88 protein-coding genes and 1 pseudogene (2 of these 89 cut by a window edge) are annotated in these 115,343 nt (G+C 44.3%); 50 read left to right on the top strand and 39 right to left on the bottom strand.

Annotated elements, in window-relative coordinates; translation table 11 throughout:
• The 5 genes from PCAR9_RS16370 to PCAR9_RS16350 all read left to right on the top strand — a co-directional run.
• On the top strand, positions 1-1,312 hold the 3' portion of the coding sequence (locus PCAR9_RS16370; RefSeq protein ID WP_179984531.1) for a polysaccharide lyase 6 family protein. The gene continues 917 nt to the left of window position 1, outside the view; only the last 1,312 of its 2,229 coding nucleotides appear in the window; its start codon lies off the left edge, out of view; its stop codon occupies positions 1,310-1,312.
• 84 nt (positions 1,313-1,396) lie between these two features.
• Positions 1,397-2,323, top strand: a complete 927-nt coding sequence (locus PCAR9_RS16365) for a sugar kinase (RefSeq protein ID WP_179984530.1) — start codon at positions 1,397-1,399, stop codon at positions 2,321-2,323.
• An 89-nt stretch (positions 2,324-2,412) separates the two neighbouring features.
• On the top strand, positions 2,413-3,024 hold the full coding sequence (eda, locus tag PCAR9_RS16360; protein ID WP_179984529.1) for a bifunctional 4-hydroxy-2-oxoglutarate aldolase/2-dehydro-3-deoxy-phosphogluconate aldolase: 612 nt from the start codon (positions 2,413-2,415) through the stop codon (positions 3,022-3,024).
• Between the two features lie 174 nt (positions 3,025-3,198).
• On the top strand, positions 3,199-4,389 hold the full coding sequence (locus PCAR9_RS16355) for a hypothetical protein (protein WP_179984528.1): 1,191 nt from the start codon (positions 3,199-3,201) through the stop codon (positions 4,387-4,389).
• Positions 4,377-4,808, top strand: coding sequence for a hypothetical protein (locus tag PCAR9_RS16350; protein WP_232091238.1), 432 nt, complete (start codon positions 4,377-4,379; stop codon positions 4,806-4,808). The genes PCAR9_RS16355 and PCAR9_RS16350 overlap by 13 nt, the downstream gene beginning before the upstream one ends.
• A 14-nt stretch (positions 4,809-4,822) precedes the next feature.
• On the opposite strand, the gene PCAR9_RS16345 is transcribed toward PCAR9_RS16350, so the two are convergent.
• The gene (locus tag PCAR9_RS16345; protein WP_179984527.1) at positions 4,823-6,919 is read right to left on the bottom strand and encodes an EAL domain-containing protein; all 2,097 of its coding nucleotides are present in this window, start codon (positions 6,917-6,919) and stop codon (positions 4,823-4,825) included.
• Positions 6,920-7,327: 408 nt separating this feature from the next.
• Here PCAR9_RS16345 and PCAR9_RS16340 point away from each other — a divergent pair, with 408 nt between their 5' ends.
• A complete protein-coding gene (locus PCAR9_RS16340; RefSeq protein ID WP_179984526.1) occupies positions 7,328-8,773 on the top strand; it encodes a DEAD/DEAH box helicase in 1,446 nt (481 codons plus the stop codon).
• A gap of 91 nt (positions 8,774-8,864) precedes the next feature.
• Here the strand turns inward: PCAR9_RS16340 and PCAR9_RS16335 are convergent, their stop codons facing one another.
• From PCAR9_RS16335 to PCAR9_RS16310, 6 genes are all read right to left on the bottom strand, one after another.
• Positions 8,865-9,683, bottom strand: a complete 819-nt coding sequence (locus tag PCAR9_RS16335; RefSeq protein ID WP_179984525.1) for a thioredoxin family protein — start codon at positions 9,681-9,683, stop codon at positions 8,865-8,867.
• Positions 9,684-9,784: 101 nt separating this feature from the next.
• Positions 9,785-10,609, bottom strand: a complete 825-nt coding sequence (locus PCAR9_RS16330; RefSeq protein WP_232091237.1) for a 2-keto-4-pentenoate hydratase — start codon at positions 10,607-10,609, stop codon at positions 9,785-9,787.
• A gap of 8 nt (positions 10,610-10,617) precedes the next feature.
• On the bottom strand, positions 10,618-11,373 hold the full coding sequence (locus PCAR9_RS16325; RefSeq protein ID WP_179984524.1) for an SDR family NAD(P)-dependent oxidoreductase: 756 nt from the start codon (positions 11,371-11,373) through the stop codon (positions 10,618-10,620).
• 294 nt (positions 11,374-11,667) lie between these two features.
• Positions 11,668-13,239, bottom strand: coding sequence for a sensor histidine kinase (locus tag PCAR9_RS16320; protein ID WP_179984523.1), 1,572 nt, complete (start codon positions 13,237-13,239; stop codon positions 11,668-11,670).
• Positions 13,239-13,895 (bottom strand): response regulator, encoded by a 657-nt coding sequence (locus PCAR9_RS16315; protein WP_179984522.1) that lies wholly within the window; start codon positions 13,893-13,895, stop codon positions 13,239-13,241. The genes PCAR9_RS16320 and PCAR9_RS16315 overlap by 1 nt, the downstream gene beginning before the upstream one ends.
• Positions 13,896-14,103: 208 nt before the next feature.
• Positions 14,104-16,626, bottom strand: a complete 2,523-nt coding sequence (locus PCAR9_RS16310) for a S8 family serine peptidase (RefSeq protein WP_179984521.1) — start codon at positions 16,624-16,626, stop codon at positions 14,104-14,106.
• 441 nt (positions 16,627-17,067) lie between these two features.
• On the opposite strand from PCAR9_RS16310, the gene PCAR9_RS16305 reads away from it, so the two are divergent.
• The 5 genes from PCAR9_RS16305 to PCAR9_RS16285 are packed head-to-tail and all read left to right on the top strand — an operon-like array spanning position 17,068 to position 20,722.
• Positions 17,068-17,580 (top strand): curlin subunit CsgB, encoded by a 513-nt coding sequence (locus PCAR9_RS16305; protein ID WP_179984520.1) that lies wholly within the window; start codon positions 17,068-17,070, stop codon positions 17,578-17,580.
• A gap of 29 nt (positions 17,581-17,609) precedes the next feature.
• Positions 17,610-19,055, top strand: a complete 1,446-nt coding sequence (locus tag PCAR9_RS16300; RefSeq protein ID WP_179984519.1) for an autotransporter outer membrane beta-barrel domain-containing protein — start codon at positions 17,610-17,612, stop codon at positions 19,053-19,055.
• A gap of 55 nt (positions 19,056-19,110) precedes the next feature.
• Positions 19,111-19,503: a CsgE family curli-type amyloid fiber assembly protein gene (locus tag PCAR9_RS16295; RefSeq protein ID WP_179984518.1), complete on the top strand. Its 393-nt coding sequence runs from the start codon at positions 19,111-19,113 to the stop codon at positions 19,501-19,503.
• Positions 19,497-19,952 (top strand): curli assembly protein CsgF, encoded by a 456-nt coding sequence (locus PCAR9_RS16290; RefSeq protein WP_232091236.1) that lies wholly within the window; start codon positions 19,497-19,499, stop codon positions 19,950-19,952. Before PCAR9_RS16295 ends, PCAR9_RS16290 begins: the two co-directional genes overlap by 7 nt.
• An 8-nt stretch (positions 19,953-19,960) precedes the next feature.
• Positions 19,961-20,722 carry a CsgG/HfaB family protein gene (locus tag PCAR9_RS16285; protein ID WP_179984516.1) on the top strand — a complete coding sequence of 254 codons (762 nt, stop codon included), beginning with the start codon at positions 19,961-19,963 and terminating at the stop codon, positions 20,720-20,722.
• Positions 20,723-20,758: 36 nt separating this feature from the next.
• On the opposite strand, the gene PCAR9_RS16280 is transcribed toward PCAR9_RS16285, so the two are convergent.
• Positions 20,759-21,436 (bottom strand): helix-turn-helix transcriptional regulator, encoded by a 678-nt coding sequence (locus PCAR9_RS16280; RefSeq protein ID WP_179984515.1) that lies wholly within the window; start codon positions 21,434-21,436, stop codon positions 20,759-20,761.
• 277 nt (positions 21,437-21,713) lie between these two features.
• Between PCAR9_RS16280 and dld the strand changes: the two genes are divergently transcribed.
• Positions 21,714-23,447, top strand: a complete 1,734-nt coding sequence (gene dld / locus PCAR9_RS16275; protein WP_179984514.1) for a D-lactate dehydrogenase — start codon at positions 21,714-21,716, stop codon at positions 23,445-23,447.
• Positions 23,448-23,692: 245 nt separating this feature from the next.
• Positions 23,693-25,723, top strand: coding sequence for a BCCT family transporter (locus PCAR9_RS16270; RefSeq protein WP_179984513.1), 2,031 nt, complete (start codon positions 23,693-23,695; stop codon positions 25,721-25,723).
• Positions 25,724-25,793: 70 nt separating this feature from the next.
• Here the strand turns inward: PCAR9_RS16270 and PCAR9_RS16265 are convergent, their stop codons facing one another.
• The 4 genes from PCAR9_RS16265 to PCAR9_RS16250 all read right to left on the bottom strand — a co-directional run bounded on the left by PCAR9_RS16265 (position 25,794) and on the right by PCAR9_RS16250 (position 30,271).
• Positions 25,794-26,558, bottom strand: a complete 765-nt coding sequence (locus tag PCAR9_RS16265; protein WP_141152697.1) for a zinc-dependent metalloprotease family protein — start codon at positions 26,556-26,558, stop codon at positions 25,794-25,796.
• Positions 26,559-26,628: 70 nt separating this feature from the next.
• Positions 26,629-27,351: a protease inhibitor BamI-like protein gene (locus tag PCAR9_RS16260; RefSeq protein ID WP_179984512.1), complete on the bottom strand. Its 723-nt coding sequence runs from the start codon at positions 27,349-27,351 to the stop codon at positions 26,629-26,631.
• Between the two features lie 530 nt (positions 27,352-27,881).
• Positions 27,882-28,757: a 3-hydroxyisobutyrate dehydrogenase gene (mmsB, locus tag PCAR9_RS16255; RefSeq protein WP_232091235.1), complete on the bottom strand. Its 876-nt coding sequence runs from the start codon at positions 28,755-28,757 to the stop codon at positions 27,882-27,884.
• 14 nt (positions 28,758-28,771) lie between these two features.
• Entirely contained in the window at positions 28,772-30,271 is a 1,500-nt protein-coding gene (locus tag PCAR9_RS16250) for a CoA-acylating methylmalonate-semialdehyde dehydrogenase (protein WP_179984511.1), read from the bottom strand.
• Positions 30,272-30,369: 98 nt separating this feature from the next.
• Here PCAR9_RS16250 and PCAR9_RS16245 point away from each other — a divergent pair, with 98 nt between their 5' ends.
• From PCAR9_RS16245 to PCAR9_RS16235, 3 genes are all read left to right on the top strand, one after another.
• Positions 30,370-31,254 (top strand): LysR family transcriptional regulator, encoded by an 885-nt coding sequence (locus tag PCAR9_RS16245; protein ID WP_179984510.1) that lies wholly within the window; start codon positions 30,370-30,372, stop codon positions 31,252-31,254.
• A 275-nt stretch (positions 31,255-31,529) separates the two neighbouring features.
• Positions 31,530-32,846: a methyl-accepting chemotaxis protein gene (locus PCAR9_RS16240; RefSeq protein ID WP_179984509.1), complete on the top strand. Its 1,317-nt coding sequence runs from the start codon at positions 31,530-31,532 to the stop codon at positions 32,844-32,846.
• 282 nt (positions 32,847-33,128) lie between these two features.
• Positions 33,129-34,400 carry a beta-propeller fold lactonase family protein gene (locus tag PCAR9_RS16235; RefSeq protein WP_179984508.1) on the top strand — a complete coding sequence of 424 codons (1,272 nt, stop codon included), beginning with the start codon at positions 33,129-33,131 and terminating at the stop codon, positions 34,398-34,400.
• A 118-nt stretch (positions 34,401-34,518) separates the two neighbouring features.
• Here the strand turns inward: PCAR9_RS16235 and PCAR9_RS16230 are convergent, their stop codons facing one another.
• Complete coding sequence (locus PCAR9_RS16230; RefSeq protein WP_232091234.1) at positions 34,519-35,547, bottom strand: alpha/beta fold hydrolase; 1,029 nt, start codon at positions 35,545-35,547, stop codon at positions 34,519-34,521.
• 667 nt (positions 35,548-36,214) lie between these two features.
• On the opposite strand from PCAR9_RS16230, the pseudogene PCAR9_RS16225 reads away from it, so the two are divergent.
• The 6 genes and pseudogenes from PCAR9_RS16225 (at position 36,215) to PCAR9_RS16200 (ending at position 42,707) form a co-directional block, all read left to right on the top strand.
• Positions 36,215-37,489 (top strand): annotated as a pseudogene (locus PCAR9_RS16225) (hypothetical protein).
• Between the two features lie 162 nt (positions 37,490-37,651).
• Complete coding sequence (locus tag PCAR9_RS16220; RefSeq protein ID WP_179984507.1) at positions 37,652-38,959, top strand: ABC transporter substrate-binding protein; 1,308 nt, start codon at positions 37,652-37,654, stop codon at positions 38,957-38,959.
• Positions 38,960-39,026: 67 nt separating this feature from the next.
• Positions 39,027-39,899: a carbohydrate ABC transporter permease gene (locus PCAR9_RS16215; RefSeq protein ID WP_179984506.1), complete on the top strand. Its 873-nt coding sequence runs from the start codon at positions 39,027-39,029 to the stop codon at positions 39,897-39,899.
• 3 nt (positions 39,900-39,902) lie between these two features.
• The gene (locus PCAR9_RS16210; RefSeq protein WP_071959882.1) at positions 39,903-40,733 is read left to right on the top strand and encodes a carbohydrate ABC transporter permease; all 831 of its coding nucleotides are present in this window, start codon (positions 39,903-39,905) and stop codon (positions 40,731-40,733) included.
• Positions 40,734-40,745: 12 nt separating this feature from the next.
• Positions 40,746-41,786 (top strand): ABC transporter ATP-binding protein, encoded by a 1,041-nt coding sequence (locus tag PCAR9_RS16205; protein ID WP_179984505.1) that lies wholly within the window; start codon positions 40,746-40,748, stop codon positions 41,784-41,786.
• 225 nt (positions 41,787-42,011) lie between these two features.
• Positions 42,012-42,707: an HAD family hydrolase gene (locus PCAR9_RS16200; RefSeq protein WP_179984504.1), complete on the top strand. Its 696-nt coding sequence runs from the start codon at positions 42,012-42,014 to the stop codon at positions 42,705-42,707.
• A gap of 43 nt (positions 42,708-42,750) precedes the next feature.
• On the opposite strand, the gene PCAR9_RS16195 is transcribed toward PCAR9_RS16200, so the two are convergent.
• From PCAR9_RS16195 to PCAR9_RS16170, 6 genes are all read right to left on the bottom strand, one after another.
• On the bottom strand, positions 42,751-45,918 hold the full coding sequence (locus PCAR9_RS16195; protein WP_179984503.1) for a bifunctional diguanylate cyclase/phosphodiesterase: 3,168 nt from the start codon (positions 45,916-45,918) through the stop codon (positions 42,751-42,753).
• Positions 45,919-46,373: 455 nt separating this feature from the next.
• Positions 46,374-48,614 (bottom strand): alginate lyase family protein, encoded by a 2,241-nt coding sequence (locus tag PCAR9_RS16190; RefSeq protein ID WP_179984502.1) that lies wholly within the window; start codon positions 48,612-48,614, stop codon positions 46,374-46,376.
• A gap of 294 nt (positions 48,615-48,908) precedes the next feature.
• Complete coding sequence (locus PCAR9_RS16185) at positions 48,909-49,841, bottom strand: AEC family transporter (RefSeq protein ID WP_179984501.1); 933 nt, start codon at positions 49,839-49,841, stop codon at positions 48,909-48,911.
• 315 nt (positions 49,842-50,156) lie between these two features.
• Positions 50,157-51,188: a substrate-binding domain-containing protein gene (locus PCAR9_RS16180; protein WP_179984500.1), complete on the bottom strand. Its 1,032-nt coding sequence runs from the start codon at positions 51,186-51,188 to the stop codon at positions 50,157-50,159.
• 42 nt (positions 51,189-51,230) lie between these two features.
• Positions 51,231-52,322: a polysaccharide lyase family 7 protein gene (locus PCAR9_RS16175; protein WP_179984499.1), complete on the bottom strand. Its 1,092-nt coding sequence runs from the start codon at positions 52,320-52,322 to the stop codon at positions 51,231-51,233.
• Positions 52,323-52,410: 88 nt separating this feature from the next.
• Positions 52,411-55,359: a TonB-dependent receptor gene (locus PCAR9_RS16170; protein WP_179984498.1), complete on the bottom strand. Its 2,949-nt coding sequence runs from the start codon at positions 55,357-55,359 to the stop codon at positions 52,411-52,413.
• A 498-nt stretch (positions 55,360-55,857) separates the two neighbouring features.
• Between PCAR9_RS16170 and PCAR9_RS16165 the strand changes: the two genes are divergently transcribed.
• The 7 genes from PCAR9_RS16165 (at position 55,858) to PCAR9_RS16135 (ending at position 64,468) form a co-directional block, all read left to right on the top strand.
• Entirely contained in the window at positions 55,858-56,625 is a 768-nt protein-coding gene (locus tag PCAR9_RS16165) for an SDR family NAD(P)-dependent oxidoreductase (RefSeq protein WP_179984497.1), read from the top strand.
• 51 nt (positions 56,626-56,676) lie between these two features.
• Entirely contained in the window at positions 56,677-57,921 is a 1,245-nt protein-coding gene (locus PCAR9_RS16160) for an Nramp family divalent metal transporter (RefSeq protein WP_179984496.1), read from the top strand.
• Between the two features lie 9 nt (positions 57,922-57,930).
• Positions 57,931-58,422: a gluconokinase gene (locus PCAR9_RS16155; protein ID WP_136781790.1), complete on the top strand. Its 492-nt coding sequence runs from the start codon at positions 57,931-57,933 to the stop codon at positions 58,420-58,422.
• 49 nt (positions 58,423-58,471) lie between these two features.
• On the top strand, positions 58,472-60,709 hold the full coding sequence (locus PCAR9_RS16150) for a polysaccharide lyase 6 family protein (RefSeq protein WP_179984495.1): 2,238 nt from the start codon (positions 58,472-58,474) through the stop codon (positions 60,707-60,709).
• Positions 60,710-60,819: 110 nt separating this feature from the next.
• Complete coding sequence (locus tag PCAR9_RS16145) at positions 60,820-61,938, top strand: adenosylhomocysteinase (protein ID WP_179984494.1); 1,119 nt, start codon at positions 60,820-60,822, stop codon at positions 61,936-61,938.
• A gap of 186 nt (positions 61,939-62,124) precedes the next feature.
• The gene (locus PCAR9_RS16140) at positions 62,125-63,330 is read left to right on the top strand and encodes a M24 family metallopeptidase (RefSeq protein ID WP_179984493.1); all 1,206 of its coding nucleotides are present in this window, start codon (positions 62,125-62,127) and stop codon (positions 63,328-63,330) included.
• Between the two features lie 31 nt (positions 63,331-63,361).
• Complete coding sequence (locus tag PCAR9_RS16135) at positions 63,362-64,468, top strand: Gfo/Idh/MocA family protein (RefSeq protein WP_179984492.1); 1,107 nt, start codon at positions 63,362-63,364, stop codon at positions 64,466-64,468.
• A gap of 63 nt (positions 64,469-64,531) precedes the next feature.
• Here PCAR9_RS16135 and PCAR9_RS16130 read toward each other — a convergent pair whose 3' ends face one another.
• Positions 64,532-66,235 (bottom strand): protein adenylyltransferase SelO, encoded by a 1,704-nt coding sequence (locus PCAR9_RS16130; protein ID WP_179984491.1) that lies wholly within the window; start codon positions 66,233-66,235, stop codon positions 64,532-64,534.
• A 119-nt stretch (positions 66,236-66,354) separates the two neighbouring features.
• Positions 66,355-66,912 carry a YceB family lipoprotein gene (locus PCAR9_RS16125; RefSeq protein WP_179984490.1) on the bottom strand — a complete coding sequence of 186 codons (558 nt, stop codon included), beginning with the start codon at positions 66,910-66,912 and terminating at the stop codon, positions 66,355-66,357.
• A 229-nt stretch (positions 66,913-67,141) separates the two neighbouring features.
• On the opposite strand from PCAR9_RS16125, the gene PCAR9_RS16120 reads away from it, so the two are divergent.
• Positions 67,142-67,432, top strand: a complete 291-nt coding sequence (locus tag PCAR9_RS16120) for a hypothetical protein (RefSeq protein WP_179984489.1) — start codon at positions 67,142-67,144, stop codon at positions 67,430-67,432.
• A 65-nt stretch (positions 67,433-67,497) separates the two neighbouring features.
• On the opposite strand, the gene PCAR9_RS16115 is transcribed toward PCAR9_RS16120, so the two are convergent.
• Positions 67,498-68,304 carry a GIY-YIG nuclease family protein gene (locus PCAR9_RS16115; RefSeq protein WP_179984488.1) on the bottom strand — a complete coding sequence of 269 codons (807 nt, stop codon included), beginning with the start codon at positions 68,302-68,304 and terminating at the stop codon, positions 67,498-67,500.
• 238 nt (positions 68,305-68,542) lie between these two features.
• Between PCAR9_RS16115 and PCAR9_RS16110 the strand changes: the two genes are divergently transcribed.
• Positions 68,543-71,698, top strand: a complete 3,156-nt coding sequence (locus PCAR9_RS16110) for a WD40/YVTN/BNR-like repeat-containing protein (RefSeq protein ID WP_179984487.1) — start codon at positions 68,543-68,545, stop codon at positions 71,696-71,698.
• 72 nt (positions 71,699-71,770) lie between these two features.
• Here PCAR9_RS16110 and PCAR9_RS16105 read toward each other — a convergent pair whose 3' ends face one another.
• Genes PCAR9_RS16105 through PCAR9_RS16095 form a run of 3 tightly spaced genes read right to left on the bottom strand, consistent with a single transcriptional unit; the run spans position 71,771 to position 74,559 of the window.
• The gene (locus PCAR9_RS16105; RefSeq protein ID WP_179984486.1) at positions 71,771-72,787 is read right to left on the bottom strand and encodes an ester cyclase; all 1,017 of its coding nucleotides are present in this window, start codon (positions 72,785-72,787) and stop codon (positions 71,771-71,773) included.
• 11 nt (positions 72,788-72,798) lie between these two features.
• Positions 72,799-73,803, bottom strand: coding sequence for a cupin domain-containing protein (locus PCAR9_RS16100; RefSeq protein WP_179984485.1), 1,005 nt, complete (start codon positions 73,801-73,803; stop codon positions 72,799-72,801).
• 15 nt (positions 73,804-73,818) lie between these two features.
• Positions 73,819-74,559 (bottom strand): SDR family NAD(P)-dependent oxidoreductase, encoded by a 741-nt coding sequence (locus tag PCAR9_RS16095; protein ID WP_179984484.1) that lies wholly within the window; start codon positions 74,557-74,559, stop codon positions 73,819-73,821.
• A gap of 120 nt (positions 74,560-74,679) precedes the next feature.
• Between PCAR9_RS16095 and hisD the strand changes: the two genes are divergently transcribed.
• The 4 genes from hisD to PCAR9_RS16075 are packed head-to-tail and all read left to right on the top strand — an operon-like array spanning position 74,680 to position 78,419.
• Positions 74,680-75,957, top strand: a complete 1,278-nt coding sequence (gene hisD, locus PCAR9_RS16090; protein ID WP_039235455.1) for a histidinol dehydrogenase — start codon at positions 74,680-74,682, stop codon at positions 75,955-75,957.
• A complete protein-coding gene (locus PCAR9_RS16085; protein ID WP_014950649.1) occupies positions 75,958-76,980 on the top strand; it encodes a LacI family DNA-binding transcriptional regulator in 1,023 nt (340 codons plus the stop codon).
• Positions 76,973-77,680 (top strand): alpha/beta fold hydrolase, encoded by a 708-nt coding sequence (locus tag PCAR9_RS16080; protein WP_179984483.1) that lies wholly within the window; start codon positions 76,973-76,975, stop codon positions 77,678-77,680. The genes PCAR9_RS16085 and PCAR9_RS16080 overlap by 8 nt, the downstream gene beginning before the upstream one ends.
• Positions 77,673-78,419, top strand: a complete 747-nt coding sequence (locus tag PCAR9_RS16075; RefSeq protein WP_179984482.1) for an HpcH/HpaI aldolase family protein — start codon at positions 77,673-77,675, stop codon at positions 78,417-78,419. The genes PCAR9_RS16080 and PCAR9_RS16075 overlap by 8 nt, the downstream gene beginning before the upstream one ends.
• Before the next feature lie 378 nt (positions 78,420-78,797).
• On the opposite strand, the gene PCAR9_RS16070 is transcribed toward PCAR9_RS16075, so the two are convergent.
• The 5 genes from PCAR9_RS16070 to PCAR9_RS16050 all read right to left on the bottom strand — a co-directional run bounded on the left by PCAR9_RS16070 (position 78,798) and on the right by PCAR9_RS16050 (position 86,207).
• Positions 78,798-79,271 carry a (2Fe-2S)-binding protein gene (locus tag PCAR9_RS16070; protein ID WP_014950646.1) on the bottom strand — a complete coding sequence of 158 codons (474 nt, stop codon included), beginning with the start codon at positions 79,269-79,271 and terminating at the stop codon, positions 78,798-78,800.
• Positions 79,272-79,274: 3 nt separating this feature from the next.
• Positions 79,275-81,596: a xanthine dehydrogenase family protein molybdopterin-binding subunit gene (locus PCAR9_RS16065; RefSeq protein WP_179984481.1), complete on the bottom strand. Its 2,322-nt coding sequence runs from the start codon at positions 81,594-81,596 to the stop codon at positions 79,275-79,277.
• 995 nt (positions 81,597-82,591) lie between these two features.
• Positions 82,592-83,470, bottom strand: coding sequence for a nuclear transport factor 2 family protein (locus tag PCAR9_RS16060; RefSeq protein ID WP_179984480.1), 879 nt, complete (start codon positions 83,468-83,470; stop codon positions 82,592-82,594).
• Between the two features lie 2 nt (positions 83,471-83,472).
• The gene (locus PCAR9_RS16055; RefSeq protein WP_039226041.1) at positions 83,473-84,561 is read right to left on the bottom strand and encodes a nuclear transport factor 2 family protein; all 1,089 of its coding nucleotides are present in this window, start codon (positions 84,559-84,561) and stop codon (positions 83,473-83,475) included.
• Between the two features lie 32 nt (positions 84,562-84,593).
• The gene (locus PCAR9_RS16050; RefSeq protein ID WP_014950641.1) at positions 84,594-86,207 is read right to left on the bottom strand and encodes a sodium:solute symporter family protein; all 1,614 of its coding nucleotides are present in this window, start codon (positions 86,205-86,207) and stop codon (positions 84,594-84,596) included.
• 132 nt (positions 86,208-86,339) lie between these two features.
• Between PCAR9_RS16050 and PCAR9_RS16045 the strand changes: the two genes are divergently transcribed.
• From PCAR9_RS16045 to PCAR9_RS16035, 3 genes are all read left to right on the top strand, one after another.
• A complete protein-coding gene (locus tag PCAR9_RS16045) occupies positions 86,340-87,338 on the top strand; it encodes an ester cyclase (protein ID WP_179984479.1) in 999 nt (332 codons plus the stop codon).
• A gap of 546 nt (positions 87,339-87,884) precedes the next feature.
• The gene (locus tag PCAR9_RS16040; protein ID WP_014950639.1) at positions 87,885-90,293 is read left to right on the top strand and encodes a TonB-dependent receptor; all 2,409 of its coding nucleotides are present in this window, start codon (positions 87,885-87,887) and stop codon (positions 90,291-90,293) included.
• A 183-nt stretch (positions 90,294-90,476) separates the two neighbouring features.
• Positions 90,477-91,004, top strand: coding sequence for an ester cyclase (locus PCAR9_RS16035; protein WP_014980218.1), 528 nt, complete (start codon positions 90,477-90,479; stop codon positions 91,002-91,004).
• Between the two features lie 57 nt (positions 91,005-91,061).
• On the opposite strand, the gene PCAR9_RS16030 is transcribed toward PCAR9_RS16035, so the two are convergent.
• Entirely contained in the window at positions 91,062-93,185 is a 2,124-nt protein-coding gene (locus tag PCAR9_RS16030) for a TonB-dependent siderophore receptor (RefSeq protein ID WP_179984478.1), read from the bottom strand.
• A gap of 296 nt (positions 93,186-93,481) precedes the next feature.
• On the opposite strand from PCAR9_RS16030, the gene PCAR9_RS16025 reads away from it, so the two are divergent.
• Both PCAR9_RS16025 and PCAR9_RS20125 read left to right on the top strand, forming a co-directional pair.
• On the top strand, positions 93,482-95,368 hold the full coding sequence (locus PCAR9_RS16025) for a TonB-dependent receptor domain-containing protein (protein ID WP_179984477.1): 1,887 nt from the start codon (positions 93,482-93,484) through the stop codon (positions 95,366-95,368).
• Positions 95,369-95,378: 10 nt separating this feature from the next.
• Positions 95,379-95,918 carry a DUF6314 family protein gene (locus PCAR9_RS20125; RefSeq protein ID WP_232091233.1) on the top strand — a complete coding sequence of 180 codons (540 nt, stop codon included), beginning with the start codon at positions 95,379-95,381 and terminating at the stop codon, positions 95,916-95,918.
• A gap of 18 nt (positions 95,919-95,936) precedes the next feature.
• Here the strand turns inward: PCAR9_RS20125 and PCAR9_RS16015 are convergent, their stop codons facing one another.
• From PCAR9_RS16015 to PCAR9_RS16005, 3 genes are all read right to left on the bottom strand, one after another.
• The gene (locus tag PCAR9_RS16015) at positions 95,937-96,800 is read right to left on the bottom strand and encodes a DMT family transporter (RefSeq protein WP_179984476.1); all 864 of its coding nucleotides are present in this window, start codon (positions 96,798-96,800) and stop codon (positions 95,937-95,939) included.
• Between the two features lie 71 nt (positions 96,801-96,871).
• Positions 96,872-97,741, bottom strand: a complete 870-nt coding sequence (locus tag PCAR9_RS16010; RefSeq protein WP_179984475.1) for an MIP/aquaporin family protein — start codon at positions 97,739-97,741, stop codon at positions 96,872-96,874.
• 297 nt (positions 97,742-98,038) lie between these two features.
• Positions 98,039-98,230, bottom strand: a complete 192-nt coding sequence (locus tag PCAR9_RS16005; RefSeq protein WP_179984474.1) for a hypothetical protein — start codon at positions 98,228-98,230, stop codon at positions 98,039-98,041.
• Between the two features lie 556 nt (positions 98,231-98,786).
• Between PCAR9_RS16005 and PCAR9_RS16000 the strand changes: the two genes are divergently transcribed.
• The 6 genes from PCAR9_RS16000 to PCAR9_RS15975 all read left to right on the top strand — a co-directional run bounded on the left by PCAR9_RS16000 (position 98,787) and on the right by PCAR9_RS15975 (position 105,718).
• On the top strand, positions 98,787-100,730 hold the full coding sequence (locus PCAR9_RS16000; protein WP_179984473.1) for a TonB-dependent receptor plug domain-containing protein: 1,944 nt from the start codon (positions 98,787-98,789) through the stop codon (positions 100,728-100,730).
• A gap of 132 nt (positions 100,731-100,862) precedes the next feature.
• Positions 100,863-102,005, top strand: coding sequence for an HmuY family protein (locus PCAR9_RS15995; protein ID WP_179984472.1), 1,143 nt, complete (start codon positions 100,863-100,865; stop codon positions 102,003-102,005).
• A complete protein-coding gene (locus tag PCAR9_RS15990; protein ID WP_232091232.1) occupies positions 102,006-102,965 on the top strand; it encodes a heme/hemin ABC transporter substrate-binding protein in 960 nt (319 codons plus the stop codon). It begins immediately after the preceding gene.
• On the top strand, positions 102,965-104,113 hold the full coding sequence (locus PCAR9_RS15985; protein WP_179984471.1) for a FecCD family ABC transporter permease: 1,149 nt from the start codon (positions 102,965-102,967) through the stop codon (positions 104,111-104,113). Before PCAR9_RS15990 ends, PCAR9_RS15985 begins: the two co-directional genes overlap by 1 nt.
• 5 nt (positions 104,114-104,118) lie before the next feature.
• Positions 104,119-104,949, top strand: coding sequence for an ATP-binding cassette domain-containing protein (locus PCAR9_RS15980; protein ID WP_179984470.1), 831 nt, complete (start codon positions 104,119-104,121; stop codon positions 104,947-104,949).
• 37 nt (positions 104,950-104,986) lie between these two features.
• The gene (locus PCAR9_RS15975; protein WP_179984469.1) at positions 104,987-105,718 is read left to right on the top strand and encodes a HugZ family pyridoxamine 5'-phosphate oxidase; all 732 of its coding nucleotides are present in this window, start codon (positions 104,987-104,989) and stop codon (positions 105,716-105,718) included.
• A gap of 159 nt (positions 105,719-105,877) precedes the next feature.
• Here the strand turns inward: PCAR9_RS15975 and PCAR9_RS15970 are convergent, their stop codons facing one another.
• Positions 105,878-106,747, bottom strand: a complete 870-nt coding sequence (locus PCAR9_RS15970) for a LysR family transcriptional regulator (RefSeq protein WP_179984468.1) — start codon at positions 106,745-106,747, stop codon at positions 105,878-105,880.
• A gap of 108 nt (positions 106,748-106,855) precedes the next feature.
• On the opposite strand from PCAR9_RS15970, the gene PCAR9_RS15965 reads away from it, so the two are divergent.
• From PCAR9_RS15965 to PCAR9_RS15955, 3 genes are all read left to right on the top strand, one after another.
• Positions 106,856-107,602, top strand: a complete 747-nt coding sequence (locus PCAR9_RS15965; protein WP_179984467.1) for a hypothetical protein — start codon at positions 106,856-106,858, stop codon at positions 107,600-107,602.
• Between the two features lie 101 nt (positions 107,603-107,703).
• Positions 107,704-108,153: a Dabb family protein gene (locus PCAR9_RS15960; protein WP_179984466.1), complete on the top strand. Its 450-nt coding sequence runs from the start codon at positions 107,704-107,706 to the stop codon at positions 108,151-108,153.
• A gap of 380 nt (positions 108,154-108,533) precedes the next feature.
• Positions 108,534-110,279, top strand: coding sequence for an alpha-amylase family glycosyl hydrolase (locus tag PCAR9_RS15955; protein WP_232091231.1), 1,746 nt, complete (start codon positions 108,534-108,536; stop codon positions 110,277-110,279).
• A gap of 177 nt (positions 110,280-110,456) precedes the next feature.
• Here the strand turns inward: PCAR9_RS15955 and PCAR9_RS15950 are convergent, their stop codons facing one another.
• Positions 110,457-111,620: an AI-2E family transporter gene (locus PCAR9_RS15950; protein WP_179984464.1), complete on the bottom strand. Its 1,164-nt coding sequence runs from the start codon at positions 111,618-111,620 to the stop codon at positions 110,457-110,459.
• Between the two features lie 297 nt (positions 111,621-111,917).
• Here PCAR9_RS15950 and PCAR9_RS15945 point away from each other — a divergent pair, with 297 nt between their 5' ends.
• Entirely contained in the window at positions 111,918-113,006 is a 1,089-nt protein-coding gene (locus PCAR9_RS15945) for a Gfo/Idh/MocA family protein (RefSeq protein ID WP_179984463.1), read from the top strand.
• A 129-nt stretch (positions 113,007-113,135) separates the two neighbouring features.
• Here PCAR9_RS15945 and PCAR9_RS15940 read toward each other — a convergent pair whose 3' ends face one another.
• The 3 genes from PCAR9_RS15940 to PCAR9_RS15930 all read right to left on the bottom strand — a co-directional run.
• On the bottom strand, positions 113,136-114,209 hold the full coding sequence (locus PCAR9_RS15940) for an ADP-ribosylglycohydrolase family protein (RefSeq protein ID WP_179984462.1): 1,074 nt from the start codon (positions 114,207-114,209) through the stop codon (positions 113,136-113,138).
• Positions 114,210-114,299: 90 nt separating this feature from the next.
• Positions 114,300-115,088 carry a lipase family protein gene (locus tag PCAR9_RS15935; protein ID WP_179984461.1) on the bottom strand — a complete coding sequence of 263 codons (789 nt, stop codon included), beginning with the start codon at positions 115,086-115,088 and terminating at the stop codon, positions 114,300-114,302.
• Positions 115,089-115,285: 197 nt separating this feature from the next.
• A protein-coding gene (locus tag PCAR9_RS15930; protein ID WP_179984460.1) for a RidA family protein crosses the window boundary here: on the bottom strand, positions 115,286-115,343 show its 3' end. The gene runs 299 nt beyond the window's last position; 58 of the gene's 357 nt are visible here — the last part of the coding sequence; the start codon falls outside the window, past its right edge — the gene reads right to left on this strand; the stop codon is at positions 115,286-115,288.

Raw genomic sequence — 115,343 nt, 5'->3', positions numbered from 1 at the left:
TGGCTACCGCTTTGGCAGTGGGTTTACAGTAATGAATGGCGTGCCCAACTCACCTCAAAATCGCTATCACCAAGTAAAGAATGCCAACATACATCACAATACTTTCATTGACGTTTCGCACATTCAATTGGCTGCAGGAGCAGACGAAGAACGTTCAGCGCCACCTGTAGATAGCGCTTTTGCTAACAACCTTGTTATCGCGAAAACGGTGCCTACTACATTTAGCTTTTTTGATGACATTAGCGGTATAGCATTTACAAACAATGTGGCTAACTACAGTGTAGAGAGTCAAATTGAACAAGGTTTTACGAAACGAAGCGATATACAGCTATCTTCATCGAACAGTGTTTCTCTTGAAAAAATGAAAGTAGGGGCTGACGACAGTGTTAAACCGCTTAATAAAGCAGAAGTAGGGCCAAGTTGGTATCAGAAAAAAGAGTACGAAACGCCGTTTGGTTCAGGAGATGAAATTACTGTAGAGCCAGGTGTAAATTCGCTTTTTGAAGCGGTAGCTAAAGCGAAAGATGGCGACGTTCTCATACTTAATGATGGCGTCTATAGCGAGCAAAAAATTGTTAAGATAACTAAAACTCTTTCTGTAAAAGCAAGCAAAAACGCAAAAGTCATTATCCGTCCCCAGCGCTCTGCACTTTTTGAAATAAGTGATAATGGTTCACTGGAAGTTGAAGACGTAACGCTTTCAGGCAGTGATGCGCCAGATGCGGCTGGAAATACATTCATCCGCACTAAAAAGTGGGGCATGTTAACTAATTACCGATTCACTATGGATAAGGTGACAGTAACTGACCTAGACATAAATCATAGCTATCACTTCTTTTCAGCAGGCGCCCGAAGCTTTGCGACTTTGTTATCTATCACTAATAGCCAATTTGACACTATCTCAGGTCACGTACTGGCGTTAAATAAAGAAAAAGATGATTTAGGCATCTACAACGTTGAAGTGTTGAATTTAGAAAACAACACATTTAGCGATGTCAAAGGTGCACTAGCACTTATCTATCGCGGTGGCACCGACGAAAGTACTTTTGGGCCCAAGGTAACGATAGCTAAGAACGTATTAACGAATGTAGGTTTGGGTAAAAGAAACAAACGAAAAGCAAGCATCTTTCTTCACGGCGTACAAAAAACACAGATTAAAAATAATGAGTTCAACGCAAGTGCGCCGGTCAAAATTGAACATACCGTTGGAGAGCCGCAAACGTCGCATAGCGGCAATACATTTAAAAATACAAAAGAAATCGACATTGTTGATTTCTTGAAAGCGAAAGACGAATGTCGCTGCCCTGGGTAAAAATGCTCAAACTAGCGCGCAACTTATGCAACGTAAAGTAATTACAGTAAAAATTAAAGACTACGAGTTCGTAGGGTGGATGATATGAGAGTTGGTTTTATTGGTGAGTGCATGGCCGAGCTTAAAAAAGTAAACGGTGTATTAGAAGAAGGGTTTGCTGGCGATACCTTCAATTCTGCTGTTTATCTAAAGCGCACGTTTCCTCAATTAGATAGCTATTTTGTCAGTGCAGTAGGCAGTGACGCACTGTCAAAGGAGATGCTTGACTTTGCGCAAAGCGAGTCGATTAATACACGCTTCCTGTTTACTCACCCAGACAAACATATTGGTCTTTATAAAATTTATACCGATGCAGAAGGCGAGCGCTCTTTTACGTACTGGCGCAATGATTCTGCCGCGAAGTGCTTGATGTCACAGCTTACTGATGACGATAAAGCCTCCATGACTGCGTTGGACTTAGTGCTATTTTCAGGTATTTCGCTCGCTATTTTAAATACTGAAGACTTACCGAAGTTTTGGCGTTTACTTGCAACACTTAAAGAAAGTGGAACCAAAATTGTTTTTGATATGAATCATCGACCAGCCCTCTGGAAGGGTAGGGACGATGCCACTGCATTGTATGAAAAAGCGTTTGAAATAGCTGATGTCGCGTTACCTGGATTAGAAGACTTTAACTTCTTGTATGGGTTTGAAACGGTAGAAGAGATAATAAACTTTTTAGCGCCTTTCTCATTTAAGCAGCTCATTATTAAAAATGGCGCAAGCGCTGTAACACTAGTTGATGAAAACGGAGAGGTTTCAGAAGTAGGGCTAACCCCTGTTACTAATGTTGTTGACACTACCTCTGCTGGCGACGCCTTTAACGGTGTTTTTCTAGGGGCGTATCTTACGGGCGAGAGCCCAGAGGCCTGCGTAAACAAAGCCGCTGAGTGTGCAGGTTTTGTGATTCAGCATCCTGGCGCCATTGTAGATAAAAAGGCCTATGCAGACCTAGTGACATCTATCGCTTAAGTAAGTTAAAGCGAAGTATTCGAATACCAAATAAAACACTATATCGAACTTATAAGGGCATCCGCCCCTCGTATTACAAGAGACAAACCATGAAAAAAATATCAGACATTATGGGCGGCCAAACCCTGCTCCCAATCATTCAAGCCGATAATGTAGAAGACGGTGTGGCCATTGCTAAAGCAATGTCAGCTGCGGGCCTTAACACGGTTGAAGTTGTATTGCGTTCGGAAAATTCAGCGAAATGCATTACAGCTATTAAAGAGGCGCTGCCAGATATGATTGTTAGCGCTGGTACCGTAATCGATAAAGCATCTTTAGATGCTGCTATCAATGCTGGAGCGGACTTTATCGTGACGCCTGCGGTAACCGAGCGCCTGCTGACTATGCTGGTAGACTCAGGTTTACCTGTGCTGCCGGGTGTATCGAATGTATCAGATATCGTGTTAGCACGGGAACACGGATTCAGAGAAATGAAGCTGTTTCCAGCATCTTTGTCAGGTGGTGCGTCTTTCCTGAAAGCGGTAGGTGGATTATTTAAAGATACAAAGTTCTGCCCAACGGGAGGCGTGTCGCCAGAAAATTTCAACGACTATCTGTCGCTAGGTAATGTGTTTGCGGCAGGCGGTACTTGGGTTGCGAAACCTCAATGGGTAGCAGATAAACAGTGGAACCTCATCACAGAGGCATGTTCGCAAGTGTAACGAACCCGTCACCTTCCTAATTTTCATTCCTCAAAAAGCTGGCACATTCGCCAGCTTTTTGATTTTTCAGCGTATTAATTGGTGTTATAACTTAACCGAGCTATCATTAGTGAAATAGTTCGCGCATACAACGCAGTGGCGCTAGCTTTATACAATTAGAATGAAAACGTGACTATGATCAAATTGATAGTGCTGCCTTTCACCATTGCAGCCGCTCTACTCTTGTCTGTTGTCGAAAGCCGTGCTGGTGAACTTGAGTTTTCAGGTTTTGCAAGGGCAGTTGCAGGTCAACTGGATACAAAAAAAGCTACCTATGAAGGGTATGACGACAGCATAAGCTTTTCTGAAAAATCACTTATAGCTTTGCAAGCTGACTATACTTACTCATCATCGTTTTCCGCTTCAGCTCAACTTCTCTTGCATACCGACGACGATAGAGAGTCAGGTATAGAGTGGTTGTATTTAACCTACGCACCTAGTGAAAGTTTTCAAATTAATGTGGGCCGGTTGCGCACGCCTTTTTTAAAGTATTCTGATGTTATTGATGTTGGGTTTGCTTACCCATGGATTAATGCGCCGCAGCAACTCTACAGCAGCTATTTGTTCTCTCAATATGAAGGCGGAAATGCAAGGTTGAGAAGGTCATTTGGCAACGTTGTTGTAGATTTTGAGGCTTACTACGGAAAGTATGAAGATGAGCTAGCTTCAAGTGGTGTCAATGTAGACGTTGCAGTAGACAATATGTTTGGTGGTGTTATTGAAGTGAACTACGGTGGGTTGCAATTAAGAACAGCCACTATCAATGCCCCCAAAGTCAAAACTACCATTGATGAAATTGCCCCATTTTTACAGGGGCTTAGAGCTGCTGGGTTCGACTCCATAGCTGAACAGTTTGATATTAACGATCGCGCGGGCTCTTTTTTACTGGGCGCCAGCTATGACACGCTTAGTTGGTATGTAAGCGGTGAGTGGATGAAGGTCTCGTCTGATATCGATGTACTTGCGAATTTAGAAAGTTTTTATGTTTCATATGGCTACTATCTTGATGAGGTTCTTTTACACTTAACTTATGCTTCATCCAGACAATCCCTCAATACCATCGACAATGTAATACCTGTAGGTGTGTCGCCTGAACTCGATCAGCTTTATTTTGCAGTTGAGCAGCTAAATAGCTTTTTTCCGACGGATGATCTTGATACTTGGACTCTTGGCGCAAGGTGGGATGTAAAAACCAATATCGCACTTAAAGCTGAGCTGTCGATTCTTAATGGTAAAGAAGGTAGAACATCGTTCTATGAAGTAAAAGACAACGCCTTCGATAGAAACGCTACCTTGTATCAAGTGGCGGTAGAGTGGATATTTTAATGCGAAAATATACGCTCTTTTTTCTAATTCTTATAAGCTCTCGAATTGCCATAGCACAGGAAGGAGTTTGGGTTGTTGCAAATGTTGCTGATAAAGCTTTCTCGCTTACAAAGGGGGAAGTTCGCAACCTCTTCATGAGCAGCGGAACAACCAAAAACTATGTTTTGGACCCGGTCGCCTTGAGTCCAGGGATTAGAATACGCGCTGTATTCAATGCAAAAATTATTGCTTTACCAGAGTCGCGTATTCAATCCTATTGGGCCCAAATGCGCTTCAGTGGACGCCAAACTCCGCCCGTCGAATTTAACAGCCTGGAGGCTCTAATAACTTACGTTAGTAACAATGATGGCGCTATCGGGTATGTTCCAGCCGACACAGAGCTACCAGAGAATATTCGGATTGTTTATCGAAGTCTTTAAATGGTTAATAAGGCCTAGGATTGTTGTGTCTTCACCGAAAAGCTGTGAATTAAGTCCAGCATGGGAAGGGGTTTACTATAAAGAAAGCCTTGTAGCATGTTACATCCATGGCTGGTTAAAAAGTTAGCTTGTTCTTGCGTTTCCACGCCCTCAGCGCAAACAGAGAAGTTTAAACTCTTAGCCATTTCAATTATGGTCTTAGTGATCATTTCTGACTGCTTAGAAGCGCCTATATTATTGATAAAGCTTCGGTCTATTTTGAGCGTATCTATATCAAACTGGGTTAGATAACTAAGGGAAGAATAACCCGTTCCAAAATCATCCAGTGCAAGTTTACAACCCAGCTTTTTAAGCGATTCGAAGAACGCATTAGCCACATTAAAGCTGTTCATATAAGCTGATTCTGTAATCTCAATCTCTAAGTTCGACGCTGGGAGCCTTCCGGTATTTAGCTCATTGAGAATATAGTGTGTGACATTGTGATTGTTTAAGTCATGGGTGCTTAAGTTCACTGATAAAGTGATATGACTTCCAAAGGCTTTTATCAGCATGGGCGATTCATGGCTAAGTTGCTTTAATACCCAAAGGCTTATTAGTGAAATCTTATCGGTTTGTTCTGCAATGGGAATAAACTCAGCAGGGGACACCTGACCTAACACCTCATCTTGCCAACGAAGTAAGGTTTCAAGCCCAATGACGTTTTTATTTGCATCCACCTTAGCTTGATAGCTGAGATAAAAAGCATCGTTTTCAAGTGCATCAGTGATTCGGGTAGAAATAAGAACTTTACGTTGCGTATGCGCTAACATTTCATCAGTAAACCACACATATCTTGCTTTACCATTGTCCTTAGCCTTGTACATTGCAACGTCAGCGTTAGTAATTAAGTTGGTAGCGGCATAATTACAATCACTTGCTAGCGCTAACCCTATGCTGACACTTGAATCTAGCCTTAATTGGTTGACCGTATGGGACTTCGATACGGTATTTACAATCTTTTTAGCTATATCTTCTAGGAGGGTGGGCGAGTCAATGTCTGGAGCGATAACGACAAACTCATCGCCGCCCAAACGCCCTAGAGTACAACTTTCACTGAGTGCGTTTTCCATTAGTGAACTAATATGTAGAAGGAACCTATCCCCTGTGTCGTGACCAAAAGAATCGTTAATCGATTTAAAACCATCTAAATCGATGAACAGTAAACCAAGTTCACAATTGTTTTTCTGCGCTTTGGTAAGTTCATTTGATAAGAGCTTCATCAAAAATTGACGATTAGGAAGTCCTGTTAACGCATCGAAATTGGCAAGTCGTTCCATCTGGGACTGCTGCTTTTGTAGCATCTCAGTTTTTTGCCGGTTAGCTTCAGACTGCGCTTTGATGTTTGTCATCATATTATTGAATGCGCGAGACAAAGCGAGCATCTCTCTCTTATCTCCTTCCTCTACCTTAGCATCATACGTTTTGTCATCTACCACACTATCCATGGTTTCAATCAGTGTACTAAGGGGGCGCATTGCTTTACGTTGCGCTCGAGCAGATATGATTAGCGAGATAGCGATAAGAAAAGCTACTGAAGGAGTAACCAAAATTATATATCTTTGTCGGCTGACTTTTAATGCTTCCTCAAGGTTAAACAGCAGCGCTAGTTTTCCCATTGGGTAAATGTCTTCGCCTACCGTTTTTACCATAATTACTTTATTAGAAGTGCGATGTAATCCTAGTGGTAAGCTTGCTATGTTGCGGTCAAAATTAGGATGCTCGGGAGATAGGGGGCTTACTTCTTGAAGATTATTAGGACCGTCTTTAAAGCCGGCGGGGCCTATATAAATATTTAAAAGCGTACCGTCACTACTGAAAATATAAGCCGCTTCAGCGTATTCATACTCATCTAAACGAAGCAGAATTTCCGTTTGGTTAAAACTGCCGGCAGGCTCTTCGATATAATCAATAAGATCGACGGCCATGTTAACGCCTAATGCATCAACTTCTTCTGAGACAAACTCAATATAAAGCTTTTCGTAGACATAAATGGACAAGCCTATGATTAGGGCACTAACTATTGAAATAGATGCAAGCGTATTGAAGGATATCTCTGACCTAAGACTTTTCAAAAAATGCTCTTTTAAGTTGTATGGACCGGCAGTAACGACTTTGAATAAAATGTAGGAAAGGGCCGTCACTTATTCACAAATTTAGTATAGACGGTTTGCGTCATTTCTTAATTAGTAATTAGATTGAAATTGTATGAAGAGGTAGAGCCATGCTTTATTTAGGTGTCTTTTGAACAAAAAATGCGCTGGTGGCCTAAGGTGTTTAGTGGTAGACTCCACGCGCAATTTGTAAGAGTAAACACCTACGTTCTTTTCTTGATGTCAAACACCAATAAGCCAAGTTGGCAATGGCGTGTCTCTTTAGGTTTTCCCAGTAATCTATAACCCCCACGGTTAACAATAAAGCACTAACGCTTATACCTTCGCGGTTAGCAACTTTTTATAAATACCTATGACAGGAGTTTATTAATGTCATTTACCCAATTAGGGCTCGCTGAACCCTTGTTAAAAGCTATTGAAAAACGAGGATTTAGTACGCCATCACCGATCCAGGAAAAGGCAATACCAGAAGTATTGCAAGGAAAGGATGTGCTGGCGGCTGCGCAAACGGGAACAGGGAAAACCGCGGGATTTGGACTTCCTATTTTACAAAGATTAATGTCTGGCACGCCAGTATCTGGCAATAATGTTCGCGCGCTTATCCTAACACCTACCCGTGAGCTTGCTGCTCAGGTAGAAGAAAGCATTCGAGCGTTTAGTGAATTTTTGCCATTAAAGACAGCCGTGGTATTCGGTGGGGTGGGCATAAACCCTCAAATGATGAAGCTTCGTAAGGGCGTGGACGTACTAATTGCTACCCCTGGACGATTACTCGATTTGTATCAGCAAAACGCTGTGAAGTTTTCACAGCTTGAGGTATTAGTATTAGATGAAGCCGATAGAATGCTTGATATGGGCTTTATCCACGACATTAAAAAGGTGTTGAAACTATTGCCACAGGAGCGTCAGAGCCTACTTTTCTCAGCTACGTTTTCTGATGAGATTACCGCACTGGCGAAAACGATAACTCGTGATCCTGTAAGTATTTCTACCGCCCCTGCTAATACAACAGTGGACGCTGTCGAGCAACACTTGGTGACTATTGATAAGTCTAAAAAGACGACTGCGCTAATTTGTTTGATTAAGCAGCAAAAGTGGCAGCAAGTATTAGTTTTCAGCCGTACCAAGCATGGCGCCAACCGAATTGCGGAAAAGCTGAGCCGCTCGAAAATTCCAAGTGCCGCCATCCACGGAAACAAAAGTCAGGGGGCAAGAACCAAAGCCCTTGCTGATTTTAAAAGTGGCGAGATTAGAGTTCTGGTGGCGACCGATATCGCTGCACGCGGCATAGATATCAGCGAACTGCCGATAGTGGTTAACCTGGATTTGCCGAACACAGCGGCTGACTACGTTCACAGAATCGGTCGTACTGGGCGCGCTGGTGCGAGCGGACAAGCTTGGTCTTTCGCTTCTGCCGAAGAATTACAGAACCTAAAAGATATCGAAACACTCATTCAAAAACTGCTCCCTCGCAAAACCCTTGAAGGTTTTGAGCCTCAGCAAGCTGTACCTGTTACCACGCTTTCTAAGCCGAAGAAGCCCAAAAAACCGAAAAAACCAAAAGCATCTCAAGGTGATAGCGGTGCAGGCAAGTCAACTGGCGGTAATAAGAAAGCGGGACAACGACAGGGCAACCGTAGTGGAAATGGTAGCTCTCACGGGGGCAAGCCAAATACACGTAACAGTGGCGGCGGTAAACCTAGAGGACAAAGACAATCAGGAAGCGAAGGTACTGCTAGACGACCTGCTAAACGTAGAAATAGCCAGTCGAACAGTTCGACTAGTAATAGGGCTTCAAATAGCGCTGAAGCGTAAAAATTGTATTATTATCAGTAAAATGATAGTTGATTGATAAAGGGCCTTTGTATAAAAGGCCCTTTTTTGATGTTCCCTAAAAACTAATGTTTTAGTTATGTTCCCATGAAAACGGGTTGTAATGGCGCAGCGCCGGCGTGGTGTTTACTCCGTTGCTATTCTCAGCGTCTAGCGTGAGCTCGGCACGTTTAATGAGTGTCTGTTGTAGCTCAGTACGAAAACCTTTGGTTTCTTTCCATAGCTGGTTAAGCCCTTCTGGAGTATCGCCTTGTAAATCTTGTGCAAGCAGGGGCCCAAGCTTGTCATACGCGCTTTGAAGCCTAATTGCCTGCTCTTTGTTATAGGCGGCTTCTTCATCTGTTGCTTTCCAATTAATAAGTGGAGCTTTTTGCGCAGCTGTCATAGCAGGAAAACGGGAAAAGTACGTTATGTACTCTGACAAAGGGATGCTATCGGCCCGCCCCCAAATATCCATCGTCGTTCTGTTTAACAAAGCACTGGTTTTAGGCTCAACAACCATCACAGTTGGCGTTGCGTAGTAAATCGGATAGTTGAATCGCTCGGTTATATTTCTTCTGTCTTCAAGCGTTCCTACGTCAACAAACACGGTTTCATAATGGGCGCGTAGAATAAGATCCATTTCCTTTGTTGCAAAGCGCTCAGCTAAGCCTGTGCTGTCATGGCACCACTGTGCTCCCAAGACAACCAAAAGCAGCTTGCTTTCCTCCACAGCTCGTTGCTGCGCGTTAACCACGTCTTGATAAGGTGACGAAGAAGGGGCGTAAGTATAAGGGGTTTCATTCTGGGTGCTTACACAGCCATTTAGAATAGAGAAAGCGGCTATAAAAGTAGCTATGGTTAAGCTGTGCTTAATCAACTGGGCTTGACGTTTAAAGAAAGTGTTTTGCATACAATGGTCAAAATAGTAGTTAAATCAACAACAATGTAGCATAAAAAGCAAAGAGAAAAGCGGTAATTGACCGTAGTAAACTACCGCTTTAGCAGGTCGGTTTAAGCTGATACAGGAATCAGCTTCATGTTGATATTCCCAACACCCTCGAAAGTGACTGTAGATGTGGCACCAGCCACTGTGTCATGTACGCCAGTAATAGCGCCTGAGCAAATCATACAGCCTTTTGGAAGAGTAATATTCCGCGCTGCAGCTTGGTCAATTAAGTAAGCAACAGCCGCCATAGGCCCGCGTAATACGTTGTTTGATGGTGCAGTATTAATGTGATCTTTATTAATGAACACAGATGTCTGCATATGCTCAATCACTGTATCCCACGACGCTATAGGGGCGCCAATTACCATACCTTGGTTTACGCCAAAGTCACTGATGATGGCAGTGGGGCCATAGCTATTTAAATCAATAACAGGGCTACTGGCTATCTCGACACCAGCATACACAGCTTTGATTAGGTGCTTTAATGGTCCCTTAGTATCAATTGAGCCGGGCGTAATTTCTTCTCCCAGTTCGAATACCAGTTCGGCTTCAACAGCAACCATACCGCCAGCGTAGACTTCTAGCTCAACAAATTCATCGTCTGCATGGGAACGACCTATGAAATGGGTAACCTTTTTAAAGATTGGGCCCATTAAGCGCTCTGCGCCCATCTGATCGCGAAGTTCGGGGATCACCATGCCTACTTTCCAGCCGGTGATCTCGTCGTTCCACTGTTCAAGCGACATGTCTTGAACGTGGTAGGCCGCGTCCAAAGTTGTCGGAACATCAGCTGGAAAAGTTTCTAATACACTGGCTTGCTTGCGTGCGTTAACCAGGGTATTCGAAAGCGTTTTCAGGTTGTCTTCTGTAAGTGGTTTATCAGGAAACATCGTGACGATTAAATCCCTAGTGCCTGACCGCCACCAATTTGAACGGTTTCAGCAGTAATAAATGACGCATCTTCACTTACCAAGAAAGACACTACAGACGCAACCTCTTCAGGCTGCCCTAGGCGACCAAGCATGATGTTATCTTTCCAAGAAGCAAATACTTCTGGCTTAGTCGCTTTAATTTGCGCATGGAAAGGCGTATCAATGGTGCCAGGAGAAACAGCATTTACACGAATACCTGCTGGTGCAAGTTCTTTAGCAAGTGCACGGGTCAAAGTATGTACCGCACCTTTTGAAACACCATAGATACCCGCACCAGGGCCACCAGCGTTCCAACCAGCATTAGATGTGTAATTTACGATAGAGCCACTGTCAGATTTCTTTAAGTATGGAATAGCTGCACGAGAAACGAAGAACGCACTATCAAGGTTCAGTGCCATAACAAAGCGGTAAAACTCTGTTGTCATTTCTTCCATTGGGCTGCGTCCGCCAAGGCCGCCGGCGTTATTAATGACGGCGTCGATCTTGCCGTATTTATCGCCAATCGCTTTTACGTTTTTATCAACTGCTTCATCGCTTGTAACGTCAAAGCCATAGTATTCTGCTTCAATACCTAAGTCGCTAAGCTCTTTTACACGCTCTGCGCCCTTATCGTCTTCAATGCCATTTAAAACAACAGTGAAACCGTCTTGGCCAAGTCTTTTAGCAACTTCAAATCCGATGCCGCCTGTTGCTCCAGTTACCAGTGCTACTTTCTTCGTCATAACAATAACTCTTTGTGTTGTATTACATTGTGTATAACCAATCTTAGGTCAATAAAATTAATTGGTCTACCTGTTTTGTGTGTTTTTTGTCATTGTTTTATGAATTTATGTTTAACGGTACAGGTGTTTCAATCTTTTGTTACGTTTAATATTATGAAAATTAGAGGGTTTTATTGTTTTTGGAAAGAGGGTGGTTATAGCGTCGGTAAGGATCAGTAAAACGAGAAAAGTGAAGTCTTTATTACGTTTATTGGTAAGTCCAATTTTTTATCTTAGTTCAGTTTATAAAAAGTGTTATTGAATGTTGTAGGTGGGGATAGAAAGGCTAACCACAGTCCCTGATGGGGTAAAACTAGTTATATCAAGCGTTCCATCTATCAACTTAGCGCGCTCTTTCATGGAAAGCAGGCCGAGTGTGGGCTTAGCGTCAACTGTACCTTCTATGGTGTCGGGTATACCCGCACCATCATCAGCTACAGTGAATGTTGCACTTTGCGACTCATAGGAAATATCAATAGAAAGTGTCTTCGCGTTAGCGTACTTGATGCTATTAGTTACCGCCTCCTGAACTATCCTATAAATGTGTATTTTTTGCTCTGGCTTAAAATTAATAGGCGTACCGCTAAGATTGAATGAAAAATTTATTTTTGCGCGCTTCAGCGTAGTTATGATGTCGGAGCGTTCGATCACGCTCTCGATGGGAAGAGTGTCGATGCCAGAAGGGCGTAAACCGCCTAGGCTCTTTTTCATCGCCTGGTACAAAGCATCTATTTTGTCGATTAAGATGTCGTGGTCTTTGGTTGTGTCAATCAATGATAACTGAAGTTTTAAATCGACGATGCGGTGGCCAAAATCGTCGTGCAGATCGCGAGATAAACGCTTTCTTTCATCCTCTTGTAATGCCACTAGCTTGGCAGCGAGGGCTTGTGTGTTTTGTACTGCAATTTCAAGGTCTTCGTTGTTTCGGGCCAGTTTTTTATTCAACTTACTCGACTGGTTGATAGAAGACCCTAGAATGAGACAACTTACGCATAGCGCTAAAATATAAAATTGATGTTCAATGGGAGGTAAAGCGCTCTGACTGGCTACCACAAACGCTGTAATACCAATAAAGAAACAAGATAGCGCACTACCGAACACAGCATAGCGATACGATAAGAAGAGAGCTGGAAATACCGCGAGGTACTTAATTTGATAGCTTATATTAATATTTTGAGAATAGAGATAACTACTGAAAACTAAAGTAAGTAACCATGTTCCCACGGTTATAAACAGTGTTGATTCATTTTTATTAATGTACTGGCGAGTGTATAGCGCAAATAAAAGGGGGCAAAGAACGATAATTCCTACAAAGTCACCAAGAGAGAAATCGAACAAAATAGAAAGAAAAGCCGCAAGGTCAGTTTGTACTTCAATAGCTCTTCTGCCGAGAAACACAGCGCCTAGCGCTACGCTTATCAGCACGCCGAATGCCAAGGTAGCAAGGGTACTGCGGACATTATCGATATAAGGTGCTGCAAAGCGGCGTCTAAAGACATAAACACATCCACAAACTACTGCGGGTGATATGAACAAGTGCACTAAATACCAGCCGACACTTCCGCTTAAAAAGGCGGTGTTATCAAGAACGCCCCCTGGATGGAATAAAATGAAGTGGGTTAATTTTTCTGAAAAAAGCAACAAGGGCCAGCTTGCTAACGGTAATAACAAAAAGGCGGCCAAGCGAACGCCAGCGGGTAAATACCAACTCACAGTGCCTGATATAATTTCAAACTGGGTGCTAAATAGCCATACGCTGTGAAATAGACCGGTATATATCAAACCCATCTGTAAATAGGTAGTGTTGATATACCGCGTGATATTCATTAATCCGCTTTGACCAGGGTGTCGTCATAGATGACGTCAGATACATCTAAGTATCCGGTTTCTAATGCTATGCGAAGCAAGCCAAATTGAGACGTAACATTCAGCTTTTTGTAAATATTAGTGCGGTGAACCATGACTGTCTTTGGCGCAGTATCTATGTGATAGGCAATTTGTTTAGGTTGGAAACCTTTAGCTAGTAGCAAAAAAACTTCCTTTTCTCTTTCTGTGAGAATGGAGGTCAGACGCTTATCGCCAAACGCTAATTTTTTACTGATATCTGAACTGAGATAGTTTTCATCTTTTTCTAGTGACTCAAGGGCGTCCATTAACTCTTTTGTGGCGGCACTCTTTGTAACGTAGCCATCGGCACCAAGCTCAAGCGCTTTACTAATATAACCCACGTGATCGTACATGCTTAGCATCAAGCATTTTACAAATGGGGCCTCTTTCTTAATTTTGATAAGCGTGTCAAAACCATTTTCTTGAGCTAAGGAAATGTCCAAAACTGCTACATCTATGTCGTCTAAAGACGCGAAGGAGGGGAGTGCGCTTAATGAACTTACAGCGTAAGCGACGTGCCAACCATACTCTTGCTCGATAAGAGTCTTAATGCCGTCCCTTACAATCTCATGGTCATCAATGAGGAGTATGTGCATAGAAAAATCTAATTATTATCTTAATGCATAAAGTTTACGTTGTATTTGGCTTATAGGGAATAAGCCGATGGCTTAGATTAGCGGTACATTCAATTTTTTGAATAAAAAAAGCCGGCCTATCCATGGCCGGCAGTTACTTAAGCTTTAGTGTTTAGCATGCTAAATACTAAGAATCACTTTGCGTGTAATAGCAATACCAAACGCGGTATTAAAGGTTTACCGTCACTGGCGCTGAACACGCAGACGTTTCATCACACACCATATAGGTATATTCGCCAGGCTGAACGCCACGGCTTCTATCGCGATAACGACCAGTATTGCTTACTTCTTCAAGTAGTTCACCATTGCGATAAATCATTACAGTATCAGCCATTGAGCCGCTGTAAGATAAATCTACACGTAGTGAGCCGAAGCGAGAAAGCATAGCGCGGTCAATTTCGGCAACAATATTGCTGTCTGAAACCGACACTGTCTCTGTCGAAACGCCAGTTTGGCCTTCAGAGTCAGTAACCGTAAGGGTTACATCATAGGCACCTGTACTTGCGTAAACATGAGTTGGGTTCTCTTCTGTTGAAGTCGCACCATCACCGAAGTCCCAGCTGTAGCTAACAATGTCGTCATTAACGTCACTACTGTTGTTAGTAAAGCTCACTGATAGACCTGAAGCGTCATAAGCAAATGCAGAGTTCGGCGGTGTAGGCCCTACTTCACCAATACCGGTAACCACTAGGCTCCATGTGTTAACGGTACCGTTATCTCCGTTGAAGGTATCAAGCACGTTCAAGGTCCAATCGCCAGTAGCCACTTCGCCGTTAAAGGCATCAGTGTTATAGCTCTCAACGATATCATCTGTGCCGCCACCTTGGTTTTGACGCAGAACGGTAGTTGTACCCTGAGGGGAAGTAAGTGATAGTACTAGGTCACCACTATATGTATGCGTGATGTCTACCGACGCCTGCATACCAAACACCGTTAGGTCATCCGGTACATTGATCACGAGATCAACGCCCACATCATCTGGATCTTCTTCGTTCGGTAACGTAGGTACAGCATCGCCTGAATATGCGTAAGGGAACTCATTTAGCCCTTGCGGGTAAACGTAAAGGCTAGCAGATTTAGACTTCTCAATATCACCACTTACACCATTAACGGTAAAGCTATAAGCGCCCCAAGGCGTATCCTCAGAGGTTTCTACTGTAAGCGTAATGGAGTCGCCAGGCATTGCCGTGTTAGCACTTAAATAAGCAATGTCACTTTCTTCGGCAAGAGAAAGCTGTACTTCTTCTTCGTAGCCAGCAATTGAGCCAACTTCAATAGTGAAAGTATAAGCTTCACCTGCTTCAATTTCCGCTGAACCTGGTGTGATGCCCAATTTAAAGCCAGGTGTTGGATCAGCTTCCTCTAATGCATTTAGCACATTAAGACGGTTGCCTGAAACTGTGCGACCGTCAGCCCAAAGACTTGTTTCACCGGTAGTCATTAACAGCTCTTTCATTTCTGACGGTGTAAGCTCTGGGTTTAATGACCATACGAGAGCCGCTGCACCCGCAACATGTGGCGTAGCCATTGATGTACCAGAGTATGCGGCATAGCCGTCACCTGGTATAGTAGATAAAATAGCTGTACCTGGCGCTGCAATATCCACCGTTTCCAGACCGTATGAATAGCCGCTATCGCCGTCAGTTCGAGTGTGACTTGCAACTGCCAATAAACTGTTTGTTGTAGTGACATAATTAGACGGATAGTTGTCGACGTTGTCATTGTCTGAACCAGAGTTACCTGCTGCAGCAACAAACAAAATTCCAGCTTGGCCAGCCACTTCAATAGCGGTCTCTAGCGCTTCACTGTAGCCGCCACCGCCCCAGCTGTTGTTCGTAGCTTTTACGTTAACGCCACGGTTTTCTTTCAGGTCGGTGAAGTAATCAATACATTCGATAGCTCCAGCGGTTGAACCCGTTCCATCTGCACCTAGGAACTTACAGGCAGCGATAGACACATCGTGGTTTACGCCAACTACACCTATACCGTTTCCGCCCACAGCACCAATAGTTCCAGCTACGTGCGTACCATGAGAATCATCGTCCATAGGGTCGGTATCACCGTTTGCTGTATCAATTCCGTAAACGTCATCAATGTAGCCGTTGCCATCATCATCAATGCCGTTGCCGGCGATTTCACCTGGGTTTACCCATGCATTATCTGCAAGGTCTTCATGGTTGTAATCAACGCCGGTATCGATAACACCTATCACTACATCGCTATCACCTGTTGTAATTTCCCATGCTTCTGGTGCATCAATATCTACATCAGCGGTGCCGCCTGCTTGTCCAGTATTATCCAACCCCCACAGGTCACCGTAAGACGGGTCGTTAGGAATTAATGCTTTGCGATATAAAAAGTTTGGCTCGGCAATTTTAACCGCTGGGTTTTTCTTCAAAGTTTCAATGGCGTCTTTAACCGATTTTCCACGAAGTTGAAGTTTGGCAATGCGGCCATTTAGAAGGTTGGCGAATCGATCATCCACTTCATCACGATTAGCGTCGCTGATTCTTGCGCCCACTGATGAACGAGCGCGCATTTTTTCCGCTTTACTCACATTTTCTTTGTACACAACAATAACGCTGTCATCGAAAATTTCGGCTTTCGCGGCATGTGCGTGGCTAGAAGCCATTAGCGGAAGTAGGGCTAATGACAGTGCTGAAAGGCCTGTTTTAAAAGGCTTTGTTTTCATAGTTAGATTCCATAATTAGCAATAATGCTTTAATCACGAAACCTTCTCATTCGGTCTAATATAACTAACGATTAAAACTTATAACGCAATTTAGAAAACCTGCCACCCTTAACGCAAAAATTAGTATAAAAATACAACTTAACCACTAGGCCATGACTATAAATAATAAGTGAAGTGGTACTTAATTATTAGACAGTGTACCCAAAACGAGGCGCTGTCTCCTATATTAGCCAAGAGGTCTTACCAACAATTTTTTTGAGTGTAATTTTTAAACAAAACTAGCACTAAGGTATTAGCTTTAACCGCAAGAATGCTAATGAAACGCATGCTGATGTTATTTCGAATGTAATAAATACAACTTAATGGTGATGGATTCTCTCGCTTTTAAGGCGTTTTATAGAAGGGTCACCTTTGTTGTAAATCAAGGAAGCAGTCGTTCTCATGGACAAGAAACTAAAGGTTAAAAAATACCAATGCGCTAAAAACGTAAAAGCATTAAAAGCCAATGCGCTTTTAGCTTCAGCGGTGTGTGGTCTTCTAACCGTCAACTCTTCTGTCTATGCCCAACAGTCTGATTTATCAACAAGCTCCGACATGGTGGAATCTTCTCTTTCAATGAGTCTGAATGCTCAAGCTATTACGGTAGACGATGAAACGGTCTTCATTGCTGTCAGTCAGTTTGGGCTGAATAACATAACTAACATTATCCAAAGCGGCAACGGCGCCAACCTATCGAACGTTGTTCAAAACGGCAGTAATAACGAAGCTATCATCACTCAACTTGGTGAAGGCAACGTTGTGAATTTGCTGCAGCAAAACAACAACAACTATTTCGAAATTATTCAAGACGGGTTCGACAATGTTGCCAATGTCAATCAATTAGGTGAGCAGTCTTTCACTGTTTATCAGATAGGGAACGAAATGGTAATTAACATCACACAATATCAAGAATGATGTGATTGCCATAGGGAGACAACGTGAAAATGAAAAAAACAAAAATAGCTAGTGCATTGCTTTTAGTAGCAGCGTCAGGGTGGGCGTCAGCTCAGGAAGTTCCTGCAACTAAAACGGTAGACTTTAACGCCACAGCAGATTTTGTAGCTGCGGCAGAAGGCAATGAAATTACGCTAACCCAAACGGCACCAGAGGGAAACGAAGTAGGTAATGAATCAGTGTTAAGCCAGGAAGGTGACCTTAACGCGATTGTTGTAGAGGTAACTGGTGACGCTAACGAAGTGCTCGCATCGCAAATGCAATCAGGTAACACCTTTTTTGCAAGTGTGACTGGCAACGGCAATTTTTTAGAATCAGAGCAAGATAGCCTAAGCAGCACAGCAGATTTTGTAGTTGAGGGTGACGACAACACGGTTTCACTTGTTCAATTAGGTGACGGCGGCCCGTTTGGCTTTATCTTTAATCGCTCGATAAACAGCATTGTGGGTAGCGGCAATACGCTATCTGTGTATCAAGGCGATGGTGGTAACTGGGCTAATAATGCGATTTCTGGTAACGACAATACGGTTTATGTTGATCAAAGCGGTGACTGGCACGAATCCTATGTTCGCGAACTGAGCGGCGATGCTAACGTAATTGACGTTATTCAGGATGGTTACTACAACATTTCAGATTTAACCGTAATTGGGTCTGATAATGAAGTTGAAATTGACCAAGATGGCGACCAGAACGTTATCGCTTGGACCATGATTGGCGATGCTAATGTGCTTGAGTTCGAACAAGATGGCGACGGCAATGAAATTACTACAGGCGTGTTCGAAGGTTCAGCCAATGAAGTCAACATTGACCAAATTGGCGATGTAAACCTTGCTACGGTAGAAACCGTCGGTGGGCAAGCGAATACTTTCGAAATTAATCAAGTGGGAGAGGGTAACACCGCTTACGCAGGGGTGATTGGTTTATTTAATGAGTTCGATTTGACTCAGGTGGGTGATGCCAACGAAATCAGCACAGTAAACTTTGATGGTATTTTGAACACCGTTGAAATTGAACAAGATGGCGATGCAAACTTGGCGTTGGCTCAAGCAGGTATTGGAGATGCAACTTACTATGCGGATGGCAATATCATCGAAATGTCGCAAGAGGGTATTGAAAACGATGCATCAGTTGAGTTAGCTAGCAACGTTACTTCGAGCTACAACGAAATTATGGTGTCGCAAACAGGTGAGCTTAACCTACTAGATTTGCTTGTTAATGGTGACGAGAACGTAGTTAGTGTTATGCAAGAAGGTGTTGGAAACTGGGTAACAGACGAGACGGGTGGTCAATTTGTTATTTCAGGCGATATGAATACCTTTGAAGTAACGCAAATGGGCAACGACAATTTAGTTACGGGTAGTATAACTGGCAACGGCGGCACGGTAAGTGTTACGCAAGTTGGTGATTACAACGTAGCGACCGTCGTTCAGATGTAAATGTACTAAAGTACAGAATGAATAGCCGGGCGTTAGCCCGGCTCAATTCAATAAAATGAAGTATTTGCATCATCTCTCTTTTCTCACACTAGTTTTAAGTGTGCTCTTTTCTCCGGTTCACGCGGAAGAAATTCGCTTAGGCGGGCTACTGCTCGATAACAGTATAAGCCGCCAGGGTCACGAATTTGCTTCGCGAATTAGTCAATATTGGCGGGAAGTTCCCGACAGCTCAGGTAAAAACTTAGTAGTTAAAGAAATCATAGTGCCTCAAGCCGGAACGCTACTTTCAGTAATTTACGACAATAAAGTGGTGTATCAAACTTATATGGGACGTAGGCAAGTTCCGATAGATGAGAAAGTACAGCAAGCTATCTTTTTGGTATTAGACGCGGTAGCCAATGCGAGTATAGACAGTAGAAGCCCAGATTTAGCAGGGGACGAATGGTAATGAAGAAAAAAATTGTAATTGCAGCGCTTACAGTGGCGACGCTAGTTGCGCCTGCAATAACGCTGGCAACCGAATTGGTTTATGAGCCAATCAATCCGTCTTTTGGTGGCAACCCACTTAATGGTTCATTTTTATTAAGCAAGGCAAATTCACAAAACGCGCATAGTGCTTCTTTAAGCGAACGCTCTTACGATGAGCGGCTTCAAGAGTCATTAGAACGAGCCTATATAAATCGAATTGTTCGTGAAATTACAGATATCGCCTTTGGCGAGCAGGAATACGACGAAGATGGCAATCCGATAGACAGTATTTTTAACCAAGATAGTATTTTTGTTAGCGGTGACTTCCAGGTTGAGCTTATAACGAGTAACGCTGACAGTATTATCGTGAACATCACTAACTTGTTGACAGGTGAAGTCACCATTGTAGAAATTCCACGGTTTGGGTAGGGAAACACATGAGAAGTACCGTTTATTTATTATTGGCCTTGGCACTCACTGGTTGCCAGTCCATCACAAATACACTCCCGCCTGATACTACGGCTGCGGATATTATCAAAGATAGCGCCACCCTCTCTGAAGTAAAAAGTTTACCGGCACCCATGGGACAAATTCCGGTCTCCGTGTACGCGTTTAGGGATCAAACTGGGCAATACAAACCGAGTACGGGAGCGAGCTCTTTTTCAACTGCAGTGACACAGGGGGCTACGTCTATCCTTGTACAAACCCTAAGTGAAACATCATGGTTTTTACCTGTTGAGCGCGAAGGGCTACAAAATATTCTTACGGAAAGAAAAATTATCCGGGCCGACGAAAAAAACGGGGGCGATTTACCGCCACTCACGACTGCTAGAATTATTATAGAAGGCGGCATAATTAGCTACGACACCAATATTCGTACTGGTGGGGCTGGCGTTGAATATTTTGGTGTCGGCGCGAGTGAGTTGTTTAGAGAAGATCAAATTTCTATCTATATGCGCGCCGTTGACGTGAGAACGGGTCAAGTACTGGTATCGGTTTCAACATCTAAAAAAGTACTGAGCCAAGAAGTGAGAGCGGGATTGTTTAGGTACGTTTCGCTAAAGCGTTTGCTTGAAGCCGAAACGGGGTACACCACCAACGAACCCATGTTTGAATGCGTTAAGCAAAGCATAGAGAAAGCGGTGAGTGAATTAGTATTACAAGGAATGGAGAAAGGGGTATGGCGCGCCAAAGCGTAAGCGCCATACAGTGTTTTAATTTAATTGCTCGTCAGTTTAGTAGCTTACCTGTTGGGGCTGACTAAACTGATGATCGAACCATTTGATAAGTTCAACCCTATTTCTGCATTCTGTTTTCCTGAATATGCTGTATACGTGTGTTTTCACCGTATTCACACTGATATGCAAGCAATCTGCAATTTCTTGGTTCTGTGCACCGTCGGCAATTTTGCGTGTAATGGCCAATTCTCGTTTGGTTAGGACTGTAGTCGACGACTGAAGCGCAGCAACGGGCTTAGTTTTTGGCACTAGATTAGCATCTATATAGCGGCTCATGATTTCGCGACTAAACCATTTGTTACCTGCCTGAACCTGCTGAACACCTCTAACTAACAATTCCAAACTATCTTCGATATGAAACACCCCATTGATACCGTGTTGAAGTGCCGCGTAATGAAAGTCGATGTTACTTTCCGGTACGTTGAAAATCACTTTGTTTAATTCAGGATAATCGTTAACAACCGGCAAGCTAAACATGGCGGCAGGGTCACAATACTGTGCATCAATGAAAAAGGTATAAGTGTTGTTGAGTACGCTTCTAGGCGGGTGGATAGCGCCAGTTGTAACGTTAAATCCACACGATGGCAAAATACTAAGGAATCGTTCGTAAGCTCCATCCTTTTTAGTATTTTCCGAGAAACTACTTCTTGTTAAAACGAACGCTTGGTGTGACATGAAAGCTCCTTTTCGTGTACGTCAACCTTACGAACTATACAATAGCTTTACAATACTCCTGTGGTCTTACTTGCGGCGCCAAAGCGTAACAAAATGTAACAGTGAAAAACTTATATTAATTTTGCTTAAGAATAGCCGTTTTTCTTAAGTACTCGGCGAATTAAATATAAGTAAATTATCTCTATAAAAAACGTTTGCCCCCTTTGTTAATAATGACGTTAGTGTATAGTTCATCACCAAGCTAATCCTTCCAAAACTTCAACACACAGAGAGAACCATGACCGTAAATGTTGACACTCAGTCTTTGATTGCATCTATGCGCGATGTAGTAGGGCAAGCCTATTTGTTAACTGATAAAGCGAAAAAGCAGCCATATACCAAAGGGTTTCGCTTTGGCGCAGGTGAAGCGCTCGCGGTCGTAAGACCGGGAACACTGGTTGAAATTTGGCGCATTTTGAAACTTTGTGTTGAAGCCGATGTTGCGGTAATTATGCAAGCGGCAAATACAGGGTTAACGGGTGGTTCTACACCAGACGGTAAAGATTACGATAGACCTCTTGTTATTATAAGCACCATGCGCATTGATGAAATTCAGCTGGTGGATAATGGTAAACAAATTGTAGGTTTAGCCGGCAGTACCCTATTTGGATTGGAAGAAACGCTTGCGCCGTATGGCCGAGAGCCACATTCGGTTATCGGTTCATCGTGTATTGGTGCATCTATTGTGGGGGGTATATGCAACAACTCAGGCGGCGCTTTAGTAAAAAGAGGCCCAGCCTATACCGAGCTTGCTCTTTTTGCGCAAATTGATGCCAGCGGCAAGTTATCTTTGGTAAACAACCTTGGCATTAACCTAGGTAGCGAACCAGAAGAGATTTTAAATAACCTTGAAAACAAGCGTTATAAAGAAACTGATGTACAGCACCCCGACGCTCGCGCCTCAGATAATGAATATGATGAGCGCGTACGAGACGTTGACTCTAACACGCCATCTCGTTTTAACAATGACGGCAGGCGACTTCATGAGGCCTCAGGCTGTGCAGGCAAACTTGCTGTGTTTGCAGTAAGGCTAGACACCTTTCCAATTCCCGAAAAGAAACAAGTGTTTTATGTAGGCTCAAACGACGCTGCTGTATTTACAAAAGTGCGTCGCGACATTCTTTCAACCTTCAAGAATTTGCCTGACTCGGGTGAATACCTTCACCGCGATTGCTATGACGTGTCGAAAAAGTACGGCAAAGATATGTTTATCGTTATCAGTAAGCTTGGGGCGAAGTTCATTCCAAAGCTGTTTGCGTTTAAGCGCAAATTCGATGCATTTACCGACAAGTTAGGTTTTCTACCTAATAAAATGTCAGACCGCGTTATGCAGTACATGAGCTATATTTTTCCTAATCACTTACCCAAGCGCATGGAAGAGTTTAGGGACAAATATCAGCATCACTGGATTTTGGAAATGAGCAACGACGGGGTAGATGAAGCCAAAGCCTACCTAGATGAGTTCTTCAAAACTAATGAAGGCAGCTACTTTGAGTGTACCGAGGAAGAAGCAGATAAAGCGATTTTACACCGCTTTGTTGCCGGTGGAGCAATAGGTCGCTACCACGTAATGCACAGCAAAGAAGTGGGGGCCATGATGACCATAGACGTAGCGCTTCGCCGAAACGATCCTGATTGGTTTGAAGTACTACCAAAAGAAATAGACGATCAGATAGATACCAAACTGTATTATGGTCATTTGTTTTGCCACGTTATGCATCAAAACTATGTATTGAAGAAAGGCGCCGACGCGAAAGTGCTAAAAGGAAAAATTCTAGAAACCTTTGATGCTAGAAGTGCTGAGTATCCTGCAGAGCATAATGTGGGTCATGAGTACTTTGCCAAAGACGCGCTTAAGAATTTCTATCGCGAACTTGACCCAACCAACAGCTTCAACCCGGGCATAGGTAAAACTACCAAACTCAAAAACTGGGCTGAGCATGAAGGTGGCTGTTGTGGTGGACATCACTAAAAGTCTGATGACATAAAAAGCACTTTAAAAGGGTTCTGCTTGTTGTTTTCTAAATTAAAACCAAGTAGAACCCTTTTTCTTTCCAGCTAACTTTTTGCAGTTAGCGCTTTAAACAAGTTCTGAGATCTACACCACCTTGTTAAATCTGGACTAACCTGAACCAAACCCGATCCCCGCTAGTAAAAAAGAAAGTGTTTAAACTTTCACAGGCTATTAGTTTGCCTGTAAGTGAAAAGGGATTTGCTATGAAAGGTCAAGTAAACAACTCCACCATTCTTCTTCCTGTATTCCTTCCCGCCGTTGCCATCATTCTGCTTCTGGTTATCGGAACAATCAGTAACCCGGAACTCGCTGCCGAGGCTTTTAACAGCACACTGGCATGGATAACCGAAAGCTTTGGCTGGTTCTATATGCTGTCGGTTGCAATCTTTTTGGTCTTTATTGTATCGATTGCGTCATCTAGCTGGGGAAACATAAAATTAGGGCCCGATCATGCTGAGCCTCAATATAGCTTTCCCGAGTGGTTCTCGATGTTATTTTCTGCGGGCTACGGGGTAGCGCTGCTCTACTTTGGTGTGGCAGAGCCTGTTTTACACTATTCTTCGCCGCCTGCAGGAGCAGCTGAAACGGTCGACGCCGCTAAGCAGGCTATGCAAATTGCATTTTTTCATTGGGGCTTTCACATCTGGGCGATCTACGGGCTAGTGGGCTTGGTGCTTGCCTATTTCGCTTTCCGTCATGGTTTGCCCCTATCTATTCGCTCTGCTTTATATCCGCTGATAGGGGATAAAATTTATGGCCCTATAGGTCATGCGGTAGATGTATTCGCCATTCTAGGAACACTGTTTGGTATCGCCACTACCCTTGGACTATCTGTTACGCAAATCAATGCGGGGCTTAACTATCTGTCCGGTGATATTCCCATTGATATCATGGTGCAGGTAGGCACCATTGCTATCGTAACCATTGCCGCAACAATATCGGTTATTGCGGGAATGGATAAAGGCATCAAGCGACTTTCTATTCTGAACATGCTTTTGGCTGTATCTCTTATGGGTACAGTTTTTGTCATGGGGGAAACCGTTCATATTCTAGAGACCTTTCTGCAAAACACAGGGAGTTATGTCAACGGTATTATCGAGCGCACTTTTAATCTTCAAGCTTACAGTCGTAGTGACTGGATTGGAAACTGGACCCTATTTATATTTGGCTGGACCATTGCGTGGGCGCCGTTTGTGGGCATGTTCATTGCCAAAATAAGCCGGGGCAGAACCATTAGGCAGTTTGTGTTTGGTGTAATGCTAGTGCCTACCATGTTTACTTTCCTTTGGTTTTCTGTGTTTGGTGACACGGCGTTAAACGCCATCATGAACCAAGGAGTGACAACGCTTATTAGTGATGTTCAGGAGAACGAAGCCGTAGCCTTGTTTAAGCTTTACGACTTGTTACCCGGCGCGTCAATCATGTCAGGTTTGACCGTGTTATTAATCATTACATTTTTTGTGACCTCATCAGACTCAGGGTCGCTGGTTATCGACTCACTTGCTTCTGGTGGTAAAGAAGAAAGCCCGGTTTGGCAGCGTATATTCTGGGCCTGTTTAGAGGGTACGGTAGCAGCAGTATTACTGTTGGCTGGTGGACTGAATGCCCTGCAAACGATGACCATTGCAAGCGCCTTACCATTCGCCTTTATTATGTTAGCGTCTGCAGCAGGTCTGTGGCGTGCACTTGTCATCGAGGGCTATCGAAACAATAGTTTGACGGCGAATACATTGAATAGAAATCATGGTCGAACAACTAGCCTTAAAGGCCGGTTTGCTGCAATGGTCGATTATCCGAGCCGAAGCGAGGTGCATGAGTTTATTGATAAAACGGTAATAGCGGCGATGAAAGACGTACAAGCTGCTTTGAAAGCGCGAGAGTGGGAGGCGTTTGTTAAGCTTGAAGAGGAAACGGGAAGGGCGATCTTCACTGTTGAGCGTCACGATCACATGGACTTTATCTACGACATTCGAATGACCGAATATTTAGTACCGGGTTTTAGTTACGCAGAATTGCGCTCAGAAGGTGACGAGTCGGAAAAGTACTTTCGTGCTGAAGTGTTCCTTCGTCGCGGCGGTCAAGCCTATGATATTTATGGCTATGACAAGGAGAGTATCGCCAAGGATATCTTGGACCAGTTTGAAAGCTACTTGCACTTCCTTGATACCAGTCCAGGTGAACTGCCCTGGGAAATGGATGCCTATGATGACATGCTAACGCAGCCCAAAAAGTAGGTGAACTAGATAGTAAATTGAAGGGAAAGCATCATCGCTTTCCCTTCGTATCCCCTAATTATTTATTTGCTTAATAGTAGTTAGCGATCTGGTTGATGACCGCGTTTACCGCACGATAAGCATTTGACTCATTTTCAACACCACACGCTTGACCATTACAGCCCGACCAGTATGGATCAGAAAAATAGTCTAATTGTGTGGCGCTACCAAATGCTTGTGGATAAGCCATGATTGTTGAGAAGTTATTATCAACGCCATGTCCTATACCGTCACTATAAACGCCACCTACTGAACCTTGGCGAACAGAGTGGCCTAAGCCCATGTTGTGACCGAGTTCATGAACAAATGTGGACAGACCGCAATCAACGGCGCTAATGCTGTACATGCGGCTTTGCGAGCTAGAGTACAAAGTACCGTTGTTGCCTTGACCTACCCAGCCAATGCCGCACACGTAACCCACTAGCTGACCGCCTTCATAAATGTTTTCACGATTACCTAAAAGCACAACCATGTCTGCGCCGTTTGAAGATCGTGCGTTTTGCACACCACTGCTATCAGTTAACAAGTCTAGCGCACTTTCGGTAGGTTGAAGGTCGCTAGATGTAGCAGCAGATGACTGAGCGCCCACTAAACGCAACTGTAGATCTACCGCATTATTTTGATAAACACGGTTGGCGTGTGAGATGTATTGGTTAATTTTAGTGTCGATATTAGACACATTATTTGCAGCAGGTTGGGTGTAAAGCACCATTACATCGATGGTGGCTGCTGTTACTGATGTTGCACAAAGCAGTGAAACTGCCATTGCCGTTAAACACTTAAATGTGTGTTTCATTTTTATTTCCTTCTTGTTGTTTTATTTGAGCTTGTTGAATTTCCTGTGAAGCTCAACAGGCACTAGGGGATTAGTTTTGGCCGAGATCGAAGACTTCTTCAGCGTTGTCGTCGCTAAGCGGGCGTTTGCTGTCGGGTTCACGTTCGATGTGGTTTTGCATCATTGAAGACTTTGGTGCGATCCACGCGTATTTATCATTGCCTTCAAGCACGAACACGTCGCGAGGCGTGGCTAAGTTTCCGTAGGTGGCGTTTTCGCCAAGCGTTATAACGGCGGCGTAGAGAGAACCCGCACCTGGGATGTGGGCCTCTACGGTACGATCGCCGTTTGGATGAGTGACAACGTGGTCAACTTCACCGGTGTAACTGCCGCCGAACTGTGGGATGTATAAATCGAGATACTCGCCAACTTCTACCGTCATTAATTCTTCACGATCAAGCTCAATGTAAGCTTCATCGGTTACGTCAGCGGGAATATAGCCTTCTGCTTCAAGTACCTTTTTGCCATCTTCTGATGTTGTCCAGACGATGGTGTCTTTCTCTGATTTACCGTTAGTAGTAGTTGTAGCCTGAGCTTTTAGCTCGGCTTCATTTTTTGGTTTGAAGTTATCGACACCTGTCGATAACACTTTGCCGTTTCGTTGCCTTCCAACAGCGTTTTCTTTACCAACAGGTTTTGTCTCAGCATTCGCCGCTGCTACCTCTTTTTTGCCCGAGGGGGCTGTATCGATAAAGGCGAAAATACAACCAATAGCTACAATTGCCGTCGTAGCGGCAACAATACGCTTTTTCATAGTGTGTTCCTTTTATTTTTACTTACTGAATTTAGGAAATTGAACGTTAGAAATTAGCGACACCCTGGTTTTCAAAGCGCGCCCTAAATGAGCGGTATAAAGAACCAATGTGTTTAATGAAATTGCTTAGTGAATTAAGTAAGTCATTAAAACGTATAATATTTTCATGTTTAAAAAAGTATCGCTTTGCATAAGGGTGTATAAAATTTAGCCCTTTAGTGCAGTGTAAATTTCTTAGGCTAAATATGGGATTGCAAGATGTAGACCGAACGCCGAATTGGCTCGTTTTATTCAAGCTGGTGAGAACGAATAGGTCACCTAAAAATGGCTTCTGGATGATGAAAAGGGAACACCAAATAACAAAGAAATAATTCCGCTTGGTACGGGACTAGCGAGGTAACAACAGCGCAAAAACAAGCGAGATAGGTAGGGAAATGATAAAAAAAGAGCGAGTAAAATCCTTTACTCGCTTAAAAAGAAGGCCACCTTTTCTGAGGGAAAGTAGCCGTCGGAGAAATATTGGCTTTTTACTATGCTAATCGGTTGATTATCGAAGAGAAATCCATCCCTGCATTGCCTTCTTCGCAATGCATTTCAAACCACTTTGCAGCAAGCTCACCCATAGGTACTTGCGCGTTGACGCCCTTCGCGCCCTGCATGGCCAGCCCCAAGTCTTTGAGCATAAGCGCCGAAGCGAAACCGCCAGCAAAATCGTTATCAGCAGGGCTTTGTGGCCCTACACCTTTTACAGGGCAGTAGGTGGTCATTGACCATGTCTGTCCCGAGGCATTTGACGCGATATCGAAGAACACTTGCGCATCTAAGCCAAGTTTTTGTGCCAGCTGGAAGCTTTCACACGTCGCAATCATGGTCGCGCCAAGTAACATGTTGTTACAAATCTTCGCTGCTTGTCCCGCACCATGGCCGCCCGCATGAACAATTTTTTTGCCCATTGCGCTAAGTACGCCTTGCGCTTTGTCAAAGGGATCAGCGTCGCCACCCACCATAAACGTGAGTGTGCCGCCCGCAGCCGCTGCAACACCACCAGAAACTGGCGCATCCAGCATTTTAAGGCCTTTTTTCTCTGCCAGTTCTGACACACTCTTCGCCGTTTCTACGTCGATGGTGGAGCAATCAATAAGCAAGGTGCCTTCGCGGACAGAAGCCAAGATCTGATTTGAATAGATATCTTTTACGTGCTTGCCTGCTGGTAACATAGTGATAACGATGTCGGCCTCAGCAGCAGCTTGCTCTGTACTTTTCGCAATAGTGCAGCCTGCTTCTTTGGCTTTGGTCAGCGCCGCTTCGCTTAAGTCAAAAGCCAATACGTTGTAATCGTTCTTAACCAGGTTATCTGCCATCCCTGAGCCCATATTACCTAGGCCAATAAATGCAACTGTGGTCATAATAGTCTCCTCACTTAGCCCATGGTTGGAATAACAAAGGCGTTGTCGTTCGTATCTGAGCCATCAGGCCAGCGCTGCGTAATGGTTTTAATCTTGGTCCAGAATTTCACTCCTTCCATACCATGTTGATTGGTATCCCCAAATGCAGAGCGCTTCCAGCCCCCAAAAGTGTGGTAGGCAACTGGCACAGGAATAGGCACGTTAATCCCAACCATGCCCACGTTTACACGTTGCGCAAATTCGCGCGCCGCATGACCGTTACGGGTGTACATAGCAACACCATTACCGTATTGGTGGTCGCTTGCTAAGTTAACCGCTTCGTTGAAATCTTTCGCGCGCACCATTTGAAGCACTGGACCAAAAATCTCTTCTTTATATGAGCGCATGTCTTTGGTCACGTGGTCGAAGAAGGTTGGTCCGATGAAGTAGCCCTGGCTGTCGCTGGGAATTTGGCTGGTTCTACCGTCGTAAACAAGCTCAGCACCTTCTTCTATGCAGAGGTCGATATAGCCTTCCACGCGCTCTTTGTGAGCAGCAGTAACTACAGGGCCATAATGGGCGTTAGGATCTTCACTATGGCTTACCATAATGTCTTTAATAGCCGGTATTAGCTTGGCTTTTAGTTTCTCAGCGGTTTCATCGCCAACAGGCACGACAACCGGCAGCGCCATACAGCGTTCACCGGCACTGCCGTATGCAGCGCCCACTAAGTCGGTTACCACCTGATCTAGATCTGCGTCAGGCATTACTATGCCGTGGTTTTTCGCGCCGCCCATAGCTTGAACGCGCTTTCCAGCACGCGCACCACGCTCGTAAACGTAGTTTGCGATATCAGAAGAGCCTACAAAACTCACAGCCTTGATAGTTTGATGGTCTAAAATACCATCAACCACTTCTTTGTTACCGTGTACAACGTTAAGCACACCTGCTGGAAGGCCGGCTTCAATCATAAGCTTTGCCAGTTCAACAGGTACTGACGGATCGCGCTCTGATGGCTTTAAAATGAACGCGTTACCGCAGGCAATTGCCACACCAAACATCCACATTGGGATCATAGCCGGGAAGTTAAATGGCGTAATACCTGCCACTACACCAAGAGCTTGGCGCATGGAGTACACATCGATTCCTGGGCCTGCGCCTTCGGTATATTCACCTTTTTGCGCATGAGGGATGCCACAGGCAAACTCGATAACTTCAAGGCCGCGCTGAATATCACCTTGCGCATCAACCAACACTTTACCGTGCTCGCTTGATAATAGTGCCGCTAAGCGGTCGCGGTTTGCTTCAACTAATTCTTTAAACTTGAACATAACACGAGCGCGTCGTTGAGGATTTGTTGCTGCCCACTCAGCTTGAGCGGCTTGGGCTGTTTCAATTGCATAGGCCAAAGTTGAAGCGTTAGCTAAGCTAACTTCAGCCTGAACTTCACCTGTGTTGGGCGCAAATACCGACGCGGTATTTTCGCTGCTATCCTCAAAATCTTTACCTGCAATAAAGTGAACAATCTTTCTCATGACATAGCTCCTGTAATTTTTAACAATATTGAAACCTTGTGTTTGCAAAGACAATACATATACTTGCAGTATGGTGCTGTAAAAATGCAGGTGTTTAAGTGAATTGGGACGACATGCGTTTGTTTCTTGGTTTGGCAAGAAATGGTCGTGTAGCTATTGCAGCTAAAGGCTTGAAGGTAGACCCTACGACATTAATTCGTCGTGTAAAAAAACTGGAGGACTCATTAAATTGCAAGTTGTTCGAGCTAACTAAAAAGGGGTATGTGCTTACCACCCATGGCAGTGAGCTAGTTACGTATATCGAAAAAGCAGAGCATTACTTTCTAGAGGCACAAAATGAATTAGGTGATGAACGCTCGCATTTGGCAGGTACGATCAGAGTGAGTGTTTCTGAAGGTTTCGGTAGCTGGTTTTTAGCGCCATTACTCCCCAATTTTAAAAAGCAGTATCCGGGGATTAGTATTGAGCTTGTGGCAACCAGCGGCTTTTTAAACCTGAACAAACGAGAAGCTGATATGGCTATCTTGTTAGAAAAGCCCAGTAAAGGCTTGCTGGTTACACAAAAATTAACTGACTATAACCTCTATCTTTATACCCACCAGTCCCTTATCAGCGACAACGAACCTCGAACATTACAAGAGCTCACCGCCTTCAATTTAGTGAGTTACGTGCCCGATTTGGTGTATGCGCCTCAATTAAAGTTCATTGAAGAGACTGCTTTATCACAATTGAGTGCGCTTCGCAGCACCAGTATTAATGCGCAGTATCAAATGCTTGTAAATGGTGCAGGGGTGGGCATTTTGCCTAAATTTATGGCTGAAACTCAGCCAGGCTTAGTTAGACTCATTGAAAACGAGATTCATATCAAGCGTACATTTTGGTTGGCTACACATAAAGAAACTCATTCACAGGCGCGTTTCCAAGTATTCACAAAGTGGCTTATAGATAACGTTACAAAATATCGTTTAAGGTTCCTCGATTAAAAAATTAGACGTTTTTCTACTATATTTTGCTAGGTAGATATGTGAAAAAATCAGGGGAGAAGCGAAAAAAGCTGATTGGGTTTACCGTAAGTGATGAATGTGGTCTAGGCTATATTCATTGCATGACTAAACTAGGTTATAAGACATTGTTGAAAAGCCAACTTAAGCATCACGCTTTGTGAATCTTGCATACAATTATCAAATTATAGTTAAGGCACGATAAATAACTGCCGATACAAATTATATTACTGCCATTCTCTGTCAGGGAAGATCCCATGTTCAATAAACACTTAGTTAAAGAAAACGAAGCACTTAAAGAAGAACTACACATACTCAAGCAAGTGCGAGACGGGTTACGTGAAGATATGATTTTTCTTCGCCTAAACGAGCGTGGTGAAATAGACGCGGTCAACGGGATGTTCGAGGAGGAACTAGGGTACTCTCTGTCTCAAGTGAAAGGTAAACGCTTCTTTGAATTTGTTCCTGAAATTGCACGTAACACTCCTCATTTTAAAAAGTTAAAAGATGCTCTTGAACAGCGCGTTCACTACTGGGGGGCAATAGAGTTTGTGCGTGAAAACGGAGATGAGGCGTGGCTGCGTGGTGTAGTAGAGCCCATTTTCGATATTAATGGCAAGATACACAAATTCTCGGTAAACCTTAATGATCTTACGCGCACCATCGCTAAGTCGAAAGAACACGAAGATTTAGTCGCTGCTTTACACAAATCTAATGCAGCGATTGAGTTCGATCTTAATGGTGTAATTCAAGACGCTAATGAAGCCTTTTTGAAAACCGTTAAATACAGTTTGAACGACATAAAGGGTAAGCACCATAGAATATTCTGCGATACTGAATACGCTAATTCCATGGAATACAAAAATTTTTGGGATCGCCTAGCCCGAGGCGAATTCGTAGCAGGTCGCTTTGAACGTTTTGATGCGCATGGCAACAGCTTTTGGTTAGAGGCTACTTATAACCCTATTTGTGACTCTCACGGTCGCATGTATAAAGTGGTTAAACTAGCTACGGATATTACTGAGCAAGTAGCGCGCGAAAATGCGGTTTCCAGTGCAGCTGACATCGCCTACCACTCTTCTAACAACACCGATCAAATTGCGTCACGAGGTACAGAAGTCATTCGTGAATTACTTTCTGAAATGTCTTCACTATCGCAGCAAATGGACCGAGCAAAAGAAGGGATTAACGCCTTAGACGCTCAGTCTCAACAAATTGCCACAATAATAGGCAGCATTAGCGCCATTGCTGAACAGACCAACTTGCTTGCTTTAAACGCAGCTATTGAGGCGGCACGTGCCGGTGATCAAGGGCGCGGTTTCGCCGTTGTTGCTGACGAAGTGCGCCAGTTAGCGTCGCGTACTACAGAAGCCACGGAAGAAATTATCAATGTGGTTAAGCACAATCAGACACTAGCGACGGACGCGGTAGACCTTGTTAACGAAGGCGATGAAAAAGCGCAATCTGGGCTCAATTACGCGAAAGAAGCGGGTGAAGTCATTGAGCAAATTCAAGGCGGGGCTAAAGAAGTTGTCGATGCGGTAGGGCAGTTTACCAGTCGCCTAGGAAATTAGTCGTCGTTTTAGTCGCCCTTATAATAGCTAGCGACCTAGAAATACGTATCTTCCGTTAAATACAGAAGTGCTTCTATTCTTTAGAAGAAGATATTTTTTGAAAATTGGATTCATCCTATCTAGGTAGGATGAATTTTCTTCATCTAGTCAACGAGTGAAAATGCTTTTCAATTTAGCTTAAAACTCATACAGGTTGGCGCTTTTTATTGCAATTATCTTAGCGGACTTGCAGCATGCTAGACGTGTTTACCCTTTGCCGATCATTCCTATATGGAAAGCCCTATGACCAGAATACATCCAAATGCTGTTTGTGTTACTGCACTAACTGCTGCATCTTTCTTTAGCAGTTTAACCTTTGCCAATCCGCCACAAGCCATGTCTCCATCAGTGGGTACCGAAACAGTAAAAAGCGCTGCATTATCAGAAAATAAAACGCCGCTTATCCCTATGACAACCTATCCGTTAGTTAACAAGCCTATGCCGCAATTTAGCGTTGATGCAAGCTGGCCATCGTTGCCAGAAACCTGGATGCTGGGGCAGGTGTCGGGTCTTTCTATCGATAAATATGATCATGTTTGGATATTGCAGCGTCCCAACTCTCTGGGCAAAACTGATACAGGGCTTGTTGCAACGCCACCCACCGCGGTGTGTTGTGAACCAGCGCCCCATGTTATTCGCTTTACGCCCGATGGTGAGGTAGCTACAGCATGGGGCGGCGAAAGCAACGCACCCACGATAGACGGTGTAAATCAATGGCCAGTAAACGTACACGGGCTATTTGTTGATGAGAATGACACGGTTTGGTTAGCTGGCAATGGCAAAGATGACCATGTGTCTGTGGGTTTTACTTTTGATGGCGAGTTTGTGAAAGGCATAGGTAGGCGAGGGCAGACCAACGGCAATATGGACTTGCATACACTGGGCAATCCCGCAGATATGTTTATGGACATTGAGCACAACGAATTAGTGATTGCCGATGGCTATATTAATACGCGCATTGCAAGTTTTGATGTGGAGAAAGAGAGGGCGACTCATGTGCTTGGTGCTTATGGAGAAAAGCCATTAGGGCCCACTCGCGAAGGAGACTTTGATCAGTCCCAAGCCACCCAGCCGCAAAAGCAGGGGATAGATCCGGAAAACCCATTATTTGGGAATATCGTGCATTGTATAAATCAAGACCGCGACGGATTTATTTATGTATGTGACCGTCGAAACAACCGCCTTCAAATATTTAAACGGGAAAAAAGCGGTGATATCCGCTTTGTTAAAAACTTTGCCGTACGACCAGAAACTGGGGGGCTAGGTACAGCAACTGATGTAGCATTTTCACCCGATGGTAAATACTTGTACGTTGCCGATATGATGAACGGGCGTATTTGGATTTACGATAGAAAATCTCATGAAAAGCTAGGTTCGATAGGTAAAAACGGTCGCTATCCAGGCCAATTTATATGGCTACACAGTATTGATACCGATAGCGAAGGAAACCTTTACACCACCGAAGTTAATACCGGTAGACGAGTGCAAAAGCTGGTATTTCAGGGCGTTAAATAACGCCCTTATATGACGGTCATGACCGTTTCCGGATTTGGGCGCAAAGGCAAAGAGAAATACCTAAACGCGCCCCAGAAGTTTACTATCGGTTTTTTAGAAACAAATGACTACGCGGAAATTAGTCATGCAATGCGTCTAAAAATGGCACCTTAAAGCGCTCAAAAGCTTCAATGTGAGGCAAGTGGCCTAACCCTTCTAATTCAACAACATGGATGTTTGAATTGCGGGATTTTACTTCCTTGCCTAATTTGTCGTAACGACCTAATTCTCTACTTACCTTGTCATGTTTGTTTGCACGTCCGGGCGCTGTGCGATCACGGGTACCTAATATTAGTGTAGTTGGCAGGGCTAAATCATCAAACTCTTCAATAACCGGCTGCGTAAATATCATATCGTAGGTCAGCGCATTAACCCGTGCTAGTGTTTCCCAATCTGGGCCGTTTATCCACCCTTGTAAAAACTCGGCATGCTCGGCATAAGTGTTGTTCCACGCACCGTCGTAATAGTTTTTTGTTTGATAATTAACGATCATTTCTGGCGTTTTCTTAAGCTCACTTTGGTATACCGTTTCAATGTCGGTGTAACTTTCATACAGCAAGTAGTTTTCTAAACCTATGGGGTTTATCAAAATAAGGCTTTCGCTTGTGTCGGGGGAAAGCAATGCAAATCGCGTAGCTAACATGCCGCCCATGGAGTGCCCTACAATAATACTTTTCTCGATGTTTAAAGACTGCATTAATTGTCGCGTATTGTTCGCAAGCGTGGCAAAACTGTATTGATATTGGGTAGGTTTAGACGATTTTCCAAAGCCTATTTGGTCGGGAATAAGAACGCCGTAGCCCTGATTTTGCAGAAGACGCGCCGTACTTTCCCAGTAAGCTCCGTTAAAATTTTTCCCATGAAAAAGCGTTACCACAGGCTTTTCCTCTTTGGGAGGCAAAAACATATAGGCCATTTCTAGGTCGTTTCCCTGTGAAGAGAAGCTAAACATTTTTACATCGAATGGATATTCCACCGTGCTCAAGCGTTTATCAAATGTGGGACGGGCTAGCGAGTTGGCGTCGGTTCCCAGTGCAAGAGAGACATTTGAAAAGAGTAACAATGTCAGCATGCCATGAATTAGCAATACCTTTACATTTTTGAGCATAAATCACCTTCTGGCCGGTTCAAGAGCGGAACGAGCCCAGTATGGCATACCCGCTTTTATCTACCCACTCATCCTCGCCTAGATACGACAGCAGTACAAAATTTAGCGATGCTTCCCGATAATCTCAATATGGCGCAAATGCTCTTGCTATGTTCTTTTGATTGTCCTTGCTTTGTTTGTTCATTATTTGTAATAAGAAATAACCATTTTGATAGCCTTTAAAGGTAAGGGTGTGTAAAAAGTGATTTTACTTTTTATTAAATTTAGAAAATTTACAATCAAAGTTAACAAACCAAAATTCATTAAAATCATGTATTTATAGTTTTGTTGCTATGTATTGATAAAAACTTGTTAAATTTTTGGTTGACGGGGATAACAAACAGTGGTCATATTCTCACATGTTGAGCATTTGATCTTTGTGTGAGCAATTGGGTTTCCGTTATGTTTTTCCCGATTTCTCCAAGATACGAAGACTCTTCAAAAATTACACTCCACACAATTACCAAAGAATAAAAGAGGGTTCATAATGGGACTTGACACAACGAAACACGTGACGCAATCAACTCAGTGCGCTAAACGAGCATCTTTAAGTCTGATCGCTGCCGCTGTAATGGCTGCCACTGTGCCAACGTTAGGTATGGCGCAAGAACTTAGCCAAGAAAAGCCAATGTACGTACCACCCAGTGAACCCAATGAATTTCTTGATGGTCGAGTGCAAGTTAACTTCTTAGCTATGCAGAATTATCAAGCTATCCAAGCCAAAGATGGTGCGTTTCGTCCAGAAGATGAAACTCAGTCAGATGGCTTCGGTCGTCTTCGCGTGAACTTAATGTTTTAGTTCAAAATTACCGAAAACATAACTGCCGATATTGATATCGCTGAAGAGCCTAATGACTTCGGTAATAATGGCGACAGAGACTTCTCATTCCACCAAGATTTTGCTGGTGTCGAGTTTGATATGCTTGGTTTGACTGGTTATGAAAAAGAGAACGCTAGCCTTATTTTACGCGTGGGCAACATAGGTGCTTCTCCTTTCCAATTTAAAGGTTTCCAAGACGGTGCGGACAACCAAGGTAACGCACTTATCGGTAACGGCATTAACGACTACGCCACTGCCGAAAACGGTATTCAGCTAAGCTACACCGAAACATTCGATAACGGCATTCTTCGTTCATACAATGTGGCGGGTCACATGACTACGTCAAGCTTTGGTGAAGCTTTTCAGGAAGATCGCGGCTACAACTACCGCTTGCAAGGTACCTTGGAATTTGAAGGTGGCTTTAAAGCCGGACTTAACTTCTTCAATGCTAATCAAGGCGAGCAACTTGTATTCGAAAACGGTCTTGCCAGCTTAGATGGCGTTACCACTACCAACTATCGTTTTGGTGACGGTGAAAACTATAACTTTTCTGCGTCTGCCTCTAGTGAACGTGATACTCACGTAGGTGCACTACCAGGGCTTAATCAATCAATTATGCAGCTTACCTTAGCGTATCAGCCAAGTGACCAAACCAGCGTTATTTTAATGCTAGGTAAAGCAACTGATGATTATACCTTTGCAGACGTAGAAGGTAATGCTGTTGCAGGTATCACTTACTTCGGTAATGAAGGCGTGTTAGACCCAACAGGTACTACGTTCGATTCTAACCAGGTCATTGAAGCTGATTCGTCAGTTGAATACTGGGTGGTAGAAGCGCAGCAGTACATTATTCCAGAGAAGCTCTATGTTGCTGCACGTTATGCAGAATCTGAAAATACGTCAGACCTTATTGAGCAAACAGATAATGAAGTTACTCGTTTACAGGTATCAGCGGGTTATTGGATCAACGACCGTACCCTTTGGAAAGTGGAATACGTAGACCAAGACGAAGGCGTTAACTCTGGCGGTCAGATTGGCGCAGGATTCGACGGTTTAACGTCTGAAATTTCAGTTAAGTTTTAATCGCTAACCAAGTTTTAACACAAAAGGTTAGGTACGGAATTGCTTCGCTGCCTAACCACCTAACTTACTTTAATACCTCTGATTTTTTCATCCCCGCGTTAACCAAATTTGGGCGGGGAGGGGAAAGTCATATCTGATAAGAGTACAAAGGGGAGAGACCCGATGTTAAAAAAACTATCTTTAATTGTAGCCAGCGCACTAACCATTAACGTGGCGGCGCAAGCAGAAACTATCACTATCGCTACCGTTAACAATGGCGACATGATCACCATGAAGTCGCTTAGCAGCGAGTTTGAAAAGCAGCACCCTGATATCGACCTTAAATGGGTAACGTTAGAAGAAAACATTCTTCGTCAGCGCGTTACTACCGACGTTGCTACTAGCGGTGGGCAGTACGATGTAATGACAATTGGCACCTATGAAGTACCAATTTGGGGCAAGCAAGGCTGGCTTACCGAACTTAACGGGCTAGGTGACGATTACGATATTGACGACTTATTACCTGCTATTCGCAGTGGCCTTTCCGTAAACGACAAGCTTTATGCTGCACCGTTTTATGGTGAAAGTTCAATGGTGATGTACCGCACAGACCTAATGGAAAAAGCTGGCTTAGAAATGCCGAAAGCACCTACATGGAGCTTTATCAAAGAAGCTGCTGCAGCAATGACTGATAAAGACGCCGGCGTATACGGCATTTGCCTTCGCGGTAAAGCTGGGTGGGGCGAAAACATTGCGCTATTAACGTCAATGTCTAACTCTTTTGGTGCTCGCTGGTTCGACGAAAATTGGAAGCCGCAGTTCGATTCTAAAGCGTGGAAAGACACCTTAGAGTACTACGTAGATGTAATGGAAAAATACGGCCCTCCAGGCGCTTCAGCCAATGGTTTTAACGAGAACTTGGCACTGTTCCAAACCGGTAAATGCGGCATGTGGATTGACGCTACCGTAGCGGGTGGCTTTGTTACTAACGAAAAAGACTCTGAAGTTGCCGACAAAGTAGGCTTCGCGCTTGCTCCTGATAACGGTTTAGGTAAACGCGGTAATTGGCTATGGGCTTGGACTTTAGCTATTCCATCAAGCAGTAAGAAAACCGATGCGGCGATGAAGTTCATCAGCTGGGCAACATCAAAGGGCTATTCAAACTTAGTTGCAGATAAAAAAGGTTGGGCGAATGTCCCTCCGGGCACACGTACCTCATTGTATGAGAACGACGCTTATTTAGAAGCCGCGCCGTTTGCACAAATTACCCTAGATTCGATTAATTCTGCAGACCCGAAAAAACCAACGGTAGAGCCTGTGCCCTATGTAGGTATTCAGTTTGTGGCAATTCCTGAGTTCCAAGGTATTGGTACCGCAGTAGGTCAGCAGTTTAGCGCCGCGTTAACCGGCCGAATGACGGTAGATCAAGCACTGCAAAGCTCACAATTTTTAGTTGAACGCGCTATGCGCAAAGCGCGCTACCCAAAATAAACAGCGTTAACCACAGGGAAAGTGCTTTATTGCACTTTCCCATTTAATAATTATAAGAGGGCTAGTCATGGCGACCACACAATCTCGTACTTTAGCCAAAATCATGCTTTTTCCTTCGGTCTCTTTGCTTTTAGCATGGATGATCGTGCCTTTATGCATGACCCTTTATTTCTCGGTATTAGACTATAACTTGCTTATGCCGGGCGATAACGAATTCATCGGCTTTCTCAACTACGAGTTCTTTTTAACTGACCCCGCGTTTATCGAGTCATTCTTTAACACCCTGTTGCTTGTTGGCGGTGTATTGTTTATCACCATTTGCGGCGGAGTTGGCTTAGCGGTTCTATTAGACCAGGCAATATGGGGACGAAACTACGTACGTATTATGGTACTTGCGCCATTTTTCGTTATGCCTACGGTATCCGCGCTGGTATGGAAAAACATGTTTATGAACCCAGTGAATGGTCTGTTTGCCCACTTTGCTGAGTTTATTGGCGTAACGCCTATCGACTTTTTTGCTGAGCTGCCTTTACTGTCAATCATCATCATTGTGTCGTGGCAGTGGCTACCGTTTGCAGCACTGATTTTGCTCACAGCTATTCAATCGCTTGACCGTGAGCAGCTAGAAGCGGCAGATCTTGATGGTGCAGGTCCATGGAGCAAGTTCGTTTATATTGTGTTGCCTCACCTTTCTCGTGCGGTCACGGCAGTAATCCTAATTGAAACGATTTTCTTACTATCGATTTTCGCTGAAATTCTTGTGACGACTAGTGGTGGCCCTGGATATTCTTCGACCAACATTACTTACCTTATTTATACCCAATCGCTTTTGCAGTTCGATGTAGGCGGTGGTTCGGCAGGCGGTATTGTGGCAGTGGTTATTGCCAACATAGTCGCTATTTTCCTAATGCGCCTTATTGGCAAGAACTTAGAGGGATAAGTAATGGCGATTAAAGATACGAATAAATCAAAACTTATCTACACCCTTGCGGCGTGGACAGTAAGCGGGATGATTTTCTTCCCCATTCTTTGGACGATTATTACAAGCTTTAAAACTGAGTCAGAGGCCATTTCCGCTTCACCGAGTTTGTTTATGTTCGATTGGACTCTGGAGAACTATGCTGAAGTGCTTTCTCGGTCTCCTTATTTCGACCATTTCATGAACTCAGTTGTGATTTCGCTTGGGGCTAGTCTTCTTGGGTTGCTTATTGCTATTCCAGCTGCTTGGTCCATGGCCTTCGTTCAAACTAAGCGCACAAAGAATCTACTTATGTGGATGCTTTCTACCAAGATGCTTCCACCGGTAGGCGTGTTAATTCCTATTTACCTGCTATTTCGCGATTTTGGATTATTAGATACGCGTATTGGTTTGGTCATTGTAATGACGCTTATCAACCTGCCTATTATGGTGTGGATGCTTTATACCTACTTTAGAGAGATCCCGAATGAAATCTTGGAAGCGGCACGTATGGATGGCGCAGGAATAAAGCAAGAGATCTTCCAGGTGCTGCTGCCAATAGCGCTGCCAGGAATTGCTTCAACATTACTACTAAACGTTATTTTGGCGTGGAATGAGGCATTTTGGACCCTCATTCTTACTGCAGCTAACGCAGCGCCTTTAACCGCATTTATTGCCAGTTACTCAAGCCCAGAGGGGTTATTTTACGCAAAACTATCGGCTGCATCCGTGATGGCCGTGGTGCCAATTCTTATCCTAGGTTGGTTTAGTCAGAAACAGTTAGTGCGCGGCTTAAGCTTCGGCGCAGTTAAGTAGGAGAACTTCAAAATGGGAAGTATTACCTTAAAGCAAGTTACAAAGAGCTTCGGCGACGTTAACGTGATTAAGCCGCTGGATTTAGAAATTCGAGATGGTGAATTCATTGTGTTTGTTGGGCCGTCGGGTTGTGGTAAGTCAACGTTACTACGCATGATTGCCGGCCTTGAAGACACAACAAGCGGTACTATTGAGATTGATAACCAGGACGCGACGGACATGCCGCCAGCACAGCGGGGGTTGGCTATGGTGTTCCAGTCTTACGCCCTTTACCCTCATATGTCGGTGCGTAACAACATTGCTTTTCCGCTAAAACAGGCGAAAGTAGACCCTGCAATTATTGAACAGAAAATTGAAAAAGCGGCGAAAATGCTAAACCTTACCGATTACCTTGACCGCAAACCGGGTCAACTTTCAGGCGGTCAGCGCCAGCGTGTTGCTATCGGACGTGCTATAGTACGTCAGCCTTCAGCGTTCTTGTTCGATGAGCCGCTGTCGAACCTAGATGCATCACTTCGCGTTAATATGCGCCTAGAAATATCTGAACTTCATAAAAGCTTAGATACGACCATGATTTATGTTACCCACGATCAAGTTGAAGCCATGACGATGGCAGACCGTATTGCAGTATTCAACGGTGGCATTATTGAACAGGTAGGCACGCCTTTGGAGCTTTACCAAAAGCCAGTAAATCAATTTGTAGCAGGCTTTATCGGTTCGCCAAAAATGAACTTTATTAGTGTAGATACCAAAGCAGGTGACCCGACGTGCAGCTTAGGTGTGCGCCCAGAGCACTTTAGAATTACCGAAGAAAAAGGGCTGTGGACTGGCAGAGTTGGCGTGATTGAGCACTTAGGGTCTGAAACCTTTTTGCATGTTCATGTTGATGGTGTCGGTACATTAACGGTGAAAGCCGATGGTGATTGTAAAGTGGCCTACGGCGACATAATTAATTTAACGGCAGCGCAAGAGAAAATCATGCACTTCGACAAAGATGGCGTAACCATCCCCGAGTTGTCTTGGGGTGAAAAAACGTCGTCTTCGGCAGCTTAATGGCATTGCTGCAGTGCGATACGCAAGGCTTTAATGAGTGCATCCCAAGTACACTATTAGGTTCCCAACGTTAACTAATAGTGTACTTCTTTGCAGTTAAAGCATTAGCGCTTAGCTAAAAGAAACTACAAAAGTAAAACGTTTTAAAAACGCAATTTAGCCAGTAATCGTAGCAAGGTATGAAAGATACCTTCTAAAAATGGTTAGACTAAGCAAGGAATTATTATGGAGCAGAAAAAGCCAACAGTAACAAATGCCGATATAGAGTTGGTTATTTTTGACTGTGATGGAGTACTTATTGACAGCGAGATTTTGTGCAAGCGTGTACTGATTTCTATGCTGCATGACCTTGGCGTAAAAATAGATGACGATTACTTTGATAAGCACTTTTTAGGTAAGAGTTATGATTCTGCAAAAGCGCAAATAGCCGAAGATTTTAATATCAGCCTCCCCGTAGCGTTTAGGGATGATTATTTAACAGCGCTTCTAGCGGTGTTCGCTGAAGAGCTTATTCCCACACCTGGCCTAGAGACTATCTTACAGCGCCTTGTAGTAAGAAAATGTATTGCGACCAGTAGTCATCCTGAACGGGTCTCATTTTCTTTAAAAACAACGGCGCTAGAAACGGTTTTTAATGGATATGTAACTACTAGCGCAGAGGTAACACGGGGAAAACCTGCGCCCGATATTTTTCTTCTTGCTGCTGAAAAAATGCGGGTTCTACCTGAAAAGTGTTTAGTGATAGAGGATTCAGATGCAGGAATTGAAGGTGCGTTAAGTGCCGGAATGTTGGTAGTGAAATACACGGGGGCGAGTCATTTAGAAGGGAGAGTATCGAGTGCATTTGAAGGCGTACCGGTGATCGGGCACTGGCGCGAGCTCCCTGGTCTTTATCCAACGTTGTTTACACCATTTAACTAAGCTCAGTACTAATACCTCACAATATTGAAGGTACTTCTTAAGCTTATTTCCACTCTTCCCTTGTCTCCCATTGCTCCACCCAAGTAGGTAGGGCTTTGGAGGGCATAGGGCGTGCTATGCCGAACCCCTGCGCGAGCTCACAACCTAGTGCTAATAATGATGCTCCATGGGCAACACTTTCCACACCTTCAGCGATAACACTGCGGTTAAATGAATTAGCCAGCGCTATTACACCAGTAACAATCGTTTTATCTTCTAAGTCTACTAACATATCGCGAACGAATGACTGGTCTATTTTAATCACCTCAGCGGGCAGGCGTCTTAAGTAAGTTAAAGACGAATAACCCGTTCCAAAATCATCAATAGCAAAGGTTACACCGAGATTTACACAGTCTTCCATAATCTCAGACACCTTTTTGATATTAGATAGCTTGCTGGTTTCAAGTACTTCTAATTGGATGGCTTTAGGTGGTGTTTCGGGTACTTTTGAAAGCAAATGTTCTAAACGAGTAGGGAAGTTTCTTTGTTGTATCTGCAATGCAGAAATATTCACGCTAATTTTGATGTCTATGCCCAATTGTTTCCATTGGTGGTACTGGCGCAACGACTGTTCAATAACCCATTCGCCAACATCAATACTAAGCGGATGATTTTCGATGAAGGGTAAAAACTCTGCCGGAGAAAGAAGCCCGCGGGTTGAATGCTGCCAGCGAATCAGCGCTTCTGCGCCAACGATTTCCCCCGTACGCATATTCACTTTAGGTTGGTAGTAAAGTTCAAATTCATTGTTTTTAAGAGCGCTGCCTATATTTTTAACTGTTTCGTGGCGAGTTTTAATCGCATCTTCTGACTCGATATCGAAAAGGTGGAAACAGTTTTTACCTTTCTGTTTCGCTAAATACATAGCTTGGTCTGCATGTCTAATTAGCTGCTCGGCATCGGTATCGTCGGTAGGGTAGACGGTTAATCCAATGCTCGCTGAGACTTTAAGTTCATTTTCACCATATTTAACTGGGGTTGAAGCTGCTTTGAGCATGTTCTTTACAGTAGACCTAAAGTCTTGGGCTTGCTTTAAATTGGTAAGTACTGCTACAAACTCATCTCCACCAAAACGGGAAATGGTATCTCCCTGGTTGAGCGTGCTTTTGAAGCGGTGAGCCAGTGTAATAAGTAGCTCGTCTCCCACGCTGTGTCCAAACGTATCGTTTATCTCTTTGAACCCGTCTAAATCAAGCAAAGCAACAGCGGCGTAGCGTTTATCGGTCTGACATTGCCTAAGTGCACTATCCAAACGTTCAGCGAGTAGAGTGCGGTTAGGTAAGTTAGTTAAGATGTCGTAGTGAGCCATCTGCTCAAGACGATATTGCTGTTCTTTTGTCTCGGAGATATCGCTAAAAATAGCAATGTAATTTTTAACCGTGCCGTCATCGTCTTTTACAGCACTAACTGTTAGTAATTGAGCATATATTTCGTGGTTTTTTCTCTTGTTCCAAACTTCTCCCGCCCAATAACCGTCATTGATAATTGACTTCCATAGGTTCTCGTAAAATTCCTTAGACTGCTTTCCAGATTTAAACATACTGGGCTTATTGCCTAATACTTCGCTTCGGGAGTAGCCAGTTATCTCTTCAAAGGTTTTGTTTACATCAATAATGTTCGATTCGCTATCGGTAATAAAGATACCTTCTCTGGCGTGAGAGAAGACGCTGGCTGATAGTTTTAATTTGTCTTCTAATCGTTTGTTTACGGTAATGTCTTGAACTAATGAAACGACGCTTATTACTTTGCCAGAGAAGTCCAAGATTGGGGTGCTGTACCATTCGCAAGTGATTGTTTCGAGCAATCGAGTGAGGTTATCGTTTACTCTACGAACAGTTTTTTTGCCCTCGACTAGTATTTCGAATACGTCATTTATTTCATGGCGTAATTCAATTGGAACCACAAGCTCCGAGGCATGCTTACCTATAGCTTCTTCCTTGCTATAGCCAAAGATCAATTCAGCCGATTTGTTCCAATCAGTGCAGATGAAGTCAGTATCCCAGGTTACGCACCCTAAAGGTGTGTTTTCAATATGACTCGCTAAGATATCTCGACTTTCCTGCAGTGAATTTTGACTATCAATAAGTTGTTTTTCAGCATCTAGGCGCGTTCTAGCCATCTGTGCAAAGCGTAGTTGAAGTTTTCTTAGCTCTATACTGCCCTTTGTCGATGTCTCATCAACTTCTTTACCTTCGGCCAACGCTGTAGTCGACTTCAAAAGCGTTTTTATGGGTATCAAAACGTTTTTTCGTATTAGCCATACTGAAACACCGACGAAAAACAAAACGATTAACGCTAATATAAGGGTGGTTGTCATCAACCTGGTATCAATTGCTTCAAACGTGTGTTTCAGCGGAATACCAATGGTGATGTTGATATGCTGCCCATCATCAAATAGCGGGTGAGTTACATAAACGCGTTGGTAGGGGTCTTCACTCAAAAAAACAGTATTATCTAATGATGTGTTCGTATATTCGCTCTTATTTTCCTTTTCTTTTCCCTCTATTTCTAGCAATGTGCCTAGCAGTTCTTGTCTAACGGGGAATGCTGCTAATATTTTGTTTTCACTATCAGTTATAAATGCAACGGTATTATCGGGTAGGTAAGACTCAGAGAGTATCTCGTTCCACCAGTTGAGCGATATAACAGCTACAACCAAACCGACTAAATTACCTTGATTTGGGTTTATGACGGGGTAGGCGAAATTAATACTGGTTAAATTCGTAGCCCTGTCTATTTGGAATTCACTGATTGAGAATTTACGGGTTGCGATAGCTTGTTGTATATAAGGTCGGTCGTAAACGTTTACCGAACGTTTTAATTTTCGGGCATTACATAACAATTCACCGTCTGCCCTTGGTACACCTAGATTGACATAATTACTGTTTACTTTGAGCACGTTAGCAAGAAAACGGCTACATTGTTCTGTACTTGGTTGTTGTACTGCGTCGAATTGCGCTAAGTTTTTAAGAAAATGTCGCGTTTCCTCAATAAGGTTGGCTTGTATTTTAGAGTGTGTTTTTGTTGTGTTGACTGCCTGGCTAACTGCCGCTTTTATCGCTTGCTCTCTTTCCACGTAGGCGTCGTAAGATATGCCAATGAAGCCGGGTATGGCAATCATTGAAATTAGAATAATAACTCTTACCTGTAGCGTCTGAAAAAGTTGTGACATGTAATTCGATTAAATCCATTTAAGCTGAGTAGTTTGGCGAACATCAGTGATTTTAGACATTCACAACTTTCTAAAAAATTATATGTGCGATCAGTTAATAGCAGCTAGAGCCAGTATAGTAAAAATATTATAGAACGGTTATTAAAGATAAAATGATCAGTTTAAGTAAAGGTGATTCAACTTTTATAGGTGCAGGCTTTCTTTAAAAAAATATAGCCATTAGCTATCCCTTCTTAGCGAGTGCTATTGATAAGTAATACCATTCCAGCATTCCCACGCTTCGTTAGGAAACTTACCAGCATCTTCTGGGTGGGCAATTATCTACGCGGGCAGGTATACACGGGGCTGATCTCAAACGCGAAAAAACATAAAAGTAGAAAACTAGGGTTTAAAACAAACAAAGCCTCATGCGAGGCTTTGTTTCGGGTTACATCAGTGTAATTTTAAAGTACATATTACTTATAAAAGTAAGGGCCAACCCAGCTAAAGCTCTCACCGTTAATGTCAACTTTGTGTTTTGCACTGTTGTTATTACTGCTGTTAGCAATAATAAAAAGCTGTGTACCGCCCTTTACGTCGGTAATACGCACACCAGTATACGCGTCGCTATCTAAAACGACCTCAAGGTTTTTGATACTGCTTCTTGAGTTAATCGACGATTCACTCACTGGGCTGTATGAACCATGAGGTTCTACGACAGAAACAAACAAAGTATCTTGAGTGTCATTTCGTCTAAGCGTAATAGCAGCGTCGCGACGTAGATTGAAGTCTGGATCGTTCGCGCCAATGCGAGTCAAATACACCTCGTCTTCAGCGTTGGTAACCGTAGTCAGCGTATAATACTTGCCATGCTGAAGCCACTGGAACTTAGTGTTACCTTCACTCGCGTTACCCTTGCCCTCTACAAATAAATGTTGATAGCCATTGTCTTCACCAAATGGTGATAACGTGGTAGGTGACTCGTGAGTAAAGTTCTTATCAATTATCTGCCCCATGTAATAGAAGGGCAGGTCGTATTGATTTTTCTTATCAGAATCAACGCGTAAAATGTCTAGTACAAACGGCTTTTCGAAGTTTTCGTCTTTGATTACCGCCATGGTGCGGTGCATTAACGTGCCCGGGTAGGCATTTTCTTCTGTTGCACTAACCACTTTTACGTTGTCATCTTCTGCGTTAAAAGTGAAAAGTTCTGAGTGATGCTGGCTGGCAACGTCGTACTCACCATCAAAATGCTTTGTGCCATTTATTGATAAAGTATTATGTGCAATGGTTGTCTTAGCCCACGTGGTATTTTCTTTTAGATAGTTACCACCGCCTTTTTGACCGATATTTACAAAGCGAGCTAGGCCATAATCTTGCAGAACTTCCTCGCCTTTTTCGTATAAGGAGAACGATAACTTATCGTAATGACCGTGACTCAGACCCTGCGCGGCATATTTAAACACCAGGGTTAGATCTTCATTGCCATAACGCAAAATACCTACACCGCCTTGGTCACCGTTAGGGCCATCACTTAAATTTACGGAAGACTTTACAAAAGGAACCGCTTTGCCATCTCGAATATCAATAGCGGCTTCAAGCCCCGACTCTTGAAGAAGTACTTGTCCTTGCTTTTCTACCACGCTTAACAAGCGGGGATCTTTCTCTCCGTAAAAGTACGCGAGATCCACAGCGGTAACTAAAGAGGCTTTTTTATAAGACATGCCTTTTTGTGCATCGTTAAGCGGGAAGAATTCGCCATCTGCGTCAGACAAATTAAGAAGCGCATCGATACCTTTTAACAACACATTGTCTTTGTGCTGTAGCACTTTTAAGTCTGGACGATTGTTCTCCATTGCCAGCGCAAGTATTAGAAAAGGATACATTGCATAGCGCTGATAGTACGGGCCTTCGGTATAGTAGCCATCAGGAGAAAAAGGCTCTTCTAAATTAGCGAAAAAGCCCTTACGCTGACCTTCTACTTTAATCGTGCCGCCATCGTTGTCTTTACCACCTACTTCTAAGCCATCGTCTTCAATACCATAAAGCGCGCGTTGAATAAGCTCTTCATCGTTCATAACCAGACCAATCATGCCTACAGCAGCAATGCCCCAAGTACTGTGGTTATGTACGCGGTTAAAAAATTGTGGGTTTTCTAATGAAATGAAATCGGCAAACGGACGGAATAAATTGTCCTCAAGTGTTTTGCGTTCATCAGCAGAAAGATAATCATAGATGGCATCATAGGCTTGGCTCATGTAAACCAGCCAATTGCTGTCGTTTAGGCATTGCCAGAATAATTTACCCCGCGAATATGAGCGCTCTTGCGGGTGAAGGGGTAAGTCTTTGTACATGGCTTCATATTGAAACAACATGTCACGAATATATTTGGCGTACTTTTCATCTTCTAACACTTGATAAAGAACGCCAGCTTTTTGCGCAATAAAGAAGTTTTGTTTATGGCGCTGGTGGGTATAACCACCTGAGAAATCCTTTGGAATAGGCGTATCGATACCCATTGCAATTTCGGCATCTACTTCTTGCTTAACGGTTGCCAAACTTTTATCAAACAGAGGAACTTCACCCAAGTTTTCTCTCATTCTTTCTACGCCAGGCTCGGTAAGAATAAGGTTAGGATGACCTTTTGCTTCGCTAGCAAAAGACGACAGGCTGATACCAACAGCTAGCATGGTAAGGCTAAATTTTTTGATGTTCATTGTATTTATTTCCTTGTTATCAAATAGCCATTGATGAAAACAGGCAACAACGGTTGTAGGGTAAAAATGTTGTTATTTAAAAATGACAATTTGTAATAAACACAATAACAGAAGTTAAAGGAGAATGGAGTAGACCAATTAAATCTTTTGGTAAATTTTATTTTTTAATTGGTCAGACAGGTTTGGGGCGGTCAGCTCGTTAGAATTGATGCTCTTCTATCGACGCGAACAACTATGAAAAAGACTGTTGCGAAATAGAGCTTATGAAATAGTGCTAGTGCCAACGCTTATTCATCACACAAGCTGCAATTTGCTAAGTATTCCAAAAGCCAGGGCGGTAATAGGTAAAGACACCAATGTGCTTACTGCGATTATGCTTGCCGCTAAGCGATAATCCCCGCCTAAGTTTCTAACCATTACATAGCTTGCTGCAGCAGTAGGTGAGATAGCTAAGAGGAGAACAATGCCTAGTTCCATTCCTTTAAAGCCAAGTGCATAGGCAAGAACAACCAATACAAAGGGATAGACTACGCATTTACTGGTAGTGCTAAGTACAATATTAAACCAGTCACTGGAAAAAGAGCGGAACTGTAGTGAGGCGCCTGTGCATATAAGGGCAAGAGGCAGGGTAAGCTGTGCGAAGTATTCCCCTGTTTTCACTAGGGTATCTGGAAGTTGCCATTCAAAGTATGAAAAGGGCAGGGCTGCGGCAATTGATAAGATCAACGGGTTTTTCGCCATGCCGGTAACTTGGCCCATTAAGGAGCGCGAAGTACCTTGGTAAAAGTTAAGAACAAAAACTGAAAGTACATTAAATAAGATGGTAATACACCCCATGTAGACAGACGCTACAGCTAGGCCCTCTTGCCCATAGGTGTTAGCGCAATAGGCTAAGCCGATAATACCCATATTGGCTCGAAAGCCGCCCTGAACAACTACACCTCTGGCTTTATACGGATGTACTGTCAAATGTGAAATAACCATAAGCGCTGCAAATACGATAAGTGTTCCTATCACTCCCACGCTCATAAGGGATAGATTTGCGGCTTTGGAAAAGTCAGCTCTGGCGATTGATAAGAACAGTAGAGCAGGAAGCGCAACGTTAAATACCAGCTTTGACCCAGCCTCTATAAAGCCTTCATTCAGCCACCTAATACGAAAGAAAAGCCATCCCATCAAAAGAAGGATCAATACAGGAATAAGCGTACTGGTAATAAAGCTAAGCATAAAAAGAACTAACGCCTTTGAGTAAATTTGCGAAACAAAACAGTAGATTGCTGCTTTTTGAATAGGAAGAAAGAGCCATAGTATGCCAAGTTTATGCTCTTATGCATAAAGTAAATTGGTAATACCTCAGAGAAAAAGTAGCTTTATCTGGTGCTGATTGGCAAACCTGTACGCAATACATTCTGATAAGCGTGGCGTAAGTTAATACCAGCAATAATTGACCAGTATTTCGTTGAGCCTTGTGTTGTATCTAGCAAAAGCTCACGGGCGAAACAAGGTGGTGCTGTGGAACGAAAGAGCGGCAGTATCTACTCCTTAAAGCTGTATTGTGCTTTTTGCTGTAGAGCAAGATTCTCTCAGTACGAGTTCACAGGGAACTAGGGTACGGGTGTTAAAGGCCTTTCCGCTTTTTATCTTGTTCAATAGCATACTCGCTGCTTCACTGCCTATTTCATACGGTTGCTGTCTTACCACGGTTACCGGAACTCTGAAAAATTCTGCCATAGGTATTTCTTCAAAACCTAATAAAGAGACGTCGCCTGGAATATTAATGTTTGCTTGTTCTAGCGCCTTTAACACATCAACGGTAATGGCAATTTGTTGAGTGAAAAAAGCGGTAGGGGCTAATTCGGATTTAAGAAGCTCTACCGGCGATGCGGCTAGCCCTTTAGTTCTGCTCCAATGGAGGATTAGCTCTTCTTTAACCGGTAGGTTGTGTTTGTTGTGAGCGTCCACGAAGCCCTGATATTTCTCATGGCGAGACTTTACTGTTTCAAACTGTTGAGTGACAAAGCAAATATTCTTATGGCCTAGTTCGATAAGATACTCGGTAGCCTCGAACGATGATCGTTTGTAATCAGCAACAACAATACCCGTATCGCAATCATCATGCTCAAGCTGAAACTGAACTACAGGAACAGTATTGTTGGAAATATCTTCGATTAGCTTCGCATTGTTACCACAGGACGCAATAATAACGCCATCGACATTAAGCTGGCATAGTGTCGTTAGCGCACTTTTCTCTGTAGCTGGATCGAAGTCAGAGTTATAAATAAACAGATCGTAGCCATGCTTTTTGCAGTAATCGTCCATTCCTCGTATCGCTTGGCTTGTGTAATAACTTGCGATATCGCGAACAATCACGCCCAGTGTTCGGGTTTTATTGGTTTTTAAACTACGCGCAATATTGTTAGGTACATAATTTAATTCCTCGACTGCTTTTTGCAAACGAAGGCGGGTATCTAACGACATGAAATCGAAGCGACCGTTTAAAAATTGAGATGCGGTACTTTTTGAAACGCCTGCTTTTGTCGCAACGTCTACGAGTCTTACTTTGTTTTTATTCATTTTATGTTCTCTAACTGCTTACGTAACAAATAGTTTTCCGCATTACTTAGGCGCTACCGCGTCGCCTAATTGTAAAGAAGAAAATGAAACACTGGTATAGTTACCTGCTTTTTTATCTAGCTCCCAATTTCCTGTGCCGGGGCATGCAGGGTAGCGAAACGTTGGCGCATCCTTTGTGCTGCATTGGTTATACGCCCCAACTTTGAAAAACAACCAGTCGTTTTTGTATCCAATAGGGTCGTCGTGCTTATCAACACTTCCTTTAGCATCTACGTTATCTGCCAAGTTTATTTGGTGTTTCACTGTGGGGTGATTTGCAGCTGAAAACGTAAGGTACATGGTATCGCCATAAACATTAATCTCATAGCTAAACGATTCACCTAAGGCTATGCCTTCGCTGCCAGGGTCAGTGTCATCGTTCCATCCATCTCCCCATACCGGATAAGCAATATCAATACGCTCTGGATGGCTCTCAGGAAGATTCCTCTCGTAATTCCAGAAAACGGTTCCTGTTTCGTGGTTAGGGTACTTTTTGTAGTAAATTTTTAGAGGCTCATTACCCCAACCAAAGCCAGCGTCTTCCGATTTTTCATCATTTAATTTTGCAGCATGGATCTGGCCCACTACCACGGAATAGGCGGGTGGTTTATCGGCATACTTTGCGTTTAACGACACGTGATTAACTTTTAGTGTGGCTTGCATTCGCCCGCCTATAGCAGCAAAGTTTTCACTATTCGGTGTGGAGGTTAACGCGAAGTAATTACTAGGGCTTTCATAACTTGGAACTTGCCCATTTTCGCTGGTATAAATTTGTCTAAGTTCACTACGTGTGTTTGTTGAAGTGGGTGACGTGAAGCCTTTGTTAGGGGCCACAAATACCATATTGTCATTGTTATCTAAGTAGAAGAATGTATCGTGCTGATAATGTTTGAGTGCGTCATTGTTAACTCGATCTGCAGCACCATCACCGTCTTCATCAACGGGAAGCATAATATTCCAACCACTCAAATCGAATTTATCACCGGGTACTCGGTCGGAACCCCCTTTGTCTTCAGATAGTGCGTTGCCATTGCAGCCCACAATAGTGAAAGTAATAAGTATGTTAGCCGCAACCAATGGCGTTCTTATTTTCATAGAATTAACCTAGGGTGTTTGTTATAGATTGGGAGAGAGAAATTAGCGCTGCAGCAGGCTACAGCGCCTAATAAAGGTGGCGCGCTTCTTACCAGCGGCCTCTTACTCCGAATGTGAAACGACGGTCTGCTTCACTGTACTGCCAAATACTGCCCAGCTCTGTTACTTGAGTAATGGGTTCTGCTGTTAAGTTCACCGCATTGGCGACTAACGTTATGTTTTCGTTTATGTCGTAGCTCGCTGAGAAGTCGAATTGACCTCTAGCTTCACGGTAATTATTGCCCAATGTCGGATCGAAGAAAGGTTCGTCAGGGTTAGTTCTGTTGTAAATACCTGTGGCTAATGCGCCAACTGGACGAACGCGTTTTTCATCCTGAGAGTCTAGATATTTGTCACGCCAGTTGTAAGCAAGACGAACTTGGAAGCCGGCGTGTTCCCAATAAATTTGCCCATTGAATGTATTGTTAGAAATATCTAACAAAGGGTTACCGTCGGGCTGTTCGCTATCTGCGTAAGTGTAGTTGGTGCTTATGCCAAGCCCAGACCACATACCAGGTAAAAAGCTGAACTGTTGCTGGTAGGCAAGTTCGATACCTGTAACTTCACCACTTCCGCCGTTTACGTCAGTATCTATAACAATACCTGTTAGTCCTGCATCACGCTGAGCTTCAACATAGGCAAGGTCTTGGTCGCCCGTTACGTAGTTCACATCGGCTTGGCTAACACCCGCGGTATCAAGCAAGCATACGTTTACATACTCAGTGACGTTTTGCCCTTCTATCGTGTTCGGGTCTGCTTGACATGAACTGCTAGCAACGGTGAAGGATTTAACATCTTTGGTGAAGGATTTAACATCTTTGTAAAAGATAGCCGCAGACACCATACCGCCGTCACCAAAGTAGTGTTCCGCTGAAAAATCATATTGAGTAACGCGATAGGGGTCTAACTGATAAGAGCCTTGCGTACCTGTTACTAATGAGTTGTCGACATTAAGCGCTGGACTTAACTCGCCAAATTCAGGTCGCCTCATCACTTTTGCGGCCGCAAAGCGAAGAATAGTTTCATCTGTTAGTGAATACGTGGCATTTAAGCTTGGCAGAAAGTCTGAATAATCGTACTCGCCACTTTGATCAAACGTATTCGAAACGAGGTCTGTTTTGACATACCTTGCACCCACTACCGCTGTCAGTTTGTCGAAATCTAAATGAAACTGTGTATACAGCGCTTGCGTTTCTTCGTTAATTTGTGCGTAAGAGCCAGTGTTGCGAACCATGTTATCGTCAAGACTGCCGACGAGTTCATAGTTACTCCCCTCAAGCATTTGTTGTACACGGGCATAGGTGCCGTCTATATCATAGGCAAGCGCTGCACCATCGTACACGTAGTAATGGGTAAGAGCATTGTTACCCGAAATACCGGATTGATCGAACGAATTACTATGGTTAACTTCTTTAAAGCCGCCAAATGATTCATTAAATTCATCTACCCAAGTTGGTCGAAGTACACCATCGTATGTAACACTAGTTTGTAGGTTTTTCAGTTCACTACCATTGGTTCGCAGGTCGTATCGGTCTAGCTCATAATCTCTGTCTGTTGCGCGCACACCGGCTTTTATTTTGGTTAAAAAGCTAAAACTTGGAATGGGCTCAAGGTACTCTACGTCAAAGCGGACGGCGGTTTCCTCGTTTTCTTCGTAGTAGCGTTGGTGTGTGAACTGTCTTATAGCAAGGTTATCTGGGTTTAATAACGCGTCAGGATCTGAAAAAGCGATGCCAGGCACTTGCGAGCCATCACCTGTCATTGTCAGGGTAAACAGGTGCTCTGTAACGGTACCGTCTTCCTCGTATTGCGCTCTAGATATTGGACGTAGGTTAAATTCTGAATTCGTTCGCAAACTTTCAGATTTTGTATAAGCAATTTCACCTGATATTTTAAGCTTATCCGTAACAAACCATTCCCCGCCAAGTGCGTTAGAAGAAGTCTCATTGGTAGTAAAGTCAGCCCAAGTTTTAGGTTGGACAAATACACTACCTGAACCAAAGTCATTGAGTTGTCCTTCCGCATCACCATAAGCGTTATCAAGGATCAGGTCGCTATAGTCCTTACTATCGTTAAGTACAGAATAGGCTTCCTGCCCACCATCAAGCTCGGTGGTGTTAATGTCTAAATAAACAAATGCATCGGTATCTTTAGGCGCCCACTGCAACGAAAGGCCGTAAGCGGTTCGCTCTCGCTGCTCCGTTTTTTGCTCTACAGTATTTTGGCTGCGTACAAGGTAATTTCCGCTAGGAGTATTCGCTTGATCACTTGTACCGTCGCCATCTAGATCCAGTTCGGTAGGCGTTACAAGGTTGAAAAATTCGTCCCTTCTTAAAGTACGGTCCTGATATGACATAACCACGGAAGCGCCAAAGGTACCTGCATCACCTAAATCCCAATTGGTGCCAGCAGCACCAGAGAATATAGGTGCCCAGTTTTCCGCTTTGTCGGCGTACTCTCCATCGAGGGTGAAAGCCACAAGAGGTTCATTAAGCTCTAGCGGTCTGACCGTAGTCATGTTTATGGTTCCACCTAACGCACCCTCAATCATCTCTGGAGTAGGGGACTTCACCACTTCAACGGTTTTCAGAAAACTCGACGGAAAATCATCTAAACTAATACCACCTCGACCGCTGCCTGAAGTTGAACGGCCGTTTAGTTCCACTCTGTTTTGTGAGATGCCTCGTATGGTGACAGACTCGCCCACACCGAATTCTCGACTAATAGAAACACCAGTGATACGTTGCAGTGCTTCGGCTATGTTGTTGTCTGGTAGTTTTCCGATATCCTCGGCAACAATGGCGTCTACAATGCGAGAGTCGTATCGTTTAAGACGGGCTGACTCGGCAATACTACTGGCAATGCCTCGTACTTCTATAACTTCAACGTCATCGGCTTGTTCAAGCTCTTGATTTTCTTGAGCAAGCCCCTGTGATGCAAAGCCCACGCTAGAGGCAGATAGAATGGCAATAGTGAGTTTAGATAATTTATTATTCATTTCGCTTCTCCGAAAGCTGGTCCGCTTTATACCTCACAAACCCCGAATTAAAAATTTCATGTGAAGTTTTCTTTTGTTAACTAAACCGGTTTAGTTTTATGTTAATAAAAAATCCCGCCTGGCAGGATGTTTACATTAAAGTTACACTTTAGTTTAATTTAGTCAACATTATTCTTTCTTTTTCACCGAATAATTTTCTTTCTTACTGGGCGTTTAATGGGTAAATATATGATTTACATGCTTTTATTTTCGTTCTAAAGCATTAAAAGACACTGCTTTAGCCAAAAGTATAAGGCTGTTTTCCTCTTAAACTTGTTTGAAGGCCTAATATAAATATATGAAATTTAAGCTTATTTTTATTTTTCGTATCACTTCTTTGCATTTTTAAAATGTTATTTTTGTGTTTCTATTTTGTTGACATGGCATATTGCTGTGTTAATTTGAAAAGATACTAAAACGGTTTATCAATAAGATTTTTGATAAAAATAAGGAGTCAAAGTGAATTCATTGTCTGGAAAAAAAGCCCTAGTCACTGGCGGTGCAAGTGGTATTGGGGGAGCAATCTCTTCTGAACTAGCGGCGCAAGGCGCAACTGTTATTGTTCACTATTACCGTTCTGAAGATGCGGTAAAAGAGCTACAAAAAGAAGTTTTGGAATCGGGTGTGGGAGAAATAATCCCTGTCCAAGCCGATTTAACGAACGAAGAAGCTGTGAATGAGTTTGCTAAAACGATCCTCTCTTTAACGTCTTCTTTGGATATTTTAGTGAATAACACCGGAGATCTTGTAGAACGCCATACGCTAGACGATATAGACAATGCGTTCTGGGAAAAGGTCATGGCGGTGAATGTCACCTCAACCATGATGGTTAGTCGTGTACTCCTTCCCCTTTTGAAATCGGCAGACGATGGGGCTTCGATAGTGAATTTGTCTTCTTTAGCGGGAAGAAAGGGAGGCCATGGAGGCTCGCTTGCGTATTCAACGTCGAAAGGAGCGGTACTCACCTTCACTCGTTCACTAGCGGCTGAACTTGCAGGCGAAGGTATTCGAGTTAATGCGGTTACACCTGGTCTTATATTAGGGACGCGCTTTCATTCAACTCACACCACCGATGAATCAGCGAACAAAACCATTAGCGAAATACCGTTGAAGCGTGCGGGAAATCCCCGAGATGTAGCTCGCGCAGTGGCCTATTTAGCATCGGAATACAACGGGTTTATAACAGGCGCCACCTTGGACATTAACGGTGGCGTATACATGGCGTAAGCCTGGCGAAGCTTGATGCGTGCCGAATAAATTATAAAAAGAGGTAGTACAATGTTGCCGATTCTCAAAAAGCTAATGGCATTCGGGCCGGCGTTCTTTGCAATAGGTTACACCATAGGAACAGGTAGCGTTACATCTATGATAGTGGCGGGCAGTACTTACGGAATGTCGCTATTGTGGGTTTTGTTTTTAAGTTGCCTGTTTTCAGGAGCGCTCATATATGCCTATGGCAATTACGCCATAGTCACTGGCGAAACAGCACTTTTTGCGTTTAAAAAGCATCTTAAGTTCGGACGTACTATCGCCATCTTAATTATAGTCGGCGTGACATTTGGGCAATGGAATTCCCTCATGGGCATTCTTGGTATTTCGTCAAACATCATATTTGAGATGCTGGCGCTTTATTCCCCCGCTCTTAACCAATATAAGTACGAGCTGGTATTAGGCATTGCAGTGTCTGTCATCGGCATTATGTACGCCATTATGCTCATCGGTAGATATTCGCTTTTTGAAAAAATACTGGTGATGTTTGTTTCGTGCATGGGAATTTCTTTCGTATTCTCACTCTTTGTTGTCCGCCCGCTTCCTTCCGAGGTCGTTGCTGGCTTTGTACCTTCAATACCCGATGTACCAGGCGGAAAGATGATGGTGGCTGCGTTTGTGGGCACAACAATGGCCGCTGCCACGTTTTTATCTCGCCCTTTGTTTATTCAGGGCAAAGGCTGGGGCATGGCTAATCAGGGGCAGCAAAAGAAAGATGCAATTGTTGCAGCCATTTTGGTATTTATCATAAGCGCATCGGTTATGGCTGTTGCCCATGGTGCACTGTTTCACGAAGGGAAAAAGATTACGCATGTATTAGACATGGTGAATGCCCTTGAGCCAATAGCAGGCAAAACGGCATTAACCGTATTCTTTTTCGGGACGCTAGCTGCAGGGCTTTCTTCCGTGTTTCCTTGTTTGCTAATAGCCCCTCTTCTTATTGCAGATTATCGCTCTGGTAAGCTAGATACCAAATCAACACAGTTCAAAGTGATAACAGGTATCGCTTGTTTGGTGGCACTCATTATTCCCGTGTTCGGCTTCAACCCCATAAAAGGGCAAATACTTTCTCAAGTATTCAATGTGTTTGTATTGCCATTAGTCACTTTAGGCATCTTAATTTTGGCAAACAAAAAAGCCTTAATGAAAAAAGATGCGCCAGGAAAGTTGCTAAATACACTACTAGTAATGGCTTTTATTTTTGCGGTGATTATTTCAGCTAACGGCGTGGTAGCGCTTTTGGAACAAGTATAAGGCTTTAATATGTTGATTGTAGTTGCGGGTGTGTCGGGTACAGGTAAGTCAACCGTGGGTAAAGCACTCGCCGGGCATTACTCACTTCCGTTTTTCGACGGAGATGATTTTCACTCTAAAGCAAATATAGAAAAAATGAAGCGGGGAAAAGCGCTCAATGACGAAGACAGATTTCCATGGTTAGAAGCGCTTTCCAATTTACTTATTGAACATGAAAAAGCTGGAGGTGCAGTGCTGGCGTGCTCGGCACTGAAAGAAGCTTACCGCAATATACTAAGTGCGAATAAAACGTTGCCTGTTCATTGGATAGTGCTTACAGGCAGTGAGGCTTTGTTGGCTTCAAGACTTTCTTCTCGTAACGATCACTTTTTCGATCCCAAATTACTGCGTTCGCAGCTAAATACTTTCCAGTTGCCTTACTATGGCAAGCATATAGATGTGGCAATGCCGGTAGAAGAAGTCGTTCATAGTGCTATTAAATTTATAAATCGAAATGTTTAACGCCTTAACCATTTAAGGCTGTCAGCGTTGTTAATAACAAGGTTAGAAAATGAATCATATATTGGTAAGTAGACTAAATATTCTGGGTGTAGCGCTATTGCTGTTTTTCAGTAGCTCAGCATTTGCCACTCTTGTTTCTAATATTGAAGCGTTTAACCAAGCAGTAGAAACGGCAAAACCGGGCGACACTATAACCCTTGCGAACGGTGAGTGGACAAACGTTGAACTTGTATTTAAAGGTGAAGGCACCGAAAGCAAACCTATAACTTTAAATGCACAAACCCCCGGTGAGGTAATAATTACCGGGCAGTCTAACTTGAGTCTTTCGGGCAAATATTTAGTGGTTGATGGGCTAGTGTTTACCCGCGGGCATACACCTACAGGCGAAGTGATTGCATTTAAAACCTCGCCTACAGAGCTGGCAAATTATTCCCGTTTAACGAATGTTGTTATTGACGATTTTAGTCACCCAGAGCGTGAGCTTTCAGATTTATGGCTTGCTATTTATGGTAAACACAATCGTATCGACCATAACTCGTTTATTAATAAACGTAACCGTGGCGTAACAGTTGCGGTGAGAATGAACTCGAAAGAAAGTAGAGAGAATCACCACGTTATAGAGTACAACTACTTTGGCCCAAGGCAGGTGCTTGGTGCTAATGGTGGTGAAACCTTACGCATAGGCACCAGTCACTTTTCCCGCGAATATGCCAATACACTAGTGCAATACAACTATTTCGATCGCACCAGCGGAGAACACGAAATTATCTCTAACAAATCGAGTGGAAACACCTTTTTAGGCAATGTGTTTTTTGAAGCTCAGGGCACGTTAACAATGCGCCATGGGCATTATACGCGGGTTGAAAATAATTACTTTCTTGGTAATAGAAAGCCAAATACCGGCGGTATTCGCATCATTAACGAACACCAAACTGTAAAGAACAACTACCTATATGGCCTAACCGGCAGACGTTTTCGCGGCGCACTCGTCATTATGAACGGCGTACCTAATTCACCGCCTAACCGTTACGACCCAGTAATTGACTCTGTCATGAATAATAATATCGTGATCGACAGTGACTATATTCAATTAGGTGCGGGTGCAGATGAAGAGCGCTCAGCACCACCTAAAAGCTCTGAAATGCAAAACAATATTATTTTGGGTAAATACAACGATACACCCATTACGGTGTTTGATGATGTATCAGGCATAAACTTTAAAGGTAATGTGTTAACGCAAACGTCTGAAAACCCAATTGGCAAAGGCTTTACGACAGCCCCCTATAAGGTAATGAAGAACGAGTACGGCTTAATGATCCCTGAGCAAAGTTTAATTGATGATATTGATTTCGGGGAAATTAAGCTGCCTGTTACCAAAGATAAGGTGGGTGCACCTTACTACGATAAAAAAGACGGCAAAGTTGCATTTGGAAGCGGCAAAGAAATTGCGGTTAGCCAGGGCATAGACACCCTTGCTAATGCCCTTGAAAACAGCAAGCCAGGCGACACGCTAGTGCTGGAAAATGGTGGCGAATATTTGTTAACCCGCTTTGCGAATATTAACCACCCGGTTACGGTGATGGCAAAGCCGGGCGCTAAACCTGTTATCCGTTCAGAGAAACCAAGCTTTATCGTTATTCGCAATGGTGGGGCTTTAACGCTGAACAACCTCTGGTTTGATGGCGCCGCTTCACCCGATTACAAAGGCAATAGCATTATCAGAACCAGCCGCTCTTCAATGAATATCAATTATTCGCTACTTGTAGATAATGTGAAAGTGACAGACCTTAACATCAACGGCTACTTTTACTTCTTTAAGGCTTACCCTGGCACGTTTGCTGATGAAATTGTTATTGCCAACTCTGACATGAGCAATATCACAGGGGCTATTCTCTCGTTGAATAAAGAAACGGAAGATTTAGGGGTTTACAGTGTTGAAAATCTTACGATTGAAGGCAATACCTTCACCGATGTGAAAGAGGAAGTAGTAACCGTGTACCGCGGTGGCTTTGATGAAAGCACATTTGGCCCAATGGTAAGGGTTAAAGGTAATACGTTGCAAAACGTCGGGACAGGTAAAACCCATAGGACTGGCGCATCTATGTATTTCCACGGCGTACAAAATCTTCATATCGACGATACTACGCTTACAGACAGTGCCCCAATTTCGCTTTACTTAACTAACGGCGAACCAATTACCGTTATTGAAAATGTATCGCATCACAATACGCCTAAAATTAGGGCTAACAACGAAGAATACAGCGTTGAAAACGTTAGCTACCAATAAAATCATTAAAAGGGCTTTTATACAAAAAGCCCTTTTATAATCACAACTTGTGAATTGCAGGATACCTGACGTAGTATTGCTGTTCTTAGATTTCTCAGAGTATCCTTTTCATGTACCAAAATTTTCAAGCAGAGTTGGCGTGGGCCAGCCTGCATATGCCTCGCACTCGCAAAGCCATCGCATCACTTCCCGACCTGTCGAACGTTAAACTTGCTTGCAACATGCATTTAGATTTGAAAATGGCGCCTTTGGTTGAAGGACTACTTTCACGAGGGTGCGACATTTTTCTTACCACCTGTAATCCTACTACAGTGCAAGATGACGTGGTGTCTTATCTTGTAGATAAAGGCGCAACAGCTCATGCATGGCGTGATATGAGCGATGCTGATTGGTCTGAGTCATTCGATAAAGCGCTAGCATGGCAACCCACTCACTTATGTGAAATGGGGGCGGACCTTACTACTCGACTGCATGAAAATATAAAAGCAAACAAGCCAGTTCCAAGCATTGTATCGGGCTTAGAAGCAACGGGTTCTGGCATTAACCGCTTAAACGGTATGGCGCCAAATTACCCGATATTTAACTGGGATGATTTGCCAGTTAAAGAAGGGCTTCACAACAGGCACATGGTGGGTTTAAGCGCATGGCAAACCTTCTTTCAAACCACGCATTTAACCCTGCACGAAAAAGTAGTGGTTGTTATTGGTTATGGTTTGGTAGGGCAAGGCGTTGCTGCGTCGGCAAAGGCATTCGGAGCGCAGGTTCAAGTTGCAGAACTTGACCCAGCAAGAGCACTCCAGGCGAAATACGACGGTTGGCCAGTGGTTGATTTGAATGAAGCTGCTAGCCAAGCTGATGTTATTGCCACTGCAACTGGTGCGTATGGCGTAGTGAATTCAAAACATTTAGACAGCATGAAAGATGGCGCGTTTATTTTAAATGTGGGTCACGTGGCGCAAGAAATTGATGTGCCGTATCTTAAAAATAACGCTACTCACAGTGAGCCAATGCCTTATGTGAACGCTTATAAGCTGGGCGATAAAACGCTTTATCTTCTCGCTGATGGTTCTATGTTTAATTTAACAGCGGGCTATGGTGACAGCATCAATGCGTTTGACGTAACCCTAGCCGTGATGGCTGCGGGCATCGGCTATATTGTGAATGAAGGTGCAACAAGCGAGAAAGGTTTGTACTTACTTCCAGAAGCTGCGTGGAAAAGTGCTCTTTAAAATTGAGTTGTAGTAAGCGAGTGTTCAGCAATAGTTACGCCATTTAACAGGCATCGCTACCCTCGCTTATCTCGACTTTCCTACCCATTATTGTACAGTGTGCCCGCTTAAATAAATTCATAGTTAAGGCGGGCTGATGCACACTCCAATAGATAATCAGCCTTGCGCCAGTGTAGGGACAAAGAGATGGGCAGAACAATAGGCACAAAAACACCACAACAGGCTTTAGATAGCCTCGTCAACATGACAGGCGATCTGCACCCCATAGAACTCTCTGAATACAAAGCCCGAATTGCCAAGGCGCAGCATTACATGCAGCAGCATGGCATTGGCGCGTTATATCTAAACGCGGGGACTAACTTAGCGTATTTCACAGGCATGCAATGGTACGCCAGCGAACGTTTGGTCGGCGCGCTTTTGCCTGCAAAAGGCGACCTTGTATATCTTGCCCCTACGTTTGAAATAGACTCATTAAACGAGCGTAAACTAGTAGATGGCGAGATTATCGGTTGGCAAGAACATGAAAGCCCATACGCGCTTGCCATTTCTATGTTGAGTGAGCTGGACACAGCGGGTGGCAGCAAGCTGGGTGTTGATGAGTCTACGCAATTTTTTATTGTAGATGGTTTTAATAAATTGCTGGGACAACCATGGCAAATCATCAATGGTGCTGAGGTAACTGCGCACTGTCGTATGCACAAATCCAGCAATGAACTCGCGCTCATTCAGCGTGCTATGGACATGACCCTTGCTGTACACAAAGCCACAGCCAGTATGCTTTATGAAGGCATAACCACGACAGAAGTTGAAGCATTTATCAATGATGCACATAAAAAAGTAGGCGCCAGCGGTAACTATTTTTGCATCGTGCTTTTTGGGAAAGCGACCTCGTTTCCCCACGGCGTTAAAGACCCGCAGGTATTAAAGAAAAACGACTTAGTATTGATTGATACCGGTTGTAAGGTTCATGGCTACCTCTCTGATATCACTCGAACCTATTGTTTTGGTAAGCCAACCGATAAGCAACGAGTATTATGGGAAAGCGAAAAGCGCGCGCAGCTTGCCGCATTTAACGCTGCAAAAGTTGGTGTTCCTTGTGGCGATGTGGATAAAGCCGCGCGAGACAGCTTAGCAAAAGATGGCTTAGGACCAGATTATAACTTACCAGGTTTGCCTCATCGAACGGGACATGGCATAGGCATGGATATTCACGAATGGCCGTATTTAGTAAAAGATAATCCTCACCCGCTAGCACCTGGCATGTGTTTCAGTAACGAGCCTATGATAGTGGTGCCAAACGAGTTCGGTATTCGATTAGAAGATCACTTCTATATGACCGAAGAGGGCCCGGTTTGGTTTACTGAGCCTAGCGAATCGATTGATGCGCTTTAGTAGCGTCTAAAAAACATTTAAAGGAATAAAGATGAGAAAAACGGTGGGCAGGTTTTTAAGTGCGCTATTGGTTGCGTTGTCTTTTGGCAGTGCACACGCTTCGGATAAGCTAAAGATAGGTGTGGTTGGGTTAACCCACACCCATGTTCATTGGATTTTCGAAAGCGAAAAACATGGAGAATTTGAGATTGTTGGCATTGTTGAGCAAAACAAAGATCTGGCTCAGCGTTATGCCACGCAGCACAACTACTCCATGGACAAAGTGTATGATTCGATGGACGCCATGTTCGCCGCACAAGACGTTCAGGCAGTCACTGCGTTTGGTACCATTTACGAGCATTTAGAAGTCGTGCAAAAGGCGGCGCCGCGCGGCGTTCACGTTATGGTTGAGAAGCCCCTTGCGATTAATATGGAACACGCATCGGAAATGGAAGCCCTCGCCACAAAGCACAACATTCATCTACTCACCAACTATGAAACCACGTGGTATCCCACCAATCACAAAGCGTATGAAGCAATAAAGAATGACGAAGTTGGCGACATTCGCAAAGTCATAGTACGCGATGGTCATAAGGGGCCAGCGAAACTTGGCATTAACAGTGAGTTTTTAGACTGGCTTGTTGATCCGAAGCAAAACGGAGGCGGCGCGATTGTCGACTTCGGTTGCTATGGTGCAAACCTTATGACTTGGCTGATGGAAGGGAGAAAGCCGCAGAGCGTAACGGCAATCACTCAACAGCTTCAAGCAGAAAACAACCCTCAGGTAGATGACGAATCTATCATTGTTCTAGGCTATGAAAACGCCAATGCCATTGTGCAAGGGTCTTGGAACTGGCCAATAGGGCGCAAAGATATGGAAATTTACGGTGAGACAGGCGCAGTATATGCCGACAATCGTCATAACTACCGAATGCGCATTGCGAAAGGGTACGACGACTTTGAAGAAACAACACTTACCCTGCCTGAACGAGCTGCGCCATATAACGACCCTTTCCACTATTTCAAAGCACTCATCAACGAGGAAGTTTCTATATCACCTCATGATCTATCTGCGCTGGAAAACAATATGGTGGTAGTAGAAATTCTTGATGCGGCTAGAGAAAGTGCCAAAACCGGTAAAACCGTATATTTGAAGTAGTTATATCGGCAACAAGGGAGACCTTTGCTAAAACAAAATGCAAAGGTCTTTTGCACCAAAGCTCTACGAAGAGCAGCTGTAGTGTGCAACACCACCAGCACTGAAAAATTCAAGTGGGCGCAGTTGATAATACTTATTCTCTACCTCTTTTGTCTGCTCATCGTAAGGCGCGGTAAGTATCTTCTGTAGTTCGTGAATTTGGGTAAAGTCACCTTTCTCGGCGGCTTTATAGGCAGGCACAATAAGCCACTCGCGCCAAGTGAATTTAGGGTTAGCTTTGCGCATATTCTCTGCTACAGCAGCAATAGCGTTTGTAACATCACCTTGTGTTTCGGCGTCCTTTTCAATACGCTCACGCCAGGTTTGTAACCACGCTTTCCATTCTGTCATTACCTCTGCTTTAGGTGGGTAGTAAAAGCTTTTCGTCAAACCCGCAATATCTTCAGGTATCGATGATAGCTCTCGGAAAAACAGATTGTAGTCTACGCCTGTGCGCAGCATTAATTGCAGCAGCTTAATCAGCAAGTCGTGGTCGTAGCTGGCAGTACCAAGCTTTGTTGCCCACATGCTCTCCATAGCGCTTTCCATAACGCCAGAAAAACCGTCGTTGATCTCGTTAAGCTTAGATAGCTGTTTACTGTTGTCTTCTAGAAGTGGCATTAGTGAACGGCAGAACATATCAAAGTTCTTTTGCGCAGCTATGGGCTGGTTTAAAAACGAGAAGTGACGACCACCGCCTGTCCAAGGCTGGTAGTCGGCTTCAAAAAACTCGCAAAAGCCAAATGGCCCGTAATCCAGCGTAAAGCCACCGGCGGCGCAGTTATCGCTGTTAAAATTGCCCTGGCAGTAACCTACACGAACCCAATTAGAAACTAGGTGAGTTAACCTGCTTCTAAATAGCTCAGCCAGCGTTACCACTTGCTCGTCAAACGGCGCTGTAGTGTCTATTTCACTTGAATACTCTCGCGCGATGAGGTGTTTAACAATGGCTTCTAGTTCGTTTAACGCTTCGCTGTGTTCGTTGCAGCGTGCACGCCTAGCAAAAAGCTCAATTTGCCCAACGCGCAAAAAGGAAGGAGCGACGCGGGTGGATATAGCCGTTATATTTTCTACCATTACTTCAGGTTCATAGGAATGAGAGCCTTCGCGATACCAAGGCCTGTCTACCGTGTCTGATTCAGACATAAACAAGCTTAAGGAGCGTGAAGTGGGAATGCCCAAAGCATGCATGTGTTCTTGCACTAAAAATTCGCGCACGCTAGAGCGCAATACGGCGCGCCCGTCTGCGCCGCGGCAGTAAGGCGTGCGACCAGCACCTTTTAACTGCATTTCCCAACGCTTGCCGTTTAATACTGCTTCAACGATAGAAATTGCGCGGCCGTCGCCGTAGCCGTTACCCGTTCTAAAGGGGCATTGCTGTGTATACTCCGTACCGTAAATTGAAAGTGCGTAGCCGGTTGCCCAGCCGAAAGGCTGCATAGGTTCGGGCACTGCTGACATGTCGCCTGAAAACAGCTGGGTGAAATCTTTAGATGTTGCCAGACTGTCGTCTAAGCCCAATTCGACAAATAGCGTTTCGCTGTGCGCAATATATTTGGACGAAGATAATGGGGTCGGAGTAACCGGCACATAGTGACCTGAGAACACTTGGCGCGGGTCATGGTCGTTGCCATCGCACGTCGACTGCGGGTCTGGAGTAAGGGTATTAAGCAATGAGTAATTTACGTGCTGTGCAAATTCATCTAGCGTTTTAATGCGTTCTGTCACTATGCCTGCCTATTTTACTAAAGCGGAAGTTTGTTCTTTGGCGTCGAGGCTTCGCCTACCTTAGTATGGCTGAAACACTCGACGCTCGGTACACGACAATTGGTACGGTTACACAATGATTATTGTTTAGGTCGAAGTGCAAGCTGCCCTTGCTCAACGGTTAGCTGTAAAGGTACGGTTGAAAGCATGCTTACCGCTTTGTTCGCAGGATCTAAGCGATAAACGGGATTCGTGGCCAAATAACCGTTGATTAGCTGCATAAATTCGCCGCTCACAGGTGCCAAATTACCTTTAAAACCGCCTGCATCAACGGTGCTATCAAGTAGCGACAACGAGCGCACAAATATCGCCTTTTCCTCACTGTCGTAATAAGGCGTGCCTTCTAATGAAAGGCTTACCTTAGCTGGGTAGTTCAAGCCAAAGGCACTTACTCGAGCAGTAGCAATTGCGCCTAACTGAACCACGTCTCTGCCATCTGGGCCAATGGTCGCCGTCATATCTTCCACATCTAGATAAAGAGGGATACCAGCAAGTGAGGTTTGCTTTTGCAGCTTACTCAATTGGCTATCAAGCACTTGTTCTAACTCGGCATTAGATACAGTGTAAACCGCCAATTGAGAAATAGTAGCGCAGCCGGCAAGAATGGCAGCGAAGGTAACGGAAAGTAAAATTCTCATAAAAAAGTCTCTTTAAGCAATGAGTTGTCGAATTACACAGTGCGAGTAAAAAACACTGGCGCTGTAACAACGAAGTGCCTTTATTGTACGGGCTGATACAAGGGAAGAACAATGAAATCGTTAACTCGCTAAGACAACGGCTTATTCAGGCAACCCAGTACTTTGTTTAATCTGCGTGTTGATGACAAAGAAACATCTAGTTTGGTAGTGATGACTTGAAGGAAGCGCCATGAAAACACAACCACGTACGAAAACGAATAATACTGCAGAGCCTGAAAAACAAGATGTTAGTAGCAGTGACTTCGACAGAGAGACTATTCAGTCAACTAAAGATGATCTGAATAAGTCGATGGCGCTGACAAATAGTGAAGTAGAAACCTACCTTAAGTGGTTAAGTGGCTTTCCAATGGAAAGCCGAGGAGAAGGGGTTTCTCTTACTATTGAGTTTTTCCCTGGTTTTGGCGACCGAATTGTCGCTAAACTTTCTAACAGCGAGTGTGTGTTGAGGGACTATTTTTAGAAAGGAAGCTAAGAATCAGTTCAGGTCCATGCTAATAAAACCTATGGACCTGCCTTTTTAATCGTCTAACTGTGTTTAGTTTTAAGTTGTTCCATCATGAATGTTACGACATTGAAGATCTCATCAATATCATCGGCTTTTGGGCGTACCTCAATATCTTTATTAATCCCTGCTCGCTCAAGATAATTCTGTAATCCAATGTAGCTACCTACGCTGCCATTGTTTACTTTTAGTGGGGCCATGGCCTGTGCAAAGCGAGCTTTCGATTCTTTGTCTGTATTTGTGCTTACAAACTCTGGGCTAATTGTTCTTCCTGCTAACGGCAGTTTTAGCCTAATAGAAACGTCCATGGAAGGATTATTTATCCAAAGACCAGTATCAGCCGGTGACGTGCCAATAATCTCACTCATAGAATATTGGGTACCTTCAAGAAGTGGCTCAATGTTCTCCTTGATTGATTCTAGCTTGGCCTCAATGTTATTTTTAACAAACTTCTCTTGCTGAGCTTTAGTGAACGAACCGTCGTTGAGGCTAGGTGTGTACTCCACATCAATACCTGGGATCGTTTCGTAATTACCTATTGTTCGTATTAGCGCGGAATAACGGCCATGCACTTTATTCGTAAGGTTATCAAAGCCGTAAACCCACTTTATAAGCACAGTTTCAACAGCATGGGCTTCGCTCTCTGTATGGTATCGGCCCACAACACGCTTGCCGAAACGGTCAGCCTCTTGTAACTCTTTAATTTTAGAAGTTTTCTCACTCTCGATAGTGTCATTTTCGTGATGATCGATTCTAAAGCCTTTACCTTTCCCTACGTAGAAAACATCGTTGGTCTTGGTATCAAACAGTATGTAAACGTAATAATCCATGTTGAAACTTCTCAGTGGTTGCTTTCATTAGTCTTTTTCTATCTATATCCCAGTTAAAGGGAACGCACTATAAGAGGATTTCCTACTTCTGATTTACCATAAGAGTAGAGAAGCTTAGGTTCCTCGTTTCTAATAAGTGTAAACATGTTCACTACAAAAACTTTTGCCATAACGCCTTTAACAACGCAGTATAAGAAATTCTTCTTATTAAAAATAAAAACACGACAAGGCACTTTCTATGGTTTCACAGAGACTGATTTCTGGGAAAATGGTGGCTGCGCTTGCTATTTGCATGAGCGCTCTTTCTAGTTTCTCGCATTCTGCATTCGCACTTGAAGATACCGTTAACCCTGAGCTTTTCGATAAAATGGAGTATCGATTTATTGGGCCTTACCGCGGTGGGCGTTCGGTGGCGGTTACCGGGGTTGAAGGTAATACCAACCTTTATTTTATGGGCACCGCAGGTGGCGGTGTTTGGAAAACCGAAAACGCGGGTTTATCGTGGACAGCCATATCCGATAAAACATTCAAAGTAGGCAGTATTGGCGCTATCGCCGTTGCTCCTTCAGATCCTAACGTTATTTACGTAGGTACGGGTGAAGGCCCTATTCGAGGCGTAACCACTAGCCACGGTAAAGGTGTTTATAAATCTACAGACAGCGGTGAAACCTGGAAGCTGGTAGGTTTAGATAAACGCGGACAAATCCCTGAAATTCGCATACATCCCACCAACCCCGATATAGCTTGGGCTGCAGTACAGGGCAATATATGGGGGCCTAACGAAGAGCGCGGTATATTCAAAACGATTGACGGCGGTGAAACATGGCAGCATGTGTTAAAAGTAAACGCCGATACCGGCGCCGCTGACTTAGCAATAGACCCATCTAACCCCAGAATTCTCTATGCCAGCATGTGGCATCACGGCAGAACGCCTTGGTTTATTAAGTCAGGCGGCGAGGGTGGTGGCCTTTATAAGTCAACAGATGGCGGTGAAAGCTGGGACAAGTTAGAAAAAGGACTGCCTACGCTTATTGGTAAAGTCGGTGTAGATATTGCCGCGTCTAACCCGAAGCGCCTGTATGCCATTGTCGAGGCTGAAGAAGGCGGTGTATATCGCAGTGACGATGCGGGTAAGTCGTGGTCGCTAATGAACGGCGACAATATTCTTAAAGCTCGTGCGTGGTACTACAACCACATCAAAGTTGACCCAAACGACGAAAACACCCTTTATGTAATGAATGTGCAGTTGCACAAATCTATTGATGGCGGCAAAACCTTCGAAATTAAATCTCTGCCCCACGGTGATACCCACGATATGTGGATAAACCCTGAAAATAGCTTAAACATGATCAACGCTAACGACGGTGGCGCTACCGTTACCTTCGACGGCGGTGAATCCTGGTCAAGCATTTACAACCAGCCAACGGCGCAGTTTTACCGCGTTATTACCGACAACTTAAACCCTTACTATGTGTATGGCGGACAGCAAGATAACTCGACCATGGCAACGCCCTCTCAAACTTGGGGTGACGGCGTGGGAATAGAAGATCAGTTTGCCGTGGGCGGTGGTGAGAGCGCGCATATTGCGTTTAACCCTGACGATCCAACACTGATTTATGCCACTACCATCAATGGAACGTTAACCGAATACAACCGCGATACTGGGCTTACGCGGCCCATTATGCCTTACCCTGAATATGTGTTTGGCAGAAACGCACGTGATCAAAAGTACCGCACCAACTGGAATGCCCCAGTGGTAGTGTCAAAGCATGATCCTGACACCGTGTACTACGGCACGCAGATGATCTTAAAAACCACAGATCGCGGTGTGAACTGGCAGGAAATAAGCCCAGACTTAACCCGTAACGAGCCTGAAAAGCAGGGGCTGAATGGCGGCCCTATAACGAACGAGCAAGCTGGTGCTGAATACTACAACACGGTTTTCTATATTGCCGAATCGGCAGTTAACAAAGGCGAGCTTTGGGTTGGAGCCGATGACGGTAAGCTGCATATAACCCGTGATGAAGGCAAAAACTGGAAAGATGTTACGCCTCATAAAAAAGAAGCGCAGGTCAATGCCATAGAACTTAGCCCTCATGCACAAGGCAAAGCTTACGTTGCGGTAGCAGGCTATAAATTAAATGACTACACGCCTTACATTTACAAAACCGACAACTACGGTAAGCGCTGGAAGCGTATTGACGAAGGCCTACCAGAGGACGCCTTTGTTCGTGTTGTGCGTGAAGATACAGAGCGCGAAGGTATGCTGTTCGCGGGTACAGAAAGCGGTATGTTTATTAGTTTCGACGACGGTAAACACTGGCAAGAGCTAGACTTAAACCTGCCGCCTGTGGCGATTACCGATATGCAGGTTAAAGGTGATGATCTGGTCATTGCAACCCAAGGGCGAGGCTTTTGGATATTAGACGACATGAGTCCGCTACGTGAAGTGCACAAGTCGCTAGATGGCGAAGCGCTGTTTCAGTTTGAACCCGTAGATGGCATTCGCTTGCTATCTGGCGGTGGCATGACTGACCAGCCTCAAGCGAAAAACCCACCACGTGGCGCTACCTTCCGTTATTACCTGAAAGGCGCGTTAGAAGAAGAGCAAACGCTACGCATTGATATATTTAATGCCGATAACGAGCTGGTTCGCACACTGTCATCTGCACCGAGTGCATTTGAGAAGTGCGCGAAGGGGAACGAAGACGTTCGCAGCCCTGTTAAATTTAAACACCCTGCAACAAAAGCGGGTTACAACGAATTTGTATGGGATCTTCGACGTGAGCCGTTGAACTGCATCGAGAATGTGAAACTGTTTGGTGGTTGGAACGGCGCCCGAGTTATGCCTGGAGACTACAAAGCGAAAATCACAGTGGGTGAACAGGCACAAACCCGCGCGTTTAAAGTACTTCCAGACCCAAGAGAAGAAGCAGATAAAGCGCAACTTCAAGTGGTTGAAAAGAGCATTCAGGCTACAGAAACTTTACTCAATGATTTGTTTGCTCACCTGCAAAAAGCCCGTGATGTTAGAGCGCAATTAAACGGTGTGTCTGAAGATAACGTAATGCTGGCAAGCGATGTGTCGGCTTCAATCGAGCGCATTGTTAGTGCAATCGACGACTGGGAAGCGTTGGTTATTCAGCCCAAACATCAAACTTTTGAAGATGACATTAACTGGCCCAATATGCTCGACAGACAAGTACGTTTCTTAATGGATAACTTCGACAGAACAGGCGCGCCTGCACAAGCTGGCGCACTTAAACGATTGGAAGACTTAGAAGCAAAGTGGCAGCAGTATAAAGTACAGCTAGAAACCTTGTTTGGTGAAGAAGTGAAGCCATTGAACGAAAAGCTCTCAAAGCAAGGCGCGTTTGATTTAGAGAGTTTATAGGATTGAGGTAACCATAAAAAAGCCCCGTATTACGAAGTAGCAATACGGGGCAAAAAGCATCTTTAACGGGAGTTATCGATACTTGTTACGGGTCAACTGTTTAACTCGGGCGAATACATCAACACCAAGCTGACGGTATACGTGAAGTAAATCTATTAGCACCCAGTTCTCGCGTATCATGCCGTTCTCATTGCGCCAAAAATCTAAGCTGCGCATAGTGATGGGCTTATCGTTTGGCACAATGCCAAGCCAGCCATCGCCTGAAATGGTCATGCTCATGCCAGGCCAGCCAGTGAACCCCACATAATTATTTTCGGAGAACAAATGGCCGTTTGCGGGGTCGCCCACGCGGTTAGGCATACCGTTTAAAAACGCTTCCTGATGGGTATTGCGAAAGCCTTGAATACCGCGTCCGGTACCAATACCAGATGGGCCATACCAGTTTGATTTAGGATGCCAGTATTTGTCTAGGTTCATGGCAGCAACACCGCCTTCGGCGAATTTTCCTAAACTATTTAGCATATCAAGTACAAGCTGATGGCTCTGTGCGGTAAGTGACTTGTCTTCTTCAAGCAAGTGTATTCCGTCTTGGGTTGTTGGCCCCGGCACATGCCACTCGGTACCTAAGCTTGGACTAAACGGCCAGCACTTTGCTTGCATCATGACTTCAGGCAAGTCCCAAATGGCTTGAACTTCCACTATGGTGTCGCCTTCAAAACGATAGAACTCATGAAAGCGCATATGAATTTGATCACCAGTCGCAGGGATGTCTAACCAGGGCTTTTCAAGACGCCCAGTGTAGTAACCACAGCAACCTAACCAGCGCAATTGTTTGTCGTCCTCGCCAACCATAATTATGGTATCGCGGCGCTCAAGATCGGGGACAGACTCCAGCAGTGGCGCATACACCTTATCTAGCATTTCGCGGTGGCCTGTCATGTCATCAAAAGGCACACAAAACTTAATGGCGGCATCCTGTGAAAAAAGGGTATCGCCCAGCGTTTTTAGCTTTTCGAGGTCAAAGTCGTACTGTGCTTCTCGAAAAGGAAGAAACGCTTTTTTCAGTGCTATATTTGAAAAAGTAGACATCGTATTTGCCTCTAATCAATAAATTCTGGGGCTTTGGCTGTGTCACCGCGTCGGGTCACATAAATTAATGCTACCTCATCACCTTGCTGCGCAAAACTGCGAACTGCGCCAATAGGTGTGGTAAATGTATCGCCTTTATTAAGAATGAGCGCTTCGCCGTCAATAAGCATTTTGATGCAGCCGTCTTGCACATATACTACTTCTTCCTCGAAGCGTTTGTGCGTAGTAATAAAAGCACCCGGCTTGAATTTAAGGGCGCGAACGCAGAATCCATGAGACCAGTTTAGCTTTGTTTCACCAAGCTTTTCATCGGCACTTGCAGGGCCGATAAGCGGTGCTTCCAAAACTTCTGTTCCTTGGGTTAATGCCGTGTTGTTGCTAAACGGGAAATCAGCTAAACGCACCACGCACTGCTCTAACGCTTCATCATCAATTACGCGGTGTTGCGCTATTTGTTCTGCCGATGTTTTTGGCATAGGCGCAACGCCTTCAGGAATTTTTTGTCCCAGAGTAGTATCAACTAAACCACCGTTTTCGAGCAAGACAAGCCCGTAGTCGCTGGCCATATCAAAAACTTGAGGAGCCCAAAGTACACGACCTGGATCGTCTTGTCCCAATACTGCGTAAAGGTATCCCGTGCCGTCGCCTACATTTTCAAAACCGCGAAACAAATCCATAGGAATAGAAATTATGTCGCCTTCTTCCATACGCACTACGGCATCGTTGCCTTCAACGCCAGTAGTAAAGTGCCAGCTACCTTGAGACACAACAAATACTTCTTCGGTTAGGTGGCTATGCTGCGAGTTAAGGCAGCCGGGAGGCTGACGAGCTCCGCCAATGTTAAAGCCGTGCGGAATAGCAATGTGAACATGCTGGTCAGGGTTTTCGGCGACACCTGGACCAATTATGGTGAAGTTCTCTTTTTGATCACTGCCTGGCGAGCGCGTATCGATAAACGCGTTGCGGCATGGGATTAATTCTTCATAGCGGACTAAACGCTCGGATAATACTGACACGGTGATACCTCGTATTTAATGGGCGGTCCAACCGCCATCGACTTTAAGACAACTACCCGTGGTGGTCATAGACAATTCACTAAGTAGAAATATGCACGCGTTAGCAACGTCTTCGACGCTGCCTAAGCGTTGTAAGGGAATGTTGTTCATCACCATTTCAGCAAACGCTGGTTCTTGAAGCATCGGCTCAGTCATTGGTGTTTTAATAAATGTTGGCGCTACGCTATTGACGCGAATATTATTCGGCGCCAGTTCCACAGCCATGGCTTTCGTTAAGCCTTCAATTGCGTGTTTGCTTAAGCAATAAAGCGTGCGGCCAGGAGAGCCCACAAAGCCCATTTGTGATGACATGTGAACAATGGATGGAGCCTGACTTTTAAGCATTGGCGTAATAGCGGCCTGCGCAACTTTGTATGCAGAGCGAATATTTAAATTCAAAATATCGTCAATATTCTCATCGCTCTGTTCTTGCATCGGCGCAACGCGGTTCGTTCCGGCGTTATTGATTAATCCATGGAGGAGGGGAAGTGCTTGGATCTTTTCATAAAGCGCCTTATCTTGAACATCTCCCACCCAAAAGCTTAGCCTTTCTGAACTCTCGTTCTTAAGCGCCACAAGGTCACTCTCGGTACGCGCCACAGCAATAACATTTGCACCACATGCGTCAGCCAATAAAGCACACGCTTTACCAATGCCTTTACCCGCACCTGTAACCAAAATTGTCTTGTCTTTTAATAGGTCTTGAGAGAAAGCCACATGTCACCTCAAAATAATAATTGCATTCGAAGTCATTCTTATGTAATTTTTGGTGAAGATCAAGATAAATGTTTGTTCGATTAATGTAACATCTCATTCACCTTTGTAGAGGAATAGACCGTGATCAAGTACTTGAAGCAAGGCAAGCAGGCTGAAGAAAAAGCAATTGATAATCAGAAAGTTAAAGAGATAGTTGAAAATATAATTAGCGATATTGAAAAACGCGGAGACGAAGCTGTTTCGCAATACTCTGGTCAGTTTGATAAATGGACTCCGGAGTCTTTCAGGTTGAGTCGTGAAGAAATTGACGCATGTTATGAGCAGTTAACCGAACAAGAGATTAGCGATATCAAATGGGCGCAGGAACAAGTTCGAAACTTTGCGACCATTCAGCGTGAGTCAATGAAAGACGTTGAAGTTGAAACGCTGCCCGGTGTAGTGCTTGGCCACAAAAATATTCCGGTAGATAGTGTGGGTTGTTATGTACCCGGTGGTAAGTATCCGCTGGTGGCTTCAGCACACATGAGCATTGTTACGGCAAAGGTGGCTGGTGTGAAACGGGTTATTGCTGCTACTCCTCCGTTTCAGGGTAAACCCGCACCAGCGGTAATTGTAGCCATGGACTTAGCCGGTGCTGATGAAATATATACCTTTGGTGGTGTACAGGCGATTGCCGCTATGGCTGTGGGCACTGATACTATTGAACCGGTAAGTATGATTGTTGGGCCGGGCAATGCCTTTGTGGCCGAAGCAAAACGCCAATTGTTCGGCCGCATCGGTATTGATCTTTTTGCGGGTCCAACAGAAACGTTAGTTATTGCTGACGACAGTGTTGATGGCGAATTATGTGCGGCGGATTTGCTAGGGCAGGCTGAGCATGGGCTTAATTCTCCGGCCGTGTTGCTTACCAACAGCGAGCAACTGGGTAAAGATACCATGGCCGAAGTAGAGCGCCAGTTAACTATTTTACCTACTGCAGATGTGGCCTCTGTCGCATGGCGAGATTACGGTGAAGTCATTGTATGCGACACCTATGATGAAATGTTAGAGGTCGCTAACGACCTAGCATTTGAGCACGTTCAAATTATGACGAAAGACGTGCCGTACTTTCAAAAGAACATGCGTAACTTCGGTGCACTGTTTTTAGGCCCTGAAACCAATGTGTCTTATGGCGACAAATGTATTGGTACAAACCACACTCTACCCACGAAGGGCGCAGGTCGTTATACTGGAGGTCTATGGGTTGGTAAATTCTTAAAAACCTGTACATACCAGCGTGTTACGGAAGAAGCCTCAGTGATGGTTGGCGAGTATTGTTCACGTTTATGTGCAATTGAAGGTTTTGCAGGTCACAAAGAACAGGCTGACATTCGATTACGTCGTTACGGAAAAAAATAATTGAATAAAAAAAATAGGGTGACGTCATATGACGTTGCCCACGCAGCAGGAGTCTCTCAGTCGGCAGTGTCGCGGGTATATCGCCCGGGCGTTAGCGTATCTAAGAAAACCCGTGAAAAAGTGCTAAAAGCCGCAGAGGAGTTAGGCTACAAACCTAACGCCATTGCACGCATGTTGATAAACCAAAGCACGGGCATGATTGCGGTAATTATTTCATCGCGAGCTAATGTGAACTTCCCCGAAGTGTTGGCACAGCTAAATAAACACATCGCTGAGAAAAACAAGCGGGTGCTGTTATTCACACTTGATGACGCAGAGCAGCTAGAAACGGTTATTGAGCAAATATTAGCGTACCAGGTCGACGGCGTAGTCGCGCTTACAGCGCACTTCGAACCCGACAGTGTCACGCAGTTTGCTAAACACAATATTCCAGTGGTGTTGTATAACCGTGAGCTTCCTGATCACAGTGTAAGCTCGGTATGTTGTAACCATGACCAAGGCCTTCGCATGTTGGTGGATATTCTAGTTAACCATCATCACCAGCACTTCTTAATTATGGCTGGCCCAAAAGATTCTGATGTGGCCCGCGCAAGGTTAAGTGGAGCAAGGAATGCCTTATTATCTCATGGGTTTACCGACACCAACGTGGTTTATGGCGACTACAGCTATGACTCGGCGAGAGAGTGCTTAAGTGCTTATGCCGAGAAAAATGCGCTTCCTACTGCAATTATTTGTGCCAACGACACAATGGCAATTGGTGCCATTGACGAAATACGGGAAAACCTGAATTTGCGGGTACCTGAAGATATTTCAGTTGTTGGGTTTGATGGTATCAGTGCTTCTTCGTGGCACAGCTACCAGCTGACTACCGTAAGTCAGCCAACCTATTTTATGACAAAAGCAGCAGTAGAAACCCTGGTTAACTTAATTGAGAGCCCTGATATACCGCCAGAGACACGTTACTGGCCGGGCAAGCTCATTGAAGGAAACTCAGTGGCCGCTGCGCCAAGAGATAATGAGTAAACTATTATTTATACCCGGAACCCTTTGTACCGGAAACGTTTTTACCAACCAAATAACGACCTTAACTAATGCTGGTCATCAGTGCATTACCTTAGAGTATGACCAGCATGACAACCTGAGTGATGTTGCCAGTCACGCGTTACATCTTTTTGATGAAGGCGAGCCATTCAGCATTTGCGCCTTTTCAATGGGCGGTATGGTGGCGTTTGAACTTTTAGCGCGCGTTCCCGAGCGAATTGAAAAAATAGCATTGCTAGACAGCAATGCACATGCAGACAAACCTCAAGGGCGATTAGCCAGAAGCGAGCATCTAAACTATGCCGTTTCGCATGGTTTAGAAACGCTTATTCACGATCAGTTTAGCAATGTATATCTACATAAACCCAATGAAGCATTAATGAAACTAATTGCTCAGATGGCGCAGGATACAGGAATTGAGAATTATAAAGCCCAGCTCGAAATTCTTGCAACGCGCCCGGATGCTAGCGAACTGTTAGCTAATTGCGCACATCCAATGCTGATAATTGGCGGTTGCAACGATGTACTTTGCCCGCCTTCAGAACAGCAAAGAATGCATAGCCTGGCGGCAAATAGCGAATTGGTGCTGATTGAAGACGCGGGGCATTTCGCAATGCTTGAGCAAAGCGCACAAGTGAACCTGCATTTGTATAACTTTTTCGGAGGCGCAGCACATGCTTAAACAAGCGCTTAAAAACAAGCAAAGCCTTTTGGGTACGTTCATAAAAACGCCCCATTACAATGTAATTGAAGTATTGGCGCACGCTAGCATGGATGTATTGTGTTTAGATGCTGAGCATGCACCATTTTCAAGACAGGATTTAGACACCTGTATTCTTGCGGCTAGAGCAGGGAACATGCCTGTTCTAGTAAGAACACCAAACGATGCCCCAGAAACACTGCTAAATGTGCTAGATATGGGCGCAGACGGTGTAGTTGTGCCCCATGTGAAAACGGCGGAACAGCTAAGTGCCATCGTAAGGCATTGTCACTACGGTGCTGGTGGAAGAGGCTATGCAGGTTCAAGCCGATTTGCAGGCTACACAACAAAGCCACTGAGTGAAAATTTAGAGGCGGGCAAAAACGTTAGTATTGTTGCCCAGCTTGAAGATTTAGACGCAATTGAGAACATAGAAGCCATTGCACACGTTGACGGTGTCGATTGCTTGTTTATAGGTCGAATGGATTTAACCGTAGCACTTGGCGAAACCAGTGCAGACGCCCCAAAAGTTAAACAAGCGGTTGAACACTTGGTTGAAGTAAGCCACAAGGCAGGAAAAGCTACGGGCATGTTCGTGGGTAATTTAGAAGAGCTGGCCTACTGGAAAGAAAAAGGCGTTTCTCTATTTTTATTAGGTTCTGACCACGGTTTTATGTTAAGCGGCGCCAAAGCACTGCGCGAGACGTTTGATAAGGCGTAAAAAGACGGAGTTGTACCTTTTTTGTTTTGATTGGGGCAGCCTTTTGGCTGCCTTTTTTAATGAACGTTGCGATTTTTTGTGTGGCTCTTGTCTCAATGCTATCGGTAAAGGTGCAGTGATAGATATTTGGCTGTTTTTGAAGTGCCTATGATTTGATGGAGTGAACACTCTAGTCCCCGTTTTCTATTTGTAAGTATTTGAATGGCAGGTGTGTACGTAGAGCAGCCCTCCAATTAGAAGCAGGTGAAATTCCTGTAATTCGCTTTAAGCAGCCTATAAGACTGCCAACCCTATAGGCGAAATACTCAGATTAGATCTGAGCTTATATAAATTAAGGTGTTCTTCTCAGACCAACCCATTTCCCCAAAAATTAGCCTCTTATGTCGTCTGCTGAATCAAAGCTGCAGCATGTTTAATGGCTTTTCGAATCCTATGATAGGTACCACAGCGGCAGATGTTGTCGCTCATAGCATCATCAATGTCATCATCGTTGGGATTGGGATTAGACTCCAAGAGTTTGACGGCGGTTAAAATTTGTCCCGCCTGACAAAACCCACACTGAGCGACATCTTCGTTTATCCATGCTTCTTGCACCGGATGCAGAATGTCATCGACCGCAAGCCCTTCAATAGTGGTTAGCGATGCACCCTCCACTTCTTCCATCGGAACAATGCATGGGCGGGCTAGTTCCCCGTCTTTAAAGATAGTGCAAGCGCCACACACCCCAACACCGCAACCATATTTTGGGCCAGTAATACCAAGTCGATCACGCAAGAGATACAGAAGCTCATCATCGTTTTCAGCGTCGATAGAAACCGGGTTATTGTTAACGTTAAATGTAATTTGTGGCATGAATTAACCCTCTGGATAGAAGTCACGAAGTGGAAAACGACGTGGTGCAATACCCGTCGCCCTAGCAAATGCGTTGGCTATCGCCGCTGCCGCCGCAGGCACTACCAACTCGCCTGCACCTCCCGGTGTTTCTCCGTTAGGCGGCATAAAGTGCACTTCAATATCCGGTGGCGTGTTGCGCATTCGAGCAATTTCAAAATCGCCGTAACTGCTCTCGCGTATTGCGCCATTGTCGAGGTGTAAACTGGTGCGAATCATGTAGGTAATGGCATCGGTTGCCGCACCGATAACTTGCGCCTCAAGGCCGGTTGGATTCAATACTCGGTTCACATCCAGCGCGACAACAATCTTGGTGACTTTACTTTCTTTCTCCGGATCTTTGAACGTTTGTAATTCAACAAGCACGGCAGCTCGAGACTTATACTCTTTATGCAACCCGAGGCCCTGGGCACGTCCTTTTTTCATTCTCCTTCCCCAATTGCCCTCTTGAGAAACTTTCCGCAGAACAGCTTTGGAGCGCTCATCATCCAGCATTTGTAATCTAAACTGGCATTCGTCCTTGTTCATTGCGCGTGCCAATTCGTCAACAACTATCTCGTTTGCGACGGCAGCTGTGCCGGAGTAGATGCCGCGCCAAGAGGAGGTTGGCACAACGAATTTTTTTTCGTTTAGCAGCAAGGAAGTTACACCAAACTTATATTGCACTAGTTGCGTTGAGTGCCAGACTGTCTGGCTGAAAGCAGCGGGAGCTAATTCTCCTCCCAATGCAGTAATACCGTCGCCAAAGCCATGTTCGAGATCCAATTCAGCGGTCGCAGCGCGATGGTCAAACGACAACACTTTTTTACCAATTAAAAAACCTCTAGTGTAAGTCGCTTTTACGTTGTGCAAGCTGAGCGGTCGTGCGCGGCCAAACTTTGTGTCGTCCTGTCGGGTAAACATAAGTTTGATGGGGCGGTTTACAATTTGTGAAATACGCGCGCCTTCAACTGCTGCATCAAAAAATAAGCGACGGCCAAATGAGCCGCCGCTCTGAATTACATTCACCTCAACGTCAGTGGGTAAGACTCCAAGTTCACGCGCAATTTTGGCTTGTGCTGCAAGGGGCGTCTTGGCGCCAGTCCATACCCTGATCTTTGAGCCGGTTGCATCAGCAACTGCTGTCATGGTTTCCATAGGGGCATGCGCCAAATAAGGAAAGATGAACTCGCCGCCAACCGAATCGGTAGCCAGAGGAATATTAGGTAAGGTTGGCAGGTTTATCGCACGTAACTGCTCAATGACCTCGGCGTCAGATAGATGTTCGGCAGCACCCACACTCCATGAAATTTTAAGTGCATCACGCGCCCGAAAAGCTTCGCCAAAGGAGCGCGCAACAACGGCCACGCCAGAGGAATTTGCATCAACATCCAACGGAACTTCTTTGATGGCAAGGACGCCGGGCAGGCCTATTGCCTCAGAATCGTCAAACGTGATCACGCGACCACCTAAGCTGGGTGGCCTAGCGACCACAGTGGGCATCGCGTCTGGTATGTCGAGATCCATCGCGAAATCTAGTTTGCCGGTAACAATATCGCGCGCGTCAGCCCGCTTTTGCCGCGTACCGATAATTTTGTATTGTGACGGATCTTTAGGCTTTGCCAGTCGAGCTGCATCGTTGCGTCCCTCAACACCTGCGGTGAGCTCAGAGTAAGCAATGCGGCTGCCATCGTTATTTATTGCAAAGCCATTTTCTGTACTAATATCGTTCACAGAAATCCCGAAATGCACTGCGGCTGACAATTTTATCTTGTGTAACAGCGCTGCCGCGACCTTGCGCAACGGATCCCAAAGAGAGGTTACGGCGTGAGAGCCTCCTGTAATTTGACCAGTCGCTCGTCTGATTTCTGCCGGAGATAAAGTCGCATCAATTGAGGACATTTCGACGTCTAGCTCTTCGGCAAGAATCATCATTGCAGCAGTTAATATACCTTGCCCTACCTCCATTCTTGGAAGCTCAAAACGGACACGGTTATCACTCGTTATCTTAATTAAATAATCGTAGTAGAAAGGGTCACCGGAGATAAGCAACAGATCTGTTAAATCCAGTTCATCTGCAAGTTCCGGTATTCCTAACAACCGGGCGTTGGCATCCTGAGGACGTATAGCTCCGCAAGTTATATGTAACGCAACAGCAAAACTCGACCCCTTAAGCATGTAACCAATAAACTTTCTTCGTCCGGTGTTTTCTAACTCGACACTATGCTCGTCATCACTACCGGATTGATCATGTTTCTGTGAGGAGGTAATCGTCTCTATTTGTTCTGCATGGTTGCTTTTTGTCATAAATTCTCCGTTTCAGGTCAAGACCTTCAATCGTTAACTTAAGCTTAAGAAAATTCGTTTATTTAACTTAGGTATTTGCAGATTGCTAAATAAATGTTAATGAGATGCTAACATTGCGTGCACTTTATTAAGCATTAATAATAATTAATACTAAAGTAGGGGGATCCCCTTATTGTAATAGCGACTTTACTCACTACGAACGCGATTTTCTTGATCAAAAGGGCAGAAGCTCACCACGGCCCGTGCTGGCTAATGGATAACTATCCGCTAGGGCATCGCTGGCTGCCATCAACGTGCCATCGCTGATTATGGACGGAGCATAAGAAACATTAACGCCATACTAGGCACAATGGCAGCCGTATTTGATTCTGGTAGGTTTTCCTAATAGGTGTTTTGAAGAAAATATGAAATGAGTTTTCGCCAAGGTAATTCAGTGAACTGAACTGTGATCCTAAAATTCGAAATGAGATTTGTGGAAGTTCTTGCCTCAACATATAGTATGCTCAAGCTCTCGCATGTTTTGCAACTTATGCATCAAAGTCAAAACCATCGTGGGATGGTGTAGTCGTCAAAGCTTGAGGTTTGTGCGGGTTCGAAAACCTGCTGGGCTCGACAAGTATTGGCGGTAATCGGAGAGTCTAATTTGTCTATATGCATTATTAATTTGTTGATGTCCGCTTGACTGAACGGTCATCAGCAGTAATACAAGGGGCTATAGCCTCAGATCACTTATTATCACTTTTTACGTTTTTATGAATGTTTTCCATATAGGAATCTGAGACCAGGACCGAAGTTCAAGGAAATTTTCTGAATATCCGCTCCTTGCCAACAGCCGTCCCTTAAAACTAAAGCATCCACAAAAAAACTAACCCCTCAACCTCTAATCACCACTAATAGAAAGCCAAAAAAAACGCCTCTACACACGGAGAGGCGCAAAATTCTAACGTATCAAATTTTAGTGACTGGAAGCTGATACGTTAGCTTAAAAAGGGTGGTTAGAAGGGAAGGGGGGCACCAAAGCGTTTTTCAAACGCGATAGAATCAACTACCCAGTACTCGCTCACAATCTTATTCTCTTTAAACGTAAGCATGGTTGCTAAGGGCAGGCGCACGCGTACTAGGCCGTTATCAGTCTTCAGGTCTGCATCTATTCGCCATCTAACTAGCGCGTTACTTTCATCAGCTATTACTTGTTCCAACTGGCAATAACGGCGGTGTAACTTTCCCTCAAGTTGAGTCAGCCAAGACGAGACTGAAGGGGAACCTTCTTTGTTTAACACTTGGCTATTTACGCTAATATGGGTAGCGTCACTGTATAGTTCTTTGATGCCAGCCGTGTCGAAGCCTTGCCACACTTGCCACCATCGCGACAGTAGCGCCTTGCTCTTATCGCTAGTGTTACTTGCAACCACATCGTTAATGCCCGCATGGGTTGTCTTAAGATGAAGTTGAGGGTCAAATTCGCTCAGCTGTAATGGGTCTGGCTCCGGCCAAAAAGGTAGCGACATCGAGTTGTCATAGCCAGGGGCTTCTTTTGTATTGTAGTGTGCCGCTAGTGAAGCACTGTCTACCCATTGAAGCAATTGCTTGATAGCGCCATTGCGATGTTCGCATTGTGCAATAAAGTATGTGGTGGTCGATGCTGATGAAAGACAAAATACGCCTGCTTCAACATCACCACTTTGCACCTTCGCGCATAATTCAAAGGTCTCAAAATGCGTTGTAATATCAAGCCAATTAGCCATTAAACCCCGTTGCTGAATTGGCCCGTAGTGCAGTCTTTCTCCTAAAAGCCAGCGGCTTGAATGAAGCAAGGCAGCGGTAAGTGTTTGTGTGTCTTGTTTTTCTAGCAACTGCTGAATTGTGCTTAACATGCTTATGCCTCCGTCGCTTGTGGTAGTTTGCGCATAAGGTTTGCCAACGCTGCTACTTCGTCAAACACCGTAAACTCCTTGGCTATTACACCGTCTTCAATCTCAAAATGAGTTGCACCTAAAATGTAATGGGGTTGCTGATTAAACTGCGCATATTTGCTTTGTGTAGCATTGTAATGACCTGCCAGTCCCCACCTAAGCGCAATGTTCACGCGATTGTCGTCGTAATGGGTAACGCAAATGTGATCTACTACCATGTTGGCGTCTGGGCAACTGGCCAAGTACTTAATGAACATGCCGCCAATAGCTGCATTGCCAGTGGCTTGGCGTCCGCCCGGCCACTGCACTGACGCATTAGGTTTATAAAAGTCAGAGAGCTTATTGAACATGCGCTTATTGAAGATTTGGTCGGCCCATGATTTGGCAAAGTCGCCCCACGGCTTGTCTTGTTCTGGCAATGCTTCCCAGCGCGATGCCTCGTTAGCACATGTTCGTGCGTACTCTTCATTTAGCCATTGGGTAAACGTGCTCGAAACAGGAAACTTGGCTTGAAACGCTGCAGCATCGTCTAGCTCAATACCAAGCTGAGCGATAAGAAAGCTATTGTCTCGCATTAGCCATTCGTAAAAAATCTTATTGTCTCTGCACATGCAGTCTGCAATGGTGGTTACACGCCCGGTTTTGCCTGTTGGCGCGCCAAATTCAGAGGGGCCCTTATTGGTCATAATACTGGTGATACGGTGCGACGAATAATACACATCGTTGGCTTCTTCACGGTAAATAACGTCTTCACCTATAAGCGACCTGTCAGGGAAGGCGGCAATGGTTTTTAACGTATTTTGAACCACCACATCAACACTGTCGGCATAACCGCCAAGCGTATGTACCGGGCAGTAGTCAGCATAATAATCGTAGCAAGCGCCAATATTTTTCTGCTCCCAAATACGATGGGTAATGCGCAAAATATAGTCTGCTAAGTCGACAAACTCTTCATCGAAACCCGCTAAGGTTTGCGTTTTACTTCGTGCAGGGTCCAGCATGTCATGCAGAGGCTGCCAATACACCGTTTTTGCTATGGATGTTTCGCTCATAGAATCTCCCTCAAAAGCGCTGAGTTTGGCTTTTAAAACATAAATTGAATTGAAAATAAGAACACGAGTGTGAGTAAGAAGAACCCAAACAATATGTAGTTGATTGGGTCTACGCGGCCGGGTACGCGATACCATCCTTGCTCTTTCTCATCGAGACCTTCGCGCGCGAAGTGTTGCTGCTGCCCTTTAATGGTATAAGCGTTGTATTCGGTTTGAACGCCATCGATAAGGCGACTAGCAATCATAGACACCACAATGTTGGCACTTGCACCTATGATGCAGTACCAAGGCCACGCGATATCTGTATTTAAGGCCACTAAAGTCACAACAATAAAGCCGCTTAAGGTACCAATGATCAGGCCATTTTCGGTTGTTTGCTTAGAGAAAAATCCTAAGAAGAACATGCCCATTTGCGCACCTACAAAATAGGAGCCTACTTTAGACAAAATTTCTAAAATTGAGCCTTCACTGAATAGGTGGTAGCCAATTGCTGGAAAAATAATAAGTACGGCGAAGAACAAGGTGAAAATACGTGAAGCCTTAAGGTAATGGGCGTCCGACGCGTCTTTCTTGAAGTATTTGATGTAGAAATCGATAGTTGCCACTGTCGATAGCGAGTTAAATGAGGAGTCTAGGCTAGACATGGAAGCGGCCATAACCGCGGCTGCAATAATGCCCATTAAACCCGGCAAGCCGTAATCGGTTGCGAACTGCAAAATGATTGTGTTGCTGTTTTCGAAGGTTTTGCCTTGATAAAAGTCGTAGAACAACACGCCAAGTACAATGAAGAAGAAGTAGATGAAGAACGCGCAGAAACCCATTAATAAATAAGATTTTTTGGCGTCACCAATATTCTTGGCAGCCAGCGTTCGCTGCACCATCATTTGGTTGGTGCCGTATACGGTGATGTGGTACAGCGTCATAGCAATAATGCCGCTCCACACTGTAGTTTCTTCAGTAAAGTCGAAGTCCCAATTAAGTGGGTTTAATTTACCCTGAGCTTTAAGCTCGCTCATTGATGAAGATAGCGTAGTGTCGCCGCTTTCAAGCAGGGCGTACATAATGATGCCCGCGCCCACAAATAAGATCACTGACTGAATAACGTCAGTCCAAATTACGGCAGTAATGCCGCCCATCATGGTGTAGATAAGCGCTATGGCAGTAACTATAACGATAGACCACACTACAGGTACGCCAGTAATGAACGACAACACAAGAGAGGTAGCATAAAGAATAGCTGCTGAGCTCATGATTTGGCTTAGCATAAAAATGCTGGATACCATGGCGCGGGCACGCTTGCCGAAACGCCGTTCTTGGTAATCGTAAATGGACGCGACACCCGCGTTATAGAAGAATGGGAAAAAGAATATGATTACAGCCATGATGACGAGAGGGTAGTTCAAATGAAGTGCTATAACGGATAGCCCCTCTGAATAAGCCCAGGCTGGTGCCCCAAGAAACGTCATGGCGCTAACGTAAGTGGCAATAACCGAAATACCTATTGCCCACCACGGAGTTTGTTTTTGACCGAGATAAAAATCGTCGGAATTTTTTATATTTTTACCAATCACCAAACCTAGCAACAGGTTGGCAATGATGTACCCGCCTAAGATAGACCAGTTTAAAACGCCAAAATTTTCAGTCATATTCTTTACTCTGCCTGCTTAATAAGCGCGCTTTCTATTTACAATAATATTCAACCTAATACATAATGACTTCGAAGTCATTAATTATTTCAGGCCAGTATTAACAATTTTTTAAACAAAGAGGCGTAAGTCATGAGTTTTAATAGCGAAAAAGCCGTTGTCAGATCCTATCAAGCCGCTTTTGACAAAGGTGAGGCAAGTGATGTTAAAGGCGTAGTGAAATCGTATGTTGATGAAAATGCAAAGATTTATGCCTGCTATCCGTTTGATAAATGTTCGACTCCAGCAGAATTAGTGAAAGAGTTGTGGGAGCCGTTAAAACAGAGTTTTACGCGTATGAAGCGCCGTGAGGACGTATTCATGGCGGGAGATAACAGCGCCGGCGAAGGCAAGTGGGTTATGTCGATGGGTCACTTTGCTGGACTGTTCGACAAGCCATTTCTTGGCATTAGAAGTACGGGCAAACTGGCTTTTTTACGGTATGCCGAGTTTTTTGAAGTACGTGAAGATAAGATAGTTAGCCACGCTATTTTCTTCGACTTAATTGCACTAATGCAGCAAGTTGGGCTTAATCCTTTGCCCGTAGAAACAGGCCATACGTTTGTTTATCCAGGGCCATGTGATCACAACGGTTTACTGTTTGAAGAGCAAGATCCTCAGGAGTCTAAAAAGACCATTGAGCTGGTTGAGGACATGGTAAAAGACCTAGATTCTTTAAATAAATCGGGTAACGACAACTGTCCTCCAGAGCTTCTCGCCAAATGCTGGAGTGAAGATATGGTGTGGTATGGCCCAGCGGGAATAGGGGCTACATTTACTATCGAGCGTTACCAGCAGCAACATCAATTTCCTTTTCGTAAGGGACTGAAAGATAAAGTTTTTAATGGTCATGTGGCGCGCTTTAGTGAAGGCAATTTTGCCTGTTTCTTTGGCTGGCCGAACCTATCGAATACGGCTGGTGGCGGCTTGTTCGGCATGCCGGCGTCGGGTATTCGTGCCGACATGCGAGTGGTTGATGTGTACTATCGCAAAGGGGATAAATTACTGGAAAACTGGGTGTTGATGGATGTGCCTTATTGGTTAAAACAGCAAGGGTTAGATATCTTATCGCGCACTGCCACCTACAGTTAATCGAACAATACCAAAGGCTTTATACCTGAAATTGGTGTACTGACTGACGTCATTTTCCCTCGAAGCTACCTAGCAAAACGTCCGTTTTTGCTAGGTGGGCTTTCTGATAACCCAAGCTATCTCAAATGCACTTTCTTACCTTTTTTCACTAATGCTTAACTCATGCATCAGCATTCGGTTTCTATCCATCCGAGTGCCATTTTTCTATGCAGATCCTACCAGTCATTTTTGACTTGAAGTCTATATTTATACTTCGAAATCTTATTTTAACTGTCATTGTTAAAGCTCTTTGTTTATAAATAAATCCTTTTATTACAATATATTATTTGTTCTTAATGTATTTAAACAAAAAATTAAAATTCATGAATTAACAATCTTTGAACATTTTTATTGACTTCGAAGTAAATTGAGTTGTATGTTTGTTTAGACCAAGAATTAAACAACCTAGTATGATGTTGTCACAGGCAGGGTCATCAAAGGCTTGATAAACGCAGGGCACTAACAGGTTACTGCAGATAAGGTTTTATTAATCCGGGAACTATCACGATGAAGCAAGACCAACGAAAGTACCATACAACATACCTCTCCCGCGCTATTCAAAGTGCACTTCTAATCAGCGTTAGTTTTTGCGCTAGCGCCCAACAAGAAACCCCTGACAGCGAAGCTAAAGCAGCGGGTGTTGAACGTATTGAAGTAACAGCAAACCGACAATCTCAAGATTTGCAGGAAGTATCGTCTTCTGTAAGCGCGTTAGGTGCAGATGATATTTTGCGTAACGGCATTGAAAATATTAGCGGTCTTGAAAACGTTGTTCCCGGATTAAGAATAGGCAGCTCGGGTGGTGAAGTTCGTCCCGCTATGCGTGGTGCTCGTACCAACGAAGTCGGCGTGGCCGGTACAGGTATTGCTGAACAAGTTGTTGGTATTTTCCAGGATGGTATTTATGTGCCAACGACCACCGGTGGCTTAGGGGCTTACGTTGATATTGAGCGCATTGAAGTACTGCGCGGGCCGCAGGGAACATTGTATGGAAGAAATACATTTGCAGGTAGTATCAACGTTATTTCAAAGCAGCCTGAACTTGGCTATACCAGTGGTTCTGTGAAACTTACTCATGGTAGCTATGACCGTTCGGCCTATGAAGCTATTCTAAACCTGCCGCTTAGTGATAAGGCCGCTACGCGCTTTGTCATGAGTCACGACCGTCATGACGGCATGATCGAAAACCATTTCTTGCCGGGCTCGTCAGACGATTTACGCGAGAAAAACCAATTCTACTTACGTAACACGACTAAATACGAATTCTCAGACGATGTTACTGCATTGCTTCGCCTTGATTACAGTAAGAAAGACGCAAACTCAGAAGCGATTTGGGGTTACCAACAAATTGCGGGTTATCAAATTTCTGAAACTTCACCGGGGTCGGGCGTTTACAACCCTATTGCTACGGTAACACCTGGCCACATTTATCAGCCAGCTGATGCAGAGCGAGATGATGAAGGCCCTTACGATGTATACAGAAATGCGGTGTCTTTTGATAACCAAGAAGCGTGGTCGGCAACCTTGACACTCGACTGGGCGATGGACTGGGCAAACGCAAAGTGGACCACTAACTACTCTGAACTGTCAGGCGAGCAATTCTACGATAACGACTACAGCGATGGTGGCTTAGACTTTGTTGGTGGCTTTGGACGTCAGGACGATCAAAAAGCGTTTTCTACCGAACTACAGTTGTCGTCTGTTGAAAGCGATAGCCCGTTTTCTTGGATAGCAGGCGTTTATTTGTTCTCGCAAGAAGCGGATTGGGAATGGCTGTGGCGTGAGGATACAACCGGTAACGGTGAGCCAGATTCTATTACGGTTCCTTCGTGGGGAAATCCAAATCACGACCCGCATGAAGTCGACTCTGTAGCCGTATTTGGGCAAGCTCGTTATCAACTTAACGACAGCAACCGCTTGTTGGTTGGCCTTCGCTACAACAAAGACGAAAAGACATTTACAGGCGATTCAATTCCCGATTGGGACGACTCAGCGGTATTGTGGAAGTTAGCTTATGAGCTAGATGTTGCAAAAGACATGATGGTCTATGCCAGTGCAGCAACAGGTTATCGTACTGGTGGTGCTAACGACGCGAGGGTGGTAGCGCGTGGCGCCGATCCGCTATACGACAATGAAGAAGTTATTTCTTACGAAATTGGCCTGAAGAGCTTTTTATTCGATAACACCGTTCGGTTTAATGTTTCTGCTTTTGCAAACCAATACGACGACGTGAAAGCGCAGTTGTTTGCAGTTTCGTGTAACGACACAACAACTGACTTAACCGTGGCACAGTGCGTTTCTACTGGCGTTAGTACAACCTTTGAATACTATGAAAACGGTGGTCAGGTTGACACCTACGGGTTAGAAGCTGATTTGGAATGGCGCCCACTAAGCGAGTTAACGTTAAATGCAACTTTGGCGCTTCTTAACGCCGAGTTCGCTGACGACTTTGCTGTAGGTAATTCTCAACTTCAGCCGCTACTTGGGTTAGGCAATGTTGATGGCCGTCAGGATATAAACGATCCAAATAGCCAGTTTAGCTTTGCGGGTTACTCTCCAGCTATGTCGCCTGATTATACGCTGGGCCTAAGCGCAAGGTATGAGTACTCATTGCCAAATGGCGGTTACTTAACGCCTTATCTTCATGTGAACTTTGTTGACGATCACTACGCGTTTGATATCAATATTCCTGAAACAAAAGTAGATGCTCACGCCATGGTAACGGCTCGCATTTCTTGGGAAGTAAATGAAAATTTAAACGTCGATTTCTTTGCAAATAACCTGACGGATGAAGAAGTGCTTACTCGTGCAGTGGTTCAGTCTCAAGTGCTTAATGGGCTGCCTATCAACTCCATTCAGGCAAACTGGAATAACCCGCGTACATATGGCGTAAGCTTACAGTACAAGTTCGACTAACACGTGTAGCGCAGTGCGCTATTTTAAACGCTGAACAAACTGGGCAATCACTAGGGTGATGAGCCCAGTTTTGGTTCTTAGCGCTAAATCTCTACTTTACGCTCTGTTTCAAAACCCTAATTACGCATTCTTTAAACAGAGCTTTTAATATGCAGTACTCAACACTTTTTTGGGAGATATGAGATGAAAGGTTCACGTCCAGAACAAGGCATTCTTACAAAAGACAACGACTTGTCAAAAACGCAGGAAACCATTGATACCATAGACGCTATGGTCGATGGATTAAATGATCATGATATCGACAATATGGGCCGTTTCTTCAGCGAGAACTTTCGCTGGATGGGCAATGCAGGTTGCGGTTTCAAACAAGGGTTAAAAGAGTTTCAAGACAACTGGCAGCGACCGTTTCAGGCTGCGTTTTCTGATAAAGTTTGTATAGATGAAGCTCGCGTCACACAAGGTGAGTGGTGCGCTGCGTTTGGTCGCCAAGAAGCGGTTCACACTGGAACCTTTATGGGAATAGAGCCTACCGGTAAAAGAGTTGAAATTCGCTATATGGATTTTTGGAAAGTGGTAGACGGTAAAATTGTAGATAACTGGGTTAACGTTGACTTCCCCTACATTATGCAGCAGCTAGGTGTAGATCCGTTCAACGGGCACGGGTGGGAAAACCGTGACTCAGGGAAAATGCCAGTGCAAAACGGCGAATAGAAAATGTATAACAAACAAGCCGGAACATCGAAGCCACCGGCTTGTTTGATTTTATTACTAGAACTGGTACTTAACGCTTACCGTATAGTTAGTTGGTGAGCCTGGCATAGTCCAAAGCTGATGGTATGAGTTCTCAAAGTAATCTCTGTCGAACAGATTATTCACGTCAAATCTCATAGAAAGTGCATCGCTGATATTCACTGACCCTGCTAAGTTCACAAGGGTATAAGACGGCAAAATGAATGTTGGATCGGTGGTTTGTCCTAAGCGATCGCCAACGTAACGCATGGTCACACCAAAGAACGCTTCTTTTTCAAATACGCTGGTGAAATGGTTAAGCGAGATATACCCCGAATGCTTGGCGATATTGATTAATCGCGACCCTTTAGGTATAGGCACGCCCCAATCCAAGTTATTGACTTCGTTAGCGGTTTTAGCATCTATGTATGCGTATGCCATATCAAGGCGAATGTCTGAAGTAAGGTCAGTCGTTAACTGAAATTCAACCCCTTGGCTTTCAACTTCTCCAAGCGTGGCAGAAAAGCCAGTGTTCGGTTCTGCGGTTAGCATGTTGGTTTTTTCAGCATCAAAAATAGCGATGCTACCTGAAAACATATCAGCAATGTTTTCCCATTTAGCACCTACCTCAAAAGAAGTGGTTTCTTCAGGGTCAAACGCGTTGCGGTCAGAGTCAAGTCCGGGGTTGGGTCTGAAACCTTCTGCATAACTAGTGTAAAGGCTTACAGAATCATTGATTTCATACACGAAACCAAAGCGTGGCGTCACTTCCGTTTGGTCTTGTTCTTGCCCTTCATTGCTTAACTTATTAAGAATGTCTTGCTCGAATTTGTCCACGCGAAAGCCAACTAAAAGCTTGGTTGCTTCGCTAAGTTCTATAACATCTTGTGCGTAGAAACCTAACCCTTTTTGCTTTTCAGCCGTGAGTGTAGTAGGCGTAACGTCAGGTCTGAAAATAGTGTAGTCTGGATTTTCAGGGTCGATGCTATAAGTGGTATCACCCGCACCCCACGCAGTGCGCCAACGACGATAGTCTGTATCGATGTGGTAGTTGTAATAGTCCAAACCAAACAAGACGTTATTTACGAAGCCTGCCACATCTACCACGCCACTTAATTCAAAGCGTAGTGATAAGTCTTGCGCTTGATAGTCACGGGTTCTGCGTTGCCTTGAAAGTATAGATGGGTCGGTATACAAAAGCTGACGGCCTTCTGACAGTTCAGTATCTGATGACTGCCCTTCAAAAGAAGAGTCTCTGTAGGCGAAGCCACTGAGTAAATGCCAGTTGTGATTCAACTCGTGATTTAACACTAGCTGATGTCCGAAGGCTTTAACTTCATGGGCTCCGTCTCTAACATCACCATAAAAGTCTTCGGCATCTACGGCGTCAAAGTCGTTATTTAATATGAACACACCGCGATCAAGCGGCTTTTCCTGATCCAATATTTCCATCTGGTAGCTTAAGCTGGTGTGATCAGAAATGTTCCAAATGAATGAAGGGTTAAGGTTCAAATTCTTGAAAAACACGTTATCGCGATAAGTATCAGAGTCTTCGTATGAACCGTTAACGCGATACGCCATGTCTGAATTAATGCCGTTCGTGTAATCGAACTCTACTTGTTTTTTATCAAAATTACCTAGGGTACCCTGGATGTAGCCTTGCTCTTCGAACTGAGGTTTTTTGGTAATAACGTTAATGGTACCGCCAGGTTCACCTTGACCATATAAGGCTGAACCCGGCCCCTTCATTACTTCTATGGTTTGAACGTTAACCGTGCTTCTATTACCGCTATAGCCACGCACGTTGAAGCCGTTTATTAAATAACCCGATGGGTTATTTTCATCGCCAGAAAAACCTCGGATCGCAAAGCTATCGAACATGCCGCCAGAGTTGTTTTGTCTAACAATGGTGGGCGCAAAATCTAGCGCATCGATGAAGCGCGTGATCCCTTCATTCGCTAAGGTATCAGCAGTAATTCGGTCGATTGCTTGTGGGGTGTCGATTAGCGGTACATTACCACGGTATGGCTGAAAGTGTCTTTTTACCTCAATGTGTTCAAGTTCATCATGTGCACCTTGAAGGGAGCTTTCATCACTTTGCGCAGCGGCGCTTACTGATAATGCAACTAAAGAAAATATAAACGGTGTTTTAAGGTCAAGCATAAGCAAGGTATTACGTGTCTTTGGCAGGTTTTGTAGAGGTCGCGAATGTTATGTTATCTCGTTTCTTTTCTCAATGGTGTTGATGGATGTAGAGGTGAAATTGATGATTATTTAGGACTAATTGCATACAGGGAGCTTCTTTTGAAAAGTAAAAACGCGCAAAGCGTTGTTACAAAGTGAACATACTGGTCCAAACTCAACTGTCTGGCGTTTTCCTCTGCCTACCAATGCTATACACTTCGCGTTTTTGTTACGCCTTATTGCTGGCTACCCGTAAATTTGAACTAGGACACTAAATGCGTCATACAACACTCTCTTTGCTCTTCTGTACTGTACCTTTTGCGGCGATGGCCGCTGAAAGTGTTGATACTTCAAGCGCTAACGCTGGCGTGAATAGCAACGAAAAAGGCGTAGAAAAAATTACGATTGAAGGGGCGGCGACGGCGAACAACGAGCCGGTAGGGACGTTTAATTCACCTATATCTAACTTAGAGTACGATCCGCGAGTCGATTTGCAATCAAGGAACATGGCAGAAGCGCAGGCTGACGTGACTATTCGCGGCGGTATATTCGAAAATACGGGTTTTCGCATAGGAAGCGCAACGCTTATTGACCCGCAAACGGGGCACTATTTCGCTGAAATTCCCATTGCGCCAGAAATGCTGACGAAACCGAGTATTTTCACGGGGGTCGATAACGCGCTTTACGGCGTAAATAGCTCTGTAGGTACCGTGTCTTACGGCTGGCGTCCCATCCAAACAGCAGGCAGTGTGTCAGTGGGAGTAGGTAATAACAACTTCAATTTGCAGCGTGTACACGGTGCAGTAAAGCACGCGCTTAGTGATTTACCCGGTTGGTCTGTCGGGGTTGAAGGGGAGTATTCTCGCTCTGAAAGTGATGGCACTATTGCCAATGGCGATCATGACTTCGAACGCGCGTCTGGACGTATTCAGCTGGCAAGTAAAGACTCACAAACCGACGTGTTTTATGGCTTTCAGCAAAAGTTTTTTGGCTGGCCTAACTTGTACACGCCTTTTAATGTAAACGAGACAGAAGACATTCAAACCCGTTTGGTCATGCTAAATCACAAACAGCGCTACGGCGAAGAGAGCATGAAAAATACCTTTGAAGTTTCTGCTTACTACAGAGAGAATGACGACCATTACGTATTCTCACGTGAAAATCCTGAAGCGTTTCAGGCGTTTCATGAAACCCAAGTGAAGTCATTGGCGTTTTCCGGTACTCATAATGTTTCGCAAGAATTTGGTATCAACTACGCAGCACAGCTTACTGCAGACGACATCACATCAACCACGCTAGAGAACAATTTCACCTCTCGCGACTACTACAAAATAAGCGTAGTGCCCGAGTATCGAACTCAGTTGAACAGCAATGAATCGCTTACCGTTCGTTTAGGTGGGGCGTTTGACGATACAAATCGCGACGACGATCGATTGACTTTTGTGGGCGATATTAGTTGGCTTACCCAAGCAGGGAGCAATGCTTCGCGTACACTCTATCTTTCGTATGCAGAGGCGACGCAGGTGGCTGGCTACACTGCTGTAGGCGGCAGCACCACAAGCGGTCTGTTTAGAAGTAACAACCAGTTACAGCGAGAAGTCAGTAAAAACTTAGAGTTTGGGGCGTCATTTGATAAAACGTCTTTCAAAGTTGATACCGCCGTATTTTATCGCTGGGATAACGAGCTGACAGATTGGACGTATAGCTTCGATGCTACTTCAGCTCGCAGTGCAAACCCGGTTGATATCGAAACCTTAGGTGTTGAGGTGATTGCTATTAAACGCTTTGAGAGCGCAGATGTGGTGGCCAGCTACACCTATTTAGATAAGTCTGAAGACTATCGAATTGATGAGGTAGACGCGAGCTTTTACGCGCTTAACTATCCGCCGCATCGCGCCACCCTTGGGTTGGTGTGGTTTGCAACCGATACGGTTGAAGTGCGCATTGACAACGAGTGGCGGAAACAAGAAACCAATGCGCTTAGAAACGGCGGTGACTCTGCGTTTTTCTCACATGTCACTTTCACATATTCACCGGCTCAGATTGAAGGGTTAAGTCTGGTATTGGCAGTCGATAACTTGTGGGATGAGCGCTTTGAAGAAATTCCTGGTACGCCGGGTCGAGGCGACCAATATTCTGCAACTGTAACCTACTTTTGGTAAGGACGGCGCAATGACCGTTAATTCTCCTCATACCTTGGACGATTTTGCTGGACGATGGACGCTCTCGCGCAAAATCATCCAGCGAAACGGCGACGTATTTACCTTTTCTGGCGAGGCTGAATTTAGCTGGCTTGAAGGCAAAAGCTACGTAGGTGAAAGCTATGTAGATAACGGCCACATCGGCAAAGACGACATAGTCAAAAAACACAAAGGCAAAAAACACAAAGACAACGTTGGCGCAAAAAAAGAAATGTGCAGCTTAGCGTATAACGAAAAAGGTGAGGTAACGGCGCCTAACGGCAGCGTTATGCCAGCAGAGCGTCGGTATATTTGGCAGCAACTTCAAACCGGTTTGCTTGAAGTGTTGTTCGACGATGAACGTCATTTTCATACATTTAGTGCGAGCAACCCGAACGCCGAACACTTATGCGGCGATGACAATTATGTAGTGCGCTATGACTTTACAAAGTGGCCTGTGTGGCGCTCAACATGGCAGGTCAAAGGCCCGCGCAAAGACTACACTATGGTAAGTGAGTATAGCCCTGCGTAGAATCGGCTTTGTTTAGGCTTAGATCTGCTTCTGTTTTTTGGTGTATTGATGAGACATCCAAAGCGCAATAGCAATGATGGCTCCGCCAAAAAACAGACGAGTAAAATCTGTGTCTTTTTGCCAAAGCAGTAAATTAACAACCAGCCCTGCCGGAATCAGCGCGTTGTTCATTATGGCTAACGTACCACCAGAGACTTTTAGCGCGCCTTGATTCCAAAAGTAATACCCAAGCCCTGATGCCACAATACCCAACCACAGTAGCACTCCCCATTGCTCGGTATTTTGCGGTAGTTGGCTTGTGTTTCCGAATAGGAAAAATGCGGGCAAGGCTACAACTAACGCGCCTAAATAAAACCACGCGAATACGTTGTGATAGGGTACTTGAGCTGTAAAAGTCGAGGTCAGCTTTTTATAACCCACTTGTCCTAGTGCAAAGGAAAGATTCGCACCCTGAACAATGGCAAAACCAAACCAGTAGTTATCAGTCACGCCATCAAAGCGAATTATGGCTGCCCCTGCGGTAGCGACAAGTGCACATAACAAGTAAAACGGAGTAAATCGCTTAAAGAGGGCGTCATTTAAAATGGCGACATAAAGCGGCGTAAAAATGGTGAAAAGTAGTACCTCAGGCACGGTTAAATACAAAAACGCGTGGTAAAAGAAAATGTACATTAACCCCAGCTGCACCGCTCCTAAACTCGCCAGAACTGCCTTTTGTTTAGGGTTTAATAATGCCGGCTTAAGAAAGGGGAGGAAAACAAGTGTGGCGAGCACAATGCGTGTCAAAACAGCAAAATAACTGTCTACTGAGCCAGCCAAAAACTCGCCTATGAGCGAAAAGGAAAATGCCCACAGGACAGTAACTGCTATTAAATAAAACACACGCTATGCTTCTTTGTAAGTTCAACCGCGGCGTAAAATAGGCTATCGCCGCTCGTATATCAATAGTTAGCTTACCCTCTATCAAAACTCGCTTCAGAAGTTTGTGTAACAGCGGAAGTTTCGCAATCGTTTGGAATAGTGCAGGCGCGACTTTCTGGCGAAAGGGAATGACCTATTAATACAGGGTACAGCCAAGCGCCAAAGCATGCTCCACATATAGGCGCTACAATAGGCACAATAAAGTAGGGGATGTCTTTCGCCCCATCAAGCGCATACTCCCATCCTGCAATATAGGAAAATAGCTTTGGACCAAAATCGCGAGCAGGGTTCATAGCAAAACCGGTCAACGGCCCTAAAGAAGAGCCAATGACAGCAATGACAATACCAATTAGTAGCGGATTCATGGCTCCACGAGATGCGCCGTTATTTTCATCGCCCAGTGCCAGGATTGCGAACATCAATACTGCAGTGATAACGAACTCAACGCCAAAGGCCTCCCAGAATGAAAGGGCTTCGTGAGGAAAAGTAGAGAAAATGCTGGCTGTTGCTAAAGCCTCTACACTATTGCGTGAAAGGTTTTGAGTGAGTTCATAGTCTATGAAAAGTTGGTGATACAACCCGTAGATAAGTGCGGCAGCAGCGAATGCTCCCAGAAACTGAGAAAGAATGAAGGGAGCTACTTTGTGTTTTTCAAAACCATGAAAAAGCGCAAGCGCAATGGTTACTGCAGGATTGATATGTGCACCTGAAACCCCAGCAGTACAATAAATGGCAACAGCTACGCCAAACCCCCAGACAATACTTATTTCCCATTGACCGAAAGAAGCACCGGTTAATACCAATGCTGCGACTGCACCAACACCAAAGAAAATAAGAATTGCAGTGCCTATGAATTCAGCAATACACTGGCGGAAAAGCGTTGGTTCCTTGAGAGGTAACATAATTCATCCTTTAAATCTTTTACCAGTACAACACGTTGTGCAGAAAAAGAAACGACAGAGTTATGTTAGGGAAAAATGAAGGCAGAAACCGTTTTGTTTTGCGCAATATTGTATTCACTGTTCATTTAACTAACAGGCCGTTTAGTTCTTATTCTGACGCAGCTACCCATGTACATTTAATTGGGGGCATCATAAAACGAACATAAACGAACTACAAATGAGCAAAAACGAATATTCGTCGTTGTTGGTTTCCTATAGCGCTCCTGCTTGAAGGCAGTGAACACTGTAAAGCTTAATTTAGTGGAATACAGAAAGCTCTGTACTGGGAATATTATTTTTGGTGTCGCTATCAGATTTCAACTCTCCAGCTTCCTCAACCAGTGCCGTCATGGCGTCAATAATATCGAGAAAGTTTGATAACTGCTCTGGCGTTAGGCCATTAGATAAGTTTTCTATTTTATTAATAAGCTGTTTAGTTGGTAGGCGCATAGTGTCAAAATCTCGTTGTTTTATAGCGTGAAAAACCTAATTTCATAACATAAGGTCATGGTTCTTAGTAAGACCTTCAAAAAACTTGCCAACATTTTTCTGACGACGCTAGCTGATGTTATTCGTAACAACACAGGTATTGGAAATGAAATACCAGACAATGTGTTTTACGTAAGTGACTCGACTAACTAGCTACAAATTGCATACCGCTACACCATTTGTGTGCCGGTCTTCTTACTACTATTTTTTTGTGGTAAGGGAAGCCGCTTTACTAAGAGTAGAAGAAAGCGCTTTTTTCTTTCTATCTCTTTTTTATTCCACTCTCTTTTTTATTTCACTATACCGTGTTGCCAATCCAACGTGATGCTGTTCTTTTCTCGCAAAACATCGAAAATTTTTTAACGTCCTATCGGTCTGTTTTTAATGCAAAAAATACGTTAAACCCAATGCTTTAGCAGAGTGTTTCTAACGAATTTCTACATTTCTTCTTGCAAAACGTTTCTAAATAAATAAGATCAAACGCAAATCATTATCATTTGCGTTAAAAGAAAAATAAATGAAACGAGTTCACTTTTTACCTTCACTTTTGGTAGCCGCTAGCTTTCCGTTGGCTTTTTCAGTTTTAGCAGAAGGTGATCTTGAACGCGTTGTTGTTACAGGCACTAGAACACCAAAGTTATTGGCATCCTCACCTGTAAAAGTTGACGTGGTAGATAAAGAGGACATTGCTCGATTAAGTAAAGGCACACTACGCCAAGTGCTTGAAGTGATGCCCGGTGTTGTGGTTAGACGCAGTCAAAAAGACGGGTACAACGTTCAGCTAAATGGCTTCAATGGTGACCATGTGCTGGTGTTAATCAACGGCCAACCTATTATTTCACCTACAGGTTCTTCGGTCGACCTTGACCAAATTAGCGTTGCTAATATTAAGCAAATTGAAATTGTACGAGGCGCCGCTTCTGTGCTTTACGGCAGCTCTGCTATGGGCGGCGTTATCAATATCATTACCGAAAAGGTAGAAGGCTCGCAGTTTTCAGCAGACTACGAGGCATCTTATTTTACCAATGATGCAATTGACGGTGATGAATTCGGGCATACGTCTAGGGTCACTGCAGCGAAAGCAGTAAGTAATTGGCAGCTTGGCATAACGGCCCAAAATATTACTAACCCCGGTTTTGATTACGACAATGAAACCACGTCACAAGATGGTGGCGCGGTAGACAAATCCTTTGTCCAAATGTCTTTATCGACGTTGATTAATAACATTAGCGTGCAATACAAAGGGCAATGGCTGGACGAGCAAAAAAACAAACCTCAGTCATCAATACCGGGTCAAGCCACCATTATTAGTTATCTTTCAAACGTTACCCAGTGGCAGCACGATGTTCGCGTTGAACAGCAGTACGATTGGCATATCAACACACGCTATCTTTCACATAATGAAGAAAGCGGGAACAGCAATGGGTTACGTCAAACCGACATTCAGCTTGCGGAATTAGAAGCGCAAAAGATCTACTCCACCAAAGATATTGAGTGGGTAGGCGGCCTTGTTTTACATGGCGACACGCTGGACCAGCAAAACCTCAGCACGGGCACGGTTGAAGTTGACGATGTAAGTAGAGAAAGTGCCGAGCTTTATTTACAAGGAAACTGGCAGAAAAACGACACCCAGCTTTTAGCTGGCGCAAGAATACAAAACGATTCTGATTTTGGTTGGCATACTGCATTTAAAGCAAGTGCAAGCCAGTCATTTAGTGCTGGCAGCACTTCATGGCAACTTCGCGCAGGGGCTGGCAGTAGTTATCGCGTGCCTAACCTCAAGGAACGCTATTACATCTTCGACCATAGTAACTTAGGTTATATGGTTCTTGGCAACGACGCACTTACCCCTGAAACAGCGCTGAATGCCAACTTAGGCGCTAACCTTCGAGTAGAACCGACCCAAAGTGACTGGTTATATCACCTTGATATTAACCTTCATTACACTAAAGCTGATGACTTCATCAACACAGCGGTAGATGTGGACGCATCGCAAGAGGCAGGTTTAGATATTTCAGTTTATCAAAACCTCGATGAAGCTACCCTTTACGGTGCAGATTTAAGCGCCAGCGCGCAGAATGATAATTGGCAGTGGCAACTGAATTACAGTTATTTAATTGCTGAAGATGGCAGCTCACAGCGCTTGCCTGAACGCCCTACTCATTTAGTTAAAGCATCCGTTACCTATCAGTTTAGCCAAACCGACACCAGCCTACAGCTTTACGGAGTGCATGAGGGGAATGTGTCGCCTTCCAGCGGCTATATAACAATTGCCAAAGACAGCTTTACCACGCTAAACGCCGTCGTGCAGCAACAGTTCACGCCTAAGTGGCAAGCGCGCCTTGGACTTGAAAACCTCACTGATGAACATCGTTCATCCGACGCTCTTGTGGCGGGCGCTTTTGATGCAAGGCCCATTGCTGCTAGGCGATTGTATCTGGGTGTGAGTTACCAGTATTGAAATAACTATAAAACCTAAGCACCGACACAGAAAACAGCGTTTGAGATCAAAACAAAAAATACCTAACGGCAGATCCCAAACCAACAACTAAAAACCGCTGGTTAATTCGGCGAATTTTAAAAAGGAAAACACATGAACAAAACTTATTTAGCGTTACTGCTTGCCATGACATTCGGACTAACTGCTTGTGGCAGCTCAAGTAGCGATGACACCTCAGTCGAAACGCCTGATGAAGTGACCGATGGTAGCGGAGATTCAGATGCCGGAAGCAGTGACGGCGAAAACGAAGAGGGAACCATTTACGGGCCTTTTAGTACAGGGTCTACATCCGAGCCTGTTGCCGTGTACTTTGACTTAGATACACAAACGCAACTTACGCTTACTGAAGAAGAAGCCGCAACGGATACCACGTGGGATATCGGCTTTAAGCGTACCAATGTGTTTTTGAATACAAACCAGGAAACCGCTGTTAGCCTTTATTTTACCGGAAATAATAGCGACTTTTACGATGATACGGGCGTACCAGTGCCTGACTTGTTCCTAAATGCCAGTGCTGACAGCGAACTAGACGACTACTTAGCTGTTACTCAAAGTGATATACCAGAAGCTGAAGCGTTCAGTACAGATACAGAAACCCAAGTGATCGGCGATACCTTTTACAACTACGACTTCACCACTCACGTAGTAACGCCAAATGAAGAAACCTATTACATCGTGTCCTCTGACAGTAACTACACAAAATTTCACGTTACCGATATTGTTACTGAAGGGCGAGGTATCGGTGAAATAACCCTTGGCGTTATGCATCAAAGCGTTCTTGACGGGCAAACCACCTTTGCTGAAGAAGTTGCACTGACTGTTGATGCGGTGGGTTGTAGCGACGCCGTTTACGTTGACTTCGATATGCAGCAAGTAGTTACACAAGCAGACGGTTGGGACTTATCAATTCCATGTGCGGACGGAGCGGGGGAATTTACCCTTTCTATTGCTGATGATGCGACCGTACTTCGCACCGACGCTGAAACTTACGATGGCGTGGATACCGAAGCGGCACAGTTTTATGGCTTCAGTGAAGAGACCGTTAGCGAGTACGCGATGAGTGCGAACAATTGGTATTTCTACGACAGCACCAGCCACTTACTCTACTCACAGTTTGGGGTTTATTTAATTCAGGCAGGCGATACGACTTACAAGCTTCAAATTACTAGCTACTACGATGAAGAGGGAACATCAGGTGCGTATAGTTTCCGCGCCGACCCGGTAAGTGGAGAGTAAATGATGTTGCAAAAGGCTCATTCACTTTTATCTATTGCCGTAAAAGCGTTGTGTACTGCGATGGTAGGGTGGAGTTTGTTTGCAGTAGGGGCGTTTAGCGCCCCTTTAGATGAAACGCAAACTGCATCTCCTAGAATAGTTACCGCTGGCGGCAGTATCACCGAAATTGTTTTCGCGTTAGGACGAGGCGATTGGGTAATTGCAACTGACAGTACCAGTATGTACCCAAAAGAAGCCGCAAGCTTAACTAAGCTTGGGTACTTTCGTCAGCTTAGCACCGAGGGGGTATTGGCCCAACAGCCCACAATGCTGCTAGGAGCAGAGGCGACAGGCCCAAGTGTTGCGCTTGAACAAATAGCCCATGCTGGCGTAGAGGTTACTACCTTCAACGTAGACAAAAACTTAAGTGGTCTAAAGCGCCTAGTACTGGATATTGGCGAAAAACTATCGGCAAGTGATAACGCCGTTACCCTTGTTCACGATATTGAAAAGAAGGTTGATCAACAAAAAGCGCGGTACGCAGATAAAACCTTAGCGTTCAATACGCCAATTAAAGCGCTTTTTGTGGTGGCGAATAATGACAGAGGAATAACAGTTGCGGGTAAAAATACCGTGCCCCAAGCGCTATTCGATACGCTGGGTATCGTTAATATAGGTTCAGCAGTGGAAGGCTACAAAGTGATGAGTGCCGAGTCTGTGCTGATGCAAAACCCTGATATTGTGATTGCCGCTGGTCACATGCTACGTGGGAAAAGCGCGAAGGACGCACTTTGTACGCACCATGCGTTGGCAGCCACCTTTGCTGGTATTCATTGCCTAGTTGAAGCCATGGATAGCAGCATAAGTTTGGGTCTTTCTCCGCGCTTTGATGTGGCGCTTCAGCGTGTTGCAGAGCACGCAGGAAAGGCCATTGAAATTAAACAAACGCAAAATGCTGCTAACAGTAGAACGAGTCAATAATGCAGTTATCTTCCGCAGCTAAGCATAGTAATAACCTAGGCGATAACTCAAGTGATTACCCTAGCGATTATTCAAGTGATTACCGACTGACGCCTGAAGTCCTTCAGCTAATTAATGCCCGCGCGCAGCGAAAACGTATAGGCATGGGAATACTGGTTGTATTGCTGTTGATCTGTGCTTATATAGGGTTAACCCGCGGCAGTTTACCCATTGATATTGAACAGCAACTTAAATACTTCATTAGCGGCGGAAATACTGCGGCAAATAGCACCCATTGGTATGTGTTGTCTGAAATAAGGCTGCCGAGGGTGATCATGACAATGCTGATTGGCGCGCTTCTAGCCGTATCTGGCTGTGCAATGCAGGGGCTAGTGCGCAATCCGCTTGCCGACCCTGGTTTAATTGGTATTGCAGGTGGCGCAGCCGCAGCCGCAGCTCTTAGTATGACCATAGTACCTCCGCTCATCCCTGCGCTTGAGTCTATATGGGTAGCCATGTGGGCCTTTGGTGGTGCACTACTTTCTGTATGGACAGTGCTTCGGTTTTCAAATGGACCGCAAGGCGTTTCAGTAGCCGCGCTTATTTTGGCTGGGGTTGCCATTAACGCCTTAACCGGAACCGTAATAGGGGCTATTAGTTATGTAGCAAGCGATGATGCACTTCGCCAAATAAGCTACTGGACCATGGGGAGTTTAGCCGGAGCAAGCTGGACGCTTTGTGGTCTTATAGCGCTAGCTGGGCTTATTGCTTTTACGGGACTTATGAAGTCACGCAATGCGCTTAATTTACTCGCGCTTGGTGAAAAAGAAGCGGCTTATATGGGGCTTAATGTTACCCGATATAAACACGGGGTTTTATGGCTGGTGGCGTTCTCTGTGGCGCTAGCGACGGCGCTGTGCGGCATTATCGGCTTTGTAGGCTTAGTGGTGCCTCATATTTGCAGGGCCATATTTGGTGTAAACCACCAAGTGCTAATACCTGCCAGTGCGCTAACAGGGGCGCTGTTGTTAATCGTTGCCGATACGCTTGCGCGAACGCTATTTGTGCCTATGGAAATACCTATTGGTATTGTTACATCAGCAGTAGGGGCGCCATTTTTCCTTTACTTACTGTGGCAGCAACGCCGTATATTTAGTGGTGGGATGTAGCTAATATGAAAATTAATAGCCTAGAGCAAAGTGATAACGACAAACGGTTAAACACTGAGTTGCTTACATTAAAAGATGTTGTTATTGCCAGAGGTAAAAAGCGCTTGTTAGAGCAAATATCTTTGTCGTTTAACACTGGCGAATTTACCGCGATAGCGGGTGAAAACGGATGTGGTAAGTCTACGCTATTAAGTATGCTTAGTGGTGTAGAAACGCCTTCTAGTGGAACCTTAGCCCTTGGTGGGAAAAAAATTAGTTCGCTAAGTGCTAACCAGTTAGCTTTGCAGCGTGCGGTGATGGCACAAAGCGCGTCAACGCCATTTGGGTTTATCGCCGATGAGTTACTTCATTTGGCGCGGTATCAGTACGTTGAGTCATTGGAACAAAAGAATCGGTTGATCCATGGTATTGCCGAGCAGTTTGACATTACGCATTTACTTGCTCGCAATATTCAAACCTTATCTGGCGGGGAAAGGCAGAGAATATTTTTAGCTAAATCTATTCTTCAAATAATACCGGGCGATCAAAACGAGAGTTTGGAAGGCAAGCTTTTGCTGTTAGACGAACCCACCTCAGCCTTAGATTTACGCCATCAGAAACTCGTCATGCAGCAACTGGTTGCACTGCGGGCAAAAGGGCTGTGCATTATTTGCGTAAGTCACGACCTCAATTTAATTTCCCCTTATTGCGACAGACTCATTTTACTGGGGGAAAAGCAGTGTTTAGCCGACGGAACACCTGAGCAAGTACTTACTACCGATATGCTTTCTCGGTGCTATCACACTCAGTTAAATCTAATTAAAAACGAACAAAAACACGTTTTCGTGACACATTAACTTTTACGAAAACCGATAAACAAGAACGGAGTTAACCATGAGCATGCAAGATATTGCATTTCAAGCAAAACAGCTAAGCCGCACCCATCACAGCGGTGTATTAGGTACGCATTCAACATCAATGCCCGGCTACCCTTTTGGTTCGGTTGTACCTTACTATTTAACGCCTGCCGGTGACGCAATTATCTACATCAGCGATATCGCACTGCATACGCGCAATATTAAAGCGAACGACAAGGTTAGCTTAACCATTTTCGATGCTAGTGAAGATGACTCTCAGGCGAATGGTCGAGTAACTATTATGGGAAGTGCGGAGCTAGCGAACCAAGATGACGTGAAAGCACAGTATCTTCGTTTATTCCCACAAGCTAAAAAATACGAGCAAACCCATGATTTCAATTTTTACGTTATTCGTACTGAGCGAGTACGTTTTATTGGTGGGTTCGGAAAAATCCATTGGGTTGATAAAAACTATTGGCGCGTTGAAGCCCAAGACTGGCATAGCGCACCAGAGGGCATGATTACCCATATGAATGAAGACCATCAGGACGCGATGCAGCTTATCTTGCAGCACAAAGTAGGCGTTAACACTGAAGCGCCGATAATGCACAGCGTATTTCCAGAAGGCATGCACTGCGGTACAGAAAAGCAGACTTGGTTTATCCCTTTTGAGGCGCCATGCATGTCGTCAACAGACGTACGAAAAGTGTTAGTGAAACTGACCAACGACGCACGGAATGCGCTTAACGTACCCAAAGCGGTGTCGTAGCCTTTTCACTGCATAATGCGACATCCATGCGGGTGGCTTATAGTGTGGGGGCTCTTGTAAAAAAGGATTGGGCTTGCAGCTGCCAACATGGTCTGTTTGTTATAAACAAAGCGCTGTTCTGCGGCAGTAAGCCAGCTAAATGGTTTACCGTAAATAAACTTATGCCTCTCCTTCAACGAGCGTTTTTTTAGCCATTAACGCATCGGTTAAAAACTGCATCAGCAATTTTACTTTGGGCTGTTCATATAAATCAGGGTGGGTGAGAAGCCAAATATCGTATTTCAAAACGGGCGCGCTGCCCGGTAATCGCACTAGGTCGGGGTGTGGGTCGCCCATGAAACATGCTGCTCTTCCCATACCCACGCCGTTTAATATAGCGTGATATCGAGAGATGATGTCATCTATTGCTATTCCAATTGGTACCTCTGGGTAAGACGATTGTGCTAGCCATTGCGGCCAAACTTCATTCTCTAACGGCGCAATCCATCGCCAGTCTTTACGGGGCGTATTTTCACAGTAATCTTTGTGTGCATAAAAGCACAAGCCTAGCTTGTAAAGTCGCCTACCAATTAAATGTTCCGGTAATTTAGGTGCCCCCCGAATTACGACATCCGCCTCACCTTTGTCTAAATCGGCGAACGTTGTGGAGCTTTTCACTTTTAATTGAATAGACGGATAAAGCCGAGTGAACTCACCGAGTTCTTTGGCTAATAAAAACTGGGACATGGGCTCGCCCAGTGAGAGCGTTATTGGGCCTGCGAGTTTTTCATTGCTTGCGCAGTAAAGTCGTTCTGACTCGCGAACAACATTTTCAACCTGCATTGCGGTGGCGACAAGCTGCTCGCCAAAAGGGGTAGCGCGGTACCCGCCTGGAATACGCTCGAAAATACTGGCGCTATATTGCTTTTCCAATAATGCCAAGCGTCTTGCCACCGTGGTATGAGTGGTTCCTAAAGCTACAGCGGCCGCTCTTAAGGTTATCGACCTGTGAAGGGCAAGAATTAATGCGTAATCGTTCCAATCTTTCATGGAACAATAATGCACCATTGTGAATGAAAAACAAACCGTGTTTTGGGTTGCTTCAATTGCTAATGTATTTGCATAACCAAAAAGTTAACTATCACAGAGAGAGTTTAAATGTCACTTAATTCAATGAAATTCATGGCCTTGAGTTTTGGGTTGTTGAGTGTTTTGTTTGCTTCACCCGTAATAGCTAATGAAAAAGAGAAAACGCTGTCGGTGCATTTTAATCCAGGCGCGGTGATGCAGCTTATTGCACCTGTAACTGAAGCGGAAAAACGGCCGCTGCGTGATAAGTATTTTGAATTAGGAGCACCAACAGCACGCGAATATGGATATACCCAAAATGGGGTGCTTGTCGTTGAAAAAACGCTAATAGGAACATTTAGTCCTAACGTATTTGTGGTAAGTCAGTGGCCTTCACTTAACGCGCAAAAATCATTTCAATCGCTACCACTTTTTAGCGAAATAAAGGCGTTAAGAAGAGAGGCATGGGAAGCGTTAAAGCTTTATGACTATGAGGTAACCAAGCCTACCACGCTAACATTTTCGACAGACAAGATATATTCAATTTCATTGGCTTGGGTGAACCCAAAAGCACCTAACAACTATTATGATTTTATCGACAGCTTTGCGAAAAAAGCGCAAGCGTTGGGCGGTAAAGTGATATCCATAACTCAGGATATATCACTCAGTGATCACAACCCCTATGCTGTAGCGCCACAGCAGATTGTGATTCTAGAGTGGAATAGCGCGAATGATATTGAGGCGGTTCTCGCATCATCAGAATATGCAGCGCAGCTCGAAAAGCTTAAAAACGGCACTGTAAATTTTGAACTGCATGCGGTGCGCCCACGGGTGTAGTAGTCTGCGTAACGCGGTAGCCCGAAATAGTTGCTTCGTTTTCATCATAGTGCGATGGTAGGTAGACCTTCGATAAAGCGCTTAACCATGGAGCATCAAAGATGACAGATATAAAACGTAGACAGTTTGTAACGAGTGCTGGCGCACTGGCTTCTTTTTCTGTATTACCTGCTAGTGCCAGCTCTCCAAGTTCTTTGCCTTCAGCCTCTGCTAAGTCTTCGAGCATGAAAAACAGTATGCTTCCCCCCATACTCCATATGGTTTATTTTTGGCTTAATAATCCTGGCTCTAATGAAGATAGAGCGAAGTTGATAGCTGGCTTAGAGTCCTTAAAAGCTATACCGCAAATCCATTCCCTTCATATTGGTGTACCTGCCAATACTTTAAAGCGTGATGTTATCGATAATTCCTTTGATGTTTCTGAGCTCATGTTTTTTGAAAGTATCGAGGCCCAAAATGAATACCAATCTCATCCAATTCATAAACAGTTTGTTGAGCAGTGTTCGGATTTATGGCGCAAGGTCATAGTGCGAGATTCTGTTTCGGTGTAGGGCTTATTGATTGCTAAGACATCATAGTTGCTTTACATAGTGGTTATTGAGTTGAACCCTAATATAGGGCTTGGCTTTGCGGGGGAAAAGACAAGTAAACTTAGATATTACTTTCCTTTTCGTATCTATATTTTACTTATCTGGATGGAATCAGTCCCGCAATTATGCATCACCAATTTTACCAAGCAAAGTGTAAAAACTACGGTAAAAAACGATGACTATGTAAAGCTCAATAAAAATAGCCCTCACTTTACATGGACTTGGCGGTTTTCATTATTGGCACTTCAGTTGCACAACTAACGGACTCTATTAGAGTCGTCGCTAATAACGCGATGCAATCCTCTTTTTTATTCATTCCTTCGCGTTGGAGCGCTAATAAAATGTGTGAGAATTCAATAGGTCCAGGTGTAGTAAAAACACAAACTGGATATCGTTTTTCCGTATGGGCGCCTAATGCGCAAAGCGTCTCACTAACCGGAGATTTTAATGACTGGAATCGCCCTGGTATCAGTATGCAGAGGCAAGATAACGGTGTGTGGTGGTGTGAAACTGATGATGCTAAATGTGGCCATGAATACAAGTATGACGTGACTAATGCTAAAGGTGATAGCGTTTTAAAAAACGACCCTAGAGCAAGGTTGATGACCAATAGTGTAGGCAATAGCGTTATTTATGACGATGCCTTTAGATGGGAGGTAGAAGACTTTAAACCTGCTCCAATTCATCAACGAATAATCTATGAGCTTCATATTGGCACATTTCACCGCAAAAACGGCGAGCAAGGTACATTTGACTCGGCCATAGAGAAGCTTGATTACTTAGCTTCGCTAGGCGTAAATATGATAGAGCTTATGCCAGTAAATGAATTTGCTGGCGATATCAGTTGGGGATACAACCCCGCATGCCCATTTGCCGTTGAAGAAGCTTATGGTGGGCCAGATGGCCTAAAACGTTTTATCGACGCCGCGCATAAACACGGCATAGGCGTAATAATGGACGTTGTATATAACCATTTCGGCCCAAGCGACTTGGATATTTGGCAATTTGACGGTTGGAGCGAGAACGACAAGGGCGGAATTTATTTCTATAACGACGAGCGTTCAAGTACCCCATGGGGAGACACGCGACCTGACTATGGACGTCAAGAAGTACGAGATTATATTACCGACAATGCCTTGATGTGGCTTCAAGAGTTTAAGGCAGATGGGCTGCGCATGGACATGGTGCCTTTTATGCGTACCGTCTCTGGAGCAGACTCAGGTGAAGATGATATTCCTGAAGCTTATGAGCTAATTAAGGGAATAAATGGGTTCATTCAACAAGCGTGCGCTGAAAAAATGACAATTGCTGAAGACCTCCACCAGCACGATTACATTACAGATCCATTAGAAGATGGAGGCTGTGGTTACACGGCGCAATGGGACGCTGCATTTGTACACCCAGTACGTGAAGTGCTCACTCAATCTGATGATGAAAACGTCAATCTTGATGTACTTGTCAATGCGTTATGCAAACAATACAGCGCTAGCCCCTTTGCTAGAGTTGTCTATACCGAATCTCATGATGAAGTGGCTAACGGTAAAGCTCGTCTTGTCGAAGAAGTTGCGCCTGGAAATGTAGATGACGATTATTTTGCGCGTCAAAAAGGCATGTTAGCAGCCACGCTGGTGCTTACAAGTGTTGGCATACCTATGTTGTTTCAGGGACAGGAGTTCAAAGAGTCTGGCTGGTTTAACGATACAAAAGACCTAGATTGGTCGCGCGTGGATAGTTTTGATGAATATCTTAAAGCAATGACAGAGTTAATTAAGATACGCAAAGGCAAGGATAAAGCGACTACCGGGCTAACTGGCGCAAATACAGAGGTTGTTCATCATGACAATAAAAACAAAGTCTTGGGTTATCGCCGTTTCAATGACATCGCCAATGAGTCGGTGTGGGTGTATCTGCATTTTGGGGGCGAAGACATAGATGATTATCAGTTATCAGGGTTGCCGGTCGACCCTCATTGTTTATTTGCATGGTCAGACGGGTTGTGTACGCAGTCTGTTCATATAAATAACGGGAAAGTAAGGCTTCCATCATTCGGTATTTTCATTTTTACTGAGCGGGGTAACCTAGACTAACTCTTAAAACAGGGAAGTAGTTTCATTCTCAGCGTGATAACGTTTTAGTTAGCACTTGATGGCAATATAAAAAGGCCTAACGGAGTATAAAATGTCCATTAGGCCTTTATTGTTGATAAGGATCGTAAACAACAGCTAGTGGTCTAAGGTTTCTCTATTCTACGAACGACAGAAAAATTACTTCGACTCAAGAAGCCTTATCCAGTGGTCAAAAACGCCTAGATTTTCCAAAATAATTTTAACGCACATTAATATTGGCACTGCGAGTAAGACGCCCACCACGCCCCACAGCCAGCCTGTAATAGCTATCCAAATAATTATTATGAGCGGGTTGAGCTGCATACTGCGCCCCAATACGGCTGGGGTAATCAACTGAGACTCAATAATATTTAAAAACAAAAAGACACCGGCTGGAAGAAATGCGCTGCTGGTAAGTCCAAACTGAACAACTCCTACTACTAGCAACACCATGCTACTTGCGATACCTCCCAGGTAGGGAACAAAATTCATCAAAGCAACAAGGGCGCCCCACAAAAGCGCGTCTTCAATATTCAAATAGTAAAATGCACCAGCTGTAGCTAGCCCTAAACAGGTGTTTATGATACTGATTGTGACTATGTATGCTGAAAGTTCTCGCTGAATTTGATCGACTAATACCAGTGCTCGTCTTTTGTCGGTAACCACCGGAAAATCTCTGATGAAAACGTGAAACAGATTAGGGCCAAAAACCAATAAGAAAAAGATCAAGACAACGCATGCCATGACTTGAGCTAATAAGAATGGCGCGTTGCTAAACAAGGTTATTCCCATATCAATACCGCTTTGCTTAATCTTGTCGGTAACCGAATTTGAGGTATCAGGTTGAGCTACGGGCAGCTTTGGGGAATCGTCGTCGCCAAACCAGTTGAAAATAGAGGGTTCCTCTTCAACTGGTTCAGCTGCAGGAGGTGTAGTATAGGCATCAATACTACTGCTAATTTCTTCTATTTCTTCGCTAATTTCGGCGGCTATTTTTGGCAGAGAATGCATCCAACGCTCTGCGGGTTCAGCAAGTTCTACAGTGAGCAATGTGAAAGGGGCTATCAATAAAACAATTAATGCGCCTGCCGAAATAGTCCGCGGTACTAATACTTTCCTAGCAATAGCGACGAGGGGGCTTAGCAGTAAGGCAATAAAAGCGGAAAAGAACAATGGGATAAGTAAAGATTTCGCCAAATACATGGTGTAAATAAAGGCGAAGATTACTAGGGTGTTCAGCAACTTAGTCTGCTTGGCTATTTTAGGGTACGCACCAGTTAAATTCTTTTTTTGTTTTTCAGAAGTAGAGCCAGCGTTATCCATGTCTTAGCCTTGGGTGAGAAGCGAAATATGCGCGATTATTCGTAAACGTGATGTATTATGAATACAAATATTACGAAAATTTCATATTTAAAGTTCAGTACTTAGTATTATGAAAAGAAAGAACAAACTTCAACAGATAATGTTTTAAGGCAATAGCGAAGAACTAATTACCTTTTAATTATTCATAGTCGCAATCCTGAGCTTTCTTATCCTACTTAGTCATCTTTGTGTGATCTGTATAGACGAGTAAAGCACTATTAAAAGCATACATGGATTCTTTTCTTATGGAGAGGGCTAATGCCTCGTATTACTCGTCGTCATTTTCTTCAAATAGCGGGTTCAGGTTTGCTTGTTGCCCACAGCCCTTATTTGTTAGCTCAGCCACCTAAAAAGAAACTAGGCGTAGCCTTGCTTGGCTTAGGCAATTACAGCACAAATTTATTAGCGCCTGCGCTACAGCACACCGAACATTGCGAGCTGCGAGGTATCATCACAGGTAGCGAGGAAAAAATTCCTAAGTGGCAAAGAAAGTACGGCATTAAAGACGCCAACGTATATACATACGGCTCTATGGCTGAAATAGCCAATAACGACGATATTGACGTTATCTATGTCGTAACCCCCACAGGTACGCACAAAGACTTTGCTGTGCAGGCTGCAAATACAGGAAAGCACGTGTGGTGTGAAAAGCCAATGGCCATGGATAGTGAGGAGTGCCAAGCTATCATCGACGCCTGTAATAAAAATGAGGTGACTTTGTCTATCGGCTATCGCATGCAGCACGAACCTAATACACGCGCATTTCATCAGTATCTAAAAACGAAACCCTATGGAAATATAACGGCAGTATCGAGCTTTGCGGGTTATACCGGGCAAGGTAGAGCGGCAGACAACTGGCGCATGAAAAAGCATATGGGAGGCGGTGCACTATATGACATGGGCGTTTATGCTATAAACAGTGCTCGTTTTTTAACGGGGCGAGAGCCTTTGTCTGTTACCGGTAGTCACCCACCTCAACGTTTCCCCGAAAAATTTACTGAAGTTGATGAAACCACCTTATTCACCATGGACTTTGGCGATGGGCTGGTGGCGGATTGCGGCACTAGCGTAGTAAAAGGGTTTAATTACTTCAAAGCTGACTGTGAAGACGGTTGGTATCAGCTAAAACCAATGCAGAGCTACAACGGTGTAACGGGTACAACCTCTGATGGGAAAACGCTGCCACCTATTAGCAATATGCAGCAAACACTTCAAATGGATAATGACGCTTTAGCCATAATAGCTGGGCGACAGCCAATGGTTCCCGGAAGTGAAGGGCTTGCTGATATCAAAATCGTGAACGCGATATTTGAAGCAGCGAAAACTGGTCAAACAGTTAGGCTGTAAGGTTTTACCACCAAGTTCAACAGGGGCAAAAGCGAAGCATCAAAAATTCGTTGTTCATGTAATGCTAGGTTTGGCATTCGCTTCATCTTGAATGTAAGAAGCTTCAAGTTACTAAGCTTCCCCCTTGAGTCATTCAACGTCTAGAGAATCGATTAGCGAGTTTAGCTTTTTTGCGTCGGTTAACTTGCTAAACCATGAAGTTATCTCGGCCCCGTGCATTAAACCTAGTATGGCCCCTAAAACAAAACCGCGATGCACGTTGTCACCACCCACGTTGGCGTTTGCCATCAGTGCTTTTTTCGGATTATCAGCATAGCGATAAGCGAAGTATAAAACGGCGGGCCAGGCGTCTGATATATAACAGGCTGGCGAATACATACGCCCAACAACTTCAATGTCGCTTTTGTTCTTTGCCGTAAGCTCAGCCAAGTACAGTCCTGCTGACTTACCCGCCACCTCTTCTAAAATATCCTTGGATGATTCGTCTTGGCGGTGAGCCAATTTGTATATCAGCTCTACATAGTAATCACAGACTGAAGCTAACGACTCATCGGGATGTGTTAGATACAAGTGCTCTCGACATAGGTGTTTGATGTCGTTAAGTCCAGTATTCTTAGATGCTTCTACTACCGCTAAAGGTGTTACTGATACAAAAGCCCCTATCGAAGCTGTATCGTGAGTAACCGCTCCACATTTATCCGCAGGACGGCCTTGCTCGAGGTTCGCGAAAAAACCTCTGTGATAAGACTCGGCATACGTGTCAGGGTGTTTTGGCACATCGGCGCGCATAAAGCTAATATACTGATTTAAAAAATCATTTTTGTCATAACCTTTAAGTGCGCAGGTCAGAACAATGCGGGCGCAATGGGCATTAAGCGTATTTTCACCTGCTTTCATACCCTGATGGTAATGCACATTGTCTTTGCCCCAGTACTGCCTTTTCCCTTTAAGAATGACCTCGCCCACTATTTCTTTTTGGCTAGCTGATGCCTTGTTTGCGCGGCCACCTTGTTGTGTAGAATGCAGCGACATGATTGAAGAGGGATGAAAAAATGGCGCATCCTCAAACTGTTCTATTCCTAACGGAAACGCTTTGTAGATATCAGCAGGGTTGTAAAACCAGTGCACCGGCATAGCGAGTGCGTCGCCGACAAATGCGTTTTTAAGTGCTGCTCTTGCGCGTTCTACGATTAATGAAGCCATCTTTCCTCTCGCCTGCCAACTAACTCATTTGGATGGGAATACGTGTATTAACTTATTTAAATTACGCGAAAATGGCTAAAAATGATCGTTTTAATGCTCGTCAAACAATGACTTGTTACGGATGTATTTTCGCATGTAGTGGTAGGTAATAGGGCGCAACAACCAACTTTGAAGCGACATAAAAAAGCGCTTATGCGTAGGCGTGTTTTCATATATTTTGTCGTCGTGCAGCCAAAGCATTTTACCTACGTGCCAAAAATAAAAAGGGAAGGGCGGCATAAAGGTGATTACGTCTAGATCGCAACAAATACGGTAGGTCCTGTGGTGTAGGGTGTAATGTTTGTACCACGAACGCGTGCCCACCGCAGGTTGGCCGAAAGTCACCACTCTTTTTACCGACTTAGAGTATCTCCTTTGGAAATAATCGGCCATGAGCACAGCGACCGCTCCACCTGATGAATGACCGATAAACGAAAAGCGTTTACCTTGGGCGCGAAGTGGCTCTAGTACTTTAACGAGTAACTCTCTTAGCGGTAAGGCGTCCTCTGAGGTTTTTGTACTTGAATACATCGGCTGAGCAAGTAGTCTCGCAAAACCCCAGTGAACAAAGAAGCTTCTGTTCAACTGACGCAATCTATAGGGTATGAAAAACAAATTAGCGAACCAGTCTTTAAAACCTAACGAACCTCGAAAAACAATAATGACTTCTTTTTTGTTTTCTACCCACAATATTCTTACGCTCATTCTGCCGTATTTGTCGACCAGTTGGCGTTCATGAAATGGGTCTAATATTTTTTTGTATTGCGCGTCGGCATCGGGGTAGGCAAGTTGACAGAGGATGGCATATCGTTCGTATTGATAGCGTTTCAATTTCTTCATGAAAACTCATATCGGAGCAATGTGCATTTTGAAATAGAGCCTTTGACGGCACTTTCAGAGAACCTTATACGCTATAGGATATTTATTTCAGAGATATGACGGCGAGGAAAATTCGGATAAATTTATCATAGTTGGCTCTATGAATGACGGCATACCAATAACCATAGAGCCCCAAAATCAGTTCTTGCTTTCTATACTTATTCTGCAATCTCAGCAGCAACAATAGAGATTTCTACAAGCAGAGCGTCGCGTGCC

This window comes from Alteromonas macleodii, assembly GCF_903772925.1.
Lineage (GTDB): Bacteria > Pseudomonadota > Gammaproteobacteria > Enterobacterales > Alteromonadaceae > Alteromonas > Alteromonas macleodii_A.
Note: the sequence above shows the minus strand (reverse complement) of the source record. Positions and strands in the feature narration are given on the sequence as shown.

Coding starts and splice junctions, on each gene's coding strand:
- PCAR9_RS16125 (WP_179984490.1), bottom strand. CDS start 66,912: ATGAGAATTTTACTTTCCGTTACCTTCGCTGCCATTCTTGCCGGCTGC.
- PCAR9_RS16185 (WP_179984501.1), bottom strand. CDS start 49,841: ATGCTTAGCTTTATTACCAGTACGCTTATTCCTGTATTGATCCTTCTT.
- PCAR9_RS15985 (WP_179984471.1), top strand. CDS start 102,965: ATGCAGTTATCTTCCGCAGCTAAGCATAGTAATAACCTAGGCGATAAC.
- PCAR9_RS16110 (WP_179984487.1), top strand. CDS start 68,543: ATGGTTTCACAGAGACTGATTTCTGGGAAAATGGTGGCTGCGCTTGCT.
- PCAR9_RS16290 (WP_232091236.1), top strand. CDS start 19,497: ATGGTAATGAAGAAAAAAATTGTAATTGCAGCGCTTACAGTGGCGACG.
- PCAR9_RS16060 (WP_179984480.1), bottom strand. CDS start 83,470: ATGTTAAGCACAATTCAGCAGTTGCTAGAAAAACAAGACACACAAACA.
- PCAR9_RS15980 (WP_179984470.1), top strand. CDS start 104,119: ATGAAAATTAATAGCCTAGAGCAAAGTGATAACGACAAACGGTTAAAC.
- PCAR9_RS16075 (WP_179984482.1), top strand. CDS start 77,673: ATGCTTAAACAAGCGCTTAAAAACAAGCAAAGCCTTTTGGGTACGTTC.
- PCAR9_RS16180 (WP_179984500.1), bottom strand. CDS start 51,188: ATGAATAAAAACAAAGTAAGACTCGTAGACGTTGCGACAAAAGCAGGC.
- PCAR9_RS16205 (WP_179984505.1), top strand. CDS start 40,746: ATGGGAAGTATTACCTTAAAGCAAGTTACAAAGAGCTTCGGCGACGTT.
- PCAR9_RS16300 (WP_179984519.1), top strand. CDS start 17,610: ATGAAAAAAACAAAAATAGCTAGTGCATTGCTTTTAGTAGCAGCGTCA.
- mmsB (WP_232091235.1), bottom strand. CDS start 28,757: ATGACCACAGTTGCATTTATTGGCCTAGGTAATATGGGCTCAGGGATG.
- PCAR9_RS16340 (WP_179984526.1), top strand. CDS start 7,328: ATGTCATTTACCCAATTAGGGCTCGCTGAACCCTTGTTAAAAGCTATT.
- PCAR9_RS15975 (WP_179984469.1), top strand. CDS start 104,987: ATGAGCATGCAAGATATTGCATTTCAAGCAAAACAGCTAAGCCGCACC.
- PCAR9_RS16030 (WP_179984478.1), bottom strand. CDS start 93,185: ATGCTTGACCTTAAAACACCGTTTATATTTTCTTTAGTTGCATTATCA.
- PCAR9_RS16195 (WP_179984503.1), bottom strand. CDS start 45,918: ATGTCACAACTTTTTCAGACGCTACAGGTAAGAGTTATTATTCTAATT.
- PCAR9_RS16280 (WP_179984515.1), bottom strand. CDS start 21,436: ATGTCACACCAAGCGTTCGTTTTAACAAGAAGTAGTTTCTCGGAAAAT.
- dld (WP_179984514.1), top strand. CDS start 21,714: ATGACCGTAAATGTTGACACTCAGTCTTTGATTGCATCTATGCGCGAT.
- PCAR9_RS16160 (WP_179984496.1), top strand. CDS start 56,677: ATGTTGCCGATTCTCAAAAAGCTAATGGCATTCGGGCCGGCGTTCTTT.
- PCAR9_RS16220 (WP_179984507.1), top strand. CDS start 37,652: ATGTTAAAAAAACTATCTTTAATTGTAGCCAGCGCACTAACCATTAAC.
- PCAR9_RS16260 (WP_179984512.1), bottom strand. CDS start 27,351: ATGAAAAAGCGTATTGTTGCCGCTACGACGGCAATTGTAGCTATTGGT.
- PCAR9_RS16080 (WP_179984483.1), top strand. CDS start 76,973: ATGAGTAAACTATTATTTATACCCGGAACCCTTTGTACCGGAAACGTT.
- PCAR9_RS15995 (WP_179984472.1), top strand. CDS start 100,863: ATGAACAAAACTTATTTAGCGTTACTGCTTGCCATGACATTCGGACTA.
- PCAR9_RS16055 (WP_039226041.1), bottom strand. CDS start 84,561: ATGAGCGAAACATCCATAGCAAAAACGGTGTATTGGCAGCCTCTGCAT.
- PCAR9_RS16295 (WP_179984518.1), top strand. CDS start 19,111: ATGAAGTATTTGCATCATCTCTCTTTTCTCACACTAGTTTTAAGTGTG.
- PCAR9_RS15945 (WP_179984463.1), top strand. CDS start 111,918: ATGCCTCGTATTACTCGTCGTCATTTTCTTCAAATAGCGGGTTCAGGT.
- PCAR9_RS16325 (WP_179984524.1), bottom strand. CDS start 11,373: ATGACGAAGAAAGTAGCACTGGTAACTGGAGCAACAGGCGGCATCGGA.
- PCAR9_RS16365 (WP_179984530.1), top strand. CDS start 1,397: ATGAGAGTTGGTTTTATTGGTGAGTGCATGGCCGAGCTTAAAAAAGTA.
- PCAR9_RS15960 (WP_179984466.1), top strand. CDS start 107,704: ATGACAGATATAAAACGTAGACAGTTTGTAACGAGTGCTGGCGCACTG.
- PCAR9_RS16105 (WP_179984486.1), bottom strand. CDS start 72,787: ATGTCTACTTTTTCAAATATAGCACTGAAAAAAGCGTTTCTTCCTTTT.
- PCAR9_RS16000 (WP_179984473.1), top strand. CDS start 98,787: ATGAAACGAGTTCACTTTTTACCTTCACTTTTGGTAGCCGCTAGCTTT.
- PCAR9_RS16175 (WP_179984499.1), bottom strand. CDS start 52,322: ATGAAAATAAGAACGCCATTGGTTGCGGCTAACATACTTATTACTTTC.
- PCAR9_RS16335 (WP_179984525.1), bottom strand. CDS start 9,683: ATGCAAAACACTTTCTTTAAACGTCAAGCCCAGTTGATTAAGCACAGC.
- PCAR9_RS16200 (WP_179984504.1), top strand. CDS start 42,012: ATGGAGCAGAAAAAGCCAACAGTAACAAATGCCGATATAGAGTTGGTT.
- PCAR9_RS16140 (WP_179984493.1), top strand. CDS start 62,125: ATGGGCAGAACAATAGGCACAAAAACACCACAACAGGCTTTAGATAGC.
- PCAR9_RS16310 (WP_179984521.1), bottom strand. CDS start 16,626: ATGAAAACAAAGCCTTTTAAAACAGGCCTTTCAGCACTGTCATTAGCC.
- PCAR9_RS16050 (WP_014950641.1), bottom strand. CDS start 86,207: ATGACTGAAAATTTTGGCGTTTTAAACTGGTCTATCTTAGGCGGGTAC.
- PCAR9_RS16025 (WP_179984477.1), top strand. CDS start 93,482: ATGCGTCATACAACACTCTCTTTGCTCTTCTGTACTGTACCTTTTGCG.
- PCAR9_RS15955 (WP_232091231.1), top strand. CDS start 108,534: ATGTGTGAGAATTCAATAGGTCCAGGTGTAGTAAAAACACAAACTGGA.
- PCAR9_RS16190 (WP_179984502.1), bottom strand. CDS start 48,614: ATGAACATCAAAAAATTTAGCCTTACCATGCTAGCTGTTGGTATCAGC.
- PCAR9_RS15990 (WP_232091232.1), top strand. CDS start 102,006: ATGATGTTGCAAAAGGCTCATTCACTTTTATCTATTGCCGTAAAAGCG.
- PCAR9_RS16070 (WP_014950646.1), bottom strand. CDS start 79,271: ATGCCACAAATTACATTTAACGTTAACAATAACCCGGTTTCTATCGAC.
- PCAR9_RS16215 (WP_179984506.1), top strand. CDS start 39,027: ATGGCGACCACACAATCTCGTACTTTAGCCAAAATCATGCTTTTTCCT.
- eda (WP_179984529.1), top strand. CDS start 2,413: ATGAAAAAAATATCAGACATTATGGGCGGCCAAACCCTGCTCCCAATC.
- PCAR9_RS16285 (WP_179984516.1), top strand. CDS start 19,961: ATGAGAAGTACCGTTTATTTATTATTGGCCTTGGCACTCACTGGTTGC.
- PCAR9_RS16150 (WP_179984495.1), top strand. CDS start 58,472: ATGAATCATATATTGGTAAGTAGACTAAATATTCTGGGTGTAGCGCTA.
- PCAR9_RS16235 (WP_179984508.1), top strand. CDS start 33,129: ATGACCAGAATACATCCAAATGCTGTTTGTGTTACTGCACTAACTGCT.
- PCAR9_RS16120 (WP_179984489.1), top strand. CDS start 67,142: ATGAAAACACAACCACGTACGAAAACGAATAATACTGCAGAGCCTGAA.
- PCAR9_RS16250 (WP_179984511.1), bottom strand. CDS start 30,271: ATGAGAAAGATTGTTCACTTTATTGCAGGTAAAGATTTTGAGGATAGC.
- PCAR9_RS16230 (WP_232091234.1), bottom strand. CDS start 35,547: ATGCTCAAAAATGTAAAGGTATTGCTAATTCATGGCATGCTGACATTG.
- PCAR9_RS16355 (WP_179984528.1), top strand. CDS start 3,199: ATGATCAAATTGATAGTGCTGCCTTTCACCATTGCAGCCGCTCTACTC.
- PCAR9_RS16010 (WP_179984475.1), bottom strand. CDS start 97,741: ATGTTACCTCTCAAGGAACCAACGCTTTTCCGCCAGTGTATTGCTGAA.
- PCAR9_RS15935 (WP_179984461.1), bottom strand. CDS start 115,088: ATGAAGAAATTGAAACGCTATCAATACGAACGATATGCCATCCTCTGT.
- PCAR9_RS15970 (WP_179984468.1), bottom strand. CDS start 106,747: ATGAAAGATTGGAACGATTACGCATTAATTCTTGCCCTTCACAGGTCG.
- PCAR9_RS16135 (WP_179984492.1), top strand. CDS start 63,362: ATGAGAAAAACGGTGGGCAGGTTTTTAAGTGCGCTATTGGTTGCGTTG.
- PCAR9_RS16155 (WP_136781790.1), top strand. CDS start 57,931: ATGTTGATTGTAGTTGCGGGTGTGTCGGGTACAGGTAAGTCAACCGTG.
- PCAR9_RS16145 (WP_179984494.1), top strand. CDS start 60,820: ATGTACCAAAATTTTCAAGCAGAGTTGGCGTGGGCCAGCCTGCATATG.
- PCAR9_RS16330 (WP_232091237.1), bottom strand. CDS start 10,609: ATGTTTCCTGATAAACCACTTACAGAAGACAACCTGAAAACGCTTTCG.
- PCAR9_RS16305 (WP_179984520.1), top strand. CDS start 17,068: ATGGACAAGAAACTAAAGGTTAAAAAATACCAATGCGCTAAAAACGTA.
- PCAR9_RS16045 (WP_179984479.1), top strand. CDS start 86,340: ATGAGTTTTAATAGCGAAAAAGCCGTTGTCAGATCCTATCAAGCCGCT.
- PCAR9_RS16170 (WP_179984498.1), bottom strand. CDS start 55,359: ATGAATAATAAATTATCTAAACTCACTATTGCCATTCTATCTGCCTCT.
- PCAR9_RS16065 (WP_179984481.1), bottom strand. CDS start 81,596: ATGACAAAAAGCAACCATGCAGAACAAATAGAGACGATTACCTCCTCA.
- PCAR9_RS15950 (WP_179984464.1), bottom strand. CDS start 111,620: ATGGATAACGCTGGCTCTACTTCTGAAAAACAAAAAAAGAATTTAACT.
- PCAR9_RS15940 (WP_179984462.1), bottom strand. CDS start 114,209: ATGGCTTCATTAATCGTAGAACGCGCAAGAGCAGCACTTAAAAACGCA.
- PCAR9_RS20125 (WP_232091233.1), top strand. CDS start 95,379: ATGACCGTTAATTCTCCTCATACCTTGGACGATTTTGCTGGACGATGG.
- PCAR9_RS16040 (WP_014950639.1), top strand. CDS start 87,885: ATGAAGCAAGACCAACGAAAGTACCATACAACATACCTCTCCCGCGCT.
- PCAR9_RS16270 (WP_179984513.1), top strand. CDS start 23,693: ATGAAAGGTCAAGTAAACAACTCCACCATTCTTCTTCCTGTATTCCTT.
- PCAR9_RS16210 (WP_071959882.1), top strand. CDS start 39,903: ATGGCGATTAAAGATACGAATAAATCAAAACTTATCTACACCCTTGCG.
- PCAR9_RS16240 (WP_179984509.1), top strand. CDS start 31,530: ATGTTCAATAAACACTTAGTTAAAGAAAACGAAGCACTTAAAGAAGAA.
- PCAR9_RS16035 (WP_014980218.1), top strand. CDS start 90,477: ATGAAAGGTTCACGTCCAGAACAAGGCATTCTTACAAAAGACAACGAC.
- PCAR9_RS16115 (WP_179984488.1), bottom strand. CDS start 68,304: ATGGATTATTACGTTTACATACTGTTTGATACCAAGACCAACGATGTT.
- PCAR9_RS15965 (WP_179984467.1), top strand. CDS start 106,856: ATGTCACTTAATTCAATGAAATTCATGGCCTTGAGTTTTGGGTTGTTG.
- PCAR9_RS16265 (WP_141152697.1), bottom strand. CDS start 26,558: ATGAAACACACATTTAAGTGTTTAACGGCAATGGCAGTTTCACTGCTT.
- PCAR9_RS16005 (WP_179984474.1), bottom strand. CDS start 98,230: ATGCGCCTACCAACTAAACAGCTTATTAATAAAATAGAAAACTTATCT.
- PCAR9_RS16320 (WP_179984523.1), bottom strand. CDS start 13,239: ATGAATATCACGCGGTATATCAACACTACCTATTTACAGATGGGTTTG.
- PCAR9_RS16315 (WP_179984522.1), bottom strand. CDS start 13,895: ATGCACATACTCCTCATTGATGACCATGAGATTGTAAGGGACGGCATT.